This window comes from Kitasatospora sp. NPDC006697 (genome assembly GCF_042869935.1).
Classification (GTDB): domain Bacteria; phylum Actinomycetota; class Actinomycetes; order Streptomycetales; family Streptomycetaceae; genus Kitasatospora.
This window is the reverse complement of the sequence record NZ_JBIAGU010000004.1, coordinates 228,557-326,163: the sequence shown is the minus strand read 5'-3', so window position 1 is coordinate 326,163 and position 97,607 is coordinate 228,557. Positions and strand designations below refer to the sequence as shown.

At 74.5% G+C, this 97,607-nt stretch carries 82 protein-coding genes, 1 tRNA gene and 1 riboswitch (1 of these 84 cut by a window edge); of the genes, 47 read left to right on the top strand and 36 right to left on the bottom strand.

Annotated features, from left to right (window positions below):
* On the bottom strand, positions 1 to 2,314 hold a 2,314-nt coding region (locus tag ACFYNO_RS08520; protein WP_388007378.1), incomplete at its 3' end, for a DEAD/DEAH box helicase.
* 618 nt (positions 2,315 to 2,932) lie between these two features.
* Between ACFYNO_RS08520 and ACFYNO_RS08515 the strand changes: the two genes are divergently transcribed.
* Positions 2,933 to 3,637 (top strand): ferritin-like fold-containing protein, encoded by a 705-nt coding sequence (locus ACFYNO_RS08515; RefSeq protein ID WP_388007375.1) that lies wholly within the window; start codon positions 2,933 to 2,935, stop codon positions 3,635 to 3,637.
* Positions 3,638 to 3,688: 51 nt separating this feature from the next.
* Here ACFYNO_RS08515 and ACFYNO_RS08510 read toward each other — a convergent pair whose 3' ends face one another.
* From ACFYNO_RS08510 to ACFYNO_RS08500, 3 genes are all read right to left on the bottom strand, one after another.
* Positions 3,689 to 3,985: a hypothetical protein gene (locus ACFYNO_RS08510; protein ID WP_388007372.1), complete on the bottom strand. Its 297-nt coding sequence runs from the start codon at positions 3,983 to 3,985 to the stop codon at positions 3,689 to 3,691.
* 170 nt (positions 3,986 to 4,155) lie between these two features.
* Positions 4,156 to 4,383, bottom strand: a complete 228-nt coding sequence (locus tag ACFYNO_RS08505; RefSeq protein WP_388007369.1) for a DUF3107 domain-containing protein — start codon at positions 4,381 to 4,383, stop codon at positions 4,156 to 4,158.
* A 101-nt stretch (positions 4,384 to 4,484) separates the two neighbouring features.
* Positions 4,485 to 5,144, bottom strand: coding sequence for a TetR/AcrR family transcriptional regulator (locus tag ACFYNO_RS08500; protein ID WP_388007366.1), 660 nt, complete (start codon positions 5,142 to 5,144; stop codon positions 4,485 to 4,487).
* Between the two features lie 196 nt (positions 5,145 to 5,340).
* Between ACFYNO_RS08500 and ACFYNO_RS08495 the strand changes: the two genes are divergently transcribed.
* The 5 genes from ACFYNO_RS08495 (at position 5,341) to moeZ (ending at position 11,508) form a co-directional block, all read left to right on the top strand.
* Positions 5,341 to 6,285, top strand: coding sequence for an alpha/beta fold hydrolase (locus ACFYNO_RS08495; protein ID WP_388007363.1), 945 nt, complete (start codon positions 5,341 to 5,343; stop codon positions 6,283 to 6,285).
* 388 nt (positions 6,286 to 6,673) lie between these two features.
* On the top strand, positions 6,674 to 8,209 hold the full coding sequence (locus tag ACFYNO_RS08490; RefSeq protein WP_388007360.1) for a DUF3492 domain-containing protein: 1,536 nt from the start codon (positions 6,674 to 6,676) through the stop codon (positions 8,207 to 8,209).
* Positions 8,209 to 9,138, top strand: a complete 930-nt coding sequence (locus ACFYNO_RS08485) for a hypothetical protein (RefSeq protein ID WP_388007357.1) — start codon at positions 8,209 to 8,211, stop codon at positions 9,136 to 9,138. Before ACFYNO_RS08490 ends, ACFYNO_RS08485 begins: the two co-directional genes overlap by 1 nt.
* A gap of 89 nt (positions 9,139 to 9,227) precedes the next feature.
* Complete coding sequence (locus ACFYNO_RS08480; RefSeq protein ID WP_388007354.1) at positions 9,228 to 10,175, top strand: NAD-dependent epimerase/dehydratase family protein; 948 nt, start codon at positions 9,228 to 9,230, stop codon at positions 10,173 to 10,175.
* Positions 10,176 to 10,329: 154 nt separating this feature from the next.
* Complete coding sequence (gene moeZ / locus ACFYNO_RS08475; protein WP_388007351.1) at positions 10,330 to 11,508, top strand: adenylyltransferase/sulfurtransferase MoeZ; 1,179 nt, start codon at positions 10,330 to 10,332, stop codon at positions 11,506 to 11,508.
* A gap of 78 nt (positions 11,509 to 11,586) precedes the next feature.
* Here the strand turns inward: moeZ and ACFYNO_RS08470 are convergent, their stop codons facing one another.
* Positions 11,587 to 14,277, bottom strand: coding sequence for a lysylphosphatidylglycerol synthase domain-containing protein (locus ACFYNO_RS08470; protein ID WP_388007348.1), 2,691 nt, complete (start codon positions 14,275 to 14,277; stop codon positions 11,587 to 11,589).
* 142 nt (positions 14,278 to 14,419) lie between these two features.
* Here ACFYNO_RS08470 and ACFYNO_RS08465 point away from each other — a divergent pair, with 142 nt between their 5' ends.
* From ACFYNO_RS08465 to ACFYNO_RS08450, 4 genes are all read left to right on the top strand, one after another.
* Complete coding sequence (locus tag ACFYNO_RS08465; protein WP_388007345.1) at positions 14,420 to 14,752, top strand: MGMT family protein; 333 nt, start codon at positions 14,420 to 14,422, stop codon at positions 14,750 to 14,752.
* 81 nt (positions 14,753 to 14,833) lie between these two features.
* Positions 14,834 to 18,163, top strand: coding sequence for an ATP-dependent helicase (locus tag ACFYNO_RS08460; protein ID WP_388007342.1), 3,330 nt, complete (start codon positions 14,834 to 14,836; stop codon positions 18,161 to 18,163).
* Positions 18,164 to 18,226: 63 nt separating this feature from the next.
* Positions 18,227 to 21,400 carry an ATP-dependent DNA helicase gene (locus tag ACFYNO_RS08455; protein WP_388007339.1) on the top strand — a complete coding sequence of 1,058 codons (3,174 nt, stop codon included), beginning with the start codon at positions 18,227 to 18,229 and terminating at the stop codon, positions 21,398 to 21,400.
* A gap of 189 nt (positions 21,401 to 21,589) precedes the next feature.
* Complete coding sequence (locus tag ACFYNO_RS08450; protein ID WP_388007336.1) at positions 21,590 to 22,780, top strand: PP2C family protein-serine/threonine phosphatase; 1,191 nt, start codon at positions 21,590 to 21,592, stop codon at positions 22,778 to 22,780.
* Between the two features lie 46 nt (positions 22,781 to 22,826).
* Here the strand turns inward: ACFYNO_RS08450 and ACFYNO_RS08445 are convergent, their stop codons facing one another.
* The 3 genes from ACFYNO_RS08445 to ACFYNO_RS08435 all read right to left on the bottom strand — a co-directional run bounded on the left by ACFYNO_RS08445 (position 22,827) and on the right by ACFYNO_RS08435 (position 24,955).
* A complete protein-coding gene (locus ACFYNO_RS08445) occupies positions 22,827 to 23,567 on the bottom strand; it encodes a hypothetical protein (RefSeq protein ID WP_388007333.1) in 741 nt (246 codons plus the stop codon).
* A gap of 10 nt (positions 23,568 to 23,577) precedes the next feature.
* Positions 23,578 to 23,889, bottom strand: coding sequence for a hypothetical protein (locus ACFYNO_RS08440; protein ID WP_388007330.1), 312 nt, complete (start codon positions 23,887 to 23,889; stop codon positions 23,578 to 23,580).
* Between the two features lie 88 nt (positions 23,890 to 23,977).
* Complete coding sequence (locus tag ACFYNO_RS08435; RefSeq protein ID WP_388007327.1) at positions 23,978 to 24,955, bottom strand: endonuclease/exonuclease/phosphatase family protein; 978 nt, start codon at positions 24,953 to 24,955, stop codon at positions 23,978 to 23,980.
* Positions 24,956 to 25,076: 121 nt separating this feature from the next.
* Here ACFYNO_RS08435 and ACFYNO_RS08430 point away from each other — a divergent pair, with 121 nt between their 5' ends.
* The 7 genes from ACFYNO_RS08430 (at position 25,077) to ACFYNO_RS08400 (ending at position 33,351) form a co-directional block, all read left to right on the top strand.
* Positions 25,077 to 25,703, top strand: a complete 627-nt coding sequence (locus tag ACFYNO_RS08430; RefSeq protein ID WP_388007324.1) for a PadR family transcriptional regulator — start codon at positions 25,077 to 25,079, stop codon at positions 25,701 to 25,703.
* Positions 25,700 to 26,434: an ABC transporter ATP-binding protein gene (locus ACFYNO_RS08425; RefSeq protein WP_388007321.1), complete on the top strand. Its 735-nt coding sequence runs from the start codon at positions 25,700 to 25,702 to the stop codon at positions 26,432 to 26,434. The genes ACFYNO_RS08430 and ACFYNO_RS08425 overlap by 4 nt, the downstream gene beginning before the upstream one ends.
* The gene (locus ACFYNO_RS08420) at positions 26,431 to 29,241 is read left to right on the top strand and encodes an FtsX-like permease family protein (protein WP_388007318.1); all 2,811 of its coding nucleotides are present in this window, start codon (positions 26,431 to 26,433) and stop codon (positions 29,239 to 29,241) included. The genes ACFYNO_RS08425 and ACFYNO_RS08420 overlap by 4 nt, the downstream gene beginning before the upstream one ends.
* Positions 29,242 to 29,332: 91 nt before the next feature.
* Positions 29,333 to 30,736, top strand: coding sequence for a dipeptidase (locus ACFYNO_RS08415; RefSeq protein ID WP_388007315.1), 1,404 nt, complete (start codon positions 29,333 to 29,335; stop codon positions 30,734 to 30,736).
* Between the two features lie 65 nt (positions 30,737 to 30,801).
* Positions 30,802 to 31,743, top strand: coding sequence for an NAD(+) diphosphatase (gene nudC, locus ACFYNO_RS08410; RefSeq protein ID WP_388007312.1), 942 nt, complete (start codon positions 30,802 to 30,804; stop codon positions 31,741 to 31,743).
* A gap of 211 nt (positions 31,744 to 31,954) precedes the next feature.
* Positions 31,955 to 32,746, top strand: coding sequence for a GntR family transcriptional regulator (locus tag ACFYNO_RS08405; RefSeq protein ID WP_388007309.1), 792 nt, complete (start codon positions 31,955 to 31,957; stop codon positions 32,744 to 32,746).
* A 38-nt stretch (positions 32,747 to 32,784) separates the two neighbouring features.
* The gene (locus ACFYNO_RS08400) at positions 32,785 to 33,351 is read left to right on the top strand and encodes a GNAT family N-acetyltransferase (protein ID WP_388007306.1); all 567 of its coding nucleotides are present in this window, start codon (positions 32,785 to 32,787) and stop codon (positions 33,349 to 33,351) included.
* A 43-nt stretch (positions 33,352 to 33,394) separates the two neighbouring features.
* On the opposite strand, the gene ACFYNO_RS08395 is transcribed toward ACFYNO_RS08400, so the two are convergent.
* Positions 33,395 to 33,649 (bottom strand): mycoredoxin, encoded by a 255-nt coding sequence (locus ACFYNO_RS08395; protein ID WP_388007303.1) that lies wholly within the window; start codon positions 33,647 to 33,649, stop codon positions 33,395 to 33,397.
* 214 nt (positions 33,650 to 33,863) lie between these two features.
* Between ACFYNO_RS08395 and ACFYNO_RS08390 the strand changes: the two genes are divergently transcribed.
* The 4 genes from ACFYNO_RS08390 to ACFYNO_RS08375 all read left to right on the top strand — a co-directional run bounded on the left by ACFYNO_RS08390 (position 33,864) and on the right by ACFYNO_RS08375 (position 37,639).
* On the top strand, positions 33,864 to 36,140 hold the full coding sequence (locus tag ACFYNO_RS08390) for an ATP-dependent DNA helicase UvrD2 (RefSeq protein ID WP_388007300.1): 2,277 nt from the start codon (positions 33,864 to 33,866) through the stop codon (positions 36,138 to 36,140).
* A gap of 221 nt (positions 36,141 to 36,361) precedes the next feature.
* A complete protein-coding gene (locus ACFYNO_RS08385; RefSeq protein ID WP_388007297.1) occupies positions 36,362 to 36,721 on the top strand; it encodes a hypothetical protein in 360 nt (119 codons plus the stop codon).
* Positions 36,722 to 36,884: 163 nt separating this feature from the next.
* Positions 36,885 to 37,256, top strand: coding sequence for a WhiB family transcriptional regulator (locus ACFYNO_RS08380; protein ID WP_388007294.1), 372 nt, complete (start codon positions 36,885 to 36,887; stop codon positions 37,254 to 37,256).
* A gap of 146 nt (positions 37,257 to 37,402) precedes the next feature.
* On the top strand, positions 37,403 to 37,639 hold the full coding sequence (locus ACFYNO_RS08375) for a hypothetical protein (protein ID WP_388007291.1): 237 nt from the start codon (positions 37,403 to 37,405) through the stop codon (positions 37,637 to 37,639).
* A gap of 106 nt (positions 37,640 to 37,745) precedes the next feature.
* Here the strand turns inward: ACFYNO_RS08375 and ACFYNO_RS08370 are convergent, their stop codons facing one another.
* Positions 37,746 to 39,110 carry an ABC1 kinase family protein gene (locus ACFYNO_RS08370; RefSeq protein WP_388007288.1) on the bottom strand — a complete coding sequence of 455 codons (1,365 nt, stop codon included), beginning with the start codon at positions 39,108 to 39,110 and terminating at the stop codon, positions 37,746 to 37,748.
* Between the two features lie 273 nt (positions 39,111 to 39,383).
* Entirely contained in the window at positions 39,384 to 40,448 is a 1,065-nt protein-coding gene (locus tag ACFYNO_RS08365) for a ThiF family adenylyltransferase (RefSeq protein WP_388007574.1), read from the bottom strand.
* 381 nt (positions 40,449 to 40,829) lie between these two features.
* On the opposite strand from ACFYNO_RS08365, the gene ACFYNO_RS08360 reads away from it, so the two are divergent.
* A complete protein-coding gene (locus ACFYNO_RS08360) occupies positions 40,830 to 41,399 on the top strand; it encodes a M48 family metallopeptidase (protein WP_388007285.1) in 570 nt (189 codons plus the stop codon).
* Positions 41,400 to 41,406: 7 nt separating this feature from the next.
* On the opposite strand, the gene ACFYNO_RS08355 is transcribed toward ACFYNO_RS08360, so the two are convergent.
* Together ACFYNO_RS08355 and ACFYNO_RS08350 are read right to left on the bottom strand one after the other, a co-directional pair.
* A complete protein-coding gene (locus tag ACFYNO_RS08355) occupies positions 41,407 to 41,985 on the bottom strand; it encodes an NUDIX hydrolase (protein ID WP_388007282.1) in 579 nt (192 codons plus the stop codon).
* Positions 41,982 to 43,496, bottom strand: a complete 1,515-nt coding sequence (locus ACFYNO_RS08350; RefSeq protein WP_388007571.1) for a zinc-dependent metalloprotease — start codon at positions 43,494 to 43,496, stop codon at positions 41,982 to 41,984. The genes ACFYNO_RS08355 and ACFYNO_RS08350 overlap by 4 nt, the downstream gene beginning before the upstream one ends.
* A 177-nt stretch (positions 43,497 to 43,673) precedes the next feature.
* Between ACFYNO_RS08350 and ACFYNO_RS08345 the strand changes: the two genes are divergently transcribed.
* The 4 genes from ACFYNO_RS08345 (at position 43,674) to ACFYNO_RS08330 (ending at position 46,799) form a co-directional block, all read left to right on the top strand.
* Positions 43,674 to 44,822 (top strand): NAD-dependent epimerase/dehydratase family protein, encoded by a 1,149-nt coding sequence (locus ACFYNO_RS08345; RefSeq protein WP_388007279.1) that lies wholly within the window; start codon positions 43,674 to 43,676, stop codon positions 44,820 to 44,822.
* Between the two features lie 59 nt (positions 44,823 to 44,881).
* Positions 44,882 to 45,331, top strand: a complete 450-nt coding sequence (locus ACFYNO_RS08340) for a molybdenum cofactor biosynthesis protein MoaE (RefSeq protein WP_388007568.1) — start codon at positions 44,882 to 44,884, stop codon at positions 45,329 to 45,331.
* A 157-nt stretch (positions 45,332 to 45,488) separates the two neighbouring features.
* Positions 45,489 to 45,677 (top strand): hypothetical protein, encoded by a 189-nt coding sequence (locus ACFYNO_RS08335; protein ID WP_388007276.1) that lies wholly within the window; start codon positions 45,489 to 45,491, stop codon positions 45,675 to 45,677.
* Between the two features lie 42 nt (positions 45,678 to 45,719).
* Complete coding sequence (locus tag ACFYNO_RS08330; RefSeq protein WP_388007273.1) at positions 45,720 to 46,799, top strand: PDZ domain-containing protein; 1,080 nt, start codon at positions 45,720 to 45,722, stop codon at positions 46,797 to 46,799.
* Positions 46,800 to 46,838: 39 nt separating this feature from the next.
* Here the strand turns inward: ACFYNO_RS08330 and ACFYNO_RS08325 are convergent, their stop codons facing one another.
* Positions 46,839 to 47,402: a PPA1309 family protein gene (locus ACFYNO_RS08325; RefSeq protein WP_388007270.1), complete on the bottom strand. Its 564-nt coding sequence runs from the start codon at positions 47,400 to 47,402 to the stop codon at positions 46,839 to 46,841.
* A gap of 163 nt (positions 47,403 to 47,565) precedes the next feature.
* On the opposite strand from ACFYNO_RS08325, the gene ACFYNO_RS08320 reads away from it, so the two are divergent.
* The 6 genes from ACFYNO_RS08320 to ACFYNO_RS08295 all read left to right on the top strand — a co-directional run bounded on the left by ACFYNO_RS08320 (position 47,566) and on the right by ACFYNO_RS08295 (position 58,684).
* Positions 47,566 to 50,190, top strand: coding sequence for a UPF0182 family protein (locus ACFYNO_RS08320; protein ID WP_388007267.1), 2,625 nt, complete (start codon positions 47,566 to 47,568; stop codon positions 50,188 to 50,190).
* A gap of 68 nt (positions 50,191 to 50,258) precedes the next feature.
* Positions 50,259 to 50,335: transfer RNA gene (locus ACFYNO_RS08315), tRNA-Met, on the top strand.
* Positions 50,336 to 50,546: 211 nt separating this feature from the next.
* Positions 50,547 to 52,406, top strand: coding sequence for a BTAD domain-containing putative transcriptional regulator (locus ACFYNO_RS08310; RefSeq protein ID WP_388007264.1), 1,860 nt, complete (start codon positions 50,547 to 50,549; stop codon positions 52,404 to 52,406).
* A 204-nt stretch (positions 52,407 to 52,610) separates the two neighbouring features.
* A complete protein-coding gene (locus ACFYNO_RS08305; protein ID WP_388007261.1) occupies positions 52,611 to 54,218 on the top strand; it encodes a chitinase in 1,608 nt (535 codons plus the stop codon).
* Positions 54,219 to 54,342: 124 nt separating this feature from the next.
* Positions 54,343 to 56,391, top strand: coding sequence for a glycosyl hydrolase family 18 protein (locus ACFYNO_RS08300; RefSeq protein WP_388007258.1), 2,049 nt, complete (start codon positions 54,343 to 54,345; stop codon positions 56,389 to 56,391).
* 352 nt (positions 56,392 to 56,743) lie between these two features.
* Positions 56,744 to 58,684: a tetratricopeptide repeat protein gene (locus ACFYNO_RS08295; RefSeq protein WP_388007255.1), complete on the top strand. Its 1,941-nt coding sequence runs from the start codon at positions 56,744 to 56,746 to the stop codon at positions 58,682 to 58,684.
* A gap of 19 nt (positions 58,685 to 58,703) precedes the next feature.
* On the opposite strand, the gene hisN is transcribed toward ACFYNO_RS08295, so the two are convergent.
* From hisN to ACFYNO_RS08270, 5 genes are all read right to left on the bottom strand, one after another.
* A complete protein-coding gene (gene hisN, locus ACFYNO_RS08290) occupies positions 58,704 to 59,501 on the bottom strand; it encodes a histidinol-phosphatase (protein WP_388007252.1) in 798 nt (265 codons plus the stop codon).
* A 44-nt stretch (positions 59,502 to 59,545) separates the two neighbouring features.
* Complete coding sequence (locus tag ACFYNO_RS08285; protein ID WP_388007249.1) at positions 59,546 to 59,869, bottom strand: DMT family transporter; 324 nt, start codon at positions 59,867 to 59,869, stop codon at positions 59,546 to 59,548.
* Positions 59,870 to 59,953: 84 nt separating this feature from the next.
* On the bottom strand, positions 59,954 to 61,012 hold the full coding sequence (gene rsgA, locus ACFYNO_RS08280; protein WP_388007246.1) for a ribosome small subunit-dependent GTPase A: 1,059 nt from the start codon (positions 61,010 to 61,012) through the stop codon (positions 59,954 to 59,956).
* Positions 61,013 to 61,028: 16 nt separating this feature from the next.
* Entirely contained in the window at positions 61,029 to 62,375 is a 1,347-nt protein-coding gene (gene aroA, locus ACFYNO_RS08275; protein ID WP_388007243.1) for a 3-phosphoshikimate 1-carboxyvinyltransferase, read from the bottom strand.
* A gap of 60 nt (positions 62,376 to 62,435) precedes the next feature.
* A complete protein-coding gene (locus ACFYNO_RS08270; RefSeq protein WP_388007240.1) occupies positions 62,436 to 63,146 on the bottom strand; it encodes a M50 family metallopeptidase in 711 nt (236 codons plus the stop codon).
* A 94-nt stretch (positions 63,147 to 63,240) separates the two neighbouring features.
* On the opposite strand from ACFYNO_RS08270, the gene ACFYNO_RS08265 reads away from it, so the two are divergent.
* The 8 genes from ACFYNO_RS08265 to def all read left to right on the top strand — a co-directional run bounded on the left by ACFYNO_RS08265 (position 63,241) and on the right by def (position 71,051).
* Positions 63,241 to 64,011, top strand: coding sequence for an SOS response-associated peptidase (locus ACFYNO_RS08265; protein WP_388007237.1), 771 nt, complete (start codon positions 63,241 to 63,243; stop codon positions 64,009 to 64,011).
* A 16-nt stretch (positions 64,012 to 64,027) separates the two neighbouring features.
* Complete coding sequence (locus ACFYNO_RS08260) at positions 64,028 to 64,675, top strand: alpha/beta family hydrolase (RefSeq protein WP_388007234.1); 648 nt, start codon at positions 64,028 to 64,030, stop codon at positions 64,673 to 64,675.
* A 358-nt stretch (positions 64,676 to 65,033) separates the two neighbouring features.
* Positions 65,034 to 65,684 (top strand): sigma-70 family RNA polymerase sigma factor, encoded by a 651-nt coding sequence (locus ACFYNO_RS08255; RefSeq protein WP_388007565.1) that lies wholly within the window; start codon positions 65,034 to 65,036, stop codon positions 65,682 to 65,684.
* A complete protein-coding gene (rsrA, locus tag ACFYNO_RS08250; RefSeq protein WP_388007231.1) occupies positions 65,681 to 66,037 on the top strand; it encodes a mycothiol system anti-sigma-R factor in 357 nt (118 codons plus the stop codon). The genes ACFYNO_RS08255 and rsrA overlap by 4 nt, the downstream gene beginning before the upstream one ends.
* A 322-nt stretch (positions 66,038 to 66,359) precedes the next feature.
* Positions 66,360 to 67,727: an HD-GYP domain-containing protein gene (locus ACFYNO_RS08245; protein ID WP_388007228.1), complete on the top strand. Its 1,368-nt coding sequence runs from the start codon at positions 66,360 to 66,362 to the stop codon at positions 67,725 to 67,727.
* Positions 67,724 to 69,166: an HD-GYP domain-containing protein gene (locus ACFYNO_RS08240; RefSeq protein ID WP_388007225.1), complete on the top strand. Its 1,443-nt coding sequence runs from the start codon at positions 67,724 to 67,726 to the stop codon at positions 69,164 to 69,166. The genes ACFYNO_RS08245 and ACFYNO_RS08240 overlap by 4 nt, the downstream gene beginning before the upstream one ends.
* A 214-nt stretch (positions 69,167 to 69,380) precedes the next feature.
* Positions 69,381 to 70,370 carry a tetratricopeptide repeat protein gene (locus ACFYNO_RS08235; protein WP_388007222.1) on the top strand — a complete coding sequence of 330 codons (990 nt, stop codon included), beginning with the start codon at positions 69,381 to 69,383 and terminating at the stop codon, positions 70,368 to 70,370.
* A gap of 54 nt (positions 70,371 to 70,424) precedes the next feature.
* On the top strand, positions 70,425 to 71,051 hold the full coding sequence (def, locus tag ACFYNO_RS08230; RefSeq protein ID WP_388007219.1) for a peptide deformylase: 627 nt from the start codon (positions 70,425 to 70,427) through the stop codon (positions 71,049 to 71,051).
* A gap of 82 nt (positions 71,052 to 71,133) precedes the next feature.
* Here def and ACFYNO_RS08225 read toward each other — a convergent pair whose 3' ends face one another.
* The 11 genes from ACFYNO_RS08225 to ACFYNO_RS08175 all read right to left on the bottom strand — a co-directional run bounded on the left by ACFYNO_RS08225 (position 71,134) and on the right by ACFYNO_RS08175 (position 87,167).
* Positions 71,134 to 72,966 carry a ricin-type beta-trefoil lectin domain protein gene (locus ACFYNO_RS08225; RefSeq protein WP_388007216.1) on the bottom strand — a complete coding sequence of 611 codons (1,833 nt, stop codon included), beginning with the start codon at positions 72,964 to 72,966 and terminating at the stop codon, positions 71,134 to 71,136.
* Between the two features lie 163 nt (positions 72,967 to 73,129).
* Positions 73,130 to 74,944, bottom strand: a complete 1,815-nt coding sequence (locus ACFYNO_RS08220) for a ricin-type beta-trefoil lectin domain protein (RefSeq protein ID WP_388007213.1) — start codon at positions 74,942 to 74,944, stop codon at positions 73,130 to 73,132.
* Between the two features lie 101 nt (positions 74,945 to 75,045).
* Positions 75,046 to 76,041 carry a ribonucleotide-diphosphate reductase subunit beta gene (locus tag ACFYNO_RS08215; RefSeq protein ID WP_388007562.1) on the bottom strand — a complete coding sequence of 332 codons (996 nt, stop codon included), beginning with the start codon at positions 76,039 to 76,041 and terminating at the stop codon, positions 75,046 to 75,048.
* A gap of 20 nt (positions 76,042 to 76,061) precedes the next feature.
* Entirely contained in the window at positions 76,062 to 78,497 is a 2,436-nt protein-coding gene (locus ACFYNO_RS08210) for a ribonucleoside-diphosphate reductase subunit alpha (protein ID WP_388007210.1), read from the bottom strand.
* 158 nt (positions 78,498 to 78,655) lie between these two features.
* Positions 78,656 to 78,776: riboswitch (cobalamin riboswitch) on the bottom strand.
* 63 nt (positions 78,777 to 78,839) lie between these two features.
* A complete protein-coding gene (locus ACFYNO_RS08205) occupies positions 78,840 to 80,588 on the bottom strand; it encodes a glycosyltransferase family 39 protein (protein ID WP_388007207.1) in 1,749 nt (582 codons plus the stop codon).
* Positions 80,589 to 80,650: 62 nt separating this feature from the next.
* The gene (locus tag ACFYNO_RS08200; protein WP_388007204.1) at positions 80,651 to 82,279 is read right to left on the bottom strand and encodes an ArnT family glycosyltransferase; all 1,629 of its coding nucleotides are present in this window, start codon (positions 82,277 to 82,279) and stop codon (positions 80,651 to 80,653) included.
* A 25-nt stretch (positions 82,280 to 82,304) separates the two neighbouring features.
* Entirely contained in the window at positions 82,305 to 83,411 is a 1,107-nt protein-coding gene (locus ACFYNO_RS08195) for a glycoside hydrolase family 26 protein (RefSeq protein WP_388007201.1), read from the bottom strand.
* Positions 83,408 to 85,015, bottom strand: a complete 1,608-nt coding sequence (locus tag ACFYNO_RS08190; protein WP_388007198.1) for a glycosyltransferase family 2 protein — start codon at positions 85,013 to 85,015, stop codon at positions 83,408 to 83,410. Before ACFYNO_RS08190 ends, ACFYNO_RS08195 begins: the two co-directional genes overlap by 4 nt.
* 103 nt (positions 85,016 to 85,118) lie before the next feature.
* Positions 85,119 to 86,021: a LamG domain-containing protein gene (locus ACFYNO_RS08185; RefSeq protein WP_388007195.1), complete on the bottom strand. Its 903-nt coding sequence runs from the start codon at positions 86,019 to 86,021 to the stop codon at positions 85,119 to 85,121.
* Positions 86,022 to 86,418: 397 nt separating this feature from the next.
* A complete protein-coding gene (locus ACFYNO_RS08180; RefSeq protein ID WP_388007192.1) occupies positions 86,419 to 86,913 on the bottom strand; it encodes a GNAT family N-acetyltransferase in 495 nt (164 codons plus the stop codon).
* Positions 86,856 to 87,167, bottom strand: a complete 312-nt coding sequence (locus ACFYNO_RS08175; protein WP_388007189.1) for a hypothetical protein — start codon at positions 87,165 to 87,167, stop codon at positions 86,856 to 86,858. Before ACFYNO_RS08175 ends, ACFYNO_RS08180 begins: the two co-directional genes overlap by 58 nt.
* Positions 87,168 to 87,270: 103 nt before the next feature.
* Between ACFYNO_RS08175 and ACFYNO_RS08170 the strand changes: the two genes are divergently transcribed.
* Positions 87,271 to 88,215 carry a helix-turn-helix domain-containing protein gene (locus ACFYNO_RS08170; protein ID WP_388007186.1) on the top strand — a complete coding sequence of 315 codons (945 nt, stop codon included), beginning with the start codon at positions 87,271 to 87,273 and terminating at the stop codon, positions 88,213 to 88,215.
* Between the two features lie 62 nt (positions 88,216 to 88,277).
* Here the strand turns inward: ACFYNO_RS08170 and ACFYNO_RS08165 are convergent, their stop codons facing one another.
* Positions 88,278 to 88,754 (bottom strand): nitroreductase family deazaflavin-dependent oxidoreductase, encoded by a 477-nt coding sequence (locus ACFYNO_RS08165; RefSeq protein WP_388007183.1) that lies wholly within the window; start codon positions 88,752 to 88,754, stop codon positions 88,278 to 88,280.
* Positions 88,755 to 88,929: 175 nt separating this feature from the next.
* Between ACFYNO_RS08165 and ACFYNO_RS08160 the strand changes: the two genes are divergently transcribed.
* Both ACFYNO_RS08160 and ACFYNO_RS08155 read left to right on the top strand, forming a co-directional pair.
* Positions 88,930 to 89,640 carry a TetR/AcrR family transcriptional regulator gene (locus ACFYNO_RS08160; RefSeq protein ID WP_388007180.1) on the top strand — a complete coding sequence of 237 codons (711 nt, stop codon included), beginning with the start codon at positions 88,930 to 88,932 and terminating at the stop codon, positions 89,638 to 89,640.
* Between the two features lie 52 nt (positions 89,641 to 89,692).
* Complete coding sequence (locus ACFYNO_RS08155) at positions 89,693 to 90,082, top strand: hypothetical protein (RefSeq protein ID WP_388007177.1); 390 nt, start codon at positions 89,693 to 89,695, stop codon at positions 90,080 to 90,082.
* A gap of 113 nt (positions 90,083 to 90,195) precedes the next feature.
* Here ACFYNO_RS08155 and ACFYNO_RS08150 read toward each other — a convergent pair whose 3' ends face one another.
* On the bottom strand, positions 90,196 to 91,896 hold the full coding sequence (locus ACFYNO_RS08150; protein ID WP_388007174.1) for a ricin-type beta-trefoil lectin domain protein: 1,701 nt from the start codon (positions 91,894 to 91,896) through the stop codon (positions 90,196 to 90,198).
* A 207-nt stretch (positions 91,897 to 92,103) separates the two neighbouring features.
* On the opposite strand from ACFYNO_RS08150, the gene ACFYNO_RS08145 reads away from it, so the two are divergent.
* On the top strand, positions 92,104 to 92,556 hold the full coding sequence (locus tag ACFYNO_RS08145) for a hypothetical protein (protein WP_388007171.1): 453 nt from the start codon (positions 92,104 to 92,106) through the stop codon (positions 92,554 to 92,556).
* On the top strand, positions 92,553 to 92,870 hold the full coding sequence (locus ACFYNO_RS08140) for a transcriptional regulator (protein WP_388007168.1): 318 nt from the start codon (positions 92,553 to 92,555) through the stop codon (positions 92,868 to 92,870). Before ACFYNO_RS08145 ends, ACFYNO_RS08140 begins: the two co-directional genes overlap by 4 nt.
* Before the next feature lie 43 nt (positions 92,871 to 92,913).
* Here ACFYNO_RS08140 and ACFYNO_RS08135 read toward each other — a convergent pair whose 3' ends face one another.
* The 3 genes from ACFYNO_RS08135 to ACFYNO_RS08125 are packed head-to-tail and all read right to left on the bottom strand — an operon-like array spanning position 92,914 to position 96,406.
* Positions 92,914 to 95,196 (bottom strand): FtsX-like permease family protein, encoded by a 2,283-nt coding sequence (locus tag ACFYNO_RS08135; RefSeq protein WP_388007165.1) that lies wholly within the window; start codon positions 95,194 to 95,196, stop codon positions 92,914 to 92,916.
* Positions 95,193 to 95,885 carry an ABC transporter ATP-binding protein gene (locus tag ACFYNO_RS08130; protein ID WP_388007162.1) on the bottom strand — a complete coding sequence of 231 codons (693 nt, stop codon included), beginning with the start codon at positions 95,883 to 95,885 and terminating at the stop codon, positions 95,193 to 95,195. The genes ACFYNO_RS08135 and ACFYNO_RS08130 overlap by 4 nt, the downstream gene beginning before the upstream one ends.
* Positions 95,882 to 96,406, bottom strand: coding sequence for a PadR family transcriptional regulator (locus tag ACFYNO_RS08125; RefSeq protein WP_388007160.1), 525 nt, complete (start codon positions 96,404 to 96,406; stop codon positions 95,882 to 95,884). The genes ACFYNO_RS08130 and ACFYNO_RS08125 overlap by 4 nt, the downstream gene beginning before the upstream one ends.
* Positions 96,407 to 96,456: 50 nt before the next feature.
* Here ACFYNO_RS08125 and ACFYNO_RS08120 point away from each other — a divergent pair, with 50 nt between their 5' ends.
* Together ACFYNO_RS08120 and ACFYNO_RS08115 are read left to right on the top strand one after the other, a co-directional pair.
* Positions 96,457 to 97,086 carry a DUF5753 domain-containing protein gene (locus ACFYNO_RS08120; protein WP_388007157.1) on the top strand — a complete coding sequence of 210 codons (630 nt, stop codon included), beginning with the start codon at positions 96,457 to 96,459 and terminating at the stop codon, positions 97,084 to 97,086.
* On the top strand, positions 97,083 to 97,277 hold the full coding sequence (locus ACFYNO_RS08115; RefSeq protein WP_388007154.1) for a DUF397 domain-containing protein: 195 nt from the start codon (positions 97,083 to 97,085) through the stop codon (positions 97,275 to 97,277). Before ACFYNO_RS08120 ends, ACFYNO_RS08115 begins: the two co-directional genes overlap by 4 nt.
* Positions 97,278 to 97,316: 39 nt before the next feature.
* On the opposite strand, the gene ACFYNO_RS08110 is transcribed toward ACFYNO_RS08115, so the two are convergent.
* On the bottom strand, positions 97,317 to 97,607 hold the final stretch of the coding sequence (locus tag ACFYNO_RS08110) for a histidine phosphatase family protein (RefSeq protein WP_388007151.1). Its footprint extends 453 nt past the window's final position; the window shows 291 of its 744 coding nt (coding positions 454-744); its start codon lies beyond the right edge, outside the window; it ends in the stop codon at positions 97,317 to 97,319.

The following is a 97,607-nucleotide window of genomic DNA, read 5'->3' as shown; positions in this document are numbered from 1 at the left end:
CCGGGGCCTCGGCGGGCTCGGCGGCCTTCTTGACCGTGCGCTTGGCGGCCGTCTTCTTGACGGGTGCCTCGGCGACGGCCTCGACGGCCTCGACGGCTTCCGCGATCTTCTTGGTGGTGCGCTTGGCGGCGGTCTTCTTGACCGGCGCCTCGGCGACGGCCTCGACCGGCTCGGCGGCCTTCTTGACGGTCCGCTTCGCGGCGGTCTTCTTGGCAGCCGGGGCCTCGGCGGGCTCGGCGGCCTTCTTGACCGTGCGCTTGGCGGCCGTCTTCTTGACGGGTGCCTCGGCGACGGCCTCGACGGCCTCGACGGCCTCCGCGATCTTCTTGGTGGTGCGCTTGGCGGCGGTCTTCTTGACCGGCGCCTCGGCGACGGCCTCGGCGGGCTCGGCGGCCTTCTTGACCGTGCGCTTGGCGGCCGTCTTCTTGACGGGTGCCTCGGCGACGGCCGCAACGGCCTCGACGGCCTCCGCGGCCTTCTTGACGGTCCGCCGGGCGGCCGCCTTCTTCACCGGCGCCTCGACGGCCTCGGCCGCCGGAGCCTCCTCGGCCGGCTTCGCGGCCGCGGTCTTCCGGGTCCGGGTGGTCTTCTTCGGCGCCGGCGCCGTGCTCTCCTGAGCCGGCGCGCCCGCCTGCTCCGGCACGCTCACCGCGTTCACCGCCTCGACCACGACGGCCACCGGCTCGGCGACCGGAGCCGCCACCGGAGCCTGAGTCTGAGCCTGGGGCTGGGTCTGAGCGGGAGCCGGCCGCCCGCCCGCCGCCGCCGCGGCGTCCGCCGCCGCGCCACCGCGCGAACGGCGCCGCCGGCGACGCGGCGCGCTGCCGCCCTCGTCGTTGCCGCCGCCCTGCCCGGCCGCCGGAGCGTCGCCCGCGGGGGCCGCCGGGCTCTGCACCACGGCCGCCGCCTCGCCGGCCGCCACGGCCGCTCCGCCACGGGTGCGGCGGCGGTTCCGGCTGCGGGCCGGACGGTCCTCGCCGGCCTGCCCGCCCTGCTCGGCGGCCTCGCCCGAGCGCACCTCGCGCTCGCCGCGGCCACCGCGCTCGTCACGCCCGCCGCGCTCGTCACGCCCGCCGCGAGCGCGGCCGCGCTCGCTCCGGCCGCCGCGCGCAACGCGCCCGCCGGTCTCGCCCAGGTCCTCGATCTCCTCGGCGCCCAGGCCGGCCCGGGTCCGCTCGGAGCGCGGCAGCACGCCCTTGGTGCCGGGCGCGATCTTCAGCAGCTCGTAGAAGTGCGGGGAGGTCGAGTAGGTCTCCTCCGGGTCGTTGAACGTCAGCTCCAGCGCCTTGTTGATCAGCTGCCAGCGCGGGATGTCGTCCCAGTCGACCAGGGTGACCGCGGTGCCCGAGGCGCCGGCCCGGCCGGTCCGGCCGATCCGGTGCAGGTAGGTCTTCTCGTCCTCGGGGCACTGGTAGTTGACGACGTGCGTGACGCCCTCGACGTCGATGCCGCGGGCCGCGACGTCGGTGCAGACCAGCACGTCGACCTTGCCGTTGCGGAAGGCGCGCAGCGCCTGCTCGCGGGCGCCCTGGCCGAGGTCGCCGTGCACCGCGCCGGCCGCGAAGCCGCGCTGGGTCAGCTGGTCGGCCACGTCGGCGGCGGTCCGCTTGGTCCGGCAGAAGATCATCGCCAGCCCGCGGCCCTCGGCCTGCAGCAGCCGGGACAGCATCTCGACCTTGTCCAGCGAGTGGGCGCGGAAGATGTGCTGGGTGACCGAGGCCACGGTGTGGCCGCTGTCGTCCGGCGCGGCCGCCCGGATGTGGGTCGGCTGGCTCATGTAGCGGCGGGCCAGGCTGATCACCTGTCCCGGCATGGTGGCCGAGAAGAGCAGGGTCTGCCGCTTGGCCGGCAGCATGGTGATGATCTTCTCGACGTCGGGCAGGAAGCCCAGGTCGAGCATCTCGTCGGCCTCGTCGAGCACCAGCGCGCGGACCTTGGAGAGGTCCAGCTTGCGCTGGCCGGCCAGGTCGAGCAGCCGGCCCGGGGTGCCGACCACGATGTCGACGCCCTTCTTCAGCGCCTCCACCTGCGGCTCGTAGGCCCGGCCGCCGTAGACGGCCAGCACCCGCACGTCGCGGACCTTGCCGGCGGTCTGCAGGTCGTTGGTCACCTGGGTGCAGAGCTCGCGGGTCGGCACCACGATGAGCGCCTGCGGGCTGTCGGAGAGCTGGTCCTCGGTGGCCCGGCCGGCGTCGACGTCGGCCCGGACCACGGCTCGCTCGATCAGCGGCAGGCCGAAGCCCAGGGTCTTTCCGGTGCCGGTCTTGGCCTGGCCGATGACGTCGTGCCCGGTCATCGCGACCGGGAGGGTCATCTCCTGGATCGGGAACGGGTGGACGATGCCGACGGCCTCCAGGGCTTCGGCGGTCTCCGAGAGGATGCCGAGCTCGCGGAAGGTCGTCTTGATGGGTTCAGTCGTGGTGGACAGGGTGCTGCCTCTTCCGTGTGGCGGGGCCGAGAGCGAGTGGGCGGCGGGCAGCCGCGCGGCTCGGCCGGAGTCGTCAAGACTCCGTCGCGAGCTGCGAGGTCGTGCACGACCACGCCGGTCCCTGCTGCGCGCGGGCGCCTGCCCTGGACGGGCGGTGGCGTCCCGTGGCGTGGGGGAGATGTCCCTTGAGGAATCCGGCGCGGGACCGGCGCCCTGCGGCGCGGTCCGCGGCGGCCCTCGCTCGGCCACTGATGCGGTGCCTGGCTTGAGGTCCAAGCCAAGGTCGGAGCCGATCGGCTCTCCGACCGGGCATCCGCGTACGTGGGACCGGACGCCGCGCCGGAATGGTCCGGACGAGGCGAACCCGCGCGGTCTGCGAACCGTGCGGGTATACGAGTCCCTGTACCACTGTACCGTTTGCGGCCGAGTCGAACACGTGACGTCCCTGACATGCCCGCTGAGCACGCCCGGAACCCTCCTCCCGGCGGTCTAGAGTGGCGGTCCATGGAGACTGAAGGCTCGATCGGCGACTGGACCACCTGCTCGGCCGACCCGATCTACCGGGCTGCCGTGCTCGACCTGCTCGGCGCACTGGCCTACGGCGAGCTGAGCGCCTTCGAGCGGCTGGCGGACGACGCCAAGCTCGCCCCCGGACTGGCCGACAAGGCGGCGCTGGCCCGGATGGCCTCGGCCGAGTTCCAGCACTACCAGCTGCTGCACGACCGGCTGGCCGAGATCGGCGCCGACCCGGCCGAGTCGATGACGCCGTTCGTCGAGCCGCTGGAGACCTTCCACCGGGTGACCCGGCCGTCGGACTGGCTGGAGGGCCTGGTCAAGGCCTTCGTCGGCGACTCGATCGCCACCGACTTCTACCGCGAGGTGGCCGTCCGGCTGGACGACGACACCCGCGACCTGGTGCTCCGGGTGATGGCCGACACCGGGCACGCGCAGTTCGCCGTGGACAAGGTGCGCCAGGCGATCGAGCAGGACCCGCGGGTCGGCGGGCGGCTGGCGCTCTGGGGCCGGCGGCTGATGGGCGAGGCGCTCGGCCAGGCCCAGCGGGTGGTGGCCGAGCGGGACGCGCTCTCCAACCTGCTGGTCGGCGGTTCGGCGGTGCGCGGCTTCGACCTGGTCGAGGTCGGCAAGATGTTCAACCGGATCACCGAGGCGCACACCAAGCGGATGAGCGCGCTGGGCCTCTCCTCCTGAACCCCGCCGGGCCGCCGGGAGCCCGTCCGGCCGGCTCCGCGGCTCCCGCCCTCAGGAGGCGTGCCGGCGCCGCCGGTGGCCGCCGCGGTGGGCCGCCAGGTCCGGCCGGGCCGGCACGGTGGTGAGCAGCCCGGTCACCAGCGCCGTCAGCAGCAGGGTGGCCGGCAGGTTCCCGCCGGAGAACTCGAACCGGATCACCAGCCCGCTGAGCAGCGCCGAGACCAGGCCGGTGCAGAGCACCAGGCCCCGGCCCGACGGGAGGAAGTACTCGGGCCGGACGGCGAGCGCGGTGAACCCGGCCGCCAGGCCGATCACGGCGAACAGCACGGCTTCGACGGACAGCGGCACCGCGGCCTCCCGGGGGAGAGGAGTTCCACCGCGGCGGGGGAACCGCGGTGCGCGACCCATACCCGGGCCGCCGGGGTCCTACGCCTGCGCCGCCGCCCTTCGGGTACGCCGCCGCCCGCCGCTCCGGTGGCCGGAGGGGCGGGCGGGAGGACGCGGTGCCGCGGCGGGCCTCAGATGGTGCCGAAGCCGACCTTGCGGACAGCCTGCTCGCCGATCTCCACATAGGCCAGGCGGTCGGCCGGGACCAGGATGCGGCGGCCGTGCTCGTCGGTCAGCGAGAAGAGCTTCGAGGTGCCCTCCAGGGACTTGGCGACGGCGTTCTCGACCTCGTCAGCGGTCTGCGAGCTCTCGATGACGATCTCTCGCGGCGCGTTCTGCACGCCGATCTTGACCTCCACGGCTTCCGTCCCTCCGGGGTTACAACCAGCCATGCCCGGTGCACTGCTGTGACCGGGCCTTTCCGCTTCACCTTAGAGCAACCGGGTGGCGACGCGGTGGATCAATCCTCGGCGGAACCCGCCGGCACGTCCATGCCGGGGTGCATCGGGAAGCCCTTGAGGCCGCGCCAGGAGAGCGAGGCGATCAGCCGCACCGCCTCCTCGCGGGGGATCTCGGCGCCCTGCGAGAGCCAGAACCGGGCGGTGATCTGGGCCAGGCCGCAGACCCCGGCGGCGAGCAGCTTGGACTCCGCCTCCGGCAGGTCGGTGTCCTCCGCGATCACCTTGCTGACCAGCGTCGCGCTCAGGTCGGTGGCCCGCTCGACCCGCTCGCGCACGGCCGGCTCGTTGGTCAGGTCCGACTCGAAGACCAGCCGGAACGAGCCGGACTCGGAGGCCACGTAGTCGAAGTAGGCCTGCATGGTCGCGGCGACCCGCTGCTTGTTGTCGGTGGTGGCGTCCAGCGCCTGCCGGATGGAGTCGACCAGCGCGTCGCAGTGCTTGTCCAGCAGCGCGAGGTAGAGCTCCAGCTTGCCGGGGAAGTGCTGGTAGAGGACGGGCTTGCTGACCCCGGCGCGCTCGGCGATGTCGTCCATCGCCGCGGCGTGGTAGCCCTGGGCGACGAACACCTCCTGCGCGGCTCCGAGCAGCTGCTCCCGGCGGGCGCTACGCGGCAGCCGGGCGCCGCGCGGGCGGTCCTGGGCCTCCTGGATGGCCGTCACGGCGCTCCTCACTTTCACGGTCGACGCTGCGGGGTCGATGGCTGGTCGTTCGACGGTCGAGCGGCTGATTCTACTTTTCGGTAACCCGGAAGCGCGCTCGGCCTGATCGGAAAAACCGCAGCTCCCGGGTTGTCGGGAGCCCACAATACGGCGCGACACCCCCTCCGGCGCCAGAGTCTCACTACCATCTTCTCCCATGAGCACCGAGCAGCGGGAACGGGTCACGGCGGCCGGGACCGGCCGCCCGCCCGGCCGCTGGGGCGCCAGGGCGCTGCCGGTGCCCGGGGCGGTGCTCTCCGTGATCGGCCCGACCGCCGACCCGGCCGACGGGCTGCCGGAGGCACTGTTCGTGCACGGGCTCGGCGGCTCGGCGGACAACTGGACCGCGCTGATGGGCGAGCTGGCCGGCACGGTGCGCGGCGAGGCCGTGGACCTGCCGGGCTTCGGCTGGTCGGCGCCGCCGCCGGACGGCAATCTCTCGGTCTCCGGCCACGTGCGGGCGGTGATCGGCTACCTGGAGGCCACCGGGCGCGGGCCGGTGCACCTGGTCGGCAACTCGCTGGGCGGCGCGGTGGCGGTCCGGCTGGCGGCGCTGCGGCCGGAGCTGGTGCGCAGCCTGGTGCTGGTCTCGCCCGCGCTGCCGGAGCTGCCGCCGCAGCGCACCGCGCTGCCCACCGGGCTGCTGGCGCTGCCCGGGATGGGACGGCTGCTGCAGTGGGCGGGCGCCGGGCGGCGCTCCGTCGAGCAGACCGCGGACGAGCTGCTCGACCTGCTCTACGGCGACGCCCGGGCGATCCCGGCCGAGCAGCGCGAGCTGGCGGTGGCCGAGTACCGGCGCCGGCTCGCGCTGCCGTACGCGCTCCCGGTGATGGCCGGCTCGGCCCGCGGCATCGTCACCGCCTACACCGAGCGGGGCGAGCAGGCGCTCTGGCGGCAGGCGGAGCGGGTGGAGGTGCCGGTGCTGCTGGTCTACGGGCTGCGCGACAAGCTGGTCTCGTACCGCTCGGCGGTCCGGGCCTGCGCGGCGTTCCGGGACTCCCGGCTGCTGGTGCTGCCGGACTCCGGGCACGTGGCGATGATGGAGCACCCGGTGCGGGTGGCGCGGGCGGTGCGGGAGTTCCTGCGGGAGACCGGGAACTGAGGCTCCGTCAGGCCTGACCGAACGTCAGCGGCGGCCGGACGTTACGGGGATTCACTCGTTCAGGTGGCATGAGCGCAGGTGAGCGACGTACCCGGGCTTTCCGCTCTACCTTCGTGGGTGTCGGACCGAACAGATGTGGGGGGCGCTCGCCGCAGGCGGGGCCCGAGGGGAGAGGGCGCAGGGGTGGGCCCGCCTCGGGGCCCGGTGGGGAGCGAACGGTCCGCGACGGCGCCCAGGCCGCCCGTCCCGCCCGAGGGGCGGGTGGGGCCGCTGGGCCCGCGAGATCGGGGCGATCCGGTGCCGGGGTCGTCGGTGAGAGTCCTCCCGCGCGTCTGGTGCCCGCTTGTTCCGGTCCGGTTCCCCCGGCTCCGTCTCCTGGAGGTTCGTCGTGCGCATTGCCCTGCTTGTCGAAGGTTCCCGGGCCGGGGCGGGCTGGCCGGCCCGACTGGTCGCCGGCCTGCCGGAGCACGAGTTCGACCGGTACGCGCTGCTCAGCGGCGAGCCCGCCGATGCCGCCGGAGCCGACTCCGATGCCGGATTGCGGACGCTGGCGCTGCGCGGGCCCCGGCCGGGCGGGCGGGCGCCGGGCGCGGTCCGCCGCCGGCCGTACGCCAGAGCCTACGAACAGCTGGTCCGGGCGCTGGTGCTGCCCGCCGAGCGGGAGGGCTTCGCGCCCGCCCTGCACCGGCTGGCCGAGCTGGCCCGGCAGGATGGCGCGCTGCCCGCCTTCCTGGCCTCCGGCCGGGCGCACCAGGTGCTGGAGCGGGTCTGGCGCTCGCCGGGCGCGGACACCGCGGCCGGGCAGCCGCTGGTGCACGACGTGCTGGTCGCCGGGGACCTGCTGGAGCAGTTCCTGCGCCCGCTCTCGGCCGACTGGTACGGCGAGGAGCCCGGCGGGCTGGGCGCGGCCGACCTGTGCCACGTGGTCGGCGGCGGCCCCGCCGCGCTGCCCGCGCTGATCGCCAAGGAGCTGTACGGGGTGCCGTTCGTGCTCACCGAGCACGGCCTGCACCTGCGCGAGCAGTACCTGGGCTACCGGCAGGCGCCCTACCGCTGGCCGGTCCGGGCGCTGCTGCTCTCCTTCTTCCGCCAGCTCGCCGCCGAGACCTACCGGCAGGCCGCGCTGCTCACCCCGGGCAGCGGCTACGACCGCGAGTGGCAGCTGCGCTGCGGGGCCGACCCGGACCGGATCCGGGTGGTGCACCGGGACGTGCCCGCCGCCGGCCACCCGGCCGCCGGGCCGGAGCCCTCCCGGCCCACCCTGGTCTGGGCCGGCCGGCTGACCCCGGCCGCCGATCCGGAGCTGATGCTGCACGCCTTCGCCCGGGTGCGGGCCGAGCAGCCGCAGGCCCGGCTGCTGTTCTGCGAGTCCGAGGGGCGGACCGGCTACCGGGCGCACTGCGTGGCGGTGGCCGAGCGGCTGGGGCTGACGGTCGGGCTGGACGGCGACGTGCGGTTCGCCGAGCGGGTGCCGGCCGAGGGCCGCTGGGCGCACGGCACGGTGGCGGTCTTCCCGCACCGCACGCTGCCCGGGCCGCGCCTGCTGGCCGAGGCGATGCTGAGCGGGCGGGCGGTGGTCGCCACCGACGTGGGGGTGGCGCGCGAGGTGCTGGGCCCGGCCGGGCTGCTGGTGCCGCCCTGCGACCCGGCGGCGCTGGCCGGGGCCTGCCTGGCGCTGCTGGACGACCGGGAGCGCCGGGAGCGGCTGGGCCGGGCCGGGCGGCAGCGGGCGGCCGAGCGGTTCGCCGTGGAGCCGGCGGTCGCCGCCTTCCGGGACGTCTACCTGGAGCTGGTCTCGCACTGGCCCGCCTTCCCGGCCGCCGAGCGCACCCCCGGCGTGCTGCCGCGGCCGTTCGCCCGGCCCGCCGAGTACTGGGTGGCCGGTCCGTCCCGGGCGGTGGCGGCCCGGGTGAGGACCAGCTGATGGCCGGCCGGGGCGGCGAGCGGTCCGCCGGGGCGTTACCGGCGCCCGGGGAGGCCGGGCGCCGGCGGGTGGCCGATCCGGTGCGGGAGCTGCTGGAGGCGCACCGGGCGCTCTGCGAGCGGGCGGTGGATCCGCTGGAGATCGCGGCCGGTCTGGAGGAGGCCGGGATCTCCGCCGCGGTGGCCGGGCGGTACCGGCACGCGGACGTGTTCGGGCTGGCCGAGGAGCTGTTCGCCCGGGTGCCGCGCCGCCCGGTGGAGCCGCCCGCCCCGCCCGCGGCGCGGCCGCAGCCCGGCTGGCGGTACCGGCTGGGCACCGCCGCCGGCCTGCTCGGGGTGCTGCTGCTGCCGCTGGTCACCGCGGCGCCCGGGGCGCTGGCCACCGCGCTGGCGCTGGCCCTGGCGGCCTGGCCGGCGGCCGGGGCGGCCGACCGGGCGGCCCGCTGGGTGCGGCACACCGGCCGGGTGCAGGTGCGCAGCGCGGTGACCCTGGCCGAGTTCCGGGCCCGGATGCGCCCGGTGCTGCCAGTGGCGCTCGGCCTGCACCTGGCGGTGCTCGCGCTGACCAGCTTCGCCGCCTTGGCGGTGCTCACCGCGGTGGCGCCGCGCCCGGGCCCGGCCGCGATCGGGCTGCTGCCCGCCGTGGTGCAGCGGGCCGGGCCGGTGCAGTGGTACGGGCAGGCGGTGCTCGGCCTGCTGGTCGGCGCCGCCGCCGTGCTGCGCCGGCTCGGCCGGGCCGGGCTGGCGCTGGCCGGGGTGGCGCTGGCCGATCTGACCGGGCTGGCGCTGGTGCTGCTACGGGCGCTCGGCCTGCCCGTCGGGTGGGCCGCCGAGCCCGGCACGCTGACCGTGCTGGCGGCCGGCGCGGCCGCCGCCGTGCTGCTGCCGAGGGCCTGGGCCGCCACCGCGCGGGCCGGCTCCTACCCGTGAGCCGGTCCCGGCCGCCCGACCCACTCCCGATCCCCACCATCTCGTTGGACGACCGCCCGCTGCCGGGCGGTCCCGTTGGAAGGACTCCCATGCGGGTGCTGTTGCTGGGGGCCGGCGGCTATCTGGGCCGCCGGGTCGCCGATCGGCTGCTCTTGGATCCCGACCTGCAGGTCACCGTGCTCGGCCGGCGGGACTCCGCCGACATCCGCTTCGACCTGGCGGCCGGCAGCCCCGGGGCGCTGGCCCGGTTCCTGGACGCGGTGGCCCCGCAGGTGGTGATCAACTGCGCGGGCGCCACCTACGGCAGCCCGCGCGCCCTGGTGCGGGCCAACGCGCTGGCGGTGGCCACGGTCTGCGAGGCGATCCGGCGCAGCCGCGAGCCGGCCCGGCTGGTGCACGTCGGCTCGGCCGCCGAGTACGGGCCGATGCCGTTCGGCTCGGCGGTGCTGGAGAGCGCCGAGCCGCGCCCGGTCGGGCCGTACGGGGTGGCCAAGCTGGCCGGCACCGAGCTGGTGCTGGCCTCCGGGCTGGACGCGGTGGTGCTGCGGGTCTTCGACGTGGTCGGCCCGGGCACCCCGGCGGCCTCGCTCTTCGGGCGGCTGGCCGAGGGCCTGCGCCGGGCGCTGGAGCACGGCGACCCCCAGCTGCGGCTGCCGGACCTGTCCGCATTCCGGGACTTCGTGGATGTCCGGGACGTGGCCGAGGCGGTCCGCGCGGCGGTGGACTCGGCCGCCACCGGGGTGGTCAACGTGGGCAGCGGCCACGCGGTGCGGGCCAGGGAGGCGGCCGACCTGCTGGTCCGGGCCTCCGGCTTCGAGGGCCTGCTGACCGAGGAGAGCCGCCCGGTGCTGCTGCCCGCGCAGTCCGCGGGCGAGCCGGCCGGCGCCGCCCCGGTGGAGGCCAGGCCGGCCGGCGAGCCGGTGCCCTGGCGGCAGGCCGATGTGCGCACGGCCCGGGAGCGGCTGGGCTGGCGGGTGCAGATCCCGCTGGAGGAGTCGCTGGCCGACGTCTGGCTGGAGACCGCCTGCCGGGTCTGACCCGGGGCGCGGGCCGCCGAAACGCGGACGGATCCGCAGGTCCCAGCATCCGGCGGCGGTCGTCTCGCCTGTCGGACGAGCTGTCTCGGAATAGCGGGCGGGCATGACACTGTTGGGCAAGGAACCACTGATTAAGACGACCATCGGAGTCCCCGTGTCGCTGCCACCCCTGGTCGAGCCGGCCGACGAGCTCACCGTAGACGAGGTCCGCCGGTACTCCCGCCACCTGATCATCCCGGAGGTCGGGATGGCCGGGCAGAAGCGGCTGAAGAACGCCAAGGTGCTCTGCGTGGGCGCCGGCGGCCTCGGCTCCCCGGCCCTGATGTACCTGGCGGCCGCGGGCGTCGGCACGCTCGGCATCGTCGAGTTCGACACGGTCGACGAGTCCAACCTGCAGCGCCAGATCATCCACGGGCAGTCCGACATCGGCCGCTCCAAGGGCGAGTCCGCGCGGGACTCGGTCAAGGAGATCAACCCGTACGTCGACGTGATCCTGCACGACGAGCGGCTCGACAACGATAACGTGATGGAGATCTTCTCCGGCTACGACCTGATCGTCGACGGCACCGACAACTTCGCCACCCGGTACCTGGTGAACGACGCCGCCGTGCTGCTCGGCAAGCCGTACGTCTGGGGCTCGATCTACCGCTTCGACGGCCAGGCCAGCGTCTTCTGGGCCGAGCACGGCCCCTGCTACCGCTGCCTCTACCCGGAGGCCCCGCCGCCGGGCATGGTGCCGTCCTGCGCCGAGGGCGGCGTGCTGGGCGTGCTCTGCGCCTCGATCGGCTCGATCCAGGTCACCGAGGCGATCAAGCTGCTGGCCGGGGTCGGCGAGCCGCTGGTCGGCCGGCTGATGATCTACGACGCCCTGGAGATGAACTACCGCCAGGTCAAGGTCCGCAAGGACCCGAACTGCGTGCTCTGCGGCGACAACCCGACGGTCACCGAGCTGATCGACTACGAGGCGTTCTGCGGCGTGATCTCCGAGGAGGCCCAGGAGGCCGCCCTCGGCTCGACCATCACGTCCAAGCAGCTCAAGGAGATGCAGGACAACGGCGAGGACATCCTGCTGATCGACGTCCGCGAGCAGAACGAGTACGAGATCGTCTCCATCCCGGGCGCGGTGCTCATCCCCAAGAACGAGTTCCTGATGGGGAGCGCGCTGGAGAAGATGCCGCAGGACAAGAAGATCGTGGTGCACTGCAAGACCGGTGTCCGCTCGGCCGAGGTGCTGGCCGTGCTGAAGGCCGCCGGGTTCGCCAACTCGGTGCACCTGGGCGGCGGCGTGATCAGCTGGGTCAACCAGATCGAGCCGGAGAAGCCGGTCTACTGACCCGCCCGCGCTCGAGCTGCCTCGCGCCCCCGTACCGCTCCGGCGGTGCGGGGGCGCGGCCGTCCCGGCGGGCCCGGGTCAGAGCGCGTTCTTGCGTTGCAGGTAGCTGTAGGCGATCCAGCCGGGCAGCACCGGCAGCCAGAAGGTCAGTGCCCGGTAGAGGAAGACCGCCGAGGTGGCGGTGGCGGCCGGCATCCCGAGGCTCATCGCGACGATCAGCGCACCCTCGATCGCGCCGATCCCGCCCGGGGTCGGCACCGCCGATCCGGCCGCGTTGGCGGTCAGGAAGATCACCGCGACGGTGGCGTAGTTCATCGAGCCGCCGAAGGCCCGCACCGAGGCGTCCAGGCAGGCGGTGAAGGTCAGGGTCAGCAGCAGGATGCCGCCGAAGCCGGTGACCAGCTTGCTGGGCGTCTGCATCAGGTCGAGCATCCGCGGCACCACGCCGAAGAAGAGCGCCCGCAGCTTGGTCCAGAGGAACCGCCGCAGCGGTGCCACCGCCGCCACCACCAGGGCCAGCACCGCCGCGCTCAGCACGCCGATGATCACCGCCCGTTCGCTGCCCAGGTCCCCGTTGCCCTGGCTGCCGGTGATCATGCCGAACAGGAAGAGCAGCAGCAGGTGCCCGGCGAGGCCGGCCAGCTGGGAGGCGCCGACACTGGCCACCGCCTGCACCGGCCGGACCCCCTGCTTCTGCAGGTAGCGGGTGTTGAGCGCGATGCCGCCGATCGCGGCCGGGGCCACCAGCTTGACGAAGGAACTGGCCAGCTGGGCCGCCACGGTCCGGCCGAACGGCAGCTTCTCCGGCACGAAGCCGGTCAGGCTCATCGCCGCGGCGATGTAGGTGACGGCCGCGGCGGCCAGCGCCACGGCGGCCCAGGCCCAGTTCATCTGGGAGAGCTTCAGCTGGCCGGGCTGGATGGTGGTCACCGCCAGGTAGGCGGCGAAGGCCAGCGCCACCACGGTGATCAGGGTCTTCGGCCGCAGCCGCTCCAGCTTGGCGGGCGCCTCCGGGGCCTCCGGGGCGATCTCCAGGATCTGCTGCCGCAGGCGGCTGAGCAGATCCTCGCGGGCGGCGGCGATGTCCTCCTCGGCCTGCTCCTGGCTCTTCTCGCCGGCCGCCACCTGCTCCAGGGCCAGCGCCTGGGCGGCAGCGCGGCGCTCCTTGGTCTGCTTGGCCAGGTCGTTGCGGGTCTGCCGGCTCAGGCCGACCGGCTGCAGCAGCGGCAGCGCGGCCGCCACCCGGTCCCGGCCCAGCACCTTGTTGGCCACCGCCACCGCGCGCTCCGGGCCGATCCGCAGCGCGAAGGTGGTGAGCAGCTGGGCCACGTCGATCCGCAGCGTCAGGTCGCCGGCCGCGATGTCGCCGCCGGAGAGGTTGACCAGCACGCCCCGGGCGCCGTCCACCACCAGCAGCGACTCGCCGGTCAGCCGGCGGTGGGCGATCCGGCGGTCGTGCAGGGCGCCGACCGAGGTCCAGAACGAGGCCATCACCGGGTCGGTGATCTCCTCGTCCCCGAGCTCGTCCAGGGTGCGGCCCTCGAGCTTCTGGTAGACCAGGATCGCCGCGTCCGGACCCAGTTCGGAGGTGGCCACCAGCTGCGGGGCGTCGGCGCCGGCCGCGGTGGCGGCGTAGGCGATCAGCGCCTCCTGCTCCAGCGCCTGGCGCAGCGACTGCGGGCTGCGGCGGATCGCCACGGTGCGCAGCCGCAGCCGGCGCCAGGCCCGGTAGAAGAAGCCGGAGGCCTGCTGCTCGCGGTCGATGATGTGGACGTCCAGCGCCGGGCCGTCCTGCTGGTTGACCACGTAGCGGCGGGTGCCGCCGGGGGCGTCGGCGGCCCGGTGGGCGTAGCGCGGGGTGAAGCCGACCCGGCGCAGGCCGAGCATCAGGTGCTGGCCGGTGGGCCGGATGTTGGGGGAGCCGATGGTGTAGAGGGTGCCGTAGGCGACCGACCAGCCGATGGTCACGGTGAGCAGCAGCGAGAGCGGGGTGGTGTAGCCGCTGATCAGCTCGGTGAAGCCGCTGAGCAGCACCACCGACCAGAGCGCCACCCGCCAGCGCGGGCGGCTGGCCAGGCCGACGGCGGTCATGAAGGCGATCACCGGGGCCAGGTAGCCGTGCACCGGCTCGGTGAGCGGGCCGCCGCCCTCGGGCAGCCGGGTGAAGGCGCCGCGGATCGCCTGCGAGGCGCCCTCGGCCACCCACCAGTCCACGCCCAGCGAGACGCCGTAGGCCAGCACCGCGGAGAGCACCCCGTCGGCCACCCGCAGGCCGTCGCGCTTGATCAGCCGTTCGAAGGCGAAGGCGACCGGCACGGCCAGCACCGCCACGCTGGAGACCAGGCTGCCCAGGGTGGTGAGCCAGGGCGTGACGTGCTTGACGTTGGTCTGGATGTCGGTCTCGATGCCGCTGGTGGTCGAGGTGGCGATGTTGGCGATCACGAAGAGCGCGATGATGCCGAGCAGGCCGGCCACGAAGCGGATCAGGTCGGAGGGGCGGTGCGCGCGGGCGGCCAGCAGCGGCTCGTCCACGGCGAGGTGCTCGCCGTCCTCCTCCTCCGCGGGGGGTGCGGGCCGCTTAGGTTCCGCGGGCCGCTCGGGCTCGGGCTGCCCCGGCTCGGGCTGCGCGGGCTCGGGCCGCGCGGGCTCGCGCGGAGTGCGCTTGACCAGCGAGACCTTGGGCCCGGCCGGCTCCGCACCGGTCGCCGACGCGGCGGGGGTGGGCTCGACTGAGCCCTCGTCCACGTCCACGTCAGCCGTCCCGGTCATCTGGTCTTGTCCTCGTATCACCACTCACCGCCTGAAAGATGGTGGCATGCCGGGCTCCCAGCCGCCGGACAGGGGCGGGACCGGGCGCGGCGATTACCCCGGAGGGGGCGGTCGGCTGCTCCGGATGGGCAACAATGCCCGAATGACGGACAACAGCACGGACCGCGCTGCCGACCTTCCCCCGTTCGCCGAGCTGGTGCTCGATGTGATCGACCGTATCCCTCCCGGCCGGGTGATGACGTACGGGGACGTCGCCGAGTTCCTCGGCGAGGGCGGTCCGCGGCAGGTCGGCCGGGTGCTGGCGCTGTACGGGGGCGCGGTGGCGTGGTGGCGGGTGGTGCGCGCGGACGGCGCGCTGCTGCCCGGCCACGAGCACCGGGCGCTGGCCGCCTACCGCACCGAGGGCACCCCGCTGCGCGAGGGGCGCGAGCAGTACCGGGTCGACCTGCGCCACGCGCGGTGGGACGGACGCTAGGGCGTAGGCTTCTACGCTCCGGTTCCCTATCCCTGGACGATCGTGGCCCCCTCCTACCGTTTGGTGCGCAGCCCGCTCGCGATGCCCGAACCGCCCCGGCTGGACCGGTTCCAGCAGGCGGTGGCGGAGCATGCGGGCGGTCCGCTGCTGGTGCTGGCGGGGCCGGGGACGGGGAAGACCACCACGCTGGTGGAGGCGGTGGCCCGGCGGGTCGAGCGGGGCACCGACCCGGAGCGGATCCTGGTGCTGACCTTCAGCCGCAAGGCGGCGATGGACCTGCGCGACCGGCTGGCGGTGCGGCTGCCCGCGGCGCCGCAGGCGACCACCTTCCACTCCTTCTGCTACGCGCTGCTGCGGGCCCACCAGGAGCCGGAGCGGTACGCGGAGCCGCTGCGGCTGCTCTCCGGCCCCGAGCAGGACGTGATGGTCCGCGAGCTGCTGGCCGGCGGCGCGGAGGACGCGGCGGCGGGCGGCGGCCGGATCCGCTGGCCGCTGGAGCTGCGGGCCTGCCTGACCACCCGCGGGTTCGCCGACGAGGTGCGCGCCGTGCTGGCCCGCAGCCGCGAGCTCGGGCTGGGCGAGCGGGAGCTGGACCGTTTCGCCGCCGGGGTGGCCCGGCCGGACTGGTCGGCCGCCGCGCACTTCCTGGCCGACTACCTGGACGTGCTGGACCTGCGCGGGGTGCTGGACTACGCCGAGCTGGTGCACCGCGCGGTGCTGCTGGCCGAGCGGCCCGGGGTGGACCTGGCCGCCCAGTACGACGCGGTCTTCGTGGACGAGTACCAGGACACCGACCCCGCCCAAGTGCGGCTGCTGCAGCGGTTGGCCGGGGGCGGGCGGGACCTGGTGGCGGTGGGCGACCCGGACCAGTCGATCTACGCCTTCCGCGGGGCCGACATCAACGGCATCCTCGACTTCCCCGAGCAGTTCCGGCAGCGGGACGGGCGGCCCGCCGAGGTGCGGGTGCTGCGGGTCTCCCGCCGGTCCGCGCCGATGATCCTGGCGGCCTCCCGGCAGCTGGCCGCCCGGATGCCGATGGGGCGGCTGCCCGCCGCGAAGCTGGCCGAGCACCGGGCGCTGCTGCCGGGCCGGGAGGGCGGCCAGGGCAGCGTGGAGGTGTACACCTACCCGAGCCCCGGGGCCGAGCTGGAGAGCGTGGCCGACCTGCTGCGCCGCGCGCACCTGGAGGACGGGGTGCCCTGGGACGAGATGGCGGTGCTGGTCCGGGCCGGTGCGCGGGCCATCCCCGGGGTGCGGCGGGCGCTGTCGGCGGCCGGGGTGCCGCTGGAGATAGCCGGTGACGACCTGCCGCTGCGCGAGGAGCCGGCGGTGGTACCGGTGCTGCTGGCGCTGCGGGTCTGCGCGGAGGGGGCGGCGGCGGAGAAGGCCGCCGAGCGGGCCCTGGGGTCGATCCCGGCGCAGCGGACGTCGGCCGGGCCGACCTCCGGCGCCGGGAGGGCCGAGCCGCTGACCGCCGAGGTGGCGCACACCCTGCTCACCGGTCCGCTGGGCGCACTGGACGGCGCCGACCTGCGCCGGCTCGGCCGGGAGTTGCGCGAGGAGGAGCGCGCGGCGCTCCGGGCGGCGGCCGGGGAGGGCGGGGAGCTCGCGCCCGGCGTCGTGCGCTCGGCGGAGGAGCTCATCCGGCAGGCGCTCGCCGAGCCCGAGCGCCTGCTGCTGCTCGACTCCGCCCCGGCCCGCCGGGCCCGCGAACTCGGCACCCTGCTGCGCAAGGTCCGCGACCTGCTGCGCGGCGGCGGCACCGCCGAGGAGGCGCTCTGGCAGCTCTGGGACGGCAGCCCGCGCTGGCGCGAGCGGCTGGAGCGGGCCGCCCGGCGCGGCGGCGCCGCCGGGCGCAACGCCGACCGCGACCTGGACGCGCTCTGCGCGCTCTTCGAGACCGCCGCCCGCGCCGAGGACCAGGTCACCGGCCACCGCGGCGCGCTCGACCTGCTCGCCGAGGTCGAGGCCCAGGACATCGCCGCCGACACCCTGACCGTGCGCGCCGCCCGTCCCGAGGCGGTGCGGCTGATGACGGCGCACCGCTCCAAGGGCCTGGAGTGGCGGCTGGTGGTGGTCGCCGGCGTGCAGGAGGGCCTCTGGCCCGACCTGCGCCGGCGCGGCTCGCTGCTGGAGGCAGACCGGATCGGCCGCGACGGCCTGGCCGAACCGCTCACCCCGGGCGCGCTGCTCGCCGAGGAGCGCCGGCTCTTCTACGTGGCTGCGACCCGGGCGAAGGAGCGGCTGATCGTCACCGCCGTCAAGGCGCCCGCCGAGGACGGCGACGAGCCCTCCCGGCTGCTGCGCGAGCTCTACCGGGAGGAGACCGACCCGCGCACCGGCAAGGTGCTGGCGCGCACCCCGGCGGTCACCGTCGCCGACGTCGCCCACCGCCCGCGCCGGCCGCTCTCGGTGGCCGCGCTGGTCGCCGAGCTGCGCGCGGTCACCGTCGACCCGTCCCGCTCGCCGGAGCTGCGCCGGGCGGCCGCCGAACGGCTGGCCAGACTGGCCACCGCCACCGACGAGACCGGCGCGCCGCTGGTGCCGCAGGCCCACCCGGACCGCTGGTGGGGGCTGGCCGACCTGACCAGCAACCCGGTGCCGCTGCGCGAGCCGGAGCTGCCGGTGCAGCTCTCCGGCAGCGGGCTGGAGCAGCTGGAGAACTGCTCGCTGCAGTGGTTCCTGACCAAGGAGGTCGGCGCCCAGGGAGCCACCTCCGGCGCGCAGGGCTTCGGCAACGTGCTGCACGCGCTGGCCGACGAGGTGGGCTCCGGCCGGACCCCGGCCGACCTGGCGGTGCTGCTGGAGCGGCTGGACTCGGTCTGGGACGCGCTCGCCTTCGACGCACCGTGGAAGTCGGACCAGGAGAAGGGCAACGCGCGGACGGCGCTGGAGCGGTTCCTGCACTGGCACGTCCTGGAACGCGACCGGACCACCCTGGCCACCGAGCACGACTTCGACCTGACCCTGCCGGTCGGGGAGGTCGCGGTGCGGATCCGCGGCGTGCTGGACCGGGTCGAGCAGGACGCGGCCGGGCGGGCGTACGTGGTGGACTTCAAGACCGGCAAGCAGGCGCCGAGCGACAGGTCGCTGCCCGAGCACCGGCAGCTGGCGGTCTACCAGCTGGCCGTGCGCGAGGGCGCGCTGGACGGCCTGCTGAACGAGCGGCCGCCGCTGGGCGGGGCGGAGCTGGTGCAGCTGCGGTTCGAGGACAAGAAGCTGGCCGACGCCCCGAAGGTGCAGCACCAGCCCCCGCCGGAGGGGGAGCCGTGGATCGAGAACCTGCTCGCGGACGCGGCGGGGCGGGTGCTGGCCGAACGCTTCGTGCCGACCACGGGGGAGGGGTGCGGGCACTGCGCGTTCAAGCGCAGCTGCTCGGCGCAGCGGGACGGGCGGCAGCTGATCGAGTAGGGGGCGGCCCTGACAACCGCCGTCCCGCCCCCGCTGTCCTCCCCTCCCGTTACCGTTGAGCTCATGCTCAGCCACCCCGACCAGCTCAAGGAGCTGCTCGGCATCCCCTTCAACCCGGAGCAGCTGGCCGCGATCGGGGCACCGCCGGAGCCCGCGGTGATCGTGGCGGGCGCCGGGTCGGGGAAGACCACGGTGATGGCCGCCCGGGTGGTGTGGCTGGTCGGGTCCGGGGCGGTGCGCCCGGAGCAGGTGCTGGGGCTGACCTTCACCAACAAGGCCGCCGCCGAGCTCGCCGAGCGGGTCCGCACGGCGCTGGCCAGGGCGGGGCTGCGGGAGGATCCGGAGGCGGCCGGGGAGCCGGAGATCTCCACCTACCACGCCTTCGCCGGCCGCCTGCTCAAGGAGCACGGCCTGCGGATCGGCATCGAGCCCGACGTCCGGCTGCTCGCCGATGCCACCCGGTTCCAGCTCGCGGCCCGCACCCTGCGGCAGGCCCGCGGGCCGTTCCCGCACCTCAAGGAGCGGTTCGCCGGCCTGGTGGCGGAGCTGACCGCGCTCGACGCCGAGCTGGCCGAGCACCTGGTGGAGCCGGCCGCGCTGCGGGCCTTCGACACCGGGCTGCTGGACGAGCTGGCCACGGTTAAGTTGAGCAACCAGGACCTGCGCGACGTGCCCGAGGCGGCCCTCGGCCGGCTGGAGCTGCTGGGCCTGGTGGAGGAGTACCGCCGCCGCAAGCAGTCGGCGGGCCTGATGGACTTCGGCGACCAGATAGCGGCCTCGGCCCGGCTGGCGATCGAGCGCCCGGAGGTGGGCCGGCTGCTGCGCGAGCAGTTCCGGGTGGTGCTGCTGGACGAGTACCAGGACACCTCCGTCGCCCAGCGCCGCCTGCTCGCGGGCCTGTTCGGCGGCGAGGCGAGCGGCGGCCACCCGGTGACGGCGGTCGGCGACCCGTGCCAGGCGATCTACGGCTGGCGCGGCGCCTCGGTGGCCAACCTGGACGACTTCCCGCGGCACTTCCCGCGCCGCGACGGCTCCCCGGCGGCCCGCTACTCGCTGAGCGAGAACCGCCGCAGCGGCGGCCGGCTGCTGGCCTTCGCCAACCACCTGGCCGCCCCGCTGCGCGAGCTGCACGAGGGCGTCGAGGCGCTGCGCCCGGCGCCGGGCGCCGAGCAGGACGGCCTGACCAGGGTGGCCCTGCTGCCCACCCACGCCGAGGAGGTCGACTGGCTGGCCGACTCGATCGCCCACCTGACCGCCACCGGCACCGAGCCGGGCGCGATCGCGGTGCTCTGCCGCTCGGCCGTCGCCTTCCCGGACATCCACGCCGCCCTGGTGGCCCGCGAGGTGCCGGTGGAGGTGGTGGGCCTGGGCGGCCTGCTGCAGCTGCCCGAGGTGGCCGACCTGGTGGCGGTCTGCGAGGTGCTGCAGGACCCGACGGCCAACTCCGCCCTGGTCCGGCTGCTGGTCGGCCCGCGCTGGCGGATCGGCCCGCGCGACCTGGCGCTGCTCGGCCGCCGGGCCGCCGCGATGGTGCGCACCGACCGGGTGGACGGCGGCGACCCGCTCGCCCTGGCGGTGGCCGAGACCGATCCGACCGAGGTGGTCTCGCTCTCCGACGCGCTGGAGACCTTCCTGGAGGCGGTCCAGCCCGACGAACTGCCGTTCTCGCCGCAGGCCCGCACCCGGTTCGCCCACCTGGCCCGGGAGATCCGCGAGCTGCGCCGGGTGCTGGCCGAGCCGCTGATGGACGTGCTGCACCGGGTGCTCGCGGTGACCGGCCTGGAGATCGAGCTGGCCGCCTCCCCGCAGGCGCTGGCCGCCCGCCGCCGGGAGACCCTGCAGTCCTTCCTGGACGTCGCGGCGGGCTTCGCCGACCTGGACGGCGACCCGGGACTGGCCGCCTTCCTGGCCTTCCTGCGGGCCGCCGAGGAGTACGACCGCGGCCTGGACTCCGGCCTGCCGGGCGGCGAGAACACCGTGAAGGTGCTGACCGCGCACAAGTCCAAGGGTCTGGAGTGGGACGTGGTGGCGCTGCCCGGCCTGGTGAAGGGCGCCTTCCCGAGCAACCGCAGCCGGGAGCGCTGGACCAGCCGCCGCCAGGTGCTGCCCTACCCGCTGCGCGGGGACGCGGCCACCCTGCCCCAGGTGCCGGCCTGGAACGCCAAGGGCGTCGCGGCGTTCAAGACCCAGCTCAAGGAGCAGACCAGCACCGAGGAGCTGCGGCTGGGCTACGTCGCGGTGACCCGGCCGCGCTCGCTGCTGCTCGCCTCCGGGCACTGGTGGGGGCCGACCCAGCGGACCGTGCGCGGCCCGTCCGAGTACCTGGAGGAGCTGCGCTTCCACGCCGAGCTGCCGGGTGCGGGCGAGGTGGAGCAGTGGGCCGACCCGCCGGTGGAGGGGGCCGAGAACCCCGCGCTCGGCCAGGCCGCCGACACCCCCTGGCCGCTCCCGCTGGACCCGGCCGCGCAGCTGGCCCGGCGCCGGGTGGCCGAGGTGGTGGCCCGCCGGGCGGCCGGGGCGCCGCCGCCGGAGCCGGAGCCGCTGGTCCCGGAGGAGCAGCGGCTGGTGGACTCCTGGGACCGGGACCTGACGGCGCTGCTGGGCGAGTTGGAGCGGTCCCGGCGGACCGTGCGCGAGGTGCCGCTGCCGCCCGCGCTCTCCGCCACCCAGCTGATGCGGGTGGCCGCCGACCCGGACGGCTTCGCCCGCGAGCTGGCCCGCCCGCTGCCCCGCCCGCCGCAGACCGCGGCCCGCCGGGGCACCAGGTTCCATGCCTGGGTCCAGGCCAGGTTCGCCCCGCTGCCGCTGCTGGACCCGGACGCGCTGCCGGGCCTGGAGGACGACGAGATCGCCGACGAGCAGGACCTGGAGCAGCTGAAGGAGGCGTTCCTGCGCGGCCCGTACGCTCACCGCGTGCCCCACCGGGTGGAGGCGCCGGTGCAGCTGGTGCTCGGCGGGCGGGTGGTGCGCGGCCGGATCGACGCGGTCTACCGGGAGCGTGACGGCGACTCAGGGTCACGGTGGGAGATCGTCGACTGGAAGACCGGCCACGAGGAGAGCGCCGACCCGCTGCAGCTGGCGATCTACCGGCTGGCCTGGGCGGAGCAGCGCGGGCTCGACCCGGAGCAGGTCACCGCTGCGTTCTGCTACGTCCGCAGCGGCCGGATCGTCAGACCGTCAGGACTTCCTGGCCGAAAGGCGTTGGAAACGCTCCTGATCGGGAACAGTGACTATTAGGTCACAGAGAGCATCCAACTCGTCACACGGTCGCGCTAAACCGATGCGTCATGCACGTTTCGCGCCTATTGTGGGGTCGGTAACCGGTCACCTGCGTCTGCTCGGCCACCGGCCAGGCCCCGTCCTTTACCCTCAGTCATCGCCGCAGGTGCCGACGCACCCGCGCGCCCTCCGCTGGAGAAACCGAAGTTGAGCGCGACCGGATGGTTCAGAGACTTGCTGGCCGGTCCGACCCGGGGGCCGGCCACCGTTCGCACCTCGGGCACCTGGCCCAGGACCGCACTCGCGCTGCCGTTCATCGGCATGGCGCTGGTGGTCGGCCTCGACTACCTGAGCACCCTCGAAGTCACCCTCGAGCCCGCGCTGACGGCGGTTCCGGCGCTGGCCGCGATCGTCAGCCGGCGGGTCTGGTACCCGATCCTGATCGGCGTGCTGTCCGAGGTGGCCGCCTTCGCGATGGCCGCCTACAACCACGTGCTCGGCGAGTCCGTGCACAGCGCCACGGTCTTCGCCATCGCCCTGGTCACCGCGATCAGCTGGGTCAGCGCCACCCTGCGGCTCCGTCAGGACCAGGCGCTGGCCGACGCCCAGCTGGTCGCCGAGATCGCCCGCCGGGTGCTGCTGCGCGCGGTGCCGGACCGGGTGGGCAGCGTCCGGGCGGCGGTGCACTACGCCGCGGCCGCGGCGCACGCCCGGATCGGCGGTGACCTCTACGAGGTGGTCAACACCCGGCACGGGGTGCGCGCGGTGGTCGGCGACGTGCGGGGCAAGGGGCTGGGCGCGGTGGAGACCGCCGCCGCCGTGCTCGGCGCCTTCCGCGAGGCCGCGCACCAGGAGCCGGTCCTGGAGAAGGTGGCCGGCTGGCTGGCCGTCAGCCTGGACCGGTCGCTGCGCGAGCACGACCACCCGGGCCTGGAGGAGGAGTTCGTCACCCTGGTGCTGATCGGGGTCGGCCCGGACGGCACCGCGGAGATCGTCAACTGCGGGCACCCGGCGCCGCTGCTGCTCACCGGCGACGGCGCGGTGCGGCCGCTGGAGCTGGCCGAGACGGTGCCCCCGCTCGGCGTGCTGGACCCGGAGGACGTGGCGCCGCCGGTGCTGAAGGTGCCGTTCGCCGCCGGCGACCGGGTGCTGCTCTTCACCGACGGCGTGATCGAGGCCCGGGACCGGGCGGGCCGGTTCTACCCGCTGGCCGAGCGGTTCCCGGGCTGCGCCCGCGGCGGGCCGGTGGAGGTGCTGGAGCTGCTGCACGCCGACGTGGTGCGCCACGTCGGCCGCCCGCTCGGCGACGACGCGGCGATGCTGCTGCTGCAGTACGAGCCGGCGGCGCAGCCGGGGCAGCAGCTGCCGCACCAGAACGGGCGGCTGGCGCACCAGTGAGGGCGGTCCGGCGGGCAGCCGCGGCCCGCCGGACCGGCCCCACGCGTCAGTTGGCGTTACGGGCGGCCCGCCCGAAGCCCTGGCCGCCACCGCCGATGGGGTTGCCCGGGCCGTCGCCGCCCCGGCCGGGGTCGCCGGGGGGAGCCGGCGGCGGGGTCGGGGACGGGGGCATCGGGGGTTGCGGCTGCGGGTTGCCGCCGCCGCTGCCACCGCCGCCCGGTGCGCCGCCGCCCGGGGGGTTCCCGCCCCCGCTCGGCATGCCGCCGCCCTGGGCGCCACCGCCGATCGATCCGGCCGCGTTGCCCGAGATCGTGCCGAGCTGGGCGGCGACGGAGTCGTCCGCCTCGGTGGCCGTCTGCACCAGCTGGAGGAGCTGCTGCCGCATCGCCGCCATCCGCTGCTGCAGCACCTCGGGGGGCAGCATCGCGGCCCCCGGCCCCGGCGCCACCGACCCGTCGGCGCCGATCACCAGCCCTTCGGCGGAGGCGAGCAGCTGGGTCTGGCGCAGCTGGCTCTGGATCCCGGTCAGCTGGTCGGCGCCCTGCCGCAGCAGGTCCGCGCTCTGCCGCAGGTAGGCGGTGGCGGACTGGAGCTGGTCCTCGATCCGCTGCAGGCTGGCCGAGCTCGCGTCGGCGGCGGTGCCGCTCCAGGCGGCCCTGGACCGGTCGAGCACGTTGCGCTTCCAGTCCGTGGCCTCGTCCGACAGCCGGGCGGCGAGCTGGGTGTAGGAGGCGCCGGCCTCGCCCAGCGCGTCGGGGTTCATGGTGTTCAGCGTCTGGTAGTCCACTGCGCCCGCCTCACTCGGCCCGGTGGGAGTGGACGGCGTGGAAGCGGTCCGCGATGTTGGTGTCGGCGCGGCTCTGGTTGTCCGCGCACGTGGCCAGGTTGTCGCTCTGCCGCTGCTGGTCGGCCTGCAGCCGGCCCAGCACGGTGCCCCAGGCGGTGGCGGAGTTCTGCAGCGCGGTCAGCGACTGGGTGCCCGCCAGGCTCGGGTAGGCGGTGCTGAGTTCGGCCTCGAAGACCGTGGTGTACTGGCCGGTCTCGGTGGCGTCGTCGGCCGCGGCCGCGCTCGCCTGCCGCACGGCCGCCGGATCCATGCTGGTCGTCATGGCGGTCCTCCCCCGTTGAGTCGTCAGCTGAAATTCAATCAGCTGCCGTGCGCCCAGCCTAGGTTGCGTTCCGGACCGGGCGCCCCCTTCACAAGTCCACCTCGACCAGCAGCGGCCGGTGGTCCGAGACCGCCACCCGGGGCGCGGCCACCGTGCCGACCGCGGTGCGCGGCAGGCCGACCGCGAGCACGTGGTCGAACTGCACGGCGGGGCGGTGCGAGGGGTAGGTGGGGGTGCGGGCCAGGTCGTACCAGCCGCGCAGCCGGGGGCCGGGCTCGCGCCCGCGGCGGCGGCCGCGCGGCGGCAGCGGCGCGGCGCCGGAGCGCCGGGCGGCGCGCAGCTCGCGCAGCCGGTGCCGGGAGGCGGGGGTGCGGTCGAAGGCGGTGGCGCCGCCGAGCACGGTGCGCGGGACCGGGCCGACCAGGTTGAAGTCGCCGAGCACCAGGTAGGGCCGGGGCAGGTCGGCGATCCAGCGCCGGATGCCGGCCAGCTGGGCCATGTTCCAGCCCGGCACGAAGGAGAGGTGGGTGGCGACCACGGTGAACGGGCCGCCCGGGCCCTCCAGCACCGCGGCCAGCGCCGCCCGCGGCTCGTCCGGCACCGGGGTGAGCCCGCGCCGCCCCGCCACCCGCAGCGGCAGCCCGAACGGGGCGGGTGCGAATCGCCGGCCCCGCCAGTGCCGCACCGGCAGCCGGGTGAGCAGCGCGGTGCCGTAGGACGGGCGGTCGGCGGACCGCCCCTCGTCCTGCGGTCCGTAGACGGTGAGTCCGGGCAGCGCCGGGTCGCGCAGCCAGCCGGCCACCGGGGCCGGGCGGCCGTGCAGGGCGGCGGCGAACCGCCAGTCGGCGGCGCCCATCGCCTTGGCGGCCATCGCCGTCTGGTCGGTGAGGCCGGAGCGCTGCTGGTAGCGGTCCACCTCCTGGAGCGCCAGCACGTCGGCGTCCAGTGCGGCGATGGCGTCCTGCAGCGGGGCGCCGGCGTCGTCGGGGAAGGGGAGCGGGCTGCCGTCGGCGGCCAGCGGCCGGCCGTGCAGCAGGTTGAAGGTCGCGATTCGCAGTGGGCTCACACCTGGTGACGGTACGCCCTCCTGATGAGGCGCCGAGGCCCGTGACCTGCCGTATACCGAGTATGCGGCTATCCACATACCGGGTATACAAGCGGCCGCATACCGGGTATACATACGTGGTATGTCCATCAGACACGGTCTGCTCGCCCTGCTCGACCAGGGCCCCCGCTACGGCTATCAGCTCCGCACCGAGTTCGAGGCCCGCACCGGCGCCACCTGGCCGCTCAACGTCGGGCAGGTGTACACCACGCTCGGCCGGCTGGAGCGCGACGGGCTGGTCGCCCCGGACGGCGAGGACGAGGAGGGCCACCAGTTCTACGCCGTCACCGAGAAGGGCCGGGCCGAACTGCGCGCCTGGTTCGACACCCCGGTGGCCCGCACCAACCCGCCCCGCGACGAGCTGGCGATCAAGCTCGCGATGGCCGTCACCGTCCCCGGCGTGGACGTCGGGGCGGTGGTCCAGGGCCAGCGCCGGCACAGCCTCCAGGCGTTGCAGGACTACACCCGGCTGAAGGCCCGGGCGCTGGCCGGGGCGGTCGACGAGACGGCGGACGACGCCGACTTCGCCTGGCTGCTGGTGCTGGACCAGCTGATCTTCCAGACCGAGGCCGAGGTCCGCTGGCTGGACCACTGCGAGACCCGGCTCGCCAACCGCAAGCCCGCCCCCGCGGCCGCCGCGCCGGACGCGCGCGCCGAGCCGCGGCCGGCAGGACGACGACAGAAGGAACGACAGGGGGAACGACGATGACGCAGGATCAGGCCGTACTGCGGCTGGACCGGGTGAGCCGGGTCTACGGGCGCAGCAGCGCCGCCGAGGTGTGCGCGCTGCGCGAGGTGGACCTGGCCGTCCACGCCGGGGAGTTCGTCGCCGTGATGGGTCCCTCCGGCTCCGGCAAGTCCACCCTGCTCACCATGGCCGGCGGCCTGGACTCGCCCAGCTCGGGCCGGGTGCTGGTCGAGGGCCGGGAGCTCGGCGGGCTGTCCCGCCGCCGGCTGGCCGAGGTCCGCCGCCGCTCGGTGGGCTACGTCTTCCAGGACTACAACCTGATACCGGCGCTCACCGCGGTGGAGAACGTCGCGCTGCCCCGCGAGCTGGACGGCACCGGCAGCCGGACCGCCCGCCGGGAGGCGATGGCGGCGCTGGAGGAGCTGGGCATGGCCGAGCTGGCCGACCGGTTCCCCGACGACATGTCGGGCGGCCAGCAGCAGCGGGTGGCGATCGCCCGGGCGCTGATCGGCGACCGCCGCCTGGTGCTGGCCGACGAGCCGACCGGAGCGCTGGACTCCAACACCGGCGAGGCCGTGCTGGCCGTGCTGCGCGCCCGCTGCGACGCGGGGGCGGCGGCCATGATGGTCACCCACGAGGCCCGGCACGCCGCCTGGGCGGACCGGGTGGTCTTCCTGCGCGACGGCCGGCTGGTCGACGAGACCGGCCGCGCGGAGGCCGAGACCCTGCTGGCGGCGGGAGCCGAGCAGTGAGGGCGGCCTCCTGGCGCGTGGCGCTGCGGATCGCCCGGCGGGACGCGCTGCGCGCCAAGGGCCGCAGCCTGCTGGTGCTCACCATGATCGCGCTGCCGGTGCTCGGCGTCACCGGCGTGGACGTGGTCTACCGCAGCACCGACCTGACCACCGCCCAGCGCCTGGACCGTGAGCTCGGCACCGCGGGCGTGCTGCTGGAGATGGACGTGCCCGGGGCCAAGGTGACCCAGGCGCCGTTCGCCGCCGACGGCCGCACCGTGGCCACGCCGCCCTCCGACGGCGGCGGCACCGCCGAGCAGCAGCGCAGCCGCAGCATCGAACCGGCCGTGCTGGCCGGGCAGCTGCTGCCGGCCGGCTCGGAGCTGGTCCCGGTCCCGGACGACCGCTCGATGCTTGCCAGTAGCAAGGCGGGCCTGCTGCAGAGCAAGGTCGCCGGGATCGACCTGGCCGACCCGGTCTGGCGCGGCAGGCTGGACCTGGTCTCCGGCCGGGCCCCGGCAGGCGACCACGAGCTGGCCGCCACCCAGGCCTTCCTGGACCGGTCCGGGCTGAAGACCGGCGACACCACCACCGTGCGCGGCCTGGGCGACCGGCCGTTCACCCTCACGGGCGTCGCCGAGTACCCCGGCGACCTGAAGGACGTCGCGCTGATCGGCTCCCCGCAGGCGATCGCGGCCGCCATGGCCGCCGTCCCGCCGGCCGCCGACGGCACCGACCCGGTGCGGCCCACCGCGCACAGCTGGCTGGTGAAGCTGCCGGCCGGCGCGGCGGTCGACTGGACGGCGGTGCAGGAGCTCAACAAGTACGGCTTCACGGCCAGCTCGCGCAGCGTGGTGCTGAACCCGCCGCCGCGCTCCCAGGTGCCCTACTACTCGCAGACCGTCCGGTACGGCTCGACCGGCGACTACCTCGACCGCTCCACCCAGGTGGTGCTGGCCACCGTGGTCGGCATGGCGCTGCTGGAGATCGTGCTGCTGGCCGGCCCGGCCTTCGCGGTCGGCGCCCGGCGCTCCCGCCGCCAGCTCGGCCTGCTCGCGGCCGCCGGCGGCGACCGCTCACAGGTCCGCGCGGTGGTGCTGGGCGGTGGCGTGGTGCTCGGCCTGGCCGGCGCCGTCTCCGGCGCCGTGCTCGCGGTGCTGCTGGTGGCCCTCGGCCGGGACCGGCTGGAGCTGATGGCCGGTGCCAGGTTCGGCAGCTTCGCGCTGCGGCCGCTCGACCTGCTCGGCGTGATGGCCGTCGGCCTGGGCACCGGCCTGCTCGCCGCCGTGGTGCCGGCCGTGCAGGCGGCCCGGCAGGACGTGGTGGACTCGATCACCGGTCGCGGCACCGTCCGGCCGCCGTCCCGGCTGCTGCTGGCGGCCGGCCTGGCGATGCTGGCCGGCGGGGCGGCGCTGGCGCTGCTCGGCGCGGTGCGCGGCGGCGGCAGCCGCAGCCTGCCGGTGCTCGGCGGCTCGGTGCTGGCCGAGCTGGGCATGGTCGCCTGCGTGCCGACCGCGGTCGGACTCTTCGGCAGGCTGGGCCGGTTCCTGCCGCTGGCGCCCCGGCTCGCGCTGCGCGACACCGTCCGGCACCGCGGCCGCACCGCGCCCGCCGTGGCCGCCGTGATGGCGGCGGTGGCCGGCTCGGTCGCGGTGGGCATCTACACCGCCAGCAGCAACGCCGAGATGCGCCAGGCGTACGTGCCCAGCGCCCCGGACAGGGCGGTCACCCTCACCCTCCTCGGCGGCCCGAGGGACCCGGCGGGCATCGCGGTCCAGCGCACCGCGGTCGAGCAGTCGATCGCGGCCCTCGGCCCGCGCGCCGACGTGCGCGCGCTGCGGTACGCCACCTGCGGCAAGCAGAACGACTGCGGCCACGTCGAGGCCCTGCTGCCCAAGGACCTGCGCTGCCCGGCGGACGACGCGATCGCCGAGGGGCGGCCGGCCACGGAGGTGGACCAGCTCTTCAGCGACGCGCGCTGCCGCTCGGGCTCCGGCGCCATCGGCTTCCGGTACGGCTCGGCGGTCAGCGGTGACGCCCGACTGCTGCAGAACTTCTTCGGGCAGGACCGGGCCTCGGCCGAGCAGGCCGTCGCCACCGGCAAGGCGGTGGTGTTCAGCAGCGCGCTGCTGCGGGACGGGAAGGCGACCGTCCGGATCACCCAGCCCTACGGCGACCAGGGCCACGCGCCCTTCCAGGACGTCCAGGTGGACGCGGTGCTGATGCCGATGGCGCACCCGACGGCCTTCATGTACCTGCCGCCGGCCCAGGTCACCGCGCTGGGACTGGACACCGCGGACGCCGGCTCGGTCTGGCTGCCGGCCGCGGCGCCCGGGGACGTCGCCGTGCAGCGGGCCACCGCGGCGGTCACCCAGGTCGCCGGCAGCGGCTGGAACCTCTACGTCGAGCGCGGCTACCGGCCGCACAACGACGTGCTGGCGATCGGGCTGGCGCTCTTCGCCGGGCTGGTCGCGCTCGGTGCGGCGGGCATCGCCACCGGGCTGGCCGCGGCCGACTCGCAGCGGGACCTGGCCACGCTGGCCGCGGTCGGGGCGACCGCCGGGATCCGGCGCCGGCTCTCCGGCTTCCAGTGCGGGGTGATCGCGGCCATGGGCACCGTGCTGGGCATGGTCTGCGGGGCGGTGCCGGCGGTGGCGCTGCGCCGGATGCAGGGGCAGCTGGGGGGCGTCCTCGGCCCCGCCCACACGGTGATCGAGGTCCCCTGGGCACAGCTGGCGGTGACCCTGGTGGCGCTGCCGCTGCTCGCCACCCTGTTCGCCGCGCTGCTGACCCGCTCCCGGATCACCCTGGTCCGCCGGGCCGGGTGAGCTCGGGGCCGCCCGCCAGGGTGATCGATCGCACAGTGCCGCCGTGGACCGCGGCGACGATCACCCTGGCGGGCGAACTAAAGTCGTCCGTATGACGAAAACCCCGGACAGCGTCGTCCGTTCCTTCATCGACGAGCACCAGGCCGGCTTCCTGGCCGACCTGGCGGACTGGCTCCGCATCCCCTCCGTGTCGGCCGATCCGGCCCGGGCCGGCGAGGTCCGCCGGTCGGCCGAGTGGCTGGCGGCGAAGCTGCGCGAGACCGGGTTCCCGGTGGCCGAGGTGTGGGAGACGGACGGACTGCCGGCGGTCTTCGCCGAGTGGCCCTCGGGGGAGCCGGACGCGCCCACCGTGCTGGTCTACGGCCACCACGACGTGCAGCCCGCGGACCGGGCGGACGGCTGGGCGACCGACCCGTTCGAGCCCACCCGAGTGGACGGGCGGCTGTACGCCCGCGGCGCGGCCGATGACAAGGGACAGGTCTTCTTCCACACCCTGGGCCTGCGCGCGCACCTGGCGGCGACCGGGCGGACCGCCCCCGCCGTCAACCTCAAGCTGCTGGTGGAGGGCGAGGAGGAGTCCGGCTCGCCGAACTTCGGCAAGCTGGTCCGCCGGGAGGCCGGCCGGCTGGCCGCCGACCTGGTCTACGTCTCGGACACCGGGATGTGGAACGAGACCACCCCGACCGTCTGCACCGGCATGCGCGGCAAGCTGGACTGCCAGATCGACCTGGCCGGCCCGCACAGCGACATCCACTCCGGCTCCTTCGGCGGGGCCGTGCCCAACCCCGCGACCAGCGCCGCCGAACTGGCCGCCGCGCTGCACGACGCGGACCGCCGGGTCGCCGTGCCGGGCTTCTACGACGGGGTGCTGGAGCTCACCGAGCGGGAGCGGGCACTCTTCGCCCGGCTGCCGTTCGACGAGCGGGCCTGGCTGGACACCGCGAAGTCGGAGGCCGCCCAGGGCGAGGCCGGCTACTCCACCCTGGAGCGGGTCTGGGCCCGGCCGACCGCCGAGGTCAACGGCGTCTGGGGCGGCTACACCGGCCCCGGCAGCAAGACCATCGTGCCCGCCGAGGCGCACCTCAAGCTCTCCTTCCGGCTGGTCGCCGGCCAGGACCCGGAGCAGGTCGAGCGGGCGATCGAGAAGTGGGTCGCCGGGCAGCTGCCGGAGGGCATCCGCCACACCGTCAGGTTCGGCAGCGTCACCCGGCCCTGCCTGACCCCGCTGGACCACCCGGCGCTGGAATCCACCGTCCGGGCGATGGAGCGGGCCTTCGGGCAGGAGGTGCTGTTCACCCGGGAGGGCGGCTCCGGGCCGGCCGCCGACCTGCAGCTGGTGCTCGGCGCCCCGGTGCTCTTCCTCGGCATCTCGGTGCCCTCGGACGGCTGGCACTCGGTGAACGAGAAGGTCGAGCTGGACCTGCTGCTCAAGGGCGTGGAGGCCGCCGCCCACCTCTGGGGCGAGCTCGCCTCCTATCGGCCCGCCGCCGGCTGACCACGGCCACTGACACCTGATCACGCACATGACCGCTGACGACACTGTGGACGGGGACGGATCACATGAGCACCATGCCTGACGCCCAGGGGACCGCGGAGCTGCCGCTCGCCCGCGCCGGGGTCGACCGGGCCGCCCAGCACCGCCTCGACGAGCCCTGGCTGGCGGCGGCCTGGAGCCACCCGAGCACCAGGGTGCTGCCGATCTCCGGCGGCGAGGCGTTCGTGGTGGACACCCCGACCGGATCCGAGCTGGTCCTGCTGCCCTCCTTCGAGGCCCCGCAGGACGGCGACCGCTACTTCCTCGGCATCGACGAGGACGGCACCTCCTACTTCGCGGTGGCCGGCGCGACACTGCCCGGGCGGTTGGACGGCGACGCCCGCCCGGCCGGGCTGCGCGAGGTCGGCGGCAACCTCTGCGACCGGGACGCCGGACTGCTGGTGCACGCGGTGGCGCTGGAGCACTGGCACCGGCTGCACAGCTTCTGCTCGCGCTGCGGGCACCCGACCGAGAAGGCCGGGGCCGGCCACCTGCGCCGCTGCACCTCCTGCGCGGCCGAGCACTACCCGCGCACCGACCCGGCGGTGATCATGCTGATCACCGACGAGCAGGACCGCTGCCTGCTCGGCCGGCAGGCGCTCTGGCCGGAGGGCCGCTGGTCCACCCTGGCGGGCTTCGTCGAGCCCGGCGAGTCGCTGGAGCAGGCGGTGGTCCGGGAGGTCTTCGAGGAGGCCGGGGTCCGGGTCGGCGAGGTCGGCTACGTGGCCAGCCAGCCCTGGCCCTTCCCGGCCAGCCTGATGCTCGGCTTCGTCGGCCGGGTGGCGCCGGGCGGCGCCGGGATCACCGTGGACGGCGAGGAGCTGGCCGAGGCGCGCTGGTTCTCCCGGGAGGACCTGCGGGCCGGCTGGGAGTCCGGCGAGATCGTGCCGCCGACCGGAATCTCGATCGCCCGGCATTTGATGGAGCGCTGGTACGGAGCGGGGCTGCCGACCACCGCGCGCTGGTAGCGGAATTCGACAATGGGGGGCGTGTGCTAATTGCACACGCCCCCCATTTGCTGCTCCGCGCACGGAGGACCGGTGTCCGGCCGGGAAGAGCGGCAACGGTGCAGGCCAGCGGTGATCGCCGGGGGTGCGGACGGTGTGGATCGCGGGGAGCCGTGGCCAATTCTGGCCGGTTTAGCCGAAAGGCCGTCAGGGCGCTCGCTACATTTCCAGAGTGACCATCTCCAGCGGCGGCGTGCCGTCCCCGAAGTACCAGCGGCTGGCCGCGGACCTGCGCCGCCGGATCGGCGAGGGCGAGTGGCGCGACGGCAGCGCGCTGCCGGTCGAGACCGAGCTGGAACAGCAGTACGGAGTGGCCCGCAACACCGTGCGGCTCGCGGTGGACGTGCTGGTCAACGAGGGGCGGCTGGTCCGGCTGCAGGGCAAGGGCACCTTCCTGCGCGAGCACCCGGTGCTGGACCACCGGGCCTTCGGGCCGCTGCTGCCCAGCCAGCGCGGGGACGGCCTGGCGGCGCCCAGCGCGGTCTACCTGGCCGAGGCCGACCAGGCCGGGCGCCGGCTCACCGCGGAGTTCGAGATGCTGATCGTCCGGGCCCGGGTGGACGTGGCGGAGCGGCTGGGCATGCGGCCCGGCGAGGCCGTGGTGGTCCGGCGGCAGCTGCGGCTGCTGGACCGGGAGCCCTACTCGATCGAGGAGAGCCACTACCGGGCCGGGGTGGCGGCGGGCACGGCGCTGATGGAGCCCGACCCGGTGCCCGGCGGCGACGAGGCGGTGCTGGCCGAGCTGGGCCGGGTCGAGGTGGGCGCGGTGGACCTGCTGGTGGCCCGGATGCCGGGGCCGGAGGAGGCGCAGTGGTTCCAGGGCGGCCCCGGGGTGCCGCTGCTGGTGCAGACCCGGGTCACCTACGACCTGCGCGGGCCGGTGCGGGTGATCGAGACCAGGTACTCGGCCGACCGCTGCCGGCTGGTCTACGGTCTGGGCGAGCTGGACGGGCGGGATCCGTGATCTTGACTGCGCGCGCCGCGGGCGGGTAGGCGTGGTGCGTGTCCAACGGATTCCTCTTCACCCGCCCGCTGCACGGCGGGGCCGTGCTGGTCCCGCGCACCGCGGCGATGGCCGAGCCCTACCACGCGGCGCTGGTCGCCAACCAGCCGCGGTTCGCCCGCTGGGAGCCCTGGGCGGCCGAGCCGCCGCGGCTGGAGCACACCCGGGCCTTCCTCGCGCTGTCCGGCCAGGAGTGGCTGGCGGGCCGTCAGCTGCCGGTGGCGATAGCCGTGCCCGGGGCGGACGGCGCCTGGGCGGTGGCCGGCTCGCTCGGGCTGCGGATCGACCGGGCCGCGGCCACCGGCGAGCTGGGCTATTGGGTGGACGGCGCGCACGAGGGGCGCGGACTGGTCCGGCGGGCCGCCGAGGTGCTGCTGGCCGAGGCCTTCGGGCCGCTGCGGCTGGGCCGGGTGCTGCTCGGCACCGCCGCCGACAACCTGCGCAGCCGGGCCCTGGCCGAGCGGCTGGGCTTCACCCTGGACGGGGTGCTGCCGGGGGCGATGGCCTTCGCCGAGGGGCCGCGCGACAAGGCGGTGTACTCGCTGCGCGCGCCCGTGCGGGCATGACACCGCCCCCGGCGCGGGCCGGGGGCGGGAGCGGGGCGCGGGGTCAGGCCGCGAGCGCGTTCTTGACCTGGGCCAGGCTCGGGTTGGTCATCACCGTCTCGGCGCCGCTGGTGCCGACCACCACGACGGTCGGGACGGTCTGGTTGCCGTCGTTCACCGACTCGACGAACTGCGCGGAGGCCGGGTCGTGCTCGATGTTGATCTCCTGGTAGCCGATGCCCTCCCGGGACAGCTGGCCCTTGAGACGGGTGCAGTAGCCGCACCAGGTGGTGCTGTACATCGTGACGCTGCCGGACATCGAGGGGGCTCCTTCGCGGGGTGGGCGGGTCGTTGCCTCCGGTGAACGCGCGCGGTGGCCGGAACGATTCCCGGGGCTCGCGGGGCGGCCGGGCGGGTCGTCCGATCGTCGTACCGGACCTGTGGACAACCGGCGACGGAGTGTCCGTCCGGGCTGCCAGGATGGGGGCAGCGGGTCGGTCGGTCCGGCCGGTCCGGTCCGGCGGGCTGAGAGGATGGAGCCCATGCAGGAAGCACTGATGATCGACGACGGCCGGGGCGGCTACGGCGCCCGCCCGGCCGACCCGGACGCCGTGCTGGCGGGCCTCGACCCGGAACAGCGGGCGGTGGCCACCGCGTTGCAGGGCCCGGTCTGCGTGCTGGCCGGCGCCGGCACCGGCAAGACCCGGGCGATCACCCACCGGATCGCCTACGGGGTGCGGACCGGGGTCTTCCAGCCCCAGCAGGTGCTCGCCGTCACCTTCACCGCCCGGGCGGCGGGGGAGATGCGCGGGCGGCTGCGCCAGCTCGGCGCCGACGGGGTGCAGGCCCGCACCTTCCACTCGGCCGCGCTGCGCCAGCTGCAGTACTTCTGGCCCCGGGCGGTCGGCGGCGAGGTGCCCCGGCTGCTGGAGCGCAAGGTGCAGCTGGTCGCCGAGGCGGCCGGGCGCTGCGGCCTGCGGGTGCAGCGCACCGAGCTGCGCGACCTGACCAGCGAGGTCGAGTGGGCCAAGGTCACCCAGATCGTGCCGGACGACTACCCGGTCGCGGTCGCCAAGGCCGGCCGCGAGGCGCCGCGCGACCCGGCCGAGATCGCCCGGGTCTACGCGACCTACGAGCAGACCAAGCGCGACCGCAACGTGATCGACTTCGAGGACGTGCTGCTGCTCACCGCCGCGATCCTGGAGGACCGCCCGGAGATCGCCGAGCGGGTCCGCGGCCAGTACCGCCACTTCACGGTGGACGAGTACCAGGACGTCTCGCCGCTGCAGCAGCGCCTGCTCGACCAGTGGACCGGCGGCGGCAGCGGCGCCAGCCTCTGCGTGGTCGGCGACGCCAGCCAGACCATCTACTCCTTCACCGGCGCCACCCCGGACTACTTGCTGAACTTCCGCACCCGGCACCCGGACGCCACCGTGGTCAAGCTGGTCCGCGACTACCGCTCCACCCCGCAGGTGGTGCACCTGGCCAACGGGCTGCTGGCGCAGGCCCGCGGCGAGGCCGCCCGGCACCGGCTGGAGCTGGTCTCGCAGCGCGAGGCCGGTCCCGATCCGGTCTACCTGGAGCACCCGGACGAGCCGGCCGAGGCCGAGGCCACCGCGCACCGGATCCGCGAGCTGCTGGCGGAGGGGGTGCGGGCCAGCGAGATCGCGGTGCTGTTCCGCACCAACAGCCAGTCCGAGGTCTACGAGCAGGCGCTGGCCGACCTCGGGATCTCCTACCAGCTGAAGGGCGCCGAGCGGTTCTTCGAGCGGCCCGAGGTGCGCGAGGCCGGGCTGCTGCTGCGCGGCGCCGCCCGGGCCGGCGACGATCCGCTGACCGACGGCGCGCCCGACCTGGCCGCCCAGGTCCGGGCGGTGCTGGCCAGCCGGGGCTTCACCCCGGTGCCGCCGGCCGGCTCCGGGGCGGTGCGCGAGCGCTGGGAGTCGCTGGCCGCGCTGGTCCGGCTGGCCGAGGAGTTCGAGGCGGGCAGCCGGGCGGCCGGCGAGCCGGCCGACCTGGCCGCCTACGTGGCCGAGCTGGACGCCCGGGCCGCCGCCCAGCACGCCCCCGCCGTCGAGGGCGTCACGCTGGCCTCGCTGCACGCCGCCAAGGGCCTGGAGTGGGACGCGGTCTTCCTGGTCGGCCTGACCGAGGGCATGCTGCCGATCATCTACGCCAAGACCGACGAGCAACTGGAGGAGGAGCGCCGGCTGCTCTACGTCGGGGTGACCCGGGCCCGGGCCCACCTGAGCCTGTCCTGGGCGCTCTCCCGCTCGCCGGGCGGGCGGGCCGGCCGCAAGCCGAGCCGCTTCCTGGACGGGCTGCGGCCGGGCTCCGCGGTCGGCGGGTCGGCCGGGCGCGCCGGGGCCGGCGCGGCGGAGCGGTCGGCCGGACGGCGGGCGCCGCGCGGGCCGGTCAAGTGCCGGGTCTGCGACCGGACCCTGACCGAGGCGGTGGAGCGCAAGCTGCGCCGCTGCGAGGACTGCCCCTCGACGATGGACGAGGGGCTGTACGAGCGGCTGCGCGAGTGGCGCTCCAGGCGGGCCAAGGAGCAGGCGGTGCCGGCCTATGTGGTCTTCACCGACGCGACCCTGATGGCGATCGCCGAGGACGCGCCCACGAGTGTTGCGGATCTGTCCCGGATCTCCGGGGTCGGTGCGCTGAAGCTGGACAAGTACGGGTCGGACGTGCTCTCGTTGTGCTCGGGGGAAGACCCCGAGGTGGGACGGGCCGCTGAGCCGGACGACCCCTCGGCGGAGGTCGTCGAGGACCTCGTTGAGGATGAGTCCGGAAACTCGCCGGAAAAATAGTTTGCGCGCTGTGCACGAAGCGCAATAGCCTGCCGGAGCGGTCAAGGGGACGAGACCGCGAAGCCACTCGGGAACCTTCCTGACCAGGCTTTCCCCTGCATGAACTGCTTGACCCCCGCCCCGGCGGGGCAGCGGGACCGACAGACATCCGAACACCGGAGCCCGGGGGACTGGGCACCGCGAGACGCCGAGAGGAGGCGAAGACAGTGGGAACCACGACGATGATCACCAAACTGACTGGCCAGACCGCTGTTGCCGCTTCCCTGCGTCCCTCCGCCCTGCTGACGGGTGGAGTCTCGCTTGCCGGTGCCCTCGGTCTGGACAACGGTCTCGGTCTGTCCTTCGGCTGGGGAGCGGTCTCCGTCGATTCCTCGCGCGGCATGCGCGATGTCCGACCGACCGAGGCACCGAAGGCCCTGGGGGCGGCGGCCAAGCATGGCGCCTATCTGCAGGTCATCGGTGCCGTAACCGAGCAGCAGGACGAGCAGCTGAACCACCTGGCCGAAGCCGCCTTTATCGGCGCTGCGGCCATCCGGAGCCGGGCCTTCCGCGGGCCTGAACCCTGGAGAGAGCGAACCTGAGCACGCCTCAGGTCGGCTTTCCAGGGCCGCGGAACCCGTCACCGGGATCCGCGGCCCTTCTTGTTTGTCCGGTACGACCCATCGCAGGCCCTCCGGGGCCTCCGGTCCAGCCCACCAGTCAGCTGGACCGGAACCAGAACACAAGACGAGGAAGACGCCACCCGTGTCCACGGTCATCACACCGCACCTCCCGTCCGTACCGCCGACAACGCCGACCCCGGCCGCGCTCGTACCCCTCCCTCCTCCGGAAGGCTCTCTCATGCAGCTCACCTCGATCGAGGACGCCGACAACCTCGGCACCGCCATCCCCTGCCGCTCCTTCGACCCGGAGGTCTTCTTCGCGGAGACCCCAGCCGACGTGGAGTACGCGAAGTCGCTCTGCGGCACCTGCCCCGTCAAGGACGCCTGCCTGGCCGGCGCCCTCGACCGGCGTGAGCCGTGGGGGGTCTGGGGCGGCGAGCTGTTCGTCCAGGGCGTCGTGGTGGCCCGGAAGCGGCCCCGTGGCCGTCCGCGCAAGACCGAGGTCATGGCGTGAACCCCGCACCGCGAGCAGCAGCGGCCAACCGGGATTGCCCCCCGGCGGCCGGCGCATTGCGCCACTCCGTCCGCATCGCCCATGCCCAGGCAGACGCGGCAGCCCAGCAGCCCTACCCGACCACGCACCACGAGCAGGACCACGACATGGCGATCACCGCAGGGCCCAGCGCCCGCGCCGACAAGCACACCGACTTCCAGAACAGGACGCACGAGATGCATCTCATGAACGAAAACCTGGCCCGCGCCCATATGCAGGAACGCCTGCAGGAGGCGGAGGACCAACGCGTCGCACTCGCGGCGCAGCGGGTCGCCAAGCTCCGCCGGAAGGCGGAGCGGGCCACCTGGCGGGCGCGCAAGGCGCTCGCCACGGCGGTGCTCTGACCTCCGGGTCGCAGCCCCCGCACGGCAACGCGAACGCCGGTGCCCCGGCCACCCCACCGGAGTGGGTGGCCGGGGCACCGGCGTTTTTCCGCGGCCCGCCCTGCGGTCAGTCGGCGGCCGGCTCCGCCGCCGGCGCCTGCTCCGGCTCGGCGAAGCCCGGCAGCCAGTCCAGCATCTCGGCCCGGAACGGGGCCTGGGCGCCGAGCTGGCAGAGCACCCCGATGGTGCTCAGGGTGACCCGGTGGATCAGCAGGTAGTAGGGCGGCAGGTTGAGCTGCTTGCCCAGGTTGTAGGCGGGGGAGCGGGGATCGGCGATCCGGGCCGCCTGGGAGCGCATCCAGGCCCGGGTGAAGTGGAACCGGTCCACCGCGGCCGGCTCGATGATCGGTCGCAGGTAGTCCAGCACCGCGTCCGGGTCCAGCTCGATGGCGGGCTTGACGAAGCCCTCGGCCCGCAGCATGTCCAGCACGCCCACCGCGTCGCCGCCCAGGGCCATCCGCAGCGAGTCGCCGATCGGCCGGGGCAGGCCGCCGGGCAGCCGGTCCACGGTGCCGAAGTCCATCACGCCCAGCCGCCAGCCCCCGGCCGGCCCGTCGTCCTTCAGCAGCCGGAAGTTGCCCGGGTGCGGGTCGGCGTGCAGCAGCCCGGTGCGGGCCGGGCCGGCGAACAGGAAGCGGGCCAGCAGGTGCCCGGCCCGGTCCCGCTCGGCCTGGCTGCCGCCGGAGATCACCTCGGCCAGCGGGGTGCCGCCCAGCCACTCGGTGACCAGCACCTGGTCGGCCTGGGCCACCACGGCCGGCACCACGATGTCCGGATCGGCGGCGAACTCCTCCGCGTGCACCCGCTGGGCCTCGGCCTCCAGCGCGTAGTCCAGCTCCTCGGTGACCCGGTTGCGCAGCTCGGTGATCAGCGGCTTGATGTCCAGGCCCGGGATCAGCGGCCCGACCAGCCAGGCCACCCGGCTCAGCTGGCCCAGGTCGGAGAGGAGCGCGTCCCCCGCGCCCGGGTACTGCACCTTGACCGCGACCTCCCGGCCGTCCTGCCAGACCGCCCGGTGCACCTGGCCGATCGAGGCGGCCGCGGCCGGCCGGTCGTCGAAGCTGCGGAAGCTGGACCGCCAGTCCTTGCCGAGCCGCTCGGCGAGCGCGGCGTGCACGCTGGCCGCGGGCATCGGCGGGGCCGCGTCCTGAAGCTTCGTCAGGGCGGCCCGGTAGGGCCCGGCCACCTCCTCCGGCAGCGCGGCCTCGAAGACGGACAGCACCTGTCCGAACTTCATCGCGCCGCCCTTCAGCTCCCCGAGCACCTTGAAGAGCTGGTCGGCGGTGGCCTGCTGGAGCTCGGCGGTGACGGCCTCGGCGGACCGCCCGCCGATCCGCTTGCCCAGGCCCAGGGTGGCCCGGCCCGCGATGCCCAGCGGCAGGGCGGCGAGCCGTGCCGTGCGGGTCATAGCCTTGCGCGGAAGATCGCTCACCCGGGCCTCCCAATCGTGCTGCCCTGGCGGTGTCCAGGGACTGCCGGTACCCCTCAAGCGGGCCCGCCCCGGTGCTGGGGACGGCGGCCACTAGGCCATTGTGCCCGTTCTCCGCGCGGGCCCGGCCGGGGCCCGGCGGCCGGACCGCCGACCGCGGCCGCAGCGGCTGGGCGGCCCGGTCCGCGACGCGGCCCGCGGCCCGGCCGGTCAGTGCTCGATCAACGGTCGAGCAGCGGTCGAGCAGCGGTCGAGCAGTGGTCGGGCAGCGGTCGGTCAGCGCCAGAAGCACCCGCACTCCAGGTGCGGCGGCAGCCGCAGCCGGCGCACCATGCCGTCGGCCGCGGAGACCTCGCACCAGCCGTCCACGCTCGGCGGCCGCACCCCGTCGAGCAGCAGCAGGGCGTGCAGGCCGGCCAGCCCCGCCACCGTCGCGGCCAGCGCACCGTCGCAGGCCGGCTCGCCCGCCCGGCCCGGCCCCTCGCCGGCCAGCTGGGCCAGCAGCCGGGGCCAGCCCTCGTCCCGCTCGGTGCGGCTGAGCCCGAAGCAGCCGCCGCAGGCCGAGGCCCCCGGCAGCACCAGCGGTCCCACCACCCCCAGGTGCTCCACCACCCCGACGTAGAGGTGCGGCACCCCGGCGCGCATCAGCTCCCGGGCCGCGTCGGCCGAACCGGCGTACGCCCCGCTGCCGTCCCGGGGCGCGAAGACCACCAGGTCGGGCGGGCCGCCCGGCTCGCCGCCGCCCTCGGGGCCGGGACCGGCCGCCCGCCGCACCGCCTCCCGGGCCGCCGCCGCCCGGGGCCGCCCGATCTCATGGGCCGGCAGCCCGCCCGGCGCGCAGTCCCGGGCCGCCACCCGCCCCTGGTCCAGCACCGACACCGCGCCCACCCCGGCCGCCGCCAGGGTGCCGGCCAGCGCCGCGCCGACCCGCCCGGCCCCGCGCACCTCCACCCGCCGCCCGGCCCGCCGGGCCAGCGCCCCGGCGCCCTGGCCGGGCCCGGGATGGAGCAGCGAGAGCGAGGCCAGATCCGGCCCCAGCAGCTCCCGGCGGCCGGCGGGCAGGGCACCGAGCGCCTCGTCCACCGCCCGGGCGTCGTCCAGCAGCCCGGTCTCGGCCATCGACCGCAGGGTCTGCGCGACCGCCCCGGCGTCCAGCCCCAGCTCGCCCGCCGCCGCGGTGACGGCGGCGGTGTCCCGCTCGCCGTCCAGCAGGCCGAGGAAGGCGCAGAACCGCTCATCGGCCCGGCCGACCAGCTGGGCCCGGTCCGGCAGGGTGCCGAACCGCAGCGTCTCCTGGTCCCGCCAGGTGCGGGAGAGGGCGGGCTTGAGCACCGGGCGCATCGGACGCGCGGGAGACGGGGGACGCATGGGCAACTCCACTCCGGAATCGACTGACTGCGCTGAGTGAGACAATCCTGCGCGAGCTGCGGTTCCGTGTCGAAGAAGTTGTCCACAGGCTGGGGATGATGATCCGACCGCCGGCCACCGGTGGCCGCGATCCGGTTCGGCCGTCGAACAATTTCGGCCGGGGCAGCGGACTTCTGTCGGCGCCACCGGGTAACGTCGTGTGCCATGGCAGCCGAACGGGACTCCCAGCCCTCGGCGTCGCCTCGGCGCGCCCGGGCAGCAGCCGGGTCGCGGGTCGCGACGCCCGGTTCGCGCGGGCGGCCGGGCCGGCCGCACCCGGCGGGCGAGGCGGAGCCGCACAGCGGCCCCCCGCCCGTGGAGCACCCCCAGGTCGAGGTCCGCCGCAGCGCCCGCCGCAGCCGCACCGTCTCCGCCTACCGCGAGGGCGACCGCACGATCGTGCTGATCCCGGCCAGGATGTCCTTCGCCGAGGAGCAGCGCTGGGTGGCCCAGATGCTCGACCGGCTGGCCGCCCAGGAGAGCCGCCGAACCCTCGGCGACGACGCGCTGGCCGAGCGGGCCCGCCGGCTCTCCGCCGAGTACCTCGGCGGCCGGGCCCGCCCGGGCCAGGTCCGCTGGGTCACCAACCAGAACTCCCGCTGGGGCTCCTGCACCCCCAGCGAGCGCTCGATCCGGCTCTCGCACCGCCTCCAGGGCATGCCCGACTACGTGCTGGACTACGTGCTGCTGCACGAGCTGGCCCACCTGCTGGTGCCCGACCACGGCCCGCGGTTCTGGGCCCTGCTCGAGGCCTACCCGCGCACCGAGCGGGCCCGCGGCTACCTGGAGGGCGTCGCCTCGGCCGCCCGGCTGCCGCACATCCCCGGCGCCCGCGGCGCCGGCCCGTCGGTCGGCCCCGCCGCAGAGCCCGAGGTCTGCGGCTGAGGCTCCGTCAGCCCACCAGCTCGCGGGCCAGCCCGACCAGCCGCCGCACCGAGTCGTCGGTCGGCTCCGGCAGTGCGTCCCAGCCGAACCAGCGCAGGTCCAGCGACTCCTCGCTGATCTCCTCGACCGCCCCGGCCGGCGCCAGCGCCAGGTACTGCACGTCCAGGTGGACGTTGGCCGGCCGGTCCTTGCCGGTGCAGCGCACCTCGTGCCGGTCCAGCTTGACCGGCACCGGCGCGCCCGCCCCGGCCCCGCCGGCGCCGAGCAGCGCCAGCCCGGCGATCCCCGACTCCTCGGTGGCCTCGCGCAGCGCGGCCGCGCCCAGCGTGGCGTCGCCCGGCTCGCAGTGCCCGCCCAGCTGCAGCCACCGCCCGACCTTGGGGTGCAGGGTCAGCAGCACCCGGCCGCCGGCCGGGTCCACCACCAGGGCGCTGGCGGTGATGTGCGCGGGCAGACAGGCCTTGAAGAGCCCGTCCGGCCGCTCGGCCAGGTGCGCCAGGTACTCCTCGCGCAGCGCCCGCTGACCGGGGTCGGCGGGCGACCAGCCGGTCAGCGCGGCGGTGGCGTCGGCGTGCAGGGTGCTCACTGCTTCGGCTCGTCCTTGCCCTCGTCGTCGCCGGTGCCCTTGCCGTCGCCGGTGCCCTCGCCGTCCCGGCCCTGGCCCGCCGCCTCGCCGAGCAGCCGGTCGATCGCGTCGAAGTCCAGCCCGCCCTCCAGTGCCTCGCCGCTGCCGCGGTGCACGAAGCCGTCCGGGTCGTCCAGGTCGGCGGCGGTCGGCAGCATGTCCGGGTGCTCCCAGAGCGCGTCCCGGCCCTCCACCCCGCGGGCGTCGGCCAGCGAGGCCCACAGCCGCGAGGCGTCCCGCAGCCGGCGCGGCCGCAGCTCCAGGCCGACCAGGGTGGCGAAGGTCTGCTCGGCCGGCCCACCGGTGGCCCGGCGCCGGCGCAGCGTCTCGCGCAGCGCGGAGGACTGCGGCAGGTGCGGCTCGGCCGCGGCGTGCACCACCGCGTCCACCCAGCCCTCGACCAGCGCCAGCGCGGTCTCCAGCCGGGCCAGCGCGGCCTTCTGCGCGGGGGTGTCCTCGGGCTGCAGCAGCCCGTTGCCCAGCGCCTCCTGCAGCGCCTCGGGGTTCTCCAGGTCGAGCCGGCCCATCATCTCCTCCATCCGGGAGGAGTCCACCGTGATGCCCCGGGCGTAGGCCTCGACGGCGCCGAACAGGTGCGCCCGCAGCCACGGCACGTGGGCGAAGAGCCGCTGGTGGGCCGCCTCGCGCAGGGCCAGGTAGAGCCGCACCTCCTCGGCCGGCACGTTCAGGCCCTCGCCGAACTCGGCGATGTTCTGCGGCAGCAGCGCGGCCTTGCCGGCCGGCGCCAGCGGCAGGCCGACGTCGGTGGAGCCCAGCACCTCGGCGGCCAGCGCGCCGAGCGCCTGCCCGATCTGGGTGCCGAACATCGCACCGCCCATCGAGCGCATCACGCCCATCAGCGGTCCGGCCATCGCCTGCATCTCCTCGGGCAGCACGCCGCCCATGGCGTTGCCGACCCGCTCGGCCACCGGGTCGACCAGCTCCTGCCAGACCGGCAGGGTGGCCTCGATCCACTCGGCGCGGCTCCAGGCGACCGCGCTGGCCGAGGAGGACGGGAACTCGGTCGCCGAGTCCAGCCAGAGCTCGGCCAGCCGCACCGACTCCTCGACCGCCGAGCGCTCGACGGCCGAGACCGAGCGGTCCTTGCTCCGGCCCTCCGGCTGCTCGGCGACCACGGTCTGCCGGGCGATGTCCTTGGCCAGCTGCCAGTTGACCGGCCCGCCGTCGAAGGAGAGCATCTGGCCGAGCTGCTGGAAGGCGGCGCCCAGGTCGTTGGGGTCCAGGCCGCCCATCATCGCGGCGAACGGGTTGTCACCGGAGCCACCCGGGCCGCCGGGGCCGCCCGCACCGAAGAGCGCGCCGAACGGGTTGCCGCCGCCGAAGCCGAACGGCGACTGCTCAGCGGGCTTGTCGGGCTCGTTCTGCTTCTCGTTCTTCTGCTCGCCGCCCTTGTCCTTGCCCTCCTCGGGCTCCTCGGGCGGGACACCGAATCCGAAGGGGAGGTCGCTCACTGGGTCCTCGATCTGGTCGGCCGTCACGCGCGGGTGCTGTGGCGGGAAAGCAGGTTGCGGTCGGAGGGGCGGCGGGCTCGCCCGCGCCGGGTGCACCGCCGGGGCCTCTCCTCGGGCAGGATGGACGGTGCGTGACACTCGTACGTACGCACATAAGCTAACCGTGGAGGATCGCCGGTGAGTTCCCCGCCTTCGGACGTTCGCTCTGGGCTGACCGGAGGCGAGGAGGCCCAGGTGGCCCCTGGGTCCGCGCACCCAGCCTACGGCGGACGGCCGCTCACCGTAGCAGTCACCGGCGCCGCCGGAGTGCTGGGCGGCCGGGTCGCCGCCCGGCTGGTCGACTCGCCCGGGGTGCGCAAGGTCCTGGCGATCGACGACCGGCGCGGCGAGGCCGCCGGGGTGCAGTGGCGGGTGCTGGACGTGCGGGATCCGGCGGTGGCCGAACGGCTCCGCGGGGTCGACGTGGTGGTGCACCTGGCGATGGACCTGGGCATGGAGTCCGACCCCCGGGTGCGCAGCGCCTACAACGTGCGCGGGGCGCAGACCGTGGTGACGGCCGCCGCCGCGGCCGGGGTGCACCGGGTGGTGCTCTGCACCTCGGCGATGGTCTACGGCGCGCTGCCCGACAACGAGGTGCCGCTGGCCGAGGACGCCGAGCTGCGGGCCACCGAGGAGGCCAGCCTGGTCGGCGACCTGCTGGAGATCGAGCGGCTGGCGCACCGGGCGCCGCGGGCCCACCCGGGCCTGCAGGTGACGGTGGTGCGCCCGGCGGTGCTGGTCGGCCCGGGTGTGGACACCGTGCTCACCCGGCACTTCGAGGCGCCCCGGCTGCTGGTGGTGGCCGGCTCCCGGCCGTGCTGGCAGTTCTGCCACCTGGACGACCTGGCGAGCGCGCTGGAGTACGCGGCGCTCGGGCTGGTGGAGGGCGAGCTGGCGGTGGGCTGCGACGGCTGGCTGGAGCAGGAGGAGGTGGAGGCGCTCTCCTCCATCCGCCGGATGGAGCTGCCCGCCTCGCTGGCCCTGGGCACCGCGGCCCGGCTGCACCGGCTCGGCCTGACCCCGGCCCCGGCCGGCGACCTGGCGTACACCATGTACCCGTGGGTGGTCTCCGGCAGCCGGCTGCACGAGGCGGGCTGGCGGCCGCGCTACTCCAACGAGGAGGTGCTGGCCGAGCTGCTGGCCCAGGTGGCCGGCAAGCACGCGGTGGCCGGCCGGCGGCTGGGCGGCAAGGAGGCGGCGACCAGCCTGGGCGCGGCCGGCGCCACGGTCGCCCTGGTCGGCACGGCCGCGCTGGTCCGCCGGGCCCGCAAGCGCCGCCGTTACTGACGGCGCGGGCGGGGTTGTACGGAACCACAATTGCCGCCCCGGGCGGCCGGTGGCCGATGATGGGGAGCATGTCCGAGAACCACGACCCCATCCGCCTGCTCGCGGTCCGCGACACCCCGCTCTCGCTCGACGAGGTGTACGCCGCGGTGGGCGACGACGCGGCCGGCGGCACCGCGATCTTCGTCGGCACGGTCCGCGACCACGACGGCGGCAAGCCGGTCGCCGCGCTGGAGTACAGCTGCCACCCGAGCGCCGAGCAGGAGATGCGCCGGATCGCCGAGAAGGTGGTCGCCGACTACCCGGTCCGGGCGCTGGCCGCCGTGCACCGGATCGGCCGGCTGGAGATCACCGACTCCGCGGTGATCGTCGCGGTCTCCTGCCCGCACCGGGCGGAGGCCTTCGCGGCCGCCCGCAAGCTGATCGACGACCTCAAGCACGAGGTGCCGATCTGGAAGCACCAGATCTTCACCGACGGCGAGGAGGAGTGGGTCGGCACCGGCTCCTGCTGACCGGGGCCCCGTTCGGCCCACCCCCGGCGCCCGACCGGGCACACGAATGCGCCCACCGGGTGGCAGGCCCCGGCCCGCCGTAACCCGGATGGCTCCAGGGCCGTTCTCCGTCCGGCCGGTTAATGTGCTGATAGGCACGACGAGCTGGGAGGACGTCATGGGAGTGCTGGCCTGGTTGGGGATCCCTGTCGGGGCGGGAGTGCTGGCCGTGCTCTGGGCGGCCTGGGCCGCCCGTCCGCCCAAGGCGACCGGTGACGGTGACTCACTCGCCGAGCACCAGCGCTTCCTGGCGGCGATGGAGCGCAGCACCGGCAGCCACCGGGTCCCGGACCACCAGGGGCGCTGACCCGGCGGGCGCGCCCCCGGCGAGGTCCCGTACTGTCGTGCCATGCCACGCCGCTCCGCGACGATGCTCGCCGCCACGCTGATGCTCATAGCGCTGCTCTGTGTCTCGGTGGTCCTGAAGGTGCCGTACAGCCAGCTGAGCCCCGGGCCGACGTACAACACGCTCGGGGCGCAGGACAAGGCGGGCACCCCGGTGATCTCGATCTCGGGTACCCCGACCTATCCCACCAGCGGCCACCTGAACATGACGACGGTGCAGGTCACCGGCGCGGACTACCAGCCGAGCCTGCTCTCGGTGGTGGTCGGTTGGCTGCGCGACGACCAGCTCGTGGTGCAGCACGACATCCTCTACCCCAAGGGCCAGACCGAGCAGCAGTCCGAGCAGCAGAACGCCGAGGAGTTCGCCTCCTCGCAGGACAGCGCCAAGACCGCGGCGCTCACCCAGCTCGGCATCCCGGTCGGCAACGAGGTGCAGATCTCCGAGGTGGTGGCCGGCGGGCCGAGCGAGGGCAAGCTGCACGCGGGCGACCGGATCGTCGCGGTGGACGGCACCGAGGTGACCGACCCGAACCAGGTGGCCCCGCTGGTCCAGGCGCACAAGCCGGGCGAGGACGTGGTCTTCACGGTCGTCCCGCACAGCCAGGACGAGCTGAACGTGAAGCCCTCGGACGAGTCCAAGGTGACCGTCACCACCACCAAGTCGCCGGAGACCGGCAAGGCGATGGTCGGCGTGGTCGCGGCGCCGGGGCACAACTACCCGTTCAAGATCGACATCGGGCTGCAGGACGTCGGCGGCCCGAGCGCCGGCCTGATGTTCGCGCTCGGCATCGTGGACAAGCTGACCCCGACCGACCTGACCGCCGGCAAGTTCGTGGCCGGCACCGGCACCATCGACGACAAGGGCAACGTCGGCCCGATCGGCGGCATCGCGATGAAGGTGATCGCGGCCCGGGACGCCGGCGCCCGCTACTTCTTCACCCCCAGCGACAACTGCACCGAGGCGAGCAGGAACACCCCGGCCGGGCTGCGGCTGATCAAGGTGGACACGCTGGACCAGGCGCTGAAGGCGCTGGAGCAGGTCCGGGCCGGCCAGGACGCCCAGCTGCCCGCCTGCCCGCGCTGACGGGGCGTCGGGCCCCCGGAGCAGGGGCCCGACGGGGCGTCAGGAGAAGGTGGCCAGCAGCGCCTTGGTCAGTCCCGGCACCAGGTCCGGGCCGGTCAGCACCTCGCGCGCCAGGTCCTTCTCGCGCAGCCGCAGCGCCGTCTCCCGCTTGCCGTCGCGCAGCACGGCGGCGGTGATCCGGACCTCCTGGCGGGCCGGGTGGTTCGCCACCCACTCCGTCAGCTGCGCCTCGGTGGCGCCGGCCGGGCGGCTCTTCTCGGCACCCGGCGGGAGCATCAGCCGCTCCACCACCAGGGCGCAGCCGGCCACCGAGGACGGCCAGGCGATGGTGCCCAGGAACTCGTCCAGCGCCGTGCCGGCCGGCAGCTCCTCCTGCTCGACCGGGGTCAGCTCGCCGTCCTGGGACGCGTCCAGCCCCAGCTGCCGGGCCACCGCGGGATCGGTGCGGCGCAGCTCGGCGCTGTCGACCAGGGCGAAGAGGCGGGCGGGCCGGTCCCAGCCGAGGCCGGAGACGTACTCGTCGATCTCCAGGGCGGCGCGGGTGAGCGGAGTGGCGGCCGGCAGGGTGCCGGAGCCGTCGGGCGTGAAGCTGACATCGGACATGCCCCCAATCCTCACACGGCCGTGGCCCGGGAGCCGCGCAGCGGCGGGGGAGCGGCCGGGCGGGGAGGGCCGGGGGCGCGATCCGCCGTCCCCGGGACGGTTTATGTTGCTACGGGTCGCTTTCCCCGCAGCACGAGTCCCCACAACAGCATGAGGTGCCACCGTGGTCTTCCAGATGCCCGAGCGCGAGGGTCCGGCGTACCGGGTCCGGGGCCGGCGGTGGAGCCGGCGGCTGGTGGCGGCGGCGGCCGGGGCGCTGGTGCTGCTGGCCGGGTGCGCGGTGCTGGCCGGCGGGTGGACGGAGTGGCTCTGGTACCGCTCGGTCGGCTACGGCTCGGTCTTCGGCACCCGGCTGAAGGCCGAGGCCGGGCTGTTCGCTGGGTTCGGCCTGCTGATGGCGGCCGCCACCGTGCTGAACGGCTGGCTGGCCCACCGGCTGCGCCCGCCGCTGGCCGCGATGTCGCCGGAGCAGCGCGGCCTGGACCGCTGCCGGGCCCGGCTGGCGCCGGTGCGCCGGCGGCTGCTGGCGGTCGGCGCGCTGCTGACCGGGGCGGCGGGCGGCGCGGCGGCGGCCGGGCAGTGGCGGCAGTGGCTGCTCTGGCGGCACGCCACCCCGTTCGGCGTCCGGGACGGCCAGTTCCACCGGGACGTCTCCTTCTACGCCTTCGACCTGCCCTGGTACCGGTTCCTGGTCGACTTCGGGTTCGGCCTGCTGGTGGTCTCGGCGCTCGCCGCGGTGCTGGTGCACTACCTGTACGGCGGGCTGCGGCTGCAAGGGCCCGGGCGGCGGGTCGGCACCGGGGCGCAGGGCCACCTGGCGGTGCTGATGGGCGGGTTCGTGCTGCTCGAGGCGGCATCCTACTGGCTGGACCGGTACGCGCTGGCGGTGCGCGGCGCCAGCTGGCACGGGATCGCGGGGTACACCGGGCTGCGCTTCACGGACGCCCGGGCCCACCTGCCGGCCGACACCGTGCTCTGCTGCGCGGCGGTGATCTGCGCCGTCCTCTTCCTGCTCACGCCGGTGCGGCGGACCTGGCTGCCGGCGATGCTCGGCTTCGGCCTGATGCTGCTCTCGGCGGTGCTGGTCGGCGGGCTCTACCCGGCGATCGTGCAGCAGCTCGAGGTCGCGCCGCACGAGCAGGCCAAGGAGGCGCCCTACCTGCGGCAGAACATCGAGGCGACCCGGCAGGCCTACGGCCTGGCCGGGGTGACGGCCGCCGGGCCCGCGCCCGCGGCGCCGGACGCCCGGACCGTCGCGGCGGTCCCGCTGTCCGGCCCGGCGGGCGGCCCGCCGGCCGACCCGGACCCGGCCGGGCCGGGCTGGACCGCCGAGCACCTGCGGGACACCCACGACTACGGTGTGGCGGACGCCGCGGGCTCGGGCCCGGCGGACGCCTCCGGGCAGCCGGCCGTCACCGAGTCCGCGCAGCCGCCGGACGGCGCCGGCGCCGGCTTCGAGCAGCGGGTCTACTACGGCGAGCGGACCACCGGCTACGCGGTGGTCGGCGGCGGCGGGGAGGCCGACTACGCCCCCGGCTACCGCTACCGGGGCGGCAGCGGGGTGGCGCTGGACGGCCCGCTGGTCCGGGCGGCCTTCGCGGTGCGGTTCGGCGAGCCGCGGTTCCTCTCCACCGGCTCGGTCGGCGGCGGCTCCCGGGTGCTCTACGACCGCACCCCGGCGCAGCGGGTGGCGAAGGCCGCGCCCTGGCTGACCCTGGACTCCGACCCGTACCCGGTGACGGTCGGCGGCCGGCTGCTCTGGGTGCTGGACGGCTACACCACCTCGGACGACTACCCGTTCTCCTCCCGCACCGCGCTGGGCGGCGGCGCCGCGGTGAACTACGTCCGCGACGCGGTCAAGGCGACCGTGGACGCCTACACCGGCGCGGTGGTGCTCTACCAGTGGGACGAGCAGGACCCGGTGCTGCGGACCTGGATGAAGGCCTTCCCCGGCACCGTCGAGCCGCGGGCCGCCATCCCCGCCGGGCTGCTGGCGCACCTGCGCTACCCGCGGGACCTGTTCGAGGCGCAGCGGGAGCTGCTGGGCGCCTACCACGTGACCGATCCGGCCGCCTTCGCCGCCGGCACGGACCGCTGGCAGGTGCCGCCGGACCCGGCCGGCGGCACGGGCCCGCAGCCGCCCGCCTACCTGACCGTGCGGATGCCCGGCGCCCCGGCCGCCGCCTTCTCGCTGACCGGCACCCTGGTGGCCGCCGGGCGGGGCGACCTGGCCGCCTACCTGGCGGTGGACTCCGAGCCGGGCCCGGACTACGGCGCGCTGCGGCTGCTGCGGCCCGCGGACGGCTCCGGGGCGCTCGGTCCGGGACAGGAGCAGGCGGCGTTCACGGCGGACCCGGCGGTGGCCGGCTGGCTGAACCGGCAGCACCAGGACGGCGCCGCGGTGGCCTACGGCAGCCTGCTGACCCTGCCGGTGGGCGGCGGGTTCCTGGCGGTCGAGCCGGTGTACACGACCGGGCCCGGGGACCGCTCCCCGGTGCTGCGCAAGGTGCTGGCGGTGTACGGCACGGGTCCGGTGGCCGTCGCGGCGGACCTGCCGGGCGCGCTGGACAGCGCTCTCGCCGGCTCGCCGGCCGCCCCGCCGCCGGGCGGCGACCCGGCGCTGCGCAAGGCGCTGGACGACCTGCGGACGGCCTACGCGCAGAGCCAGGACGCGTTCGCGGCGGGGGACCGGGCCGGGTACGCCCGGGCCGAGCAGGCGCTGCGGGCCGCGCTGGACGCGGCCACCGCGGCCGAGAACGGCGGGCCGCCGCCACCCCAGGGCCGCTGAGCTGCGGCCCTGCGGACGGAGTTGGTCATGGACCCCCGCGCGGCCGTGCTAAGGTTGTCACACAACGACGCGGGGTGGAGCAGCTCGGTAGCTCGCTGGGCTCATAACCCAGAGGTCGCAGGTTCAAATCCTGTCCCCGCTACCACGGCCGAAGGCCCGGAGGTTCACCTCCGGGCCTTCGGCTTTTCCGCTGCCCGGGCCCGTTCCGCCGGCCCACCCTGGTCCGTCCCTTGCGCCCCTACCGGACTGACCCGTCCCGGACAAGAATCGTGCCGGTGCTTGTTGACGCCACTGCTGGTCTAGTCCACCGTGTGCTCCAGCCCGGCAGGTCGCCGCGGGACGGAGGGGAGGCCGGCATGGAGTCGGAGCGGGCGGCCGGGCCGCTCCGCTACGAGCTGCTCGGGCCGCTGGTGGTCCGCCGGGCCGGCCGGGCGCTGGACGCGGGGCCGCCGATGCAGCGCGCGGTGCTCGCGGTGCTGCTGCTGAACGCCGGCGAGCCGGTGGCCCGGGAGCAGATCATGCAGGCGGTCTGGGGCGCCAAGGCGGTCGAGACCACCCCGAGCCTGGTGGCCACCTACGTCTCCCGGCTGCGCCAGGTGCTGGAGCCGGACCGGCCGCGCCGCACCCTGAACGGCCTGCTCGCCACCCGGGGCACCGGCTACCGGCTGGAGGCCGGCCCGGGCGACCTCGACCTGCACGAGTTCGAGGCGGCCCGGCAGCGGGCCCGGGCGCACCGGGCGGCCGGCGAGCCGGAGCGGGCGCTGGCCGTGCTGGACGGGGCGCTGGCACTCTGGCGCGGCGCGGGACTGGACGGCCTGCCCGGGCCGTTCGCCGCGCTGCACCGCGGGCGGCTCGGCGAGCTGCGGATGGCCGCGCTGGAGGAGCGGTTCGAACTGGCGCTGCAACTGGGCCGGCACCACGAGGTGGTGGCCGAGCTGGGGCTGCTGGCGGCGGCCCACCCGGGCCGGCAGCGGCTGCGCGGGCTGCTGATGCTGGCGCTGCACCGGGCCGGGCGGCAGGGTGAGGCGCTGGCCGTCTTCGCGCAGACCAGGCAGCTGCTGATCGCCAGTCAGGGCCTGGAGCCGGCCCGGGACCTGGTCGAGCTGCAGCAGCGCATCCTGCGCGCCGACCCGGGGCTGGAGCTGGCCGCCGGGCGGTCGCCCGGGCCGCTGCGGCTGGTCTGCCGGCCCGCGCAACTGCCCACCGACCTGGCGGACTTCACCGGGCGCTCGGCCGAACTGCGGGTGATCACCCGGACCCTGGGCGGCACCGGGCGGCGGATCGGCGCGGTGCCGCTGGTGCTGGTCAGCGGGCCGCCCGGGGTGGGCAAGAGCGCGCTCGCCGTGCACGCCGCGCACCGGCTGCGCGAGCGGTTCCCGGACGGGCAGCTGTACGCCGCGCTGCACGAGCCGGACGGGCGGCCCGGCGAGGTGGGCGAACTGCTCGGGCGGCTGCTCACCGACCTCGGCGTGGACCGGGAGGCGCTGCCCGCCGAGCCGGAGCGCCGGGCCGCGCTGCTGCGGTCGGTCAGTTCGGGGCGCCGGCTGCTGCTGGTGCTGGACGACGCGGCGGACGCGGCCCAACTCGCCGCGCTGCTGCCCGGATCGCCGAGCTGTGCGGTGCTGGCCACCGGCCGGGGGCGGCTGCCGGGGCTGCCGGGCGCCCGCACCGTGGTGCTGGACCACCTGGGGCCGGCCGACTCCCGGCGGCTGTGGCGGCGGCTGGCCGGCGCGGAACGCGGTGCCGAGGAGGCGCAGGTGCTGGCCGCCTGCGCGGGCCTGCCGCTGGCGCTGCGGGCGGCCGCCGCGCGGGCCGCCGTGCGCCCGGGCAGCGGGCTGGCCGCGCTGGCCGCCCGGCTGGCCGACGAGGACCGGCGGCTGGCCGAACTCGCCTTCGGCGGCGGGGGAGTGGCGCAGGCGCTGGCCTCGGCCGAGGGCCGGCTGGGCCGGCTGCCGGGCGGTCCGGCGGCGCTGGCCGCGCTGCGCGGGGCGAGCCGGCTGGCCCCGGAGGCGGCCGCCGAGCTGCTGGCCGCACTGCCCGGGGACCGGCTCGACCTGCTGATCGAGCACGGCCTGCTGCAGCCCGGCCCGGACGGGCGGCCCCGGCTGCACCCGCTGACCGCGCTGCACGGACGGACGGCGGATGGAATCGGGGTGGAATCCGGATGCCGCCGGGAACCGGAGCCGGACCGGCCCGAGGCCGCTGACCGGCGCTGATCCGGTCGGGCCCGGCAGGCCGCCCGCAGGGGCGGGGGACCGGCCCGGCACCGGCGCCGATCGGCGCAGGCAGCACCCCTTGACCGGTTATTTGGTCTAGTCCACTCTGAGTCCGGCCCGGCCTGCCGCGAACAGGCTCGGCGCCTCCCCCCGATGCTCCCTGTCCCCCACATCCGCATCCGCTGATCAAGGAGCTGACTCCCCGTGGATCGAGCGATCCGTCACACCCAGCGCAGCCCCGAGGGACCCCGCAGACCGGCCCGGCACGGGCTGCGCACGGCAGTCGCGGGCACCGCGGCCTTCGCCGTCGCGGTGAGCGGCGCCGTGCTGCTGACCGCCGGCAGCGACGCCGACGCGGCCGTCGCCGCCAACCTCCTGCAGAACCCCGGCTTCGAGAGCGGCGGCCTGGCCGGCTGGAGCTGTACGTCGAACTCCGGCACCGCGGTCACCAGCCCGGTGCACAGCGGCAGTTACGCGCTGCAGGCGACGCCGGCCGGCGCCGACGACGCGCAGTGCACCCAGCAGGTGGCCGTGCTGCCCAACTCGACCTACACGCTGAGCGCCTGGGTCCAGGGCAACTACGTCTACCTGGGCGACAGCGGCACCGGCTCCACCGACGGGTCGACCTGGAGCACCAACTCCAGCTGGAACCAGCTCTCCACCAGCTTCACCACCGGTGCGAGCACCACCAGCGTGACGGTCTACCTGCACGGCTGGTACGGCACCGGCGCGTACGAGGCGGACGACCTGGTGCTCAGCGGCCCGGCCCCGAGCGGCGGCCCCACCACCCAGCCGCCGACCAGCCAGCCGCCCACCTCGCAGCCCCCGACCTCCCAGCCGCCCACCTCGAAGCCGCCGACCTCCCAGCCGCCGACGTCGCAGCCGCCGACCAGCCAGCCCCCGACCTCCCCGCCGCCCACCGGCAAGCACCTGCTGACCGGCTACTGGCAGGACTTCGACAACGGCGCCACCGACCAGCGGATCAGTGACGTCAACCCGGCCTACGACATCATCGCGGTGGCCTTCGCGAACGCCACCGGCACGCCGGGCGCGATCGGCTTCAGCCTGGACAGCACCCTGTCGAGCAAGCTGGGCGGCTACACCGACGCCCAGTTCAAGGCCGACATCGCCGCCAAGCACGCGGCCGGCAAGAAGGTGATCGTCTCGGTCGGCGGCCAGAACGGCACCATCTCGGTGAGCGACGCCACCTCCGCGGCCAACTTCGCCAACAGCGCCTACTCGATCATCCAGAGCTACGGGTTCGACGGCATCGACATCGACCTGGAGAACGGCGTCAACTCCACCTACATGGCCCAGGCGCTGCACTCCCTGGCGGCCAAGGTCGGCAGCGGCTTCGTGCTCACCATGGCCCCGCAGACCATCGACATGCAGTCCACCGGCATGGAGTACTTCAAGTTGGCACTGGCCACCAAGGACATCCTGACCATCGTCAACATGCAGTACTACAACTCGGGTTCGATGAACGGCTGCGACGGCAACGTCTACTCCGAGGGCACCGAGAACTTCCTCACCGCGCTGGCCTGCATCCAGCTCCAGGGCGGCCTGGCGCCGAGCCAGGTCGGCCTCGGCGTGCCGGCCTCCGGCAGCGCGGCGGGCGGCGGCTACGTCTCGCCGAGCGTGGTGAACGCGGCCCTGGACTGCCTGGCGAGCGGCACCAACTGCGGCAGCTTCAAGCCCGCCACCAAGTGGCCCGGCATCGGCGGTGCGATGACCTGGTCCACCAACTGGGATGCCAGCAACGGCAACTCCATCGCGACTTCGGTCGGCGGCCACCTGCACGCCATGCCGTGACCGATCCAGGGGCTCCCCACTCCTGACGCACCACCAGCACCACCAGTACCACCAGCTCGACCAGCTCACCAGCTCCATTCGTTCCGAGCGTCTCTCACCCCCACACCAGAGAGAAGTGAACCGAATGCGCAGAAGCAGCCGATCGGCCTGGGCGCTGACCTCAGCGGCCGGGCTCATCATCGGCGGCGCGCTGTCGGTCCTGGGCATGGCACACGCCCAGGCCACGCAGGGCACGCCGAACAGCACCCCCGCCAACACCACCGGCGCCCCCGCCACCTCCGGGGGCATCAAGGTCGCCTACTTCGACCAGTGGTCGATCTACCAGAACGCGTTCTACCTGAAGAACGTGGACACCAACGGTGAGGCGAACAAGCTCAACTACCTCATCTACGACTTCGAGAACATCGACCCGGCCAACCTCACCTGCTTCGAGGCCAACTCGGCCGCCTCGCAGGACGAGAACAACCCCAACGCGGGCGACGGGGCCGGTGACTCGTTCGCCGACTACGGCAAGACCTTCGCGAACGGCAACTCGGTGGACAACTCCACCGACACCTGGAACCAGCCGATCGCGGGCAACTTCCACCAGTTGCAGGAGCTGAAGGCGAAGTACCCCAACCTCAAGGTGCTGCTCAGCATCGGCGGCTGGACCTACTCCAAGTACTTCTCCGACGCGGCGGCCACCGACGCCTCGCGCAAGAAGCTGGTCTCCTCCTGCATCGACATGTTCATCAAGGGCAACCTGCCCTCGCAGGGCGGCTACGGCGGCACCGGCACCGGCAAGGGCATCTTCGACGGCTTCGACATCGACTGGGAGTACCCGGGCGGCGGCGGCCACACCGGCAACCACTCCTCCACGGCCGACAAGCAGAACTTCACCGCGCTGCTCTCGGAGTTCCGGTCGGAGCTGAACACCCAGGGCACCGCGGACGGCAAGAGCTACGCGCTCACCGCGGCGCTGCCGGCCGGCCAGGACAAGATCTCCAGCGTGGAGACCGACAAGATCGGTCAGTACCTGACCTTCGGCGACGCGATGACCTACGACATGCACGGCGGCTGGGAGACCACCGGCCCGGCCAACCACATGTCGCCGTTGTACGACAACCCGGCTGACCCGTCCAACGTGGTGGCGCCCGGCACGTCGAAGTACTCGATCGACGAGGCGGTCAAGGCCTGGACGGCCGGTGATCCGCAGTACGGCATAGCCGGCGGCTTCCCCGCCAACAAGCTCAACATGGGCGTGCCGTTCTACTACCGCGGGTGGACCGGGGTGGCGGCCGGCGCCAACCACGGGCTGTTCCAGCCCGCCAGCGCCCCGGCGGCAGGCGCGGCCGACTCCGGGAACGTGGCCGGCGTGCGGATGTACAAGGAGCTCGGCGGCATCGTGGACAACGCCGCCGACACCTACTGGGACCCGGCCGCCCAGGCCGCGTACTTCTACGACGGCACCAACTTCTGGTCCGGCGAGGACGCGCAGTCGCTCCAGGCCAAGGCCGACTACCTGCACTGCAACGGCATGGGCGGGTCCTTCGTCTTCTCGCTCTACGACCTGGACCCGAACGTCACGCTCTTCAACGACCTGGTGAGCGACACCAACGGCTCGGCGGCCAACTGCCCGGCGCCGCCGACCTCGCAGCCGCCCACCAGCCAGCCGCCCACCTCCCAGCCGCCGACCAGCCAGCCGCCGACCTCCAAGCCGCCGACCAGCCAGCCGCCGACCTCCAAGCCGCCGACCTCCCAGCCGCCCACCTCGCAGCCCCCGACCAGCCAGCCGCCGTCCGGCGGCCCGGTGGTCAACGGCGGCTTCGAGAGCGGCAGCCTCTCGCCGTGGACCTGCACCGGCAACCTGGGCTCGGTGGTGAGCAGCCCGGCGCACTCCGGCTCGCACGCCCTGGCGGGCGCTGCCAGCGCCAGCGATGACGCGCAGTGCTCGCAGACCATCACGGTCAAGCCCAACACCACCTACACGCTCTCCGGTTGGGTGCAGGGCAACTACGTCTACCTGGGCGTGACCGGCTCCGGCGCGGACACCTCCACCTGGACCTCCAGCAGCGGCTGGAGCCAGCTCTCCACCAAGTTCACCACCGGCGCCTCGGTCACCTCGGTGACCATCTGGCTGCACGGCTGGTACGGCCAGGGCACCTACTACGCGGACGACGTCAACGTCGCCTGAGGCGCTCTGAACTGCCACCACCACCTCCACGGGGCGGTGCCACCGATAAGCGGTGGCACCGCCTCCGGTACTATGGGCACACGCTCGCACCATCACTTGCGCGGCGGGGGTTTGTGAGGCGCAAGTGTCGGGAAATCGACAAAGCGCTGAAGCAATCTCGCCGGCTTCGGCCCGAGCCCGCCAAAATCGCGCGGGCAGGTGTACGCGGGTGTTCGGGTGATGCGACGATGGGGCACATGGGGGACGGGGCACGGCTGTTGACGGGCCGTCGACTTTGGCACGCCCCATGGGGGTCCCCCCGGCCGAAGGCTGGGGGAGGATGCCGTGGCACTCGGGGGGAGCGGGAGTCGGCATGAAGCTGATCGGCAGAAACCAGCCCTCCACCACCGACACCGCCGAGCCCGCCGAGGCGACGGCGGCCACGGCCCTGGCCGCCGTGGAGCAGGCCACCGAGCCGGCCGTGACCGCTCCGGTCCCGGCCCAGCGCGGCGCGGCCGGCACCGGCCCGGAGCACCTGCGCCCGGTCCCGGTCCCGCAGGTCACCGGCGGCTACCCCGCGCCCGCCGCCACCGAGCCCGACGCCCTGCCGGCCGCCGCCGACAGCTTCGAGGACGAACTCGCCGCCCGTGAGTCCGCCGCCCTGGAGGAGCGCCACCGCACCGCCGCCGACACCGGCGACCCGCACGCGGCCAGCCGGCTCGGCGCCCTGCTGCTGCGCCGCGGCGATCTGGACGAGGCCGAGCCGTACCTGCGCAAGGCGGCCGCCGCCGGCCTGCGGGCCGCCGCCAACAACCTCGGCGTGCTGCTGCACCAGCGCGGCCTGCGCGCCGAGGCCGGCCAGTGGTGGCGCCAGGCCGCGGTGGCCGGCAGCGCCCCCGCCGCGCACGCGCTCGGCCTGCTGCTGCGCGACCAGGGGGACGAGGAGTCCGCCGAGTACTGGCTGCACTTCGCCGCCGACCAGGGCCACCCGCTCGGCGCCTACGCGCTGGGCGACCTGATGGAGCACCGGCGCGACGTGCGCGCCGAGCGCTGGTTCAGGCTGTCCGCCGACGCCGGCCACCGGGAGGCCGCCTACCGGCTGGCCCGGATGCGCGAGGCGGCCGGCGACAAGGAGAGCGCCGAGACCTGGTACCGCACGGCGGCGGTGCGCAGCCACGCCCGGGCCGCGCTGCGGCTCGGTGTGCTGGTGGAGCAGCGCGCCGCGGGCGACCAGGGGCTGCGCGAGGAGGCCGCCCGCTGGTACCGGCAGTCGGCGCAGAACGGCGAGCCGCGGGCCGCCTGCGCGCTCGGCTTCCTGCTGCGCGACGCGGGCGACCTGCCGTCCGCCGCCGAGTGGTGGCAGGAGGCCGCCGAGGCCGGCGACGGCAACGCGGCCAACGCGCTGGGCGCCCTGCACGCGGGCCGCGGCGAGGACAAGGACGCCGAGCGCTGGTACCGGGCCGCGCTGGACGCCGGCGATCACAACGGCGCCTTCAACCTGGGCCTGCTCTGCGCCGCCGCCGGCCGCCAGGCGCAGGCCGAGCAGTGGTACCGCCGGGCCGCCTACGCCGGGCACCGGGAGGCCTGCAACGCGCTGGCCGTGGTGCTGCTGCAGCGCGGCGACGAGGCCGGTGCCGAGCCCTGGTTCTCCAAGGCCGCCGAGGCCGGCAGCGTGGACGGCGCCTTCAACCTCGGGGTGCTGCACGCCGGCCGCGGCGAGCAGCAGCAGGCCCACGAGTGGTATGCCCGGGCCGCGGCCGGCGGCCACGGCGAGGCGGCCCTGCAGCTGGCGGTGGCCCGGGAGCAGCGCGGCGACCTGCCGGCCGCGCTGGACCGCTACCGGCAGGCGGCGGGCGGCGGTTCGGCCGAGGGCGCGTTCCGGCTGGCCTCGCTGCTGGACCGGCGCGGCGACGCCGGCGAGGAGGCCGAGCACTGGTACGCGGTGGCGGCCGACGCCGGGCACAGCCGGGCCCAGGTGCGGATGGGCGTGCGGGCCGCCGAGCGCGGCGCGCTGGAGATCGCCGAGAGCTGGTACCGCCGGGCCGCCGAGACCGGCAGCCGCAGCGCCGCCTTCAACCTCGGCCTGCTGCTGGCCCGTCAGGAGCGCGAGCCGGAGGCGATGATCTGGTACACCCGGGCCGCCGACGCCGGGCACGGCCGGGCCGCGCTGCGGCTGGCCCTGCTGGCGCTGCGCCGGGGCGAGCCGGTGCAGGCCGAGAGCTGGTGCCGCCGGGCGGCCGACTACGGCCCCCCGGAGGTGGCCGAGCGGGCCGCCCGGCTGCTGGACGCCATGCACCCGGAGATGACGGCCTGACGGGCCGTCACGGCCGCCGTCAGACGCTCAGCCGGCGCAGCGCCTCCTGGTGCAGCAGGCCGTTGCTGGCCACCGCGTCCGCACCGCCCGGGCCGTCGATGCCGTCCAGCCCGGTGAACAGGCCGCCGGCCTCCTGCACCACGATGCACGGCGCCGCCATGTCCCACAGGCTCAGCTCCGGCTCGGCGGCGATGTCCACCGCGCCCTCGGCGACCATCATGTAGGACCAGAAGTCGCCGAACGCCCGGGTCCGCCAGCAGGCCCGGGTCAGGTCCAGGAACGGGTCCAGCCGCCCGCGCTCCTCCCAGCCGGTCAGCGAGGAGAAGGAGAGCGAGGCGTCCTCGATCCGGGAGACCCCGGAGACGTGGATCCGGCTCGCCTTGGCCAGGCTGCGCCCGGCGAACGCGCCCAGGCCCTTGGCCGCCCACCAGCGGCGGTTGAGCGCGGGCGCCGAGACGATCCCGACCACCGGCTGCTGCTCGCCGTCCGGGCCCTCCTCCAGCAGCGCGATCAGGGTGGCCCAGACCGGCACGCCGCGGATGTAGTTCTTGGTCCCGTCGATCGGGTCGATCACCCAGCGCCGCGGCCCGGAGCCGGCCAGCCCGAACTCCTCGCCCAGCACCGCGTCGCGCGGCCGGGCCCGCTGCAGCACCGAGCGCACCAACTCCTCGGCGGCCTTGTCGGCGTCGCTGACCGGGGTCAGGTCGGGCTTGGTCTCGATCGCCAGGTCCAGTGCCCGGAAGCGCTCCAGGGTGACCGAGTCGGCCGAGTCGGCGAGCACGTGGGCGAGGCGGAGGTCATCGTGGTAGTCGGCCATGGGTCGAACAGTATCGCTCCGGACGGGCGGCGGGCGGCAGCCGATCAGTGTCCGGAACCGCTGAGCTGCAGACCGACCACGCCGGCGATCACCAGGCTGATGGAGACCAGCTTCAGCGCCGAACTCGGCTCGTTCAGCCAGATCATGCCGTAGGCGGCGGTGCCGGCCGCGCCGATGCCGGTCCACACCGCGTAGGCGCTGCCGACCGGGAGGTGCTTCAGCGAGAGGGTGAGCAGGCCGAAGCTGGAGAGGGCGAAGAGCGCGAAGGCGATGGTCGGCCCGAGCCGGGTGAAGCCGTGGCTGAGCTTGAGGTTGACCGCGAAGCCGGTCTCCAGCAGGCCCGCGAGGACCACCATGAACCACGCCATCGGCCGCCTCCCGGAGGCTCAGGGATGATCATCGTCAAGTCCTATGATCGCCCGTCAGTCCTCCGAACGGCGGCCGCCACACCGTCAGTCCCCTTCTTCCCTGGTCTCCCGGGAGGCGAGCAGCCGGCGCAGCGAGTAGAGCCGTGCCGGGTCGGCGTGGCCGTCCGCCACCCAGGCGTCCAGGGCGCAGTCCGGCTCGTCGTGGCTGCAGGCCCGCGGGCAGTCCGCGGTGCCCGGCTCCAGGTCCGGGAAGGCGAGGATCACCCGGGACGGGTCGATGTGCGAGAGGCCGAAGGAGCGGAACCCCGGCGTGTCGATCACCCAGCCCGGGTCCAGCGCCTTCCGGGAGCCCGACTTGGCCCCCGGCGGCGGGGGCAGCCGCAGCGCCAGCGCCGAGACCGTGGTGTGCCGGCCGCGCCCGGTCACCGCGTTGACGCGGCCGGTGGTCCGCTGCTGCTCCGGCACCAGGGCGTTCACCAGGGTGGTCTTGCCGACCCCGGAGTGCCCGATGAAGACGGTGGCCAGGCCGCGCAGCCGCTCCCGCACCGCCTCCGCGCCGGCCGTCTCCAACTCGTCCCGCCGGGTCACCACATGGGCGATGCCCAGCGGGGCGTAGGCCTCCAGCAGCGGCTCGGCCGGCGCCAGGTCGGACTTGGTGAGCACCAGCAGCGGCTCCATCCCGGCGTCGTAGGCCGCCACCAGGCAGCGGTCGATCAGCCGGGGCCGCGGCTCCGGGTTGGCCAGCGCCGTGACGATCGCCAGCTGGTCGGCGTTGGCCACCACGATCCGCTCGTACGGGTCGTCGTCGTCCGCGGTGCGGCGAAGCACCGAGCTGCGCTCGGCCACCCGGACGATCCGGGCCAGGGTGTCCGGCTCCCCGGAGAGGTCGCCGACCAGGCTGACGTTGTCGCCGACCACCACGCCCTTGCGGCCCAGCTCGCGGGCCTTCATCGCGGTGACCGCCCGCTCCCGCTTGGTGCCGGCCTCCACCAGGCAGGTCACCCGGCCCCGGTCGATGGTGAGCACCATGCCGTCGGCGGCATCCTCGTGCTTGGGCCGGATCCTGGTGCGGGGCCGGGAGCCCCGCGGACCGGGGCGGTTGCGGATGTCGTCCTCGTCGGCGTCCTTGCCGTAGCGGCGCATGGTGCTCGTCTCCCGATCAGTCCGTCGCCGCCGCCGGATCGAGCAGCCCGGCCCACATCGCCGGGAAGTCCGGCAGGGTCTTGGCGGTGGTGGCCACGTTCTCCACCAGCACCCCGGGCACGGCCAGGCCGAGCACCGCGGCGGCGGTGGCCAGCCGGTGGTCCTCGTAGGTGTGGAAGATGCCGCCGGTCAGCTTGCGCGGGCGGATCCGCAGGCCGTCGGCGGTCTCGGTGACGTCGCCGCCCAGGCCGTTGATCTCCTTGGCCAGCGCGGCCAGCCGGTCGGTCTCGTGCAGCCGCAGGTGGGCGATGCCGGAGAGCACCGACTCGGAGTCGGCCAGCGCGGCCACCGCGGCGATCACCGGGGCCAGCTCGCCGACGTCGTGCAGGTCGGCCTCGATGCCGGTGATCCGGTCGCCGCCGGTGAACTCCAGGCCCTCCCCGGTGCCGTCCAGATCGACGAACCGGCAGGTGCCGCCCATCGCGGTGTAGATGTCCCGCAGCGAGTCGCCGGCCTGGGTGGTGTGCCGGGGCCAGTCCCGGACCGTCACCCGGCCGCCGGTGACCAGCGCGGCGGCGAAGAACGGCGCGGCGTTGGACAGGTCCGGCTCGACCACCAGGTCGCGGCCGCGCAGCGCGCCGGGGGAGACCCGCCAGACGCCCTCCTCCCCGCCGTCCTCCGGCGCGTCCACCTGGGCGCCGGCCTGGCGCAGCATGTCGACGGTCATCCGGATGTGCGGCAGCGAGGGGATCGGGCCGCCGGTGTTGCGCACCTCCACGCCCTGGTTGTAGCGGGCGCCGGAGAGCAGCAGCGCGCTGACGAACTGCGAGGAGGCCGAGGCGTCCAGCTCCACCGTGCCGCCGTCCAGCGCGCCGGTGCCGTGCACGGTCAGCGGGAAGCCGCCGCGGCCGCCGTCCTCGATCCGGGCGCCGAGCGCGCGCAGCGAGTCGATCACGCCGTGCTGCGGGCGCTCGTGCGAGCGCGGGTCGCCGTCGAAGTGCACCGGGCCGTCGGCCAGCACCGCGAGCGGCGGCAGGAAGCGCATCACCGTGCCGGCGTTGCCCACGTCGACGGTGGCCGGACCGGCCAGCCGGGTGGCCGGGATGACCCGCCACGCCTCGCCGCCGCCGGTGCCGCCGGCGGAGTTGTTGACCTGCTCCTCGATGGTGACGCCGAGGGCCCGCAGCCCGTCGGCCATCAGCTGGGAATCGCGGCTGCGCAGCGGTCGGCGCACCCAGCCGGGCTCGGCGGCCAGGGCGGCCAGCAGCAGGGCCCGGTTGGTGACGGACTTCGAGCCGGGGACGGTGACGACGGCATCGACGGCGGTGGTCGCGACGGGGGCGGGCCACAGGGTCTCGGTCATGCCGTCAGTCTAGGTGGGCCCGGCCGCCGGGCGGTCGACCCGCCCGTCCCTCGGATGGGCTCAGGCGCCCAGCAGCTGGCTCGCGCCGGCCAGCAGGCAGGAGAGCGCGACCACCAGGAAGAGCGCCACCCAGAGCAGCGCGCCCACCCCGGTGAGCCGGGCCAGCTGGTCGGCGTCCGAGTCCCGGGCCCCGCCGCGGCGGCGCTTGCCCTGCAGCTCCAGCACCGGGCGGACCCCGGCCAGCAGCAGGAACCAGACGCCCAGGCAGGCGAAGCCGGCCTGCAGCTGCTCGGAGCCCCACCAGGAGACGGCGAAGAACGCCCCGCCGGTGACCAGCACGGTCAGCACCCCGTAGGCGTTGCGCAGCCGGGTGAGCATCACGGCCAGCAGCGCGGTGCAGACCCAGAGCAGCGCGGTGGTGTGCCGGGTGGCCAGCAGGGTCGCGCCGCCCAGGCCCAGCAGCGAGGGGGCGGTGTAGCCGGCCGCGGCGGTCAGCACCATGCCGGGCCCGGTCGGGCGGCCGGAGGAGACGGTCAGCCCCGAGGTGTCCGAGTGCAGCCGTATGCCGTGCAGCCGGCGGCCGGTGAGCAGGGCGATCAGGCCGTGGCCGCCCTCGTGCGCGATGGTCACCACGTTCCGGCTGACCCGCCAGACCGGGTGCGGGAGTATGCCCAGCAGGGCGGCCCCGGCGCAGGCCAGCACCAGCCAGTGCGGCGGGGCCGGCTGAGTGCCGACGACCCGCTGCCAGACGTCGCCGATGCTCTGGTTCATGATCGAAGTCCCTGGAGTGCGGGGGCGGGAGAGAGGGCAGCCTCCCATGCCGGGACGGCCCCGCGGTAGCCGCCGGTTGCATAGGGTGTCCGGCATGTGTGGTCGATTCGCGGCGAGCACCAGCCCCGAGGACATCGTCGAGCTCTTCGACGTGGCGCAGTGGGATCCGGAGGAGGCGGTCGCGCCGAGCTGGAACGTGGCGCCGACCCAGCCGGTGCTCGCGGTGCTGGAACGGATACCCAGGGGCGGCGGCCCGGCCGTGCGGCAGCTGCGCCGGCTGCGCTGGGGGCTGGTGCCGGCCTGGTCCCGGACGCCGGAGACGGCGGTGAAGATGATCAACGCCCGGGCCGACACCGTGCACGAGAAGCCCGCCTACCGCCAGGCCTTCGCCTCCCGGCGCTGCCTGCTGCCGGTGGACGGCTACTACGAATGGCAGACCTTCGAAGCGCCCGCCACGCAACACGGGGCCGGCCGCGGCAAGGCCCGCAAGGTCCCCTACTTCGTGCACCGGGCGGACGGCGCGCCACTGGCGCTGGCCGGCCTCTACGAGTTCTGGCGGGACCGCGCGCACCCCGCCGACCACCCGGCCGGCTGGCTGGTCACCTGCAGCATCGTCACCACCGAGGCCGAGCCGCTGCTGGCCCCGATCCACGAGCGGATGCCGCTCTTCCTGCAGCCGGAGTCCTTCGACGACTGGCTGGACCCGGCGCTGGACGACCCTGAGCACGCCCGCACCCTGCTGCGCGCCCCCGCGCCCGGCCTGCTGCTGGCCACCGAGGTCTCCAGCGCGGTCGGCAGCATCCGCAACAACCACCCCGGGCTGACCGAGCGGGTCACCCCCGAGGCCGAGGGAGCACTCTTCTGATGGCGGTCGAGATCTGATGGCGGTCGAACGCGAGGTCGTGGAGACCCCGGCCGGCGAGGCGGCGGTGCACTGGCACCGGCCCGCCGGGCGCCCGCGGCTGGTGCTGGGCCTCGGGCACGGCGCCGGCGGCGGGATCGAGGCACCGGACCTGGCCGCGCTGGCCGCCGCGCTGCCCGCCGACGGGGTGGCGGTGGCCCTGGTCGAGCAGCCCTGGCGGGTGGCCGGCCGCAAGCTCGCCCCGGCCCCCAAGGCGCTGGACACCGGCTGGCTGCCGGTGGCCGGGCGGCTGGCCGCCGAGGGCGTGCCGCTGGTCGTCGGCGGTCGCAGCGCCGGCGCCCGGGTGGCCTGCCGGACCGGCGCGGCCACCGGCGCCGCCGCCGTGCTGGCGCTGGCCTTCCCGCTGCACCCGCCGGGAAAGCCGGAGAAGTCCCGGGCCGAGGAACTGCTGGGCACCGGCCTGCCGACCCTGGTGGTGCAGGGCGAGCAGGACACCTTCGGCGCCCCCGCCGAGTTCCCGGCGCTGCCGGCCGGCCACCGGCTGGTCGGCGTGCCGCACGCCGGGCACGGCTTCAAGGTGCCCAAGCGGGCCCCGCTGGGCCAGCAGGCGGCGCTGGAGCTGCTGGTGGGCGCGGTCCGGGAGTGGCTGGCCGGGCTGCCGGCCTGAGTCCGGTGGCGCCGCCACCGGATCCGTGCTCCGCGGGGAATGCCGCGGCCGACCGCTCGGTTGACACCTTCGTCAGCAGGTGACCAGGCGAAAGGCAGCGCACATGGGTTCGATCGCTTGCCCAGAGCGACCCGACGAGCGGAGCGCGGAGAGCGCCTTCGTGCCGTGGTCGGAGTGGGTTGAGGCGGGCGAGAAGCCCGTCAGCCCGATATCCTCGCTTCCGGGCGGGCTCACGGTGGGTCGTGCCCGCATCAGCGAGGAGGTGGGTCCGGTCGTCGCGACCGAGGACGAGCCGAACGTGGGCCCCGACGAGGCGGTGTCGGAGCGGCTCGCCGACGAGCCCCTGACCGGTGACGAGCTGGCCGAGGCGATCGGCGAGGACACCTTCAGGGTGTCCTCCGACGAGACCGAGGAGGTCCGCCGGGCGCGCTTCGAGCGCGATGCCCTGGGCTTCCTGGACCCGATGTACTCGGCCGCGCTGCGGATGACCCGCAACCCGGCCGACGCCGAGGATCTGCTGCAGGAGGCCTTCGCCAAGGCGTACGCCTCCTTCCACCAGTTCCGCGAGGGCACCAACCTCAAGGCCTGGCTGTACCGCATTCTGACCAACACCTTCATCAACTCGTACCGGAAGAAGCAGCGGGAGCCCCAGCGCACCGCCGCCGAGGAGATCGAGGACTGGCAGCTGGCCCGCGCCGAGTCGCACATGTCGACCGGTCTGCGCTCGGCCGAGACCCAGGCCCTGGACCACCTGCCGGACAGCGACGTGAAGGACGCCCTGCAGGCGATCCCGGAGGAGTTCCGCATCGCGGTCTACCTCGCGGACGTCGAGGGCTTTGCATACAAGGAGATCGCCGACATCATGGGGACCCCCATCGGTACGGTGATGTCCCGGCTGCACCGGGGCCGCCGGCAGTTGCGCGGCATGCTGGAGGACTACGCCCGGGAGCGCGGGCTGGTCCCGGCCGGCAGCGGTGCCGGGCGCGAGGCGAAAGGCACGGGCTCATGAGCTGCGGAAGTCCGCACGCCACCGACTGTGACGAGGTCCTGGACCACCTCTACGAGTTCCTCGACAACGAGATGCCCGAGGGCGACTGCGTCAAGCTCCGCGAGCACTTCGACGAGTGCTCGCCCTGCCTGGAGAAGTACGGCCTGGAGCAGGCGATCAAGGCGCTGATCAAGCGGTCCTGCGGCTGCGACGCCACCCCGACCGACCTGCGGGCCAAGGTGCTCGCCCGGATCGACAGCATCCGGGCCGGCCAGCGCAGCGGCGAGCCGGTGGTGGAGGTCGACGAGCAGTCGGCCGGGTCGCACGGCGGCCTGCTGACGGCCGGTCAGAGCGCGTCGCCCGCCGCCGAGTAGGACGAGAACGCCCCACGGGGACCCGGGAGCCCGCTCCCGGGTCCCCGTTCGGCTGTCCGGGGGACCGGTGACCCCGTTCGGCCGCGGGCCGGCCGTGTGATGGTGCGTCAGTTCGCCCGGCTCACTCGATCGGGTGAGTGTGGCCCGTGGCGGCCCGGGTATCGCGGCATGCCGGGCTCCGCGGGGCCCGCCGAGGCCTATCCTCCTCAGACGAGCCAGGCGAGGTGGGGAGGCCGACATCGCTGACGACCGCGGGGGCCGAGCGCTCCCGGAACGGACTCCGGCGGCACTGACCGCGCCGGCCCGCTGCTACCTGCTGCTGGTGCTGGCCGGCGCCGGCGCCGCGCTGCTGCCCGGCCGGATCGACTGGTCCGGGCCGGTGGACTGGCCCCGGGTCGTGCTGCTCGCCTTCCTGCACGCCTGCTGGGAGTCGGTGGCCCAGGGCCTGCCCACCCCCTGGCTGCGGGCCGCCCGCCGCACCCGGGACGCGCTGCGCCGCGGCCGCCCGCGGCCCCGGGCCGAGCGGGTACCCTCCGGCGCCGGCAGCTTCCTGCCGGTGCTCTTCGCCGGGGTGCTGATGCTGCCGCCGGCCGCCGCCGCGCTGGTGGCGCTGCCCGCGGTGCTCACCGGTGCCGAGACCGACCGGATGCGCCGGGCCTTCAACGCCGCCCAGTTCGCGGTGGCCGCCTGGACGGCCTCGGTGGTCTTCCGGGCGCTGGCCGGCCCCCGGCTGCTGCTCGGCGCCCGCTACCCCGACGCGCTGCTGCCCGCGTTCGCCGCCGTGCTGGCGTTCTGCCTGGTCAACGGGGTGCTGGTGGCGGGCATCCGGCTGCTCACCGAGACCCCGGCGCCCGGCGCCCCGGGCCTGGGCCGCCGGGTACTGGCCGCGCTGCCGGGACCGGCCGCCGTGGTGCACGCGCTCGGCGGGCTGCTGATGGCGGTGCTCTGGCAGGGCCCGTACGGCGCCTTCGCCGCGGTGCTGGCGCTGCTGCCGCTCTCCATCTCGGCCTGGGTGATGGCCCAGGGCCACCGGGAGCGGGCCGCGCACCGGGCCACCGTGGAGGCGCTGGTGCAGGCGGTCGAGCTGAAGGACTCCTACACCCGCGGGCACAGCGAACGGGTCGGCCGGGCCTCGGTGCTGATCGCCGGTCAGCTGGGCATGGCCGGCGAGCGGCTGCGCACCCTGCACTTCGCCGGCACCCTGCACGACGTGGGCAAGCTCGGGGTGGCCACCGAGCTGCTGCGCAGAAACGGTCCCCTGACCGACGCCGAGCGCCGGGCCGTCGAGGTGCACCCGGAGTACGGGCACGAGCTGGTGCGCGGCATCGACTTCCTCGGCGAGGCGCACGCCGGGATCCTGCACCACCACGAGCGGATGGACGGCCGCGGCTACCCGCACGGCCTGGTCGGCGACCGGATCCCGGAGTTCGCCCGGATCATCGCGGTCGCCGACGCCTTCGACTCGATGACCTCCACCCGCTCCTACCGGCGCGGCCGCCCGGTCGGCGAGGCGGTGGCCGAGCTGCGCCGGTGCGCCGGCAGCCAGTTCGACCCGGAGATGGTGGAGGCCCTGGTCGCCGCCGTGCACCGGCACGGCTGGCAGCCGGTGCTGCCCACGCCGGAGCAGGAGGACCCGGCGGTGCCGGACATCCCGCTCGGCGTGCCGGAGCCCGTGCGGGGCGTGCGGTGAGCGCGCCGGCCGGTCCGAGAGCGGCGGCCGCGCCGCCGCGGGCGCACGCCTGCGGCGCCTCGCTGGTGCGGGCCGCCGCACTGCTGCTCTGCGCGGCGGGCGGGGCCTGGCTGGCGGCCCGCGGGCTGAGCGAGCCCAAGGTGGCGCTCTGCTTCGCGGCGATGGTCATGGTGGGCGAGGCGGTCCGGTTCGGCCTGCCCGGCGAGCGCGGGCACGCCCCGCTGGGCGCCGCCGCCGGGCTCGCCTACGCGCTGCTCGGACCGCTGCACGGGCTGCCGACCAGCCACGGCGCGCTCCAGGTGGTGGCGGTGGCCGGGGCCGGCACCGCCGCCGGGGCGGCGCTGCGGCTGGCGGTGCGCGCGGCCCGGCGCGGCGAATCCCGGCGGGTCTCGGTGCCCCGGCCCCGGCACGCCGCCGGGCGGGTCCGGCCGCACCGGGCGGTGCCCGAGCCGCGGGTGCGGCGGGCCGGGCTGCTGCCCTGGACGGCCGGGCAGCAGCCCGGCTGGGCGGACGGCGCGGCCCGCCGGCTGCTCGCGGTCGGCTTCGCCGCGGTGCTCTTCCAACCCCTCTACAACAGCGGGGCGCTGGACCGGCTGCCGCTGGCCGGCCCGGCCTACGGGGCCTTCCTGGTCGCGGTGGCCGCGCTGGCCGGGCTGGCCGACGCGGTGCTGGCGGCGGTGCAGCAGCCGGGCGGCCGGTTCGGCGCCGCGCTCGAGGAGCAGTTGCGCTCGCTGCCCGGGATCGGCTCGGCGATCGCCGCCACCGGGATGCTGATCAGCCTGGCCGCGGGGGAGGTGGGCCTGTGGGCGCTGCCGGTGTTCTGCGTGCCGCTGCTGCTGGCGCAGACCTCGTTCCGCCGGGCGGCGGCCGTCCGGGCCACCTACGGGCAGACCATCGCCACCCTGGCCCGGGCCACCGACGTGGCCGGCTACACCGCCCCCGGCCACGCCCGCCGGGTGGCCGACACCGCCTGCGCGCTCGGCCGCGAGCTGGGCCTGGGCACGCAGGAGCTGGCGATGCTGGAGTACGCGGCGCTGATGCACGACATCGGCCAGCTCTCGCTGGTCGAGCCGGTGCCGGCCGGCGCCACCGCGCTGCTGCCGGAGGCCGAGCAGCAGCGGATCGCCCGGCTGGGCAGCGAGGTGATCCGCTGCACCGGGGTGCCGGCCCCGGTGGCCGAGCAGGTGGCCAGGTCGGCCGACCCGGTGACCGGCCCGGACGGCCTGGCCGACCGGACGCTGCCGCTGGCCGCCCGGATCATCCGGGTCGCCAACGCGCACGAGGACCTGGTGGGCCCGGCGGCCGACTGCGCGGCGGCGCTGCGCGAGCTGCGGGCCCGCAGCGGGCGCAGCTACGACCCGCTGGTGGTGGCCGCGCTGGAGCGGGTCCGGGCGGCCGGTCTGGGACCGTGCACCGTGGCACGCGCCGCGAGCGGATGATCACCGGGTACCCTCGCGCCCGCGGCCGGTTCTCCGTGCGGTGAGCGGACCCTGCCGCCGCCGTGGTTGGATGCGGTCATAGCGTGGAAGTACCCGAACCGGGGATCGGCCGGCCCCGGCTCCGACCACTGCGCAGTTGGGCGACGGCGAGCCCACCGGACACACAGGGACCAGTAGGACTCAGCAGGACCGAGCGGACAGGCGGCAGGGCAACGTGAAGATCTTCCACCGGGCACGGCATCGGCCGTCCGCCACCTGGCGGCAGACGACCGACCGGGCCTTCACGCTGATCGGCGACGGGCGCTACGAGGACGCCGGCGCCCTGCTGGTGATGGCCGCCGACCTGGAGCCCTGGCTCTCCGACTCCTGGTTCAACCTGGCGCTGCTGCACAAGTTCCGCCGGGACTGGGAGCAGGCCCGGGTGGCCGGCCTGCGCGCGGTGGCGCTGCTCGACCGCGACCAGGGCGCGCCCGACTGGTGGAACCTGGGCATCACCGCCACCGCCCTGCAGGACTGGCCGCTGGCCCGCCGGGCCTGGCAGGCCTACGGGCTGAAGCTGCCCGGCGGCCCGGGCAGCGCGGTCGAGGGCCCGGTCCGGCTGGACCTGGGCACCACGCCGGTGCGGCTCTCCCCGGAGGGCGAGTCCGAGGTGGTGTGGGGCCGGAGGCTCGATCCGGCCCGGGTCGAGGTGCTGTCCATCCCGCTGCCCTCCTCCGGCCGCCGCTGGGGCGAGGTGGTGCTGCACGACGGCGCCCCGCACGGCGAGCGGGTGGCGAACGGCACCGCCTACCCGGTCTTCGACGAGATCGAGCTGTGGGCGCCGTCCCCGGTGCCGACCTACGTGGTGCTGCTGCAGGCCGCCACCGAGCCCGACCGGGACGCGCTGGAGCGGCTGGTCGCCGAGGCCGGCTACGCGGCCGAGGACTGGACCTCCTCGGTGCGGCTGCTCTGCCGGGCCTGCTCGGAGAGCCGGATGGCCGCCGACGACGGCCACACCGCGCACCACGACCCGCACGACGACGGCGACGCGGCGCACCCCGGCCACCTGAGCCACCTCAGCCAGGGCAGCGGCGCGGACGGCTGGCTGACCGAGCGCGAGTGCGGCATCGCCGCGCCCGCCGGACTGGTCCGGATGCTGCTGGACCGCTGGGTCGCGGCCTCCCCGACCACCCGCGCCTACCGGGACGTGGAGGAGGTCTGCTGACCGGCCCCTTAGGCTTGGAGGGTTACCCAGCAGGCGCGCTACAGGAGCGGACAGATGGCCGAGCAGCACGACGACCACACCCACGAGCACGAGGAGCCGGCCGCCCCGGTCCAGGTGGTCGGTGAGGAGCCCGACCTCTCCAAGGGCACCGCGCGCCCGATCACGGTGGTCGGCAACCCGGTGCTGCACCGCGAGTGCAAGCAGGTCACCGAGTTCGACGAGAAGCTGTCGGCGCTGATCGACGACATGTTCCAGTCGATGTACGCGGCCGAGGGCGTCGGCCTGGCGGCCAACCAGATCGGCGTGGACGCCAAGGTCTTCGTCTACGACTGCCCGGACGACCAGAACACCCGGCACATCGGCCACATCATCAACCCGGTGCTCGAAGAGCTCCCGGTGGACCGCCGCACCCTGGACGACGGCAACGAGGGCTGCCTCTCCGTCCCCACCGCCTACGCCGAGCTGGCCCGCCCCGACTACGCGGCGGTCACCGGCCAGGACAAGCACGGCAACCCGATCCGGGTCGAGGGCACCGGCTTCTTCGCCCGCTGCCTGCAGCACGAGACCGACCACCTGAACGGCTACCTCTACATCGACCGGCTCTCCAAGCGCGACCGCAAGGACGCGCTGCGGCAGATGGCCGAGGGCACGGCGAAGTACGCGACGGTGCCGAACGACTGAGCAGGGCGCTGAGACGGCGTCAGGGCCGCCGCCCCGGGTGGGGCGGCGGCCCTGGTGTTCGGTCAGGCGTACTGACCTCCGGTCAGGCTGCGGTGACCAGGGTCCACTTCTGGCCCGGGGCGCCGGTGCAGGCCGCCAGCTGGAGCTGGGTGGGGTCGACGGCACTGCCGTTGGGGTCGGTCAGGCAGCCGTAGCCCGACGAGACCTGCAAGGAGCCGTTCGGGTTGGTGGCCCACCACTGGATGCGGCCGCGGCTGCACCGGTCCAGGAAGATCGGCTGGGTGAGGGCGTTGGGGTCGAAGCCGACGCAGTGCGAACCCATCCGGACCGTCAGGTCGGTGGCCAGCGTCCAGACCTGGTTGGAACCGCCGTTGCAGCTGAACAGGTTGGTCGCGGTGCCGATCGCGGTGTTGCCCCACGGGGAGTCCACGCACTTGCCGGACACGTCGGCCGACTGGATTCGGACGTGGCCCGGGCGGACCAGTCCGATGGTCTGCGGGGCGCCGAACTGGGCGATGCCGGAGACCGCGGACGCGCCGGGGTACTCGGTGAGCACGCCGTCGGGGCTCAGCGCGTAGAGGTTCGGGTTGCCGTTGGTGGTGTCGCCAGGGGCGAAGAGGGACGCGGCCGTCTCCGCGATGGCGCTGACCGGCAGGATCGGGCTCAACGCCCCGCCGGCGGTCCACTGCTGGTTGGTGCCGCCGTTGCAGTCCCAGAGCTGCAGTTGGGTGCCGGACACGTTGGCCCCGTAGGGGTTGTCCACGCAGCGGCCGGAGACCGGGTTGACCAGGATGCCGTGGGCACCGACGGTCCACTGCTGGTTGGCGCCCCCGTTGCAGTCCCACACCTCCAGCTTGGTGCCGTTGGCCGTGCCGTTGCCGGTGGCGTCCAGGCACTTCCCGAACGCCCGCACCGTGCCGTCGGTGCCGAACACCCACTGGTTGGTGTTGGGCGGAAGGAACTGCACCTGGCTGCCGGTGGTGCTGTCGGCGGGGGCGGCACCCATCCAGGCGCCGGTGCCGGGCTCGCGCAGGTTGGAGTCCAGGAAGGTCTGTGCCCCGGTGAAGTCACCGGTCGGCAGCCCGGCCTGGGTGAAGGACAGCTGCTTGGTGAACAGGGCTCCCGTGGTGTCGTCGCGCGCCCACAGGGTGGGCGCGCCGGCGACGGTGGCGCTCAGCAGCGTGGTGCCGTAGAAGGCGCCGAGGTTGACCCCGTTGGTGAGGCCGCTGCCGGACCAGCTGAACGAGAAGATCGAACCGTTCTCCACGTCGTACAGCGCGGGGCTGGTACCACCGTTGTGGTCGGGCCCGGCGACGATCTGGTCGACGTCGGTCCAGTCCGCCTTGTAGAAGGAGCAGCGCAGGCCGGCCGTGTTGCAGGCGGGTCGGGCCAGCTTGGTGATCCCCGCGGCGTTGGTGAACTGACCCGCGGTCCCGCCGGTCGCGGCGTCGTTGCGGTAGAGGTAGAGCTGGTGCGAGACCACGTTGAGCGCGAACAGGTCGTCCGGCCCGGTGCCGGTCAGGCTGCCGAAGTGGGCGATGCGGTAGTCGCGCCAGCTGTCGTGCTCGGGGCTCTGGGCCGCGGTGGAGAGCACCCGCTGCGGGGCGTACGCGGTGCCGGCGGTGAGCGCGATCAGGTTGCCGTTGCCGGAGGGGTCGGGCAGCACCAGGTCCTGGATGCCGTCGCCGTCGATGTCACCGGGGACGGCGGCCGCGCTGGTGGCCGAAGCGGCGGTCTGCGGAGCCGCGGTCGCCAGGCCGGCCCCGCCGAGCAGCAGGCCGGTGACGGCGGTGCCGAGTACCAGACGGTGCGTCAGGCGAGCCAGCCGGCCGCTGCGGTCGGTGAAAGCGAGCGGCAGTGGGTGGTGAGTAGCTGAGCTGTCCCGGCCGAGCCGGGGCAGACGGGTTTCCCCCATTGGGTGGATCCTCTCTGTTCCCCCGCAGCATGTGTCGTGCTGCGGGGGAGAGCGTATGAGAGGAACGTGAAGGCTCGCAAAGCAGTTCGGATGAACAGTCAGCCCGCGAGGCCGCCGCACGGGCGCGCCCGCCAGTGGTGGTGACGCCCAGTCACCGCTCGGTTCAGGGCGTGGCCGTCCACTGCTGGTTGGTGCCGCCGTCGCAGTCCCACACGTCGATCGTGGTGCCGTTGCCGCCGGCCCAGTCCGGGTCGTCCAGGCAGCGGTTGGCCTCGGGGGAGTAGAACGAGCCGTCGGACCGGGGCAGCCAGTGCTGGGCGCCGGGGACGCCGCAGCCGGTCAGCTCGCTCCGACCGCCGTTGACGGTCGCCTGGCCCGGGACGGTGAGGCACTTGCCGCCGAACCGCAGTGAGAGGTCCGGGCCCTGGGTCCAGTGCTGGTTGGCCCCGCCGTTGCAGTCCCAGAGCTCGACCGCGGTGTTGTCGGCGGTCTGGAAGTTCTGGTCGTCGACGCACTTGCCGGGGACGCCGACGCTGCGCAGTGCGACGGCCGGGGCGACGGCCAGGTCGGCGATCACCCGGGGCGCGCCGAACTGCGGGACGCCGTTGACGGCCTGGGCGCCCGGGTACTGGGTGACGGTGCCGTCGGGGCCGACCGTGTAGAGGTCGGGGCTGCCGTTGGTGAGGTCGCCGGGGGCGAGGGCCAGCGGGGCGGTCTCGGCCGAGAAGTCGATCGGCAGAACCGGGGCGGAGGTCGGGAACCGGTTCCCGCTCTGCGACCTGACGGACAGCCAGATCTGGTTGGCGCCGCCGTTGCAGTCCCACAGCTGCACCTGGGCCGTGGTGGTGATGTCGCCGTTCGGGTCGTCCAGGCAGCGCCCGGAGACCGGGTTGAGCAGCCCACCGGCCGGGGTGGTCTGCCAGACCTGGTTGGCGCCGCCGTTGCACTGCCACAGCTCGACCGGGGTGCCGTCGGCGGTACCGGCGCCGGTGGCGTCCAGGCACTTGCCGCGGGAGTGCAGGGTGCCGTCGGAGGAGTATGCCCAGGCGGCGTCCTCGGCGCAGTCGTTCATCAGGACCGGGGTGCCGTCGGCGCTCGCGGTGACTCGGGCGCAGGGCTTGTAGAGGGTGTTCTGCAGCGGCTGCGGAGTCAGCTGGGTGCTCAGCTCGGTGCCGAACAGGGGCTTGCCGTCGTAGCTGCTGTAACCGGTGACCGGGAGGTGCCAGATGGCGCCGGTGGCGGGGTCGCGGTCCCAGAACAGGATGCTGCCGTCGGCGGTGGCCGGTGCCAGCAGCTCGCCCTGGAGGTAGGCGTCCCAGACAGGGTTGGTGAGCCCGGCGGTCGAGGTCGAGAACTGCCAGGCCGCGCCGTTGTTCAGCTCGGTGACCACCAGGTCGGGTGAGGCGCTGCCATTGCGCCCGCGCAGCGCCACCAGCGAGCCGGACCGGCTCCAGTCCGAGGGGTAGAAGCCGCTGGCGCAGGGCGCTACGCAGGCCGGCTTGGCCGGCGCGGCCACGTCCGCGGCGATGGTGAACTGGCCGGCGGTGCCGCCCGCGACGGTGTCGTTGCGGTAGGTGTAGAGCTTGTGCGAGACCAGGTTGAGCGCGAACAGGTCGTCCGGTCCGGTGCCGCTGAGGCTGCCGAAGTGGGCGACCTTGTAGTCCCGCCAGCTGTCGTGCTCGGGGCTCTGGGCCGCGGTGGAGACCACCCGGGCCCGGCCGTTCGGCGCACTGCCGGCGGTGAGCGCGATCAGGTTGCCGTCGCCGGACGGGTCGGGCAGCACCAGGTCGGGGACGCCGTCCCCGTCGATGTCACCGGGGACGGACGGGGCGGCCGCGGCCGGGCGGGCCGGGGCGGTGGTGTCGGCGAGGGCCGGAGCGGCCGTGCCGGTCGTGAGTGCGCCGGCTGCGAGGAACAGCAGCAGGCGGCGGGCAGGTGAGCCGCTCCGGCCGGGCCAGAGCAGGCGGTGTTCCCCCATGGATGGTTCTTCCTCCCGTTGCCCTGCGGCACGCGGAGGCGGGCCGCAGAGCAACGGTATGGGAGAACCATGAAGCCCTGGAGGGGAGTTCGGACGATTGGTCAGAACTCGTCGTCGAACGAGACCGATCCTTCGACCGCGACCTGGTAGGCCGAGACCCGGCGCTCGAAGAAGTTGGTCAGCTCCTGGACGTTCTGCAGCTCCATGAAGCCGAACGGGTTGGTGGAACCGTAGCGGATCGGCATGCCCAGGCGGGCCAGGCGCTGGTCGGCGACGGCCTCCAGGTACTGGCGCATGGATTCGGTGTTCATGCCGGGCAGGCCCTCGCCGCAGAGGTCGCGGGCGAACTGGAGCTCGGCCTCGACGGCCTGCTCCAGCATCTCGGTGACCTGCTGGGCCATCTTGTCGTCGAAGAGGTCGGGCTCCTCCTCGCGGACGGTGTCGACCACCGACATCGCGAAGTCCATGTGCATGGACTCGTCGCGGAACACCCAGTTGGTGCCGGTGGCCAGGCCGTGCAGCAGGCCGCGGCTGCGGAACCAGTAGACGTAGGCGAAGGCGCCGTAGAAGAACAGGCCCTCGACGCAGGCGGCGAAGCAGATCAGGTTGAGCAGGAAGGCCCGGCGGTCCTCCTTGCTCTGCAGCGAGTCGAGGTGGTCGACCGCGTTCATGTAGGTGAAGCAGAACTGCGCCTTCTGGTGGATGGAGGGGATGTTCTCCACCGCCGCGAAGGCCGCCGTGCGGTCCTCGGGATCGGGCAGGTAGGTGTCCAGCAGGGTCAGGTAGAACTGGACGTGCACGGCCTCCTCGAACAGCTGCCGGGAGAGGTAGAGCCGGGCCTCGGGGGAGTTGATGTGCTTGTAGAGGCTCAGCACCACGTTGTTGGCGACGATCGAGTCACCGGTGGCGAAGAAGGCGACCAGACGGCCGATCAGGTGGCGCTCGCCCTCGCTCAGCTTGGCCAGGTCGGCGACGTCGGAGTGCAGGTCCACCTCCTCCACGGTCCAGGTGTTCTTGATCGCGTCCCGGTACCGGTCGTAGAAGGACGGGTAGCGCATCGGACGCAGGGTCAGCTCGAAGCCGGGGTCGAGCAGCATCTTCCGCTTGTCAGGAGTGGTCACTGGCAGGCCTCGCAGGACTCGGGATTCTCCAGGGAGCAGGCGATGGCGTCCTGTTCGGCCTGGGTCATGGTGGGGGAGGGGATGCTGACGGGGGCCGCGGTCGCGGGGCGGGCCGCGCCGGAGGCGGCCTGGGCGATCCGGGTCGCGGGGCGCGAGCGCAGGTAGTAGGTGGTCTTGAGACCGACCTTCCAGGCGTAGGCGTACATCGAGCTGAGCTTGCCGATGGTCGGCGCCGCCATGAAGAGGTTCAGCGACTGGCTCTGGTCGATGTACGGCTGGCGCGCGGCGGCCAGGTCGATCAGCGCCCGCTGCGGCAGCTCCCAGGCGGTGCGGTAGAGCTCGCGCACCTCCTCGGGCAGCCAGTTCAGCTCCTGCACCGAGCCGTTGGCGTCGCGCAGCGCGTCCCGGGTCTGCTGGTCCCAGACGCCCAGGTCCTTGAGCTCCTTCACCAGGTACGGGTTGACCTGGAGGAACTCGCCGGACAGGGTCTCGCGCTTGAAGAGGTTGGAGACCTGCGGCTCGATGCACTCGTAGACGCCGGCGATCGAGGCGATGGTGGCGGTCGGGGCGATCGCCAGCAGCAGCGAGTTGCGCAGGCCGGTGCGGGCGATGGTGGCGCGCAGCTCGTCCCAGCGCTCCTGCCAGTGCGGGGCGCCCTCGCTGTGCTGGTCTGTGAAGAAGTGGTCGATGTGCAGCTGGCCGCGGGCCGCCCGGGTCTCGGCGTAGGCCGGGTGCCGGCCGAACTGCTCGGCCAGCTCGCTGGAGCGCTCGTAGGCGGTTAGCATGATCCGCTCGGCGATCAGCGTGGAGAGCTCCTTCGCCTCGGGCGAGTCGAAGGTCAGCCGCAGCTTGAAGAAGACGTCCTGGAGGCCCATCACGCCCAGGCCGACCGGCCGCCAGCGGGAGTTGGAGGTGCCGGCCTCGGTGGTCGGGTAGAAGTTGATGTCCACCACGCGGTCCAGGAAGGTCACCGCGGTGCGCACGGTGGCGTCCAGCCGCTCCCAGTCCATCGCGTTCAGCAGGTCGGCGGCGGAGGCGCCGTCGGCCACGTGGGCGCCCAGGTTGACCGAGCCGAGGTTGCAGACCGCGGTCTCCGAGTCGTCGGTGACCTCGAGGATCTCGGTGCACAGGTTGGAGGAGTGCACCGTGCGGCCCGGCAGCGCGGTCTGGTTGGCGGCCCGGTTGGAGGCGTCCTTGAAGGTCATCCAGCCGTTGCCGGTCTGCGCCAGGGTGCGCATCATCCGGGCGTAGAGGGTCTGTGCCGGGATGGTGCGGACGGCCTTGCCGGCCTGTTCGGCCTTCAGGTAGGCCTCGTCGAACTCCTCGCCCCACAGGTCGACCAGCTCGGGCACGTCGGCCGGGGAGAAGAGCGACCAGTCGGCGTTGGCGTTGACCCGGCGCATGAACTCGTCCGGGATCCAGTGCGCCAGGTTGAGGTTGTGGGTCCGGCGGGCCTCCTCGCCGGTGTTGTCCCGCAGCTCCAGGAACTCCTCGATGTCCGCGTGCCAGGTCTCCAGGTAGACGCAGGCCGCGCCCTTGCGCCGGCCGCCCTGGTTGACCGCCGCCACCGAGGAGTCCAGGGTGCGCAGGAACGGCACGATGCCGTTGGACTTGCCGTTGGTGCCGCGGATCAGGCTGCCCCGGGAGCGGATCCGGCTGTAGGAGAGGCCGATGCCGCCGGCGTGCTTGGAGAGCCGGGCGATCTGGGCGTACCGGTTGTAGATCGAGTCCAGGTTGTCCAGCGGCGAGTCCAGCAGGTAGCAGCTGGACATCTGCGGGTGCCGGGTGCCGGAGTTGAAGAGGGTGGGGGAGCTGGTCAGGTACTCCAGCCGGCTCATCAGGCGGTACAGCTCGGCCACCTCGGCCACCGACTGCGCGGAGTCGCCGACCGCCAGGCCCGCCGCGACCCGGAGCAGGAAGTACTGCGGGGTCTCCACCACCTTGCGGGTGATCGGGTGGCGCAGCAGGTAGCGGGACTGCACGGTGCGCAGGCCGAAGTACTCGAACCGGTCATCGCCGTGCGGGTCGACCAGCGCGTTGAAGGCGTCCGCGTGCTTGGCCACCAACTCGGCGGTGGTGTCGCCGATCAGGCCCTCGGCGTGGCCCACGGCCACCGAGGCGGCGAAGCTGACGGCACCCTGGGAGACCGCCTCGTCCTCGATCTCGCGGGCCAGCAGGCGGGCGGCGAGCTTCGAGTACTGGGGGTCCTCGGCGATCATCGAAGCGGCGGCGTCCACGGCCAGTCCGCGCAGTTCGGCGAAGTCCGAACCGGCGTGACGGCCGCGCAGCGCGGCGGCGGCGACGTGGCCGGGATCCACCTGGGGGAGGTCGGCGCTCCGGTCGGTGAGCAGTCGCAACAGGTCCGCACCGGGGTCGGACGGGCTGTCGGCGAGCCCCTGTGAGGGCAGGGCAACTGAGGCGGCGACGGTCAAGGCGCACTCTCTCCTGTGGCGGCGGACGGCGGGGTGTCCGGGGCCGCGCGGGGGCAGGGGAGACCGGCGCGCCGGACTGCCCCGGCACGCGCCATCACCCTGGCCCACCCGCGAGGCCCGGACGTTTCGTACAAGTGCTGTCGGGTCTCGGCGGGAAGACCGGTAGGCACGCTGACGGCAGGTCATCGGACTCGCGGGCAGCCCCGCTCACCGCTGCGGGGCAGCCCCGGAATCGCACCGGGTTCCCCTGCTTCGACAGCGGTAGTGAGCATACATGTAGTGGAGCTTGGGCCATGCAAGCCCATATGTAGTGTCGCGACGTGGTAGAGACCCAACACAGGGTCAACTGGTTCCGGGCGCCATCTGCACGTTGTGGTTGCCGAGGTCGTCCGCCGCGGAGGCCCGGCGGGACGGGTGGACCCGCTCCAGCAGGAGCAGCCGGACCTGGGCCAGGACATCGGTCCGGGTGGCCTGGAACTGGGTGCGCAGGAGCTCCGCGGTCTGCGGCGGGAGGGCCGCGTACGGGTCCGCGCCGGTGCCGGTGGCGACCAGCCAGATCCGGTTGGTGTTGGCCGCGCAGGCGTCCGGGTCGTCGCACTCCTCGGCCGAGTACAGCCCGAGGCCGGCGGCGGAGCGCTGGAGCAGGATGTCCCTGGGCGCGGTTTGGACGTGGCGCAGCTCGTAGGCCATCGACATCCGGGCCATCACGGTGCTGCTGTAGACGATGCCGTCGCCCGGGCGCTGGTCGCCCAGCATGATCCGGGTCAGCTGGTCGTAGTCCGGCTCGCCCACCAGGTCGCGGTGGGTGGCCCCGATCTCCGGCCGGGCGGTCCAGCCGACCCCGGCCGCCGCGGCGCCGGCCAGCAGCCAGCAGAGCACGGCCCGCGGCAGCGCCACCCGGGAGCCCCGGGCCACCGGGGCGGCCACCCGGCAGACCGCCGCGGCGGCGAGCAGGGCCCACCCGGGCACGGTGAAGAGCAGGTAGCGGTTGAGGAAGAGGTGGAGCCAGCTCGCGGTGGCGAAGGTGGCCAGCGGCGGCAGCAGCGTCCAGCCGGCGAGCAGGGCGGCGTGCCGGCGGGCCGCCAGCAGGCCCAGCAGGCCGACCGCCATCAGCCCGAGGCCGAGGTGCCAGGAGAGGAAGAGGGTGTCCGGATAGGCCTTCAGATCGGCCAGGCCGGTCTTGTTCCAGGCGACCTGGGCGCTCTGCGTGGAGCCCTGGAGGGCCATGGGGACGGTCAGCGAGCCCCCGGTGGCCACCGCCGCGGTGAACGCCCAGCGGGGCACCCGGTCGGCCCGCCTGGTGCCGGTCAGCACCGCGGCGAGGTGGCCGGCCAGCAGGCACAGGGTCACCAGGTGGGTCCAGCCGAGCAGCGGCACGGTGACCGTGTAGGCGGTCCAGGCCTTCAGCGAGCGCCGGTCCAGCGCCCGGACCAGCAGCAGGGTGGAGACGACGGTGATCAGCACCGCGAAGGCGTACGGGCGGGCCTCCTGGCCGTACCGGGTGACGCTGGGCACCGCGGCCATCAGCAGGCCCGCCAGCAGGCCCACGGCGGGGGTGAAGAGCCGGCGCCCGAGCAGCGCCAGCAGGCCGGCGGCCAGCGCCATGGCGATCGCGGAGGGCAGCCGCAGGGCGGTGGCCGAGTCGCCGAAGACGTCGATCCAGACGTGCAGGAACAGGTAGTAGGGGAGCAGCACGATGTCCACGTTGTGGATCAGCTTGCTCAGGTCCGTCAGGGACAGCGTGGAGGCCCACCAGCTGGCGTGCTCGTCGCGCCACACCTGCCGGCGGCCGATCTGGTTGAGGCAGAGCACCAGGGTGACCGCGGCCGGGAGCAGGAAGAGCGCCGCGGAGGCCAGCGGCCCGCCCGAGGGGTGCGGGGGCCCCTGCGGCGCGGGGTCCTCCGGCGGCTCCGGGGCCGGCGTGCTCGCGGCCTCCTCCTCCGGCGGCTTGCGCCCCCGCGGCCGGCGCGCCTGGGCCTGCCGGCGGGCCGCCCGGCCGCCGGACGGGCGCGGTCCGGGCTCGGCGGCCGCCGGCTCGGGTTCGGGCTCGGGCCCGGCGGCCTCGACGGCGGATGCCTCATCCAGGCTCATGAGGTCTTCTCCGTCGGTGGGTTCGGATCGGGCGGCGCGGGCGGTGGGGGTGCGGCGGCCGGTCACAGCCGGGTCCAGATGCGGTAGGTGTTGTCACCGTACTGGGTGTGGAAGGGCAGCGTGGCGACCAGCCGGTAGGTGGAACTGCCCTGCAGCGCGCTGGTGACGGCCGCGTCAGCCTCCGGGGTGACGTTCCCGGTCAGCACGATGACGTTGAAGTAGCCCTCCTGGACGGCCAGGTGGAAGCCCTCGGGGCCGCCGTGGTGCTTGCCGTCCTTGCCGACGTAGTCGATCGCGAAGGTGGACTGCCACTGGTCCCAGGTGGTGGTCCCGCGCAGGTAGTACGCCGGGATCTCGTACTCCTCGGCCAGGTAGTGGCCGTTCGGCACCTCCAGCCGCTGCACCACCTCGGTCATCCGGGTGGAGTCCGGCGGGGTGAACTCGTGGTGCGCCTGCACCATGCCGAAGACCAGCACCACCACGTAGAGCATGATGCCCAGCTGGGGGTGCCGGAAGTGCGGGCCGACCAGCCGGGACAGGCCCAGGCCGGCCATCGGGGCGGCGAACAGCAGGCCGAAGCCGACGTGCTTGAAGAGCGAGGTGTCGGTGTGCAGGTAGGACTGGTAGAGCAGCGGGAGCAGCGCGCTGCCGCAGAGCGTCGCGCCCAGCAGCATGCGCCGGACCCGGCCGGGGGTGTCGTTCGGCGCCCAGGGCATCTCGCCCATCCGGGCCCGCCGGACGTAGGCGACCGCGCCGCCCAGCGCCGTCAGGAAGACCAGCCCGCCCCACTGCGCGCACAGGTCGGCCAGCGACAGCGGCGAGGAGGTGCCGTGCGCGCGGCCGGTGGTGGTCTGGTTGAGGCCGTTGAGCGAACCGGAGAAGTAGGCCCCGGTGAGCAGCAGGACTCCGGTGCCCAGGCCGAAGCTGAGCCCGCGGAGCACCGCCTGGTTGCGCCGCACGGGCGCGCCCGAGAGCAGGGCCAGCACCAGCAGCGTCGGCAGGAAGAGGCCGGCCGCGTACTTGACCGCCATCGCCAGGACGGCCGGGAAGGCCGCGAGCAGGGCGGTGGCCGGATGCTTGCCGGTGGTCCGCACCAGGAGCCAGGCGGCGACCGCGAGCAGGAAGAGCGCGGCCGCGTCGAAGGTGGCGAAGTAGCCGAGGAAGATCGTGGACTGCACCACCGAGAAGAGCGCGGTGGCGCCCAGCGCGGCCCGGTCGCTGAACATCCGCCGGGTCATGCTGAAGAGCAGCGCCGTGGTGCCGAGCATCAGCAGCAGGCTGACCAGCCGCACGGCGGTCAGGCCGCCCCAGGAGTCGACCGCGCCGGCCAGCACCGGGTAGAGCAGCGGGTGGCCGGAGAAGAAGGCGCCGAAGTCGCCCGGCACCGGGGTGCCGTGCAGCAGGTGGTTGAGCTCCAGGTGGCCGGCGGCGATGTAGAGCGCCTCGTCCTCGAAGGCGCGGCCGTGCATCCGCAGCGAGAGGCCGGCCTGCACGGCCAGCAGGCCGAGCAGCAGCAGCCGGCTGATCCGGCTGGCGCGGCGCGTGTCGACCGACCAGGCCGCGGCCGGCAGCTCCGGCAGGGAGTAGCCGGGGAGCCGGGCGGCGCCGGCGGCCGCCTCCGCGGCGGGGGCCGCCGGTTCGGCGGCCCGGCGCTGGTGCGGGAGGGCGGGGATCTGGCCTGGGGTCGTCATGGTCCTTCTCATCGGTGTCGGCCGGTCAGGGCCGGCGGACATCGAAGCCGATGCGGTCGTCGGCGGCGTTGCGGCGGAACGAGTCCTGGGCCGAGGGGCTGCTGTCGACCCGCCAGTTGGTCTCGCCCGCCACGTTCTTGTGGAAGTTGAACCAGACGAACCCGATGATGTCGTCCCGCGCCTCGACGCTGGTGAACAGGTCCGTGATGTCGTCGCCCTTGCCGGCGCCGGGGGCGGCGGCGGTCTCGGCGATCAGGAAGGGCTTGCGGGTGAAGGCCCGGATCTCGTCGAAGGTCGGCTCGAACAGGGTCTTGAAGGTGTGCAGGTCGCTCTGGCCGTAGTAGCCGATCACGCCGAGCCAGTCGACGTAGCCGTCGCCGGGCCAGTAGGGCTGCAGCGGGGTGTGCGCGATGTTGGTCTGGTTCGGGCTCCACACCCAGATGACCGAGGTGGCGCCGATGGTCTGGAACAGGTCGTGGATGTGCCGCCAGGCCGACACGAAGTCGGCCGGGGTGGCGTGCTTGGTCCCCCAGGGGCCCCAGTCGCCGTTCATCTCGTGGCCGAAGCTCAGCGCCAGCGGGCGGTTGGTGTCCCGGATCGCGGTGGCCACCTGGCGGATGTAGTCGTCGCTCTTACCCGCAGCGATGTCGGCCAGCGAGACGGTCTTCGGCTCCCAGGACATGAAGGGCAGGTCGCCGGCGGCCCAGGCGTTGGCGGAGCCGCCGCCGTCGAAGGGGTCGCCCCAGGCGGAGTAGAACTCCACCAGGTTCGGCTTCTTGCCGACCAGCGAGGTGAACTCCTGCACGCCCTGCATGGAGTCGGGCGCGCCCTCGGCGGCGACCCCGAAGAACTTGTGCGACGGGCTGAGCAGCGGCCGGACGTCGTAGGGCAGGTCGGGCGCGGGCGTGGTGGGCCCGCCGCTCGGACCGGTGGGGGCCGCGGCCGGCGCGCTGGTGGGGGCGAGCGGCTTGGCGCCCATCTGGTCGAGGTTGTACTGGTTGCGGCCGCTGGCCGAGAAGGTGCCGCAGCCGGTCAGGCCGGCGACCAGCGCGGCGGCGGCCAGTGCGGCCGGCACGGTCCGGCGGCGGCCGGTGCGGCGTACCCGGGGTGCGCGGGCGGATCCGGTCGTCATGCCGTCACCTCCTGGGCGCGCGGCTGGACCAGGACCCGGCCGACCACGCAGGCGTAGAACAGTCCGCCGCTGAGCGCGAGGGCGAAGTCCGGGGGGTAGTGCGTCAGCAACTGGTAGAGCGCACCGCCGACCCAGAGCACGGCGGTCGGCACGCACCAGCAGATCATGCCGATCCAGAACCGCCGGGTGGCCTGGTTCTGCCGGGCGCCGGCCGACCCGGTGGGCTTCCAGCCGATCTCCCGGCCGCGCAGCTGGTCCCAGATCGCGAAGACATGGGCCCAGCCGTACATCAGCCGCACCGCCCAGGCCTCCAGCCGGTACGGGTTGCGGTGCCACAGCGGCAGGGCCACCGCCGTGTAGAGGATGCTGGGCAGCAGCCAGGCGGTCTGCTCCGCGCGCAGCAGGTCCGGGCGGAGCAGCAGCAGGAAGATCGGGATCAGCGGTGCCAGCAGGGTGAACATCGCGGTCTGCACGTAGTGCAGGAAGCCGGAGATGAAGCAGAGCCGGGTGTTGAACGTGAGGTCGGTCCGCCAGAACCGCCTGCTGGTGGTCAGGCTCAGCGAGCCGGCGCACCAGCGGTACTGCTGGTTCTGGAAGGAGGCGACGGTGTCCGGGCAGACTCCGGTGGAGAGCGGCACCGGCACGTACTCCAGGTTGTAGCCGCGGCTGGCCAGGTCGAAGCCGGTGTAGATGTCCTCGGAGTGGTCGATCAGCGTGATCCCGCCGACCTCGGCGAGGGCGGAGCGGCGGTACACCGCGCAGGAACCCACGCAGATGGCACCGCCGCTGCGCTGCCGGGAGACCTGGACCGAGCGGTAGAACAGCTCCTGGACCGAACCGGCGCCGCGCTCGATCCAGTTCTGCTGGTCGAGGATCCGGAAGTACTGCGGCGACTGGGCGATGGCGACCTTGGGGTCGTCGGTCAGGTAGGGGAGCAGCTCCTCCAGCAGGTCGGCGCGGGGGGCGAAGTCGGCGTCCAGGATGAGGATGTACTCGCCGCCGGTGCGGGCCAGCGCGTGGTTGAGGTTGCCCGCCTTCTTGAACCGGCCGCGGTCCGGCCGGACCACGTAGGCGAAGCCGAACTCCTGGGCCATCGCGGCGATCTGCGGGCTCGCGGAGTCGTCGAGCACGTACGGCCGGGCGGTCCCCGGGTACTGCGCGGTGAGCCGGCGGACATGGCCCCAGGTGTTGTGCAGCACCTCGATGGGCTCGCCGGCCACCGGCAGGAAGACGTCCACGTCCGGGTAGGCGGCCGGCTTCCAGCCGCGGACCAGCTTGCGGTGCGCCCGCAGGTCGAAGTCCCGGGTGAAGCTGTCCAGCCGCAGCGAGATCAGGTAGTCCAGGGTGATCAGGGTCAGGAACGGCGCGAAGATCCAGAACCACGGACTGGAGGAGGAGAAGCGGAACTGACTGACCGCCAGGCTGCTGAAGCAGAGCAGCGACAGCACGGTCAGCACCCAGACGTGCCGTCTCGCGTAGGAGTACTTCTCCTGGTCGTCCGGCGGCACCGGCAGCAGGCCGTGCTGGGAGGACTGCGGCAGCCGCCGACGGGTCGCGGGGCCGCGTCGGCGGAACGCCGTCGCGACGCTCTTGTCTGGGCTCACCACGGGTAGACCTAACGAACGAGAACGGAGGGTGTGCCGGCCCGCGCGCTTCCTCGCGCAGGGGCCGGCACCCGGGAACGGCAGCGCACGGACGGGCCGTCCGTCAATCCATGATCCATGAGGCGGTGGCCGGGGAGTCGCTCAAGGTGCCCTTGGCCGAGGAGAGTTGGGAGACCTTGTCGGCCGGCAGGGCCTGGTGCCAGATCTGGATCCGGGCGATGGCGCCGCTCCAGAAGTCGACCGGCTGGCCCTTGTAGACGGCCTTGCCGATGGAGAGCGGCTCGGCGATGTTCAGCACGCCGGTGACGGGGGTGCTGCTGGCGAGCACGCCGTCCACGTACAGGCTGATCTTCTGGGTCGAATCGTCGTAGACGCCGGTCAGCAGGGTCCAGCGGCCGGTGCTGGCGTCCTGCTGGGAGAGCGCCTCCTGGGACATGCCGTCGCCGGGGGCGGTGTTGACCTTGAACGCCCACTTGTTCTGGTTGTTGTAGCCCTCGCGGCCCAGCTCGAAGGAGAGGCCGGTCGAGGTGCCCTGGCTGACCGCCGCGCGGCTGCCGACCGGGGCGTCGTTGCGGACCAGGGCGGAGACGGTGAAGCTGTGCGAGCTGTCCACCACCGGGCCGGAGGTCTGCGCGAAGGAGCCGTCCTGGCCCTGGAGCTCCAGGCCGTGCCCGCTGCGGTCCTTCTCCTCGGAGACGTAGGCGTGCGGGCCGATGGTGGCCGGGTAGGCACCGCCGCTGTCGGCCAGTGCGCCGTTGGCGGTGGTGATCACCGGGGCCGGGGTCGCGGCCGGGTCGCCGGAGGGCGCGGGGCTGCCGCTGGGCTTGCCGGAGACGGTGCTGTTCGCGACCGGGTGGTCGTCCTTCTTCTTGCCGCCGGCGAAGGCGAGGTAGCCGCCGACCCCGCCGCCGACCAGGACGACGGCCAGCGCGATCGCCATGAGCCGGAACCGCTGCTTGCGCTTGGCGATCTGCTCGCTCTGGTCCGCCAGGGCCTCCCAGTCCATTCCCGCACCCGCCGGCTGCTGGCCGAACTGGCCCTGCGGCGGGACTTGGTAGCCGCCGCCCTGCTGTCCGTACGGGAGGGGGGGAAATTGCCCCTGGGGGTATTGTTGGACATGCGGTGGGAACTGGCCGGGCGGATTCGGAGAGCCCGCAGGCGGGAACTGACCGGGGGGCTGGTTGTCCGCAGGGCCCCCCGGCTGCCATCTACCACTAGTCGGCTGCGCCGGCTCCGGCGCGCCACTCCCATCAGTCATGGCTCGGGATCATATTCCATGCCCATGGCGCAAGCATGACGCGGTCGCACTATTTCCGGGGTCACCGGCCGCTCGGCTTCGGCGCCCTGTGGCGGATGGTTCGGAACGGCTCCGTTCGGGACGGGAGTGTTCGGAGCCGGACTGTTCAGAACCGGAGCGCGTAGACCCAGAGCTCGACCTCCGGCGCCGGGCGCCAGTCTCGCTCGGGAGCGCGCTGGAAGCCGATCCGCTCGTAGATCCGGTGGGCGGCGCGCATGCCGGGGCGGGTGGAGAAGGCCATGCCGGCCAGGCCGAGTTCGCGGCTGCGGGCGAGGGAGGCGCGGACCAGGGCCTCGCCGACGCCGCGGCCGCGGGCGCTGGCCGCGGCGGCCAGCATCCGGATCTCGCCCTCCTCGGGGGTGGCGATGTCGGCCCAGGGGGTGCCGCCGACGGCGAAGGTGACGCAGCCGAGCACCCGCTGGTCGGCCGGGTCGACGGCGACCAGCAGCTCCGCCTCGGCGGTCCGGCGGCGGGCGTCGCGCAGCAGGGCCGCGTAGGGGCCGGCCGGGTCGGTGTGGCCGTCGCCGACGAAGGCCTCGACGGTCACTTCGCCGGCGGCGTCGAGATCGGCCTCGGTCGCGGGGCGGATGAGGATGTCCATCGGACAAGTGTGCCGATGCGCAGGTCGGGGGCGGTGCGGCGGGGGTGGTCGGCCTTGGCGGAGGCCTGCGGCGGGGCGGGGGTCGGGCGGTCGGAGCGGGCCGGACCGGTGGGGTAGCCGCCCGGGCGGTGCCAGTTGTCACGGCCCTGGCGGGCGGCGTCGTCCACGTCCCGGCCGACCAGGTAGCCGAGCAGGCCGATCCCGCCGAGCAGGCCGGTGAAGGCGAGTGCGGATTCGAGTGCGGTGGAGGTCATGGCTCCACTCTGCTCGCGGCCGGAGGCGGCGACGAGTGGCAGGAATGCCCGGCTGCGTCGAATTACTGCCATGAGCCGGTGCGTCCGCGCTAGCCTGTCGGGCATGCTGAAGAACGTCGTCGCGGTGGTGCTGGAAGAGGTCCATCCGTTCGAACTCGGCGTGGCCTGTGAGGTGTTCGGCCTGGACCGGAGCGACCAGGGGCTGCCGGTCTACGACTTCGCGCTGGCCTCGGACCGGCCCGGCGAGCTGCGCACCCACGCGGGGTTCGGCGTCCGGGTGCCGCACGGCGCGGAGCGGCTGGCGAGCGCGGACCTGGTGGTGGTGACCGCGATCGACCCGCACGGCGAGTACCCGGTGGAGCTGGTCGCCGGGCTGCGGGCGGCGGTGGAGCGCGGGGCCCGGGTGCTGTCGATCTGCAGCGGCGCCTTCCTGCTCGGGGCGGCCGGGCTGCTGGACGGGCGCGGTTGCACCACCCACTGGCGGTACGCCGACCTGCTGGCCGAGCGGTTCCCGCTGGCCACCGTGGAGCCGGACGTGCTCTACGTGGACGCGGACCCGGTGATCACCTCGGCCGGCACGGCGGCGGGCATCGACGCCTGCCTGCACCTGGTGCGCAAGCTGCAGGGGGCGGAGGTGGCGCGGGGGATCGCCCGGCGGATGGTGGTCGCGCCGCACCGGGAGGGCGGGCAGGCGCAGTACGTGAACCGGCCGCTGCCGGAGGCCGACGGGCGGCCGTTCGGCGCGGTGCTGGAGTGGATGCGGGTGGAGCTGGACCGGGACTGGACGGTGGACCAGCTCGCCGCCCGGGCCCACATGGCCCCGCGGACCTTCGCCCGCCGCTTCCAGCAGGAGACCGGGACGACGCCGCTGCGCTGGCTGATCGGGCAGCGGGTGCTCTTCGCCCAGCGGCTGCTGGAGGAGACGGACGAGCCGGTGGAGTCGGTCGCCGCCCGGGTCGGCTTCGGCAACGCGGCGACCCTGCGGCACCACTTCGGGCGGCGGGTGGGGACCACGCCGCAGGCCTACCGGCGGGCGTTCGCGGGCTGAGCGGAAGGGTTGGGCGGAGGGGCTGAGCGGAAGGGCTGGGGAGGAGGGCGGAGGGGCGGGGATCACTGCTCGATGATGCGGAAGACCGGGTAGCCGGGGGCGATCCGCAGCAACTCCTCGTCGCTCGCGGTGTGGTCGACGCCGTCGAAGAACATGCCGACCTCGAACTTCCAGCGGCGCAGGTAGGCCCGCAGGATCTCGGGCTTGGCGGTGTCGGCGAGTTCGGCGGCGGTGAAGACCTCGGCGCGGCCGCCGAGGCGCAGCTCGGCGACCGGGGTGGCGCGGATGTTGCGGACCCACTGGGTGTGGCCGCGCGGGGCGACCAGGTAGCGGGCGCCGCGGTGGCTGAGCACGTTGACCGGGGTGGTGCGCCACTCGCCGGACTTGCGGCCGCGGACGGCGAGCACCCGGGAGCCCCAGACGCTGATGCCCAGGCCGCTGAGGCAGGAGACGATCCGGTTGGCGATCACGTCGCTGAGGTTCTTCGGGCGGACGTAGCGCTTGCCGGCGGCAGTGGTGGTGGCGGACTGCTGGGTCATGGCGGGCTCCTCGGGGCGGCAGGTCGAGAGCGGTGCTTCGTAACGAGAGCACTGCTCTCGCTTTCCCTGGGTCCACTCTGACAGGAACGGTGCTCCAAAGCAAGAGCAGTGCTCTCGTTTCAGAACTCTGCTCCAAATAGTGTGCAGTGCTCCGCCTCTATGGCACTCTGTGTTCATGGCAGCAGCGATTCAGGGGGCCCGGGAGCGGGCCCGTGTGGAACTCACCCGGGAGATCAAGGCCGAGGCCCGCCGACAACTGGCCGAGGACGGCACCCAGCTCTCGCTCCGGGCCGTCTCCCGGGCCCTCGGCATGGCCTCCTCCGCGGTCTACCGGTACTTCCCGAGCCGGGACGACCTGCTGACCGCGCTCATCCTGGACGCCTACGCCGACCTGGCCGAGCACGCCGAGGCCGCCGTGGCCGCCGCGGGCCCGGCCCCCCGGCCACGCTGGCGGGCGGCCTGCCACGCGGTGCGCGACTGGGCGCGCGCCAAGCCGCACGAGTACGCACTGCTCTACGGCACGCCGGTCCCGGGCTACCACGCGCCCGCCGAGACCATCCCGGCCGCTGCCCGGATGCCGCTCACCCTGGTCGGCGTGGTCCGCTCCGCCGCCGACCGGCTGGCCCCCGCCGCCCCGCCGGCCCGCCCGCCGGGCCCGCTGGACAGTCAGCTCTCCCTGCTCGCGCAGGAGTTCGCGCCGGAGCTGCCCGCGCCGGTGCTGGCCCGGGCGGTGATGGCCTGGACCCAGCTGTTCGGCATGGTGAGCTTCGAGCTGTTCGGCCACCTGAACGGAACCATCGACCCGGCCGACGACTTCTTCGCCTACGCGGTCGAGGAGTTGGCCGACAACCTGGGACTCCCCCAGGGCTCGAGCGAGCACTGTTAGCCTCAGCCGGAAGGGACGCGGACGGCGTGCCCCGACGGGGAGGACGGCCATCATGGCGGGCAAGACGATCCGGGTGTTCGGCGCCGTCGCACTGCTGGCGGTGACCGGGGCGGGACTGGCCGCCTGCAGCGGTGCGAAGCAGGCGCTGGACTGCGGCAAGACGGCGATCACCATCGCCGGGGACGTGCAGGACGTGGAGACCACGTCCACCAACGTCGGCCAGATCACCGACCAGGCCCGCCGCAAGCAGACCGCCGACGCACTGAAGAAGCTCGGCGACGACGCCGCCAAGCTGCACACCGGCGACAGCGGCAAGACGGCTGACGACCTGTCCAAGGCCGTGCAGGAGGCCCAGAAGAGCCTGGACGCCGGCAGGCAGCCCGACCTCGGCTCGATCAAGACCGCGGCGGGCGACGTCTCCAAGCTCTGCGGCGCCGCCTGAGCCGTCCCGGACGGCGGGTGAAACGGTGCCGGCCACGGGGCGTGGGAACCCGTGGCCGGCTGCTCCGGTGCTGGACGGAAGATGCTCGGACAGGCCGTCAGACGGTCAGGCCGTCAGACCGGCAACGACCAGGCCTGGTTCGCCTGGTGGCTGCCGCAGGTCCAGGTGTCCAGCTTGGTCCCGCTCGCCGAGCCGCCGCCGTAGACGTCCAGGCAGAGTCCGGCCGCACCGTTCACCAGGGTGCCGTCCGGCTGCGCGGTCCAGGACTGCGCGGCGCTGCCCGCACAGCTGCTCAGCACCACGGCCGCCCCGGCCGAAGCGCCGCTCGCGGTCAGGCACTTGCCCAGCGTGCGGACGGTGCCGTCGGTGCCCAGGGTCCACCGCTGGTTGGCGGCGCCGGTGCAGCCGTAGAGGATCACCGGGTTGCCGTCGGTGGTCGAACTGCCCGAGTCGTCCACGCAGTTGGCCCCGTTTCCGGTGAGCTGCCCGGTCGGCACGGCGGCCCCGCACCCGCTGCCCGGGGTGACCCGCCAGACGGCGGTGCCGTGCGCGGGCACGGTCGCGGTGAGCGCGCCGGAGCCGCTGGAGACCGCCCCGCTCCACAGGTCCTTGGCGCTCACCGAGCACCCGGGCAGGCCCACCGAGGCCAGCGGCACCGAGACCGAGCGGGCGGCCGAGGTGCGGTTCAGCACCGCCACCGCGCGGTCGCCGCCGGAGAGCGGCCGGGCCAGCACGTCGGTGGAGCCGTCGGTGGAGACCACCCCGGCCTGCCGTCCCAGCGCGTCCTGGTCCACCGCGATCAGGTCGCTGTTGCCGAGTGCGGCGAGTCCGGCGGAGCTGAGCTGGGCGACGTTCGAGGAGAGGATCATCGGCGCCGCCTCCATCGACCAGAGCGCCACCTGGCTGCGGGCCTCGTCGTCGCCGAGTCCGCCGTCGCCGGCGATCAGGAAGTCGGGGTCGTTCCAGTTGCCGGGCTTGGCGTAGCGGCCGATCCAGCGGTTGTAGCCGTAGTTGGAGAGCACCGAGCTCCACCGCGAGGCGCTCGGGTGGGCGCTGTCGTAGGTGGCGATGTCGTAGCCCTCGCGCCAGAGCTGGCCGTCGCCGCCGACCCAGCCGAGCACCGAGAACCAGCTCGGGTTGCCCCACTCGCCGCTCTGGAAGTAGGCGGGCGCGGACTCGGAGAAGGCGATCGCCCGGCCGCTGGCGCCCAGCGCGGCGGCCTCGGCGCCGTAGGCCTGGCGGTAGGCCTGCTCCTGGGTCTGGCCGGCGGGGATGTAGACGTTGCAGCCGTCCAGCTTGAGGTAGTCCACGCCCCAGGCGGCGAAGTCGGCCGCGTCCTCGGCGAAGTGGTCCGCGCCGCCGCCGTTGGGCTGCCCGCTGCCCGGGTAGCCGCCGCAGGTGCTGGAGCCGGCGTCCTCGTAGATGCCGAACTTCAGGCCGCGGCTGTGCAGGTAGGAGCCCAGCCAGGCCATGCCGTGCGGGAACTTCGCCGGGTCGGCGGCCAGGTGGCCGCCGGTGCCGCGCTGGGCGGCCATCCAGCAGTCGTCCACGGTGACGGTGGTGTAGCCCTTGGCGGCGAGGCCGCTGCTGACCAGCGCGTCGGCGTTGGCGGTGACGGTCTGCTCGTCGATCCCGCACTGGTAGTGCGCCCAGTCGTTCCAGCCCATCGGCGGGGTCGAGGCGAGCAGCGCCGTTGTCGGGGCGGCGGTGGCGGGGGCGGCCGGCGCGGCCGGGGCGGCACCCGCGAGGGCGGCGCCGGTCAGGGCGGCGGTGGTCAGCAGGGCACGGAGCGTTCGTCGTGCTGATGTGGGCACGTCAGGTCCTTCCGGGCGGGGCGGGAGGCGAACGGGTCGGGTCTAGTGTGCAAACAGTGCACCGTTGATGCTCAATCAAGTCAAGAGATGCGTCAGAACGAGCACAAATGAGCAATGGGTGCATCGGTTGGCGAAAGTACTTTTGCCATGCAAAAGTAGATGGCAAGCTGACGACAAGTCAGCAGACCGAACACAGGGGGAACCGTCGTGTCCGAGGAATCGTCAGCCGCCGTCGCCGCACTGGACGCCTACCGCCATGCCCGGGCAGCGGCCGCCGCACCCCGTCCCGCGCCCGCCTGGTACCCGCCGGCCCGTGGCATCCTGGCCGCCGTGACCTACACAGCGGCTCCACTGCTGTTCGCCGCCGACCGCCCCGCGCCCTGGCTCGTCGTGCTGGTGCTTGCGGCGGGACTGGCCTTCCTCGCCGTGCACGCCGCCGCCGTCCGGCCCGGCGGCGTGCTGGTGCTGCCGGGTGACGATCCGCGCCGGGCGGCCCGGCTCCGCGCCCAGGGCATCGGTGCGCTGCTCTGGGGTGCGGGCTGGCTGCTCGCGCTGCCGCTCGGGCTGCCCGGTGGCGCGTTCGGCTCGGGCCTGCTGCTCGGCGCCCACCTGTGGTGGAGCAGCGCCCGGGAGCGGGCCGCCGCGGTGGCCGGCCGATGAGCGGCGAGGGGATCGACGAGCAGATCCACCACCCGACCCGGCTGGCCCTGATCGGATTTCTCTCCGGTTGCCACGAGGCGGAGTTCGGCGCCGTCCGGGACTACTGCGGGATCTCGGACGCCAGCGTCAGCCGGATCGTCTCGGTGCTGGAGCAGGCGGGCTACGTCACCGTCCGCAAGGGCTACCTCGGCAAGCGCCCGCGCACCTGGCTGGCCATCAGCCCGGCCGGGCGCACCGCGCTGGATGCCCATCTCGCCGCACTGCAGGCCCTGGTGGCCGGCGCAGCTCGGGCGGCGTCCGAGCAGTGCGACTGAGCGCCGAGCGGCACGCCGCCGCTCCGCGCTCAGTCGCGCGGCGTCAGTCGTTCCGCGCCGCCTCCGGCCCGGTGATCCGCCGCAGCAGCGGCAGGGTGGAGAGGATCACCCCGAGCGAGGCCAGCAGTCCGGCGCCGACCGTGACCGAGTAGAGCGCCCCCGGCCAGCGCACCGAGTAGCCCAGCTGCGCCTGGAGGAACAACTGCGCGGCCACGAACCCCATCCCGATCGCCAGCGTCGAGACCAGCAGCAGCGGCACCGCGCTCTCCAGCAGCACCGTCCGCCGCAGCACGCCGAGTTGCACACCCGTCAGCCGCAGCAGGCTGAACGGCCGCCGCCGCTCGGTGAGTCCGCCGGCGACCCCGACCGCCAGGCTGCACCCGGCCACCACGAGGCTCACCACCATGACCACGGAGGCCAGTTGCTGGAACCCGCTCAGCTGGGCACTGACCGTGGCCCGGAACTCGGCCAGGCTCCACGGCACCTGCGGCCGCGGGTACTGCACCATCAGCAGGGTGCGGGCCTGCTCAAGCGCGGCGGTGGAGCCGTCGGTGCCGACCAGGATCTCCTGCACCGGCAGGCCCGCCAGCTGCGCGGCGGGCAGCGCCGCGGCCGGCCACTGCTCCGGCCAGTCGGCCCCGACGTCCACCCCGAAGCCGTCGAAGTCCGGTGGCACGGAGGCTGTTTCGGCGCCGGGGACGCAGCCGTGGAAGGCCGGCAGGGCGGCCAGCTGGTCACAGGCGGCCAGCCCGGCGGTGATCCGGCCGTGCGGCACCGGATCGACGGTGTGCAGCGGGTTGGTGTGGATCACCAGCACCCCGGTCACGCCCGGGACCGCCCGCAGCCGGGCCAGGGCCGCGTCCGGCAGCGGGGCCGCCGGATCGACCGGCTCGCCATTCACCGTGCCGTTGGCCAGGCCGTTGTCGAGCAGGGTGGTGTTGATCGCGGTGCGGACGCTCGCCGAGCCGGCCTTCGGCAGCGCGCGTTCGCCGGTCACCGAGGTGATGATGCCCACCGCCCCGGTGGTGACGCAGAGCGCCAGCACCAGCCCGCTGACCGAGCGGAACCCGGCCTTCGGGTCGTCGGCCAGCCGCCGCCCGGCGATCAGCACGGCGGCCGAGCCGCTGCGCCGGGCCAGCAGCCGGGCGCCGGCCATGGTCAGCCAGGGTCCGGCGAAGACCAGGCCGCCCAGGATCAGCAGCATGCCCGGCATGTAGGCGAGCATCTGGGCGCCGGAGCCGTCCGGCCGCCGGCCGATGAACCAGGACAGCTCCGCGACGCCGAGCACCAGCGGCAGCAGCCGCCAGACGCGCGGCGGCCTGGGGGTGGTGCGCCGGCTCACCCCGAGCGGCGAGATCCGCACCCGGCGCAGCGAGAGCGCCGCGCCGGCGGCCGCGGCCAGCGGCACCCCGAGCAGCACGGCGAGCACGTCCATCGTGCTCAGCGCCAGGTCGCCCGGGTAGAACGGTGTCAGGGTGAAGTCCAGCCGGGCGACGGCCGGCCGCAGCGCCAGGTAGACCAGGAACCCGGCCCCGGTGCCGACGGCCGCGCCGAGCACCGCCTCCACCGTGGAGAGCGCGGAGACCTGCCGCGGCGTCGCCCCGACCAGCCGCATCGCGGCGAACCGCTGCTCGCGCCGGGCGGCCGCCAGCCGGGTCGCGGTGCCGACCAGGATCACCACCGGGAAGACCAGCGCCACCGTGGAGGTGCCGAGGATCAGGTCGATGGTGTCCTTCTTGGCGCCCACCACGCACTCCGAGCAGGCGGACGGCGGGACGGTGAGGATCGAGCCGATCAGCCGGGCGCCCTCCTCCCGCGGGAGCTCGGCGCTGCTCCGGCCGACCACCACCACCAGCGAGTCGGGTCCGGGCAGCGCCTGCTCGCCGATGGTGCCGGCCAGGTGCCCGGGGTAGCGGTCGCCGAGCTGCGCGGCCGGGACGGAGGCGAGCAGCCGTGCCAGCGCGGGGGAGGCGTAGTACTCGCCCGGTCCCGGCAGCCGCGACAGACCCGGCGGCAGCGGCGCGTGCGGGCCGGTGGCGGCGACGTCCACCCGGCCGATCTGCTTGCCGTCGTACATGTCGCCGGTCAGCTTCCACCAGAGCGGGTCCACGCCGGCCGGGGCCTGGTCGGCGGAGGTCAGCCGGTGGCCGTTGACCCCGCTGTTCAGCCAGGCGTAGCGCTGGTTCTGCGTGCCGATCGCGTTGATCGTCGCCAGCATCCCGAGCAGCATGCCGACGCCGAGCGCCACCGAGGCGGCGATGACCAGCAGCCGGACGAGCGCCTCCCGACCGCCCCCGACCGCCAGCCGCACACCGAGCCCGATCACGAGGACAGCCCCCCGCCCACCAGCGAGCGCACCACGCCGTCGCGCACCACGACCTCGCGGTCCGCGCAGGCCGCCACCCGCGGCTCGTGGGTGACCACCACGACGGTCGCCCCCTGCTCGCGCGCGGTGGCCACCAGCAGGTCCATCACCTGCTCGCCGGTGAGCGAGTCCAGCGCACCGGTCGGCTCGTCGGCGAAGACCACGTCGGGCCTGGTGACCAGGGCCCGGGCCAGCGCGACCCGTTGGGCCTGGCCGCCGGAGAGCTCGCCGGAGCGGCGGCCCTCCAGCCCGTCCAGCCCGAGCCGGCCGAACCACTCGCGCGCCTGGGCCAGCGCGGCGGCCCGCTTGGTGCGGGCCAGCAGCAGCGGCAGCGCGACGTTCTCCACCGCCGTCAACTCCGGCACCAGCTGGCCGAACTGGAAGACGAAGCCGAACCGGTCGCGGCGCAGCGCGCTGCGGGCCTGCTCGGGCATGGTGTCCAGGCGCTGCCCGGCGAAGCGCACCTCGCCGCCCTCGGGCGTGAGGATGCCCGCCAGGCAGTGCAGCAGGGTGGACTTGCCGGAGCCGCTGGGGCCCATGATCGCCAGGATCTCGCCGCGCTGCACGGCGAGTTCGGCCCCGCGCAGGGCGGGCGTCGGCCCGAAGGAGAGGGTCACGCCACGGGCCTCCAGGACGGGTTCGGCGCTCATCGGCGGACCTCCTCGGCGAGCGCGCCCAGCCGGGCGGCGGTCTGGTCGATCCAGCGCAGGTCGGCCTCCAGGTGGAAGAGCCCGTGGTCGGCGAGCAGCCGGTCCACCAGCGCCCCGGAGCGCCGCAGTTCGGTCAGCTCCCGCATCCGGCGCAGGTGGGCGGAGCGCTGGGCGTCCAGGTAGCCGGCGGCGTCCCGGTCCAGCAGCAGGGCCAGCACCACCTTGGTGAAGAGCACGGTCTGCAGGTGGGGTTCGGGGGCGGAGGGCAGGGCCAGCCACTCGTGCAGCTCGACGGCGCCGGCCTCGGTGATGACGTACCGCTTGCGGTCCGGCCCGTCGCCGGGCCCGACCTCGGTCATCACCACCTTGCCGTCGCGCTCCAGCCGGCTGAGCGTCGAGTACACCTGCCCGGGCGGCAGCGGCTTGTCGCGGCCGAAGTGGACGTCGTACTCGCGCTTGAGGTCGTAGCCGTGGCTCGGCGAGCGGTCCAGCAGGCCGAGGAGGGTGAGGGGGACTGTCATACCTAGATATCTACACTCAGTATCTAGTGGAGTCAACGGCCCGTCAGGTTGTGCAGCAGTACGTCGAGAAGCGACTGGAGGCGGCGATCCTGCTTGGCTTCGGGGACTACTTGGCCGAGGAGGTCAAGGCAGTGGAGATCCGCTGCAATCAAGGCGACTTCGTCCCTGGTCTCCTGCAGGCACCGAGATACGCTCGCGCCCTCCTCGCTGCCGGGATGCACACGGTGGTCCCCGCAGCTGACGCGCCGGTGGTGGGAGAGCTTGAGGCGAGGACGGCGTTCCGGCTCGGCAGAGCGGACATCTTGGCACGGGAGAACCCGCCGTTCCTCTGGGCGATAATTGAGGAGGCCGTGCTACTGCGTCCGATCGGTGGGAGGGAGGCAATGAGAGAGCAGTTGGACCACCTGCTGGCCATCGCTGATCTGCCAAACGTCAGCATTCAGGTAGCGCCGTTCGCGCTCGCGGAGCACAACCCCCTCCTGTTCAACCTGAACCTGTTGACCCGGCCGGATGGGTCCGTGCTCGGCTACACGGAGTCCCTGTACAGCGGGACCCTGGTCAAGGAGCGAGCAGTCGTTGATGGCTGGATGCGCAGCTTCACCCATCTGCAAGTCGGAGCGTTGTCGAAGCTGGAGTCCCGGGAGCTGATTCGCAGGATTCGTGAGGAGCGATACGCGTGACGACTGTGAAATGGCGCAAGTCCAGCTACTCGGGCAACGACGCTAGCGAGTGTGTCGAGATCGCCGATTCCCAGTTCCCCCACCTCACCCCCGTGCGCGACTCCAAGGACCCGTCCGGCCCGGCCCTCGTCTTCCCCGCCGCCTCCTTCACCGCCTTCCTCGCCGACCTCAAGCGCGGCACGCTGAGCTGACCCCGGGGCGGCGCACCGCCCCGGAACCCCAGCGTCAGCTCACAGGTGCTCGACCCCGTTCCACAGCTCCGGCGCCAGCCGCCCGCCCTGGGCCCGCCAGAGGCTCGCCGAGCAGTTGCGCACCGGCGCCAGCTCCATCAGCTGCGGCTCCGTCAGCTGCTCCAGCACGTAGCGCAGCATCAGCACCACGTTGTCGTGCGCCACCAGCAGCACCGGGCGCCCCTGCTCGACGGCGCACAGGTCGCGCAGCAGGTCGCGGATCCGCAGCGCGACGTCGGACCAGCTCTCGCCGCCGGGCGGGCGGTAGTAGAGCTCGCCGAGCTTCCTGCG

Excerpts from the sequence above, each read along its gene's own strand:
- ACFYNO_RS08260 (WP_388007234.1), top strand. The coding sequence starts at position 64,028 with ATGGCGGTCGAACGCGAGGTCGTGGAGACCCCGGCCGGCGAGGCGGCG.
- ACFYNO_RS08495 (WP_388007363.1), top strand. The coding sequence starts at position 5,341 with ATGAGCACCGAGCAGCGGGAACGGGTCACGGCGGCCGGGACCGGCCGC.
- rsgA (WP_388007246.1), bottom strand. The coding sequence starts at position 61,012 with ATGCGCCGCTACGGCAAGGACGCCGACGAGGACGACATCCGCAACCGC.
- ACFYNO_RS08485 (WP_388007357.1), top strand. The coding sequence starts at position 8,209 with ATGGCCGGCCGGGGCGGCGAGCGGTCCGCCGGGGCGTTACCGGCGCCC.
- ACFYNO_RS08375 (WP_388007291.1), top strand. The coding sequence starts at position 37,403 with ATGGCGATCACCGCAGGGCCCAGCGCCCGCGCCGACAAGCACACCGAC.
- nudC (WP_388007312.1), top strand. The coding sequence starts at position 30,802 with ATGAGCACCATGCCTGACGCCCAGGGGACCGCGGAGCTGCCGCTCGCC.
- ACFYNO_RS08205 (WP_388007207.1), bottom strand. The coding sequence starts at position 80,588 with ATGAGCCTGGATGAGGCATCCGCCGTCGAGGCCGCCGGGCCCGAGCCC.
- ACFYNO_RS08180 (WP_388007192.1), bottom strand. The coding sequence starts at position 86,913 with ATGGACATCCTCATCCGCCCCGCGACCGAGGCCGATCTCGACGCCGCC.
- ACFYNO_RS08160 (WP_388007180.1), top strand. The coding sequence starts at position 88,930 with ATGGCAGCAGCGATTCAGGGGGCCCGGGAGCGGGCCCGTGTGGAACTC.
- ACFYNO_RS08175 (WP_388007189.1), bottom strand. The coding sequence starts at position 87,167 with ATGACCTCCACCGCACTCGAATCCGCACTCGCCTTCACCGGCCTGCTC.
- ACFYNO_RS08300 (WP_388007258.1), top strand. The coding sequence starts at position 54,343 with ATGCGCAGAAGCAGCCGATCGGCCTGGGCGCTGACCTCAGCGGCCGGG.
- ACFYNO_RS08460 (WP_388007342.1), top strand. The coding sequence starts at position 14,834 with ATGCCCGAACCGCCCCGGCTGGACCGGTTCCAGCAGGCGGTGGCGGAG.
- aroA (WP_388007243.1), bottom strand. The coding sequence starts at position 62,375 with ATGACCGAGACCCTGTGGCCCGCCCCCGTCGCGACCACCGCCGTCGAT.
- ACFYNO_RS08125 (WP_388007160.1), bottom strand. The coding sequence starts at position 96,406 with ATGACAGTCCCCCTCACCCTCCTCGGCCTGCTGGACCGCTCGCCGAGC.
- ACFYNO_RS08330 (WP_388007273.1), top strand. The coding sequence starts at position 45,720 with ATGCCACGCCGCTCCGCGACGATGCTCGCCGCCACGCTGATGCTCATA.
- ACFYNO_RS08130 (WP_388007162.1), bottom strand. The coding sequence starts at position 95,885 with ATGAGCGCCGAACCCGTCCTGGAGGCCCGTGGCGTGACCCTCTCCTTC.
- ACFYNO_RS08140 (WP_388007168.1), top strand. The coding sequence starts at position 92,553 with ATGAGCGGCGAGGGGATCGACGAGCAGATCCACCACCCGACCCGGCTG.
- ACFYNO_RS08285 (WP_388007249.1), bottom strand. The coding sequence starts at position 59,869 with ATGGCGTGGTTCATGGTGGTCCTCGCGGGCCTGCTGGAGACCGGCTTC.
- def (WP_388007219.1), top strand. The coding sequence starts at position 70,425 with ATGGCCGAGCAGCACGACGACCACACCCACGAGCACGAGGAGCCGGCC.
- hisN (WP_388007252.1), bottom strand. The coding sequence starts at position 59,501 with ATGGCCGACTACCACGATGACCTCCGCCTCGCCCACGTGCTCGCCGAC.
- ACFYNO_RS08310 (WP_388007264.1), top strand. The coding sequence starts at position 50,547 with ATGGAGTCGGAGCGGGCGGCCGGGCCGCTCCGCTACGAGCTGCTCGGG.
- ACFYNO_RS08480 (WP_388007354.1), top strand. The coding sequence starts at position 9,228 with ATGCGGGTGCTGTTGCTGGGGGCCGGCGGCTATCTGGGCCGCCGGGTC.
- ACFYNO_RS08270 (WP_388007240.1), bottom strand. The coding sequence starts at position 63,146 with ATGAACCAGAGCATCGGCGACGTCTGGCAGCGGGTCGTCGGCACTCAG.
- ACFYNO_RS08220 (WP_388007213.1), bottom strand. The coding sequence starts at position 74,944 with ATGGGGGAACACCGCCTGCTCTGGCCCGGCCGGAGCGGCTCACCTGCC.
- ACFYNO_RS08385 (WP_388007297.1), top strand. The coding sequence starts at position 36,362 with ATGATCACCAAACTGACTGGCCAGACCGCTGTTGCCGCTTCCCTGCGT.
- ACFYNO_RS08215 (WP_388007562.1), bottom strand. The coding sequence starts at position 76,041 with ATGCTGCTCGACCCCGGCTTCGAGCTGACCCTGCGTCCGATGCGCTAC.
- ACFYNO_RS08195 (WP_388007201.1), bottom strand. The coding sequence starts at position 83,411 with ATGACGACCGGATCCGCCCGCGCACCCCGGGTACGCCGCACCGGCCGC.
- ACFYNO_RS08335 (WP_388007276.1), top strand. The coding sequence starts at position 45,489 with ATGGGAGTGCTGGCCTGGTTGGGGATCCCTGTCGGGGCGGGAGTGCTG.
- ACFYNO_RS08395 (WP_388007303.1), bottom strand. The coding sequence starts at position 33,649 with ATGTCCGGCAGCGTCACGATGTACAGCACCACCTGGTGCGGCTACTGC.
- ACFYNO_RS08155 (WP_388007177.1), top strand. The coding sequence starts at position 89,693 with ATGGCGGGCAAGACGATCCGGGTGTTCGGCGCCGTCGCACTGCTGGCG.
- ACFYNO_RS08265 (WP_388007237.1), top strand. The coding sequence starts at position 63,241 with ATGTGTGGTCGATTCGCGGCGAGCACCAGCCCCGAGGACATCGTCGAG.
- ACFYNO_RS08365 (WP_388007574.1), bottom strand. The coding sequence starts at position 40,448 with ATGCGCCCGGTGCTCAAGCCCGCCCTCTCCCGCACCTGGCGGGACCAG.
- ACFYNO_RS08340 (WP_388007568.1), top strand. The coding sequence starts at position 44,882 with ATGGGGAGCATGTCCGAGAACCACGACCCCATCCGCCTGCTCGCGGTC.
- ACFYNO_RS08465 (WP_388007345.1), top strand. The coding sequence starts at position 14,420 with ATGACGGACAACAGCACGGACCGCGCTGCCGACCTTCCCCCGTTCGCC.
- ACFYNO_RS08455 (WP_388007339.1), top strand. The coding sequence starts at position 18,227 with ATGCTCAGCCACCCCGACCAGCTCAAGGAGCTGCTCGGCATCCCCTTC.
- ACFYNO_RS08225 (WP_388007216.1), bottom strand. The coding sequence starts at position 72,966 with ATGGGGGAAACCCGTCTGCCCCGGCTCGGCCGGGACAGCTCAGCTACT.
- ACFYNO_RS08425 (WP_388007321.1), top strand. The coding sequence starts at position 25,700 with ATGACGCAGGATCAGGCCGTACTGCGGCTGGACCGGGTGAGCCGGGTC.
- ACFYNO_RS08470 (WP_388007348.1), bottom strand. The coding sequence starts at position 14,277 with ATGACCGGGACGGCTGACGTGGACGTGGACGAGGGCTCAGTCGAGCCC.
- ACFYNO_RS08415 (WP_388007315.1), top strand. The coding sequence starts at position 29,333 with ATGACGAAAACCCCGGACAGCGTCGTCCGTTCCTTCATCGACGAGCAC.
- ACFYNO_RS08515 (WP_388007375.1), top strand. The coding sequence starts at position 2,933 with ATGGAGACTGAAGGCTCGATCGGCGACTGGACCACCTGCTCGGCCGAC.
- ACFYNO_RS08185 (WP_388007195.1), bottom strand. The coding sequence starts at position 86,021 with ATGGACTGGGAGGCCCTGGCGGACCAGAGCGAGCAGATCGCCAAGCGC.
- ACFYNO_RS08430 (WP_388007324.1), top strand. The coding sequence starts at position 25,077 with ATGTCCATCAGACACGGTCTGCTCGCCCTGCTCGACCAGGGCCCCCGC.
- ACFYNO_RS08170 (WP_388007186.1), top strand. The coding sequence starts at position 87,271 with ATGCTGAAGAACGTCGTCGCGGTGGTGCTGGAAGAGGTCCATCCGTTC.
- rsrA (WP_388007231.1), top strand. The coding sequence starts at position 65,681 with ATGAGCTGCGGAAGTCCGCACGCCACCGACTGTGACGAGGTCCTGGAC.
- ACFYNO_RS08165 (WP_388007183.1), bottom strand. The coding sequence starts at position 88,754 with ATGACCCAGCAGTCCGCCACCACCACTGCCGCCGGCAAGCGCTACGTC.
- ACFYNO_RS08390 (WP_388007300.1), top strand. The coding sequence starts at position 33,864 with ATGGAGCCCATGCAGGAAGCACTGATGATCGACGACGGCCGGGGCGGC.
- ACFYNO_RS08440 (WP_388007330.1), bottom strand. The coding sequence starts at position 23,889 with ATGACGACCAGCATGGATCCGGCGGCCGTGCGGCAGGCGAGCGCGGCC.
- ACFYNO_RS08325 (WP_388007270.1), bottom strand. The coding sequence starts at position 47,402 with ATGTCCGATGTCAGCTTCACGCCCGACGGCTCCGGCACCCTGCCGGCC.
- ACFYNO_RS08295 (WP_388007255.1), top strand. The coding sequence starts at position 56,744 with ATGAAGCTGATCGGCAGAAACCAGCCCTCCACCACCGACACCGCCGAG.
- ACFYNO_RS08200 (WP_388007204.1), bottom strand. The coding sequence starts at position 82,279 with ATGACGACCCCAGGCCAGATCCCCGCCCTCCCGCACCAGCGCCGGGCC.